General features: G+C 58.4%; 112 protein-coding genes and 5 tRNA genes (1 of these 117 running past the window's edge). 31 read left to right on the top strand and 86 right to left on the bottom strand.

Annotated elements, in window-relative coordinates; genetic code table 11:
* Window positions 1-566: 566 nt before the first annotated feature.
* Both rplL and rplJ read right to left on the bottom strand, forming a co-directional pair.
* On the bottom strand, window positions 567-950 hold the full coding sequence (rplL, locus tag IEW73_RS16035; RefSeq protein WP_188677654.1) for a 50S ribosomal protein L7/L12: 384 nt from the start codon (window positions 948-950) through the stop codon (window positions 567-569).
* Window positions 951-1,052: 102 nt separating this feature from the next.
* The gene (gene rplJ, locus IEW73_RS16030) at window positions 1,053-1,589 is read right to left on the bottom strand and encodes a 50S ribosomal protein L10 (RefSeq protein WP_188677652.1); all 537 of its coding nucleotides are present in this window, start codon (window positions 1,587-1,589) and stop codon (window positions 1,053-1,055) included.
* 407 nt (window positions 1,590-1,996) lie between these two features.
* Between rplJ and IEW73_RS16025 the strand changes: the two genes are divergently transcribed.
* Window positions 1,997-2,914 (top strand): alpha/beta fold hydrolase, encoded by a 918-nt coding sequence (locus IEW73_RS16025; protein ID WP_279345114.1) that lies wholly within the window; start codon window positions 1,997-1,999, stop codon window positions 2,912-2,914.
* A 59-nt stretch (window positions 2,915-2,973) separates the two neighbouring features.
* Here IEW73_RS16025 and rplA read toward each other — a convergent pair whose 3' ends face one another.
* The 10 genes from rplA to IEW73_RS15975 all read right to left on the bottom strand — a co-directional run bounded on the left by rplA (window position 2,974) and on the right by IEW73_RS15975 (window position 7,444).
* Complete coding sequence (gene rplA / locus IEW73_RS16020; protein ID WP_188677647.1) at window positions 2,974-3,687, bottom strand: 50S ribosomal protein L1; 714 nt, start codon at window positions 3,685-3,687, stop codon at window positions 2,974-2,976.
* Window positions 3,688-3,810: 123 nt separating this feature from the next.
* On the bottom strand, window positions 3,811-4,245 hold the full coding sequence (gene rplK / locus IEW73_RS16015; RefSeq protein ID WP_188677645.1) for a 50S ribosomal protein L11: 435 nt from the start codon (window positions 4,243-4,245) through the stop codon (window positions 3,811-3,813).
* A 95-nt stretch (window positions 4,246-4,340) separates the two neighbouring features.
* Window positions 4,341-5,078 (bottom strand): transcription termination/antitermination protein NusG, encoded by a 738-nt coding sequence (gene nusG, locus IEW73_RS16010; protein WP_188677643.1) that lies wholly within the window; start codon window positions 5,076-5,078, stop codon window positions 4,341-4,343.
* 138 nt (window positions 5,079-5,216) lie between these two features.
* Window positions 5,217-5,576: a preprotein translocase subunit SecE gene (gene secE / locus IEW73_RS16005; protein ID WP_188677641.1), complete on the bottom strand. Its 360-nt coding sequence runs from the start codon at window positions 5,574-5,576 to the stop codon at window positions 5,217-5,219.
* A 31-nt stretch (window positions 5,577-5,607) separates the two neighbouring features.
* Window positions 5,608-5,680, bottom strand: a tRNA-Trp gene (locus IEW73_RS16000).
* A 141-nt stretch (window positions 5,681-5,821) separates the two neighbouring features.
* Complete coding sequence (locus IEW73_RS15995) at window positions 5,822-6,247, bottom strand: MaoC/PaaZ C-terminal domain-containing protein (RefSeq protein ID WP_188677639.1); 426 nt, start codon at window positions 6,245-6,247, stop codon at window positions 5,822-5,824.
* Window positions 6,247-6,699 carry a (3R)-hydroxyacyl-ACP dehydratase subunit HadA gene (gene hadA / locus IEW73_RS15990; protein WP_373286502.1) on the bottom strand — a complete coding sequence of 151 codons (453 nt, stop codon included), beginning with the start codon at window positions 6,697-6,699 and terminating at the stop codon, window positions 6,247-6,249. The genes IEW73_RS15995 and hadA overlap by 1 nt, the downstream gene beginning before the upstream one ends.
* A 264-nt stretch (window positions 6,700-6,963) precedes the next feature.
* A tRNA-Met gene (locus tag IEW73_RS15985) sits at window positions 6,964-7,036 on the bottom strand.
* A 46-nt stretch (window positions 7,037-7,082) separates the two neighbouring features.
* Window positions 7,083-7,155 (bottom strand) — tRNA-Thr (locus IEW73_RS15980).
* 207 nt (window positions 7,156-7,362) lie between these two features.
* A tRNA-Tyr gene (locus IEW73_RS15975) sits at window positions 7,363-7,444 on the bottom strand.
* A 236-nt stretch (window positions 7,445-7,680) separates the two neighbouring features.
* Between IEW73_RS15975 and IEW73_RS15970 the strand changes: the two genes are divergently transcribed.
* Window positions 7,681-8,172 carry a YajQ family cyclic di-GMP-binding protein gene (locus IEW73_RS15970; protein WP_188677634.1) on the top strand — a complete coding sequence of 164 codons (492 nt, stop codon included), beginning with the start codon at window positions 7,681-7,683 and terminating at the stop codon, window positions 8,170-8,172.
* Between the two features lie 46 nt (window positions 8,173-8,218).
* Here IEW73_RS15970 and IEW73_RS15965 read toward each other — a convergent pair whose 3' ends face one another.
* A complete protein-coding gene (locus IEW73_RS15965) occupies window positions 8,219-9,265 on the bottom strand; it encodes a polyprenyl synthetase family protein (protein ID WP_188677737.1) in 1,047 nt (348 codons plus the stop codon).
* A gap of 150 nt (window positions 9,266-9,415) precedes the next feature.
* Here IEW73_RS15965 and IEW73_RS15960 point away from each other — a divergent pair, with 150 nt between their 5' ends.
* A complete protein-coding gene (locus IEW73_RS15960) occupies window positions 9,416-10,201 on the top strand; it encodes a TetR/AcrR family transcriptional regulator (protein ID WP_229676069.1) in 786 nt (261 codons plus the stop codon).
* On the opposite strand, the gene IEW73_RS15955 is transcribed toward IEW73_RS15960, so the two are convergent.
* From IEW73_RS15955 to menD, 7 genes are all read right to left on the bottom strand, one after another.
* Entirely contained in the window at window positions 10,187-11,278 is a 1,092-nt protein-coding gene (locus IEW73_RS15955; protein WP_188677632.1) for a CaiB/BaiF CoA transferase family protein, read from the bottom strand. The genes IEW73_RS15960 and IEW73_RS15955 overlap by 15 nt on opposite strands.
* A gap of 93 nt (window positions 11,279-11,371) precedes the next feature.
* A complete protein-coding gene (locus IEW73_RS15950) occupies window positions 11,372-12,067 on the bottom strand; it encodes a demethylmenaquinone methyltransferase (RefSeq protein WP_188677631.1) in 696 nt (231 codons plus the stop codon).
* 134 nt (window positions 12,068-12,201) lie between these two features.
* A complete protein-coding gene (locus tag IEW73_RS15945; RefSeq protein ID WP_188677630.1) occupies window positions 12,202-12,729 on the bottom strand; it encodes a dihydrofolate reductase family protein in 528 nt (175 codons plus the stop codon).
* A gap of 8 nt (window positions 12,730-12,737) precedes the next feature.
* On the bottom strand, window positions 12,738-13,634 hold the full coding sequence (locus tag IEW73_RS15940) for a helix-turn-helix domain-containing protein (RefSeq protein ID WP_188677629.1): 897 nt from the start codon (window positions 13,632-13,634) through the stop codon (window positions 12,738-12,740).
* A 312-nt stretch (window positions 13,635-13,946) separates the two neighbouring features.
* A complete protein-coding gene (locus IEW73_RS15935; protein ID WP_188677628.1) occupies window positions 13,947-15,086 on the bottom strand; it encodes a glycosyltransferase family 4 protein in 1,140 nt (379 codons plus the stop codon).
* 99 nt (window positions 15,087-15,185) lie between these two features.
* A complete protein-coding gene (locus tag IEW73_RS15930) occupies window positions 15,186-15,599 on the bottom strand; it encodes a DUF3592 domain-containing protein (RefSeq protein WP_241012180.1) in 414 nt (137 codons plus the stop codon).
* Between the two features lie 14 nt (window positions 15,600-15,613).
* A complete protein-coding gene (gene menD, locus IEW73_RS15925; RefSeq protein WP_188677626.1) occupies window positions 15,614-17,260 on the bottom strand; it encodes a 2-succinyl-5-enolpyruvyl-6-hydroxy-3-cyclohexene-1-carboxylic-acid synthase in 1,647 nt (548 codons plus the stop codon).
* A gap of 124 nt (window positions 17,261-17,384) precedes the next feature.
* On the opposite strand from menD, the gene IEW73_RS15920 reads away from it, so the two are divergent.
* A complete protein-coding gene (locus tag IEW73_RS15920; protein WP_372433540.1) occupies window positions 17,385-17,987 on the top strand; it encodes a flavin reductase family protein in 603 nt (200 codons plus the stop codon).
* On the opposite strand, the gene IEW73_RS15915 is transcribed toward IEW73_RS15920, so the two are convergent.
* Together IEW73_RS15915 and IEW73_RS15910 are read right to left on the bottom strand one after the other, a co-directional pair.
* Window positions 17,984-18,979 (bottom strand): o-succinylbenzoate synthase, encoded by a 996-nt coding sequence (locus IEW73_RS15915; RefSeq protein WP_188677622.1) that lies wholly within the window; start codon window positions 18,977-18,979, stop codon window positions 17,984-17,986. The two genes, IEW73_RS15920 and IEW73_RS15915, sit on opposite strands and share 4 nt — an antisense overlap.
* A 27-nt stretch (window positions 18,980-19,006) precedes the next feature.
* Window positions 19,007-20,677: an FAD-dependent oxidoreductase gene (locus IEW73_RS15910; protein WP_188677728.1), complete on the bottom strand. Its 1,671-nt coding sequence runs from the start codon at window positions 20,675-20,677 to the stop codon at window positions 19,007-19,009.
* Window positions 20,678-20,763: 86 nt separating this feature from the next.
* Here IEW73_RS15910 and IEW73_RS15905 point away from each other — a divergent pair, with 86 nt between their 5' ends.
* The 4 genes from IEW73_RS15905 (at window position 20,764) to IEW73_RS15890 (ending at window position 23,508) form a co-directional block, all read left to right on the top strand.
* The gene (locus tag IEW73_RS15905; RefSeq protein WP_188677619.1) at window positions 20,764-21,681 is read left to right on the top strand and encodes a 1,4-dihydroxy-2-naphthoyl-CoA synthase; all 918 of its coding nucleotides are present in this window, start codon (window positions 20,764-20,766) and stop codon (window positions 21,679-21,681) included.
* Window positions 21,682-21,743: 62 nt separating this feature from the next.
* The gene (locus IEW73_RS15900; protein WP_188677616.1) at window positions 21,744-22,142 is read left to right on the top strand and encodes a VOC family protein; all 399 of its coding nucleotides are present in this window, start codon (window positions 21,744-21,746) and stop codon (window positions 22,140-22,142) included.
* A 40-nt stretch (window positions 22,143-22,182) separates the two neighbouring features.
* On the top strand, window positions 22,183-22,989 hold the full coding sequence (locus tag IEW73_RS15895; RefSeq protein WP_188677614.1) for an LmeA family phospholipid-binding protein: 807 nt from the start codon (window positions 22,183-22,185) through the stop codon (window positions 22,987-22,989).
* A 24-nt stretch (window positions 22,990-23,013) separates the two neighbouring features.
* Window positions 23,014-23,508, top strand: a complete 495-nt coding sequence (locus tag IEW73_RS15890; RefSeq protein ID WP_188677611.1) for a PH domain-containing protein — start codon at window positions 23,014-23,016, stop codon at window positions 23,506-23,508.
* Window positions 23,509-23,953: 445 nt separating this feature from the next.
* On the opposite strand, the gene IEW73_RS15885 is transcribed toward IEW73_RS15890, so the two are convergent.
* The gene (locus IEW73_RS15885; protein WP_229676068.1) at window positions 23,954-25,060 is read right to left on the bottom strand and encodes an acyltransferase family protein; all 1,107 of its coding nucleotides are present in this window, start codon (window positions 25,058-25,060) and stop codon (window positions 23,954-23,956) included.
* Window positions 25,061-25,239: 179 nt separating this feature from the next.
* Window positions 25,240-26,484 carry a hypothetical protein gene (locus IEW73_RS15880; RefSeq protein ID WP_188677608.1) on the bottom strand — a complete coding sequence of 415 codons (1,245 nt, stop codon included), beginning with the start codon at window positions 26,482-26,484 and terminating at the stop codon, window positions 25,240-25,242.
* A gap of 48 nt (window positions 26,485-26,532) precedes the next feature.
* Here IEW73_RS15880 and menE point away from each other — a divergent pair, with 48 nt between their 5' ends.
* On the top strand, window positions 26,533-27,669 hold the full coding sequence (menE, locus tag IEW73_RS15875) for an o-succinylbenzoate--CoA ligase (RefSeq protein ID WP_188677605.1): 1,137 nt from the start codon (window positions 26,533-26,535) through the stop codon (window positions 27,667-27,669).
* A 138-nt stretch (window positions 27,670-27,807) separates the two neighbouring features.
* Here menE and IEW73_RS15870 read toward each other — a convergent pair whose 3' ends face one another.
* Complete coding sequence (locus IEW73_RS15870; RefSeq protein ID WP_188677604.1) at window positions 27,808-28,299, bottom strand: hypothetical protein; 492 nt, start codon at window positions 28,297-28,299, stop codon at window positions 27,808-27,810.
* Window positions 28,300-28,474: 175 nt separating this feature from the next.
* On the opposite strand from IEW73_RS15870, the gene IEW73_RS15865 reads away from it, so the two are divergent.
* A complete protein-coding gene (locus tag IEW73_RS15865) occupies window positions 28,475-29,347 on the top strand; it encodes a 1,4-dihydroxy-2-naphthoate polyprenyltransferase (protein ID WP_188677600.1) in 873 nt (290 codons plus the stop codon).
* 43 nt (window positions 29,348-29,390) lie between these two features.
* A complete protein-coding gene (locus IEW73_RS15860; RefSeq protein WP_188677596.1) occupies window positions 29,391-29,783 on the top strand; it encodes a YrdB family protein in 393 nt (130 codons plus the stop codon).
* On the opposite strand, the gene IEW73_RS15855 is transcribed toward IEW73_RS15860, so the two are convergent.
* From IEW73_RS15855 to IEW73_RS15835, 5 genes are read right to left on the bottom strand one after another with little or no spacing between them, the layout of a single operon-like run.
* A complete protein-coding gene (locus tag IEW73_RS15855; protein WP_188677592.1) occupies window positions 29,780-30,163 on the bottom strand; it encodes a phage holin family protein in 384 nt (127 codons plus the stop codon). The two genes, IEW73_RS15860 and IEW73_RS15855, sit on opposite strands and share 4 nt — an antisense overlap.
* Before the next feature lie 37 nt (window positions 30,164-30,200).
* Complete coding sequence (locus tag IEW73_RS15850) at window positions 30,201-32,711, bottom strand: FtsX-like permease family protein (RefSeq protein WP_188677589.1); 2,511 nt, start codon at window positions 32,709-32,711, stop codon at window positions 30,201-30,203.
* Window positions 32,712-32,717: 6 nt separating this feature from the next.
* Window positions 32,718-33,410 (bottom strand): ABC transporter ATP-binding protein, encoded by a 693-nt coding sequence (locus tag IEW73_RS15845; RefSeq protein ID WP_229676067.1) that lies wholly within the window; start codon window positions 33,408-33,410, stop codon window positions 32,718-32,720.
* A complete protein-coding gene (gene cds1, locus IEW73_RS15840; RefSeq protein ID WP_188677583.1) occupies window positions 33,407-34,519 on the bottom strand; it encodes an L-cysteine desulfhydrase Cds1 in 1,113 nt (370 codons plus the stop codon). Before cds1 ends, IEW73_RS15845 begins: the two co-directional genes overlap by 4 nt.
* Window positions 34,500-34,856, bottom strand: a complete 357-nt coding sequence (locus tag IEW73_RS15835) for a DUF4229 domain-containing protein (RefSeq protein ID WP_229676066.1) — start codon at window positions 34,854-34,856, stop codon at window positions 34,500-34,502. The genes cds1 and IEW73_RS15835 overlap by 20 nt, the downstream gene beginning before the upstream one ends.
* 165 nt (window positions 34,857-35,021) lie before the next feature.
* On the opposite strand from IEW73_RS15835, the gene IEW73_RS15830 reads away from it, so the two are divergent.
* Both IEW73_RS15830 and IEW73_RS15825 read left to right on the top strand, forming a co-directional pair.
* Complete coding sequence (locus IEW73_RS15830) at window positions 35,022-35,228, top strand: BldC family transcriptional regulator (RefSeq protein ID WP_188677581.1); 207 nt, start codon at window positions 35,022-35,024, stop codon at window positions 35,226-35,228.
* 119 nt (window positions 35,229-35,347) lie between these two features.
* Window positions 35,348-35,548, top strand: coding sequence for a hypothetical protein (locus IEW73_RS15825; protein WP_188677578.1), 201 nt, complete (start codon window positions 35,348-35,350; stop codon window positions 35,546-35,548).
* A gap of 131 nt (window positions 35,549-35,679) precedes the next feature.
* On the opposite strand, the gene IEW73_RS15820 is transcribed toward IEW73_RS15825, so the two are convergent.
* From IEW73_RS15820 to IEW73_RS15785, 8 genes are all read right to left on the bottom strand, one after another.
* On the bottom strand, window positions 35,680-36,849 hold the full coding sequence (locus IEW73_RS15820) for a MinD/ParA family ATP-binding protein (RefSeq protein ID WP_229676065.1): 1,170 nt from the start codon (window positions 36,847-36,849) through the stop codon (window positions 35,680-35,682).
* Between the two features lie 161 nt (window positions 36,850-37,010).
* The gene (gene ccsB, locus IEW73_RS15815) at window positions 37,011-37,979 is read right to left on the bottom strand and encodes a c-type cytochrome biogenesis protein CcsB (protein WP_188677574.1); all 969 of its coding nucleotides are present in this window, start codon (window positions 37,977-37,979) and stop codon (window positions 37,011-37,013) included.
* Between the two features lie 38 nt (window positions 37,980-38,017).
* On the bottom strand, window positions 38,018-39,580 hold the full coding sequence (resB, locus tag IEW73_RS15810; protein ID WP_188677719.1) for a cytochrome c biogenesis protein ResB: 1,563 nt from the start codon (window positions 39,578-39,580) through the stop codon (window positions 38,018-38,020).
* An 82-nt stretch (window positions 39,581-39,662) separates the two neighbouring features.
* Entirely contained in the window at window positions 39,663-40,496 is an 834-nt protein-coding gene (locus IEW73_RS15805; protein WP_188677570.1) for a cytochrome c biogenesis CcdA family protein, read from the bottom strand.
* A complete protein-coding gene (locus IEW73_RS15800) occupies window positions 40,493-41,092 on the bottom strand; it encodes a TlpA disulfide reductase family protein (RefSeq protein ID WP_188677567.1) in 600 nt (199 codons plus the stop codon). The genes IEW73_RS15805 and IEW73_RS15800 overlap by 4 nt, the downstream gene beginning before the upstream one ends.
* Window positions 41,089-41,754 (bottom strand): histidine phosphatase family protein, encoded by a 666-nt coding sequence (locus IEW73_RS15795; protein WP_188677564.1) that lies wholly within the window; start codon window positions 41,752-41,754, stop codon window positions 41,089-41,091. Before IEW73_RS15795 ends, IEW73_RS15800 begins: the two co-directional genes overlap by 4 nt.
* 31 nt (window positions 41,755-41,785) lie before the next feature.
* The gene (gene hemL / locus IEW73_RS15790) at window positions 41,786-43,120 is read right to left on the bottom strand and encodes a glutamate-1-semialdehyde 2,1-aminomutase (protein WP_188677559.1); all 1,335 of its coding nucleotides are present in this window, start codon (window positions 43,118-43,120) and stop codon (window positions 41,786-41,788) included.
* Window positions 43,121-43,181: 61 nt separating this feature from the next.
* Window positions 43,182-43,415 carry an SHOCT domain-containing protein gene (locus IEW73_RS15785; RefSeq protein ID WP_188677556.1) on the bottom strand — a complete coding sequence of 78 codons (234 nt, stop codon included), beginning with the start codon at window positions 43,413-43,415 and terminating at the stop codon, window positions 43,182-43,184.
* Window positions 43,416-43,498: 83 nt separating this feature from the next.
* Between IEW73_RS15785 and IEW73_RS15780 the strand changes: the two genes are divergently transcribed.
* Entirely contained in the window at window positions 43,499-45,421 is a 1,923-nt protein-coding gene (locus IEW73_RS15780; protein WP_188677554.1) for an acyl-CoA dehydrogenase family protein, read from the top strand.
* An 8-nt stretch (window positions 45,422-45,429) separates the two neighbouring features.
* Here the strand turns inward: IEW73_RS15780 and rlmB are convergent, their stop codons facing one another.
* From rlmB to IEW73_RS15755, 5 genes are read right to left on the bottom strand one after another with little or no spacing between them, the layout of a single operon-like run.
* Window positions 45,430-46,398 carry a 23S rRNA (guanosine(2251)-2'-O)-methyltransferase RlmB gene (gene rlmB, locus IEW73_RS15775; RefSeq protein ID WP_188677551.1) on the bottom strand — a complete coding sequence of 323 codons (969 nt, stop codon included), beginning with the start codon at window positions 46,396-46,398 and terminating at the stop codon, window positions 45,430-45,432.
* A gap of 46 nt (window positions 46,399-46,444) precedes the next feature.
* Complete coding sequence (gene cysS, locus IEW73_RS15770) at window positions 46,445-47,845, bottom strand: cysteine--tRNA ligase (RefSeq protein ID WP_188677548.1); 1,401 nt, start codon at window positions 47,843-47,845, stop codon at window positions 46,445-46,447.
* A 47-nt stretch (window positions 47,846-47,892) separates the two neighbouring features.
* Entirely contained in the window at window positions 47,893-48,360 is a 468-nt protein-coding gene (gene ispF, locus IEW73_RS15765) for a 2-C-methyl-D-erythritol 2,4-cyclodiphosphate synthase (protein WP_188677716.1), read from the bottom strand.
* Between the two features lie 19 nt (window positions 48,361-48,379).
* Entirely contained in the window at window positions 48,380-49,081 is a 702-nt protein-coding gene (gene ispD, locus IEW73_RS15760; RefSeq protein ID WP_188677544.1) for a 2-C-methyl-D-erythritol 4-phosphate cytidylyltransferase, read from the bottom strand.
* A 22-nt stretch (window positions 49,082-49,103) separates the two neighbouring features.
* Window positions 49,104-49,589, bottom strand: a complete 486-nt coding sequence (locus IEW73_RS15755; RefSeq protein ID WP_188677541.1) for a CarD family transcriptional regulator — start codon at window positions 49,587-49,589, stop codon at window positions 49,104-49,106.
* A gap of 540 nt (window positions 49,590-50,129) precedes the next feature.
* Between IEW73_RS15755 and IEW73_RS15750 the strand changes: the two genes are divergently transcribed.
* The 3 genes from IEW73_RS15750 to disA all read left to right on the top strand — a co-directional run bounded on the left by IEW73_RS15750 (window position 50,130) and on the right by disA (window position 53,381).
* Complete coding sequence (locus IEW73_RS15750; RefSeq protein ID WP_188677539.1) at window positions 50,130-50,741, top strand: copper chaperone PCu(A)C domain-containing protein; 612 nt, start codon at window positions 50,130-50,132, stop codon at window positions 50,739-50,741.
* A 104-nt stretch (window positions 50,742-50,845) separates the two neighbouring features.
* Entirely contained in the window at window positions 50,846-52,255 is a 1,410-nt protein-coding gene (radA, locus tag IEW73_RS15745) for a DNA repair protein RadA (RefSeq protein ID WP_188677536.1), read from the top strand.
* A 46-nt stretch (window positions 52,256-52,301) separates the two neighbouring features.
* A complete protein-coding gene (disA, locus tag IEW73_RS15740; protein WP_229676064.1) occupies window positions 52,302-53,381 on the top strand; it encodes a DNA integrity scanning diadenylate cyclase DisA in 1,080 nt (359 codons plus the stop codon).
* A gap of 1 nt (window position 53,382) precedes the next feature.
* Here the strand turns inward: disA and IEW73_RS15735 are convergent, their stop codons facing one another.
* On the bottom strand, window positions 53,383-54,156 hold the full coding sequence (locus IEW73_RS15735) for a DUF4232 domain-containing protein (RefSeq protein ID WP_188677530.1): 774 nt from the start codon (window positions 54,154-54,156) through the stop codon (window positions 53,383-53,385).
* Between the two features lie 81 nt (window positions 54,157-54,237).
* On the bottom strand, window positions 54,238-54,891 hold the full coding sequence (locus IEW73_RS15730) for a carbonic anhydrase (RefSeq protein ID WP_188677528.1): 654 nt from the start codon (window positions 54,889-54,891) through the stop codon (window positions 54,238-54,240).
* Window positions 54,892-55,016: 125 nt separating this feature from the next.
* Here IEW73_RS15730 and IEW73_RS15725 point away from each other — a divergent pair, with 125 nt between their 5' ends.
* Window positions 55,017-55,913, top strand: a complete 897-nt coding sequence (locus IEW73_RS15725) for an iron-sulfur binding domain-containing protein (protein WP_229676063.1) — start codon at window positions 55,017-55,019, stop codon at window positions 55,911-55,913.
* On the opposite strand, the gene IEW73_RS15720 is transcribed toward IEW73_RS15725, so the two are convergent.
* The gene (locus IEW73_RS15720; RefSeq protein WP_268236329.1) at window positions 55,910-56,719 is read right to left on the bottom strand and encodes an alpha/beta fold hydrolase; all 810 of its coding nucleotides are present in this window, start codon (window positions 56,717-56,719) and stop codon (window positions 55,910-55,912) included. The genes IEW73_RS15725 and IEW73_RS15720 overlap by 4 nt on opposite strands.
* 32 nt (window positions 56,720-56,751) lie before the next feature.
* On the opposite strand from IEW73_RS15720, the gene mhuD reads away from it, so the two are divergent.
* Complete coding sequence (gene mhuD / locus IEW73_RS15715; protein WP_188677526.1) at window positions 56,752-57,069, top strand: mycobilin-forming heme oxygenase MhuD; 318 nt, start codon at window positions 56,752-56,754, stop codon at window positions 57,067-57,069.
* A 203-nt stretch (window positions 57,070-57,272) separates the two neighbouring features.
* Window positions 57,273-58,523, top strand: a complete 1,251-nt coding sequence (locus IEW73_RS15710; protein WP_188677525.1) for a Cpe/LpqF family protein — start codon at window positions 57,273-57,275, stop codon at window positions 58,521-58,523.
* Here IEW73_RS15710 and IEW73_RS15705 read toward each other — a convergent pair.
* Window positions 58,498-58,935, bottom strand: a complete 438-nt coding sequence (locus IEW73_RS15705) for an OsmC family peroxiredoxin (protein ID WP_188677524.1) — start codon at window positions 58,933-58,935, stop codon at window positions 58,498-58,500. The genes IEW73_RS15710 and IEW73_RS15705 overlap by 26 nt on opposite strands.
* 160 nt (window positions 58,936-59,095) lie before the next feature.
* Between IEW73_RS15705 and IEW73_RS15700 the strand changes: the two genes are divergently transcribed.
* Window positions 59,096-59,998, top strand: coding sequence for a DUF5995 family protein (locus IEW73_RS15700; RefSeq protein WP_229676062.1), 903 nt, complete (start codon window positions 59,096-59,098; stop codon window positions 59,996-59,998).
* Window positions 59,999-60,086: 88 nt separating this feature from the next.
* Here the strand turns inward: IEW73_RS15700 and IEW73_RS15695 are convergent, their stop codons facing one another.
* The 19 genes from IEW73_RS15695 to dacB all read right to left on the bottom strand — a co-directional run bounded on the left by IEW73_RS15695 (window position 60,087) and on the right by dacB (window position 79,931).
* Window positions 60,087-62,645 (bottom strand): ATP-dependent Clp protease ATP-binding subunit, encoded by a 2,559-nt coding sequence (locus IEW73_RS15695; protein ID WP_188677523.1) that lies wholly within the window; start codon window positions 62,643-62,645, stop codon window positions 60,087-60,089.
* Window positions 62,646-63,201: 556 nt separating this feature from the next.
* Window positions 63,202-63,546 (bottom strand): histone-like nucleoid-structuring protein Lsr2, encoded by a 345-nt coding sequence (locus IEW73_RS15690; RefSeq protein WP_188677521.1) that lies wholly within the window; start codon window positions 63,544-63,546, stop codon window positions 63,202-63,204.
* Window positions 63,547-63,666: 120 nt separating this feature from the next.
* Window positions 63,667-65,184, bottom strand: coding sequence for a lysine--tRNA ligase (gene lysS, locus IEW73_RS15685; protein WP_188677703.1), 1,518 nt, complete (start codon window positions 65,182-65,184; stop codon window positions 63,667-63,669).
* A 150-nt stretch (window positions 65,185-65,334) separates the two neighbouring features.
* The gene (locus IEW73_RS15680) at window positions 65,335-66,189 is read right to left on the bottom strand and encodes a rhodanese-like domain-containing protein (RefSeq protein ID WP_188677519.1); all 855 of its coding nucleotides are present in this window, start codon (window positions 66,187-66,189) and stop codon (window positions 65,335-65,337) included.
* 188 nt (window positions 66,190-66,377) lie between these two features.
* Window positions 66,378-67,229 (bottom strand): type III pantothenate kinase, encoded by an 852-nt coding sequence (locus IEW73_RS15675; protein ID WP_188677517.1) that lies wholly within the window; start codon window positions 67,227-67,229, stop codon window positions 66,378-66,380.
* A 2-nt stretch (window positions 67,230-67,231) separates the two neighbouring features.
* The gene (gene panD, locus IEW73_RS15670) at window positions 67,232-67,669 is read right to left on the bottom strand and encodes an aspartate 1-decarboxylase (protein ID WP_188677515.1); all 438 of its coding nucleotides are present in this window, start codon (window positions 67,667-67,669) and stop codon (window positions 67,232-67,234) included.
* 12 nt (window positions 67,670-67,681) lie between these two features.
* Window positions 67,682-68,608 (bottom strand): pantoate--beta-alanine ligase, encoded by a 927-nt coding sequence (gene panC / locus IEW73_RS15665; protein ID WP_188677514.1) that lies wholly within the window; start codon window positions 68,606-68,608, stop codon window positions 67,682-67,684.
* Window positions 68,605-69,537, bottom strand: coding sequence for a Rossmann-like and DUF2520 domain-containing protein (locus tag IEW73_RS15660; RefSeq protein WP_188677513.1), 933 nt, complete (start codon window positions 69,535-69,537; stop codon window positions 68,605-68,607). Before IEW73_RS15660 ends, panC begins: the two co-directional genes overlap by 4 nt.
* A gap of 107 nt (window positions 69,538-69,644) precedes the next feature.
* Window positions 69,645-70,253, bottom strand: a complete 609-nt coding sequence (locus tag IEW73_RS15655; protein ID WP_188677512.1) for a DUF6779 domain-containing protein — start codon at window positions 70,251-70,253, stop codon at window positions 69,645-69,647.
* Window positions 70,254-70,309: 56 nt separating this feature from the next.
* Window positions 70,310-70,783, bottom strand: coding sequence for a DUF3180 domain-containing protein (locus IEW73_RS15650; protein ID WP_307815987.1), 474 nt, complete (start codon window positions 70,781-70,783; stop codon window positions 70,310-70,312).
* An 8-nt stretch (window positions 70,784-70,791) separates the two neighbouring features.
* Entirely contained in the window at window positions 70,792-71,289 is a 498-nt protein-coding gene (gene folK, locus IEW73_RS15645; protein ID WP_188677507.1) for a 2-amino-4-hydroxy-6-hydroxymethyldihydropteridine diphosphokinase, read from the bottom strand.
* The gene (folB, locus tag IEW73_RS15640; protein WP_229676061.1) at window positions 71,286-71,669 is read right to left on the bottom strand and encodes a dihydroneopterin aldolase; all 384 of its coding nucleotides are present in this window, start codon (window positions 71,667-71,669) and stop codon (window positions 71,286-71,288) included. The genes folK and folB overlap by 4 nt, the downstream gene beginning before the upstream one ends.
* Complete coding sequence (gene folP / locus IEW73_RS15635) at window positions 71,666-72,499, bottom strand: dihydropteroate synthase (protein ID WP_188677701.1); 834 nt, start codon at window positions 72,497-72,499, stop codon at window positions 71,666-71,668. Before folP ends, folB begins: the two co-directional genes overlap by 4 nt.
* 70 nt (window positions 72,500-72,569) lie before the next feature.
* Window positions 72,570-73,169, bottom strand: a complete 600-nt coding sequence (folE, locus tag IEW73_RS15630) for a GTP cyclohydrolase I FolE (RefSeq protein ID WP_188677740.1) — start codon at window positions 73,167-73,169, stop codon at window positions 72,570-72,572.
* The gene (gene ftsH / locus IEW73_RS15625) at window positions 73,162-75,486 is read right to left on the bottom strand and encodes an ATP-dependent zinc metalloprotease FtsH (RefSeq protein WP_188677502.1); all 2,325 of its coding nucleotides are present in this window, start codon (window positions 75,484-75,486) and stop codon (window positions 73,162-73,164) included. The genes folE and ftsH overlap by 8 nt, the downstream gene beginning before the upstream one ends.
* Before the next feature lie 227 nt (window positions 75,487-75,713).
* Window positions 75,714-76,274 carry a hypoxanthine phosphoribosyltransferase gene (gene hpt, locus IEW73_RS15620; protein WP_188677500.1) on the bottom strand — a complete coding sequence of 187 codons (561 nt, stop codon included), beginning with the start codon at window positions 76,272-76,274 and terminating at the stop codon, window positions 75,714-75,716.
* A gap of 3 nt (window positions 76,275-76,277) precedes the next feature.
* Window positions 76,278-77,306 carry a tRNA lysidine(34) synthetase TilS gene (gene tilS, locus IEW73_RS15615; protein WP_188677498.1) on the bottom strand — a complete coding sequence of 343 codons (1,029 nt, stop codon included), beginning with the start codon at window positions 77,304-77,306 and terminating at the stop codon, window positions 76,278-76,280.
* Window positions 77,307-77,315: 9 nt separating this feature from the next.
* Window positions 77,316-78,404 (bottom strand): Rv3626c family coenzyme F420 biosynthesis-associated protein, encoded by a 1,089-nt coding sequence (locus IEW73_RS15610; RefSeq protein WP_229676060.1) that lies wholly within the window; start codon window positions 78,402-78,404, stop codon window positions 77,316-77,318.
* Complete coding sequence (dacB, locus tag IEW73_RS15605) at window positions 78,405-79,931, bottom strand: D-alanyl-D-alanine carboxypeptidase/D-alanyl-D-alanine endopeptidase (RefSeq protein ID WP_188677484.1); 1,527 nt, start codon at window positions 79,929-79,931, stop codon at window positions 78,405-78,407.
* A 136-nt stretch (window positions 79,932-80,067) separates the two neighbouring features.
* Here dacB and IEW73_RS15600 point away from each other — a divergent pair, with 136 nt between their 5' ends.
* Entirely contained in the window at window positions 80,068-80,553 is a 486-nt protein-coding gene (locus IEW73_RS15600; protein WP_188677481.1) for an inorganic diphosphatase, read from the top strand.
* A 61-nt stretch (window positions 80,554-80,614) separates the two neighbouring features.
* Here the strand turns inward: IEW73_RS15600 and IEW73_RS15595 are convergent, their stop codons facing one another.
* Window positions 80,615-81,592 carry a transporter substrate-binding domain-containing protein gene (locus IEW73_RS15595; RefSeq protein WP_188677478.1) on the bottom strand — a complete coding sequence of 326 codons (978 nt, stop codon included), beginning with the start codon at window positions 81,590-81,592 and terminating at the stop codon, window positions 80,615-80,617.
* A gap of 265 nt (window positions 81,593-81,857) precedes the next feature.
* Here IEW73_RS15595 and IEW73_RS15590 point away from each other — a divergent pair, with 265 nt between their 5' ends.
* From IEW73_RS15590 to IEW73_RS15580, 3 genes are all read left to right on the top strand, one after another.
* Window positions 81,858-82,325 carry a MarR family winged helix-turn-helix transcriptional regulator gene (locus IEW73_RS15590; protein ID WP_188677476.1) on the top strand — a complete coding sequence of 156 codons (468 nt, stop codon included), beginning with the start codon at window positions 81,858-81,860 and terminating at the stop codon, window positions 82,323-82,325.
* Window positions 82,322-86,236: a Pls/PosA family non-ribosomal peptide synthetase gene (locus IEW73_RS15585; RefSeq protein ID WP_188677472.1), complete on the top strand. Its 3,915-nt coding sequence runs from the start codon at window positions 82,322-82,324 to the stop codon at window positions 86,234-86,236. Before IEW73_RS15590 ends, IEW73_RS15585 begins: the two co-directional genes overlap by 4 nt.
* A 114-nt stretch (window positions 86,237-86,350) precedes the next feature.
* Window positions 86,351-87,655 (top strand): M1 family metallopeptidase, encoded by a 1,305-nt coding sequence (locus IEW73_RS15580; protein WP_229676076.1) that lies wholly within the window; start codon window positions 86,351-86,353, stop codon window positions 87,653-87,655.
* Here the strand turns inward: IEW73_RS15580 and IEW73_RS15575 are convergent.
* Complete coding sequence (locus IEW73_RS15575; RefSeq protein ID WP_188677466.1) at window positions 87,624-88,868, bottom strand: MFS transporter; 1,245 nt, start codon at window positions 88,866-88,868, stop codon at window positions 87,624-87,626. The genes IEW73_RS15580 and IEW73_RS15575 overlap by 32 nt on opposite strands.
* Window positions 88,868-89,530, bottom strand: coding sequence for a GntR family transcriptional regulator (locus IEW73_RS15570; protein ID WP_188677464.1), 663 nt, complete (start codon window positions 89,528-89,530; stop codon window positions 88,868-88,870). Before IEW73_RS15570 ends, IEW73_RS15575 begins: the two co-directional genes overlap by 1 nt.
* A gap of 114 nt (window positions 89,531-89,644) precedes the next feature.
* Between IEW73_RS15570 and IEW73_RS15565 the strand changes: the two genes are divergently transcribed.
* A complete protein-coding gene (locus tag IEW73_RS15565; RefSeq protein WP_188677462.1) occupies window positions 89,645-89,902 on the top strand; it encodes a GlsB/YeaQ/YmgE family stress response membrane protein in 258 nt (85 codons plus the stop codon).
* 134 nt (window positions 89,903-90,036) lie between these two features.
* Here the strand turns inward: IEW73_RS15565 and IEW73_RS15560 are convergent, their stop codons facing one another.
* Window positions 90,037-90,267: a hypothetical protein gene (locus tag IEW73_RS15560; protein ID WP_188677460.1), complete on the bottom strand. Its 231-nt coding sequence runs from the start codon at window positions 90,265-90,267 to the stop codon at window positions 90,037-90,039.
* Between the two features lie 198 nt (window positions 90,268-90,465).
* On the opposite strand from IEW73_RS15560, the gene IEW73_RS15555 reads away from it, so the two are divergent.
* Entirely contained in the window at window positions 90,466-90,852 is a 387-nt protein-coding gene (locus tag IEW73_RS15555) for a hypothetical protein (RefSeq protein ID WP_188677457.1), read from the top strand.
* Here IEW73_RS15555 and IEW73_RS15550 read toward each other — a convergent pair.
* The 4 genes from IEW73_RS15550 to IEW73_RS15535 all read right to left on the bottom strand — a co-directional run bounded on the left by IEW73_RS15550 (window position 90,849) and on the right by IEW73_RS15535 (window position 93,474).
* Window positions 90,849-91,406, bottom strand: a complete 558-nt coding sequence (locus IEW73_RS15550; protein WP_188677453.1) for an RES domain-containing protein — start codon at window positions 91,404-91,406, stop codon at window positions 90,849-90,851. The genes IEW73_RS15555 and IEW73_RS15550 overlap by 4 nt on opposite strands.
* Window positions 91,407-91,838 carry an antitoxin Xre/MbcA/ParS toxin-binding domain-containing protein gene (locus tag IEW73_RS15545; RefSeq protein ID WP_188677451.1) on the bottom strand — a complete coding sequence of 144 codons (432 nt, stop codon included), beginning with the start codon at window positions 91,836-91,838 and terminating at the stop codon, window positions 91,407-91,409.
* A gap of 248 nt (window positions 91,839-92,086) precedes the next feature.
* Window positions 92,087-92,159, bottom strand: a tRNA-Thr gene (locus tag IEW73_RS15540).
* A 103-nt stretch (window positions 92,160-92,262) separates the two neighbouring features.
* Window positions 92,263-93,474, bottom strand: coding sequence for a DNA polymerase III subunit delta' (locus IEW73_RS15535; RefSeq protein ID WP_188677449.1), 1,212 nt, complete (start codon window positions 93,472-93,474; stop codon window positions 92,263-92,265).
* 71 nt (window positions 93,475-93,545) lie between these two features.
* Here IEW73_RS15535 and IEW73_RS15530 point away from each other — a divergent pair, with 71 nt between their 5' ends.
* Complete coding sequence (locus IEW73_RS15530) at window positions 93,546-95,135, top strand: adenylate/guanylate cyclase domain-containing protein (RefSeq protein ID WP_188677447.1); 1,590 nt, start codon at window positions 93,546-93,548, stop codon at window positions 95,133-95,135.
* Between the two features lie 43 nt (window positions 95,136-95,178).
* Here IEW73_RS15530 and topA read toward each other — a convergent pair whose 3' ends face one another.
* The 3 genes from topA to IEW73_RS15515 form a co-directional block, all read right to left on the bottom strand.
* Window positions 95,179-98,070, bottom strand: coding sequence for a type I DNA topoisomerase (gene topA / locus IEW73_RS15525; RefSeq protein ID WP_188677445.1), 2,892 nt, complete (start codon window positions 98,068-98,070; stop codon window positions 95,179-95,181).
* Between the two features lie 207 nt (window positions 98,071-98,277).
* The gene (locus IEW73_RS15520) at window positions 98,278-98,943 is read right to left on the bottom strand and encodes a hypothetical protein (RefSeq protein WP_188677443.1); all 666 of its coding nucleotides are present in this window, start codon (window positions 98,941-98,943) and stop codon (window positions 98,278-98,280) included.
* Between the two features lie 140 nt (window positions 98,944-99,083).
* Entirely contained in the window at window positions 99,084-100,013 is a 930-nt protein-coding gene (locus IEW73_RS15515; protein ID WP_188677441.1) for an SGNH/GDSL hydrolase family protein, read from the bottom strand.
* Between the two features lie 114 nt (window positions 100,014-100,127).
* Here IEW73_RS15515 and sftH point away from each other — a divergent pair, with 114 nt between their 5' ends.
* Window positions 100,128-102,449 (top strand): DEAD/DEAH box helicase, encoded by a 2,322-nt coding sequence (sftH, locus tag IEW73_RS15510; protein ID WP_229676059.1) that lies wholly within the window; start codon window positions 100,128-100,130, stop codon window positions 102,447-102,449.
* 3 nt (window positions 102,450-102,452) lie between these two features.
* Here sftH and IEW73_RS15505 read toward each other — a convergent pair whose 3' ends face one another.
* The 8 genes from IEW73_RS15505 to ssd form a co-directional block, all read right to left on the bottom strand.
* Window positions 102,453-103,478 carry an iron-siderophore ABC transporter substrate-binding protein gene (locus tag IEW73_RS15505; protein ID WP_229676058.1) on the bottom strand — a complete coding sequence of 342 codons (1,026 nt, stop codon included), beginning with the start codon at window positions 103,476-103,478 and terminating at the stop codon, window positions 102,453-102,455.
* A 124-nt stretch (window positions 103,479-103,602) separates the two neighbouring features.
* Entirely contained in the window at window positions 103,603-103,995 is a 393-nt protein-coding gene (locus tag IEW73_RS15500) for an Rv3654c family TadE-like protein (protein WP_188677435.1), read from the bottom strand.
* A complete protein-coding gene (locus IEW73_RS15495; RefSeq protein ID WP_188677432.1) occupies window positions 103,992-104,354 on the bottom strand; it encodes a TadE family type IV pilus minor pilin in 363 nt (120 codons plus the stop codon). The genes IEW73_RS15500 and IEW73_RS15495 overlap by 4 nt, the downstream gene beginning before the upstream one ends.
* On the bottom strand, window positions 104,351-104,530 hold the full coding sequence (locus IEW73_RS15490; RefSeq protein WP_188677430.1) for a DUF4244 domain-containing protein: 180 nt from the start codon (window positions 104,528-104,530) through the stop codon (window positions 104,351-104,353). The genes IEW73_RS15495 and IEW73_RS15490 overlap by 4 nt, the downstream gene beginning before the upstream one ends.
* Before the next feature lie 26 nt (window positions 104,531-104,556).
* Window positions 104,557-105,099, bottom strand: coding sequence for a type II secretion system F family protein (locus IEW73_RS15485; protein WP_188677426.1), 543 nt, complete (start codon window positions 105,097-105,099; stop codon window positions 104,557-104,559).
* A gap of 11 nt (window positions 105,100-105,110) precedes the next feature.
* Window positions 105,111-105,956, bottom strand: a complete 846-nt coding sequence (locus IEW73_RS15480) for a type II secretion system F family protein (protein WP_188677420.1) — start codon at window positions 105,954-105,956, stop codon at window positions 105,111-105,113.
* Window positions 105,920-107,083, bottom strand: coding sequence for a TadA family conjugal transfer-associated ATPase (locus IEW73_RS15475; RefSeq protein WP_188677415.1), 1,164 nt, complete (start codon window positions 107,081-107,083; stop codon window positions 105,920-105,922). The genes IEW73_RS15480 and IEW73_RS15475 overlap by 37 nt, the downstream gene beginning before the upstream one ends.
* On the bottom strand, window positions 107,080-108,240 hold the full coding sequence (ssd, locus tag IEW73_RS15470; protein ID WP_188677412.1) for a septum site-determining protein Ssd: 1,161 nt from the start codon (window positions 108,238-108,240) through the stop codon (window positions 107,080-107,082). The genes IEW73_RS15475 and ssd overlap by 4 nt, the downstream gene beginning before the upstream one ends.
* Window positions 108,241-108,699: 459 nt before the next feature.
* Here ssd and IEW73_RS15465 point away from each other — a divergent pair, with 459 nt between their 5' ends.
* On the top strand, window positions 108,700-109,521 hold the full coding sequence (locus IEW73_RS15465) for an HAD family hydrolase (protein WP_188677409.1): 822 nt from the start codon (window positions 108,700-108,702) through the stop codon (window positions 109,519-109,521).
* Between the two features lie 474 nt (window positions 109,522-109,995).
* Here the strand turns inward: IEW73_RS15465 and IEW73_RS15460 are convergent, their stop codons facing one another.
* A complete protein-coding gene (locus IEW73_RS15460; RefSeq protein WP_188677695.1) occupies window positions 109,996-110,724 on the bottom strand; it encodes a Fic family protein in 729 nt (242 codons plus the stop codon).
* A gap of 345 nt (window positions 110,725-111,069) precedes the next feature.
* Between IEW73_RS15460 and acs the strand changes: the two genes are divergently transcribed.
* Window positions 111,070-112,808: the 5' portion of an acetate--CoA ligase gene (gene acs, locus IEW73_RS15455; protein WP_188677406.1), read on the top strand. The gene runs 211 nt beyond the window's last position; the window shows 1,739 of its 1,950 coding nt (coding positions 1-1,739); the start codon lies at window positions 111,070-111,072; its stop codon lies off the right edge, out of view.

The following is a 112,808-nucleotide window of genomic DNA, read 5'->3' as shown; positions in this document are numbered from 1 at the left end:
GGATAGTGAACGACACATCCGACCAGATGTTCGTCGACCCGAATGACTTCGTCAGCCCCTCGACCGCGACCTCAACTCCCACGAAACCTCCCAGCTAGGCCACAACACAATTCCGTGTGGGTGGCGTCACTTTAACGCTTCCGTATGGCGAGCGCCTCCAGAACAATAAACTGCCGCAATTCAGACGGCCCGGGCGACCCCCCTTTAGGGGGCGTACGCGGCTACCAAGCAGGTTCTCCTCCAAGGAGGCCAGCGTCGCAAAGCCCACGAAATCCTGTGCAGAGCAGTACTTTTGAAGCATCAACTACTAGCAGCAGAGAAGTAGTGCGCGAAGCGCGGTTTGAACAATACATGGTTCAAAATGTTTCCGGACCATTCCGGTAGTGCTTACTATCAAACCCACTATTTAGTACACCCGAAGAGTTTGTACGCACGGGGACGCCACTCAGACCACAACCGAGCAGCCCGACGACTGTAAAGATCCGGATATACAAAAGTAGGGCCATTCGAATGAATGGCCCTACTTAGTAGTGAGCGGCTTAAATCAAGCCCTCAGCTAGCAAACATCACTTAAGGGAAACCTTCGCGCCTGCGGCTTCGAGCTTCTCCTTGGCTGCGTCAGCCTGGTCCTTGGCAACTGCCTCAAGGATCGCCTTTGGAGCGGCCTCAACGAGTTCCTTGGCTTCTTTCAGGCCGAGGCTCGGGATGATTTCACGGACGACCTTGATGACGCCGATCTTCTTGTCGCCAGCGGCCTCAAGAACGACGTCGAATTCGTCCTTCTCTTCTGCAGCTTCAGCAGCTGGTGCAGCACCGGCAGCGGCAACAGCAACAGGAGCGGCTGCGGTGACCTCGAAGGTGTCTTCAAAGACCTTCACGAACTCTGAAAGCTCGAGGAGAGTCATTTCCTTGAAAGCTTCGATCAGTTCGTCGGTGGTGAGCTTCGCCATGATGGGCGTTCCTTCCTAATTAGTGCGCCCTAAGATGAACAGCGTTCAGCTTTGCTTCATCTCTCAAACGGGGCAGGGGTTGGTAACCAAACGCGGTGTGGCTCACGCCTCCGCAGGTGCGCCTTCGGCGCCTTTCTTTTCCTGAAGCGCAGCAACCAAACGCGCAACCTGCGAGGCAGGTGCGTTGAATAGGCCCGCAGCCTTCGCCGTGTTGCCCTTCATCGCTCCGGCAAGCTTCGCCAACAAGACTTCGCGAGACTCAAGGTCCGCAATCTTGTCGACTTCCTCGACGGAAAGTGAGCGGCCATCCATGTAGCCGCCCTTGATGACGAGGGACTTGTTGTCCTTCGCGAACTGCTTCAACGCCTTTGCAGCATCAACGGGCTCGCCCGAGATGAATGCAACCGCTGTAGGTCCCGCGAAAAGATCATCAAGCCCCTCAACGCCAGCATCGCGTGCAGCGATCTTGACGAGGGTGTTCTTGGCGACGGAGTACGAGGTACCCGCGCCGAGCGACCGGCGCAGTGCGGTCAGGTTGGCAACTGTGAGGCCACGGTATTCGGTAACCACTGCTGCAGTAGAGTTCCTGAACTGCTCCGCAATTTCCGACACTGCGGTAACTTTCTCTGCCTTTGCCATGCTTCGCCTCCTCTCTCCTCACTCGCCCGAAAACCACTGGACGGTTGGTACAAGAGAAGCTCGAAGTCTGACTGGTCCGACGCATTCAGCAGAGCCTGAGAAAGAGCACGAAATCGAAGCGCATAAAGCGCACGACTACACCACTCCCCTAGCCTCGTCCTCCTGCGTGGGCCGCCGGAACTAATCCGAACCTTCAACTAACCTTCTCGCAGGCACATGACGTACCGTCAAGAAAGGAAGTGACCAACGGTCTTCGGTGAACTTAAATGGGGTTGGATCAAGCACCAATAGGGCGCCCAATCAGACATAAGTCCGACGAGAACTGTACCCCGCGTACCGATGCGAAACCAAATCACTACGCCAACTACACCAGTGAATACCTTACAAACGACGAGGAGCACGGCCCCGTGATCTCATCCGACATTCCCACTCGTACAGGGATCGCACCGACATCTCCCGTTCGGCTGGCATACGAAGAATTCGGCCCGGAAGACGGACCTGCAATTCTCCTCGTCATGGGATTCGGCGCGCAAATGATCATGTGGCCAACCGAGTTGTGCCTCACACTGGCACGCGAAGGTTTCCGAGTAATCCGGTTCGACAACCGCGATATTGGGTTATCCACCAAGTTTGAAGGAATCCGGGTAGAAGGCTCCCTTGTTGCGCGCTTGGCGAGAAGCCAACTTGGTCTCCCCAGCAGCGTGCCCTACACGTTAGTTGATATGGCGGCCGACTCTCGCAAACTACTTGACTATCTCGGAATCGCGAAGGCGCACATCGTAGGGGCCTCGATGGGCGGGATGATCACCCAAATCTTCGCCGCCGAAAACCCTCAGCGCGCGCTATCAGCTTCCATCATCTTTTCGAGCACCAACGAAAAATTCCTGCCACCGCCAACCCCGCCAGCGTTGCTGGCTCTAGTAGGTCCAGCCCCAAGAAACGCATCGTTAGACGAACTCGTGAACCATGCTGCAAAAAATTTCAAAGTTCTTGGCGGGCCAGCGCACCCACGATCCGATGACGAACTTCGTGACCTAGCTCGATCATTGCTTACTCGCAGCTACTACCCCGCGGGGATGGTTCGACAGTTCGCGGCAGTCATAGGAACTGGATCGCTAAAACGGTTCGCGCAGCGCATCACGGCACCAACCGCTGTGATTCATGGAACTGCAGACCCTTTACTACGCCCGGCCTGCGGAAAAGCTGTCGCCCGTGCTGTTCCTGGTGCACGCCTTTTCTTGATAGACGGAATGGGGCACGACCTCCCGGAATCTGTGCTGCCGCACATTTCCTCCGTCGTTCTTGACAATATTGCGCGGTCGTAATACGAGTGTGGCCCCCGGGGAACTTCCACCCGGGGGCCACACTGTAACGACAGTCGAAACTAGTCTTCGTCGCCTAGAACAACACGCACTTTGCTCGAATCCACCGGGATGCCCGGTCCGGTGGTGGTCGAAAGCGTGATCTTCTTTAGGTAGCGACCTTTAGCTGCCGACGGCTTAGCGCGAAGCACCTCGTCGAGTGCTGCATTGTAGTTTTCGACGAGCTTCTTCTCGTCAAACGACGCCTTGCCCACGATGAGGTGAAGGTTCGCTTGCTTGTCGACACGGAAGTTGATCTTTCCGCCCTTGATGTCCGTGATTGCCTTAGCTACGTCCATCGTGACTGTGCCAGTCTTGGGGTTCGGCATCAAACCACGAGGTCCAAGGACACGTGCGATTCGGCCGACCTTCGCCATCTGGTCGGGGGTCGCGATTGCCGCATCAAAGTCGAGCCATCCACCCTGAATGCGTTCGATGAGCTCTTCTGCTCCCACTGCGTCGGCGCCAGCAGCTTCCGCTTCTGTTGCCTTCTCGCCTGCGGCGAAAACGATGACGCGGACGGTTTTACCCGTGCCGTGAGGGAGGCTCACGGTGCCACGTACCATCTGGTCAGCTTTGCGAGGATCTACTCCAAGTCGAAGTGCAACCTCGACTGTGGCGTCAAAGTTCTTCGAAGCTGTTTCGCGTGCGAGACGGATTGCCTCGACTGGCGAATAAACCGAGTTTTTGTCGATCTTCTCGCTTGCTGCGCGATATGCCTTGCTGCGCTTGGCCATGTCTGTCCAATCTTGCCGCTGTGCGGCGCGGTCAGTTGTGGTGCGGACCAGCGCCCGGTCCTACCACGTATTCATTTTCTGGTCTTCGTGTTGACCTTCGTCAACAGTGCCGCTGAAGCGGTCTTATTCGACGGTGATGCCCATCGAACGTGCCGTTCCGGCGATGATCTTTGCGGCCTGGTCGATATCGTTGGCGTTGAGATCTTCTTGCTTGGTCTTCGCGATTTCGCGGACCTGATCCCAAGTAACCTTGGCGACCTTATCCTTGTGCGGCGTCGGCGAACCCTTTTGAACACCTGCGGCCTTAAGCAGAAGCTTGGCTGCTGGTGGAGTCTTCAACTTGAAGTCGAAGGATCGATCTTCGTATACGAAGATCTCCACAGGGATTACGTTTCCGCGCTGTGCTTCAGTTGCGGCGTTGTAAGCCTTGCAGAACTCCATGATGTTGACGCCGTGCTGACCAAGCGCGGGACCAATTGGTGGAGCTGGGTTAGCTTGACCGGCCTGAATCTGGAGTTTGATTACTCCGGTGAGCTTTTTCTTCTTCTTGGGGGGCATCTCAACTTCCCTGAACTGTTCGACTGTTTCTGTATTTCACACCGCTACGGCGCAGTCGCGATCTTGCTACTGCGCCGGTCATCGCGATTGTGAAGCTATATTTTGGAGACTTGGTTGAAGTTGAGTTCAACCGGTGTCTCACGCCCGAAGATGGAGACGAGCACCTTGAGTTTCTGCTGCTCGCCATTGACTTCGGAAATACTGGCGGGAAGGGTTGCGAATGGGCCGTCCATCACAGTGACGGACTCTCCCACCTCGAAATCCACCTCGATGGTTGGCTTCGGAGCAAATCCGCCGTCCGCACCTGCGGACGTGCCTCCAGCAGAAGTGGTCTTCTTCCGACTCTGTGGCGGCAGAAGGAACTTCACAACCTCATCAATGGAGATCGCTGATGGACGCGAGGGTGTTGCACCTACGAACCCAGTGACACCGGGCGTATTACGCACAACGCCCCATGACTCATCATTGAGAATCATACGGACGAGGATGTAACCAGGCAAAACCTTTCGGTTTACCTGCTTCTTCTGACCGTTCTTGATTTCAGTGACTTCCTCGGTCGGAACTTCAATCTGGAAGATGAAGTCTCCGGCATCAAGGTTGAGGACACGGGTTTCGAGGTTGGTTTTAACCTTGTTCTCGTATCCCGCGTAGGAGTGCACGACGTACCAATCGCCCTCAGCGCGGCGAAGCTTCGCTTTTAGTTCCGCTACCGGGTCAAGTTCTTCGTCTACAGAACTGTCCGCAGGTGTACCGCCGTCGACAAGTGTCGCGCCCTCGTTGTCCTTCGCGTCCTCTTCCGGGGCGTTCGCAAAATCGTTCTCCGGGGCGCTCACTGGGCTACTCGCTTCCTCTCATTATCACGCTATTTTCTCAATCTTCGGCTTGGCCGATTGGGGCCAGTCGCAGTGCGTGTAGCGCTCAACTCAACTTACGAGCCCCACACAACGTCAGTTTCACCGCATATAAGCAGGCTACCCGTACAACCAAAGGACGCCGCGGGAAAAGATCTGGTCTAGGCCAAAGATCAGCGAAACCATGACAAAGAGGAAGATGAAAACCACAATCGTGTACGTGATCATCTGCTTCTTACCAGGCCAGATGACCTTCCGAAGCTCCGAAATAACTTCTCCGATAAATCGGAAAATTACCGCGAAGATGTTTTCACGCTTCGCGACCTTCACGCCACTGCCCTGCTCTAGTTGAGCCGAACCGTCTGCCCCGCGAGATCCACGCTTGCCACTAGGGCGCGGAGATGCGCCTGCTGCGGACGAGTCAGCAAAGAGTGGGTCATCCCCACTTTCGCCGTCACGCCGACCTGGCTGCTCAATCACCCGTGGATCCTTCCGTTGCCGAACTTCGCAGCAGGGGCGACAGGACTTGAACCTGCAACCTGCGGTTTTGGAGACCGCTGCTCTGCCAGTTGAGCTACGCCCCTTCGGTAGTGAAGATCTGGCGATCACTACCCAGTGTGACCATAAATCACGCGCCACCAATTGGCGGCGCGCCGACTCATCTTGCCACAGAGTCTTGAGTGTACTTCACAATCCTCGCTGCGTCACAATTGGCGCCGAGGACCTCACGAAAGCTGAACGACAGCGGTTGCGCGACCAAAAATCCGCTTGCCATCAGAATGCGCAACCAACGCAATCGTCGCAGTCTTAGCTTCCTGGTCGACTGACTTTATTTTGCCGCTGAACTCGATAGCTCCGCCGTCTGATTCTGAGACGTAGACCGGACTGGTGAATCGGACACTGTATTCGAGAACTCCAGTTGGGTCCCCCAACCACTCGGTGACGTAGGACCCGCCCAGGCCCATCGACAGCATCCCGTGCGCAACGACGTCAGTCAGCCCAACCGACTTTGCTACGGATTCACTCCAGTGAATCGGGTTCGTATCGCCCGATACACCCGCGTAGCGGACCAAATCTTCGCGCGTGACTCGAAACGCAACCGGCTCGAGCATCATTCCTTCATGAACACTGTCAAAGCTGCGCGCCGTCATCACACGTCCCCTTCGACCGGAACAGAATCTCGCCGAATGAGAGTGGTGTAGTTCGTTTGAACCATCTCGTCACGATCATTAAAGATCTGGTTTTTCATCACCATTACGTGATTACCCGCCATCAATCGCACCGACTCAACGTATGCCTCACCGATAAGGCGGTCACCCGCAAGAATTGGCTGGTGGAACCGAAACTGCTGATCTGCCTGCAAAATGTTGCGCAAGTCGGACGCCCACCCGTTTTCCTCGAATAGCTGACGCGTTGCCATGATGCCAATGATCGACGCGAATGTTGCAGGGGCGATCAGCGCAGGGTAGCCAAAACGCTCAGCGGCCTCTTCGGAAAAGTGCGCGGGGTGGTCATCATGAACAGCTCTGGCGAACTCACGAATCTTTTCGCGGCCAACCTCATAATAATCAGACATTCGGAAGCGTATCCCTACGCTGTCCACCGTAAAGCCCACTGTCACTCACCACCTCGTCACCAGCGCGAAAAGGCACCGTTGCCCCTACGCATGGGCACTCAAACAATTACGTCGAGTACCTCGTGATCTAGAACCTTAGTCAGGATGACTCGCAAATGCGGCTATTGGGGTGGAGTTTCGTTCCACATATACGAATTTTCAATGAAACTCGGAACACAAAGGGCGAAGACACACAAACATTTGTGGGGTCGAACAAAAGTGTTCGACCCCACAAATGCCATGACCTGCAAGTAGCGGTGGCCGGACTTGAACCGGCGACACAGCGATTATGAGCCGCTTGCTCTACCGACTGAGCTACACCGCCTTGCCTGGCAGTCTGACGACTTACCAGCAAACCCACTTTATGAGTGAGCCCCCTAACGGAATCGAACCGTTGACCTTTTCCTTACCATGGAAACGCTCTGCCGACTGAGCTAAGGGGGCGCAGCCTATGCCACATTAGCAGCCCTCAAAGAACTGTTGCTTGCTGCCATGCGTAGAAGCCTTCAAGAGGTTACACAGGAACCGGCGCAACTTACAAATGCCCTGATAGAACAATCACAATCACCAGCACTGCGCGGTCATCTGACGCGCATTAGGCCCAAAAACCAAAAGCCTGGTTCGTGAAATGTCACGAACCAGGCTTGAAGGTGGCAGGTGAAGGATTCGAACCTTCGTAGGCGATGCCGACGGATTTACAGTCCGCTCCCTTTGGCCGCTCGGGCAACCTGCCGTACACACCACGTAAAATCGCCGTGACACACCTTGCGGCGGGCCAAGCAATTCACTTTGCGTGTGAAAGGCACAATACATCGAACAGGTATGCCAATGGCAAATCGGGCCTGTTTTGTTGCGGCCGTCCACGGTGTTTGCATCCATCAGCAGTCCCCCTGCCTTATGGTTGTGGCGCACTCGTGGACATCGTGCATCTGCAAATGATGCGCACATCAGTGAGGGAAAGAGGCAACTGTGGCAGATTCATCGTTCGACATCGTGAGCAAGGTCGACCGCCAAGAAGTCGACAACGCGCTGAACATAGCCGCGAAGGAAATCGCCAACCGATACGACTTCCGCGGCACAGGCGCGAAGATCGAGTGGTCTGGGACCGAGGACATAGTCCTGTCCGCCGACACTGAAGATCGTGTGAAAGCGATACTCGAAGTCTTCCGCGAGAAGCTGGTTCGCCGCGACATCTCAATGAAGGCGTTCAAGCCTGGCGACCCAACACCGGCGGGCAAGGGCTACAAACTAACCGGATCATTGGTGCAGGGAATCTCCCAAGAAGACGCCAAGAAAATCTCCAAGAAGATTCGCGACGAGGGCCCTAAGGGCGTCAAGGCGCAAATCCAAGGCGACGAGCTGCGGGTATCAAGCAAGAAGCGCGACGATCTGCAGGCCGTCATTTCACTCCTTAAGGGAGCCGATTTCGAGGTAGCGCTGCAGTTCATCAACTACCGGTAGCGACTGGTGGACCATGAGCCGTGCGCCCCCACAGGCGCACGGCGCGCTAACCCACGCGTTTTACTGTGTAATCAATCACTGCCCCAAGAGCGGCCTTGGCCGAGCTGTCACTGAATCCCGCAAGCTCTGAACGCGCGCTATCGGCGTAGCTCGTGAGAGTGTCTCGCGCTCGCGCCATCCCACGCGATCCACGCAATAGGGTCAAGGCTTCTTCGACGAGCGCATCATCAGTGATGGGTCCCTTGAGAAGTTCTCGCAGGCGATCGCTACCAGGCCCGTCGTCGTCCAAAGCAAACAACATGGGCAGCGTCAAAACCCCTTCTCTGAGGTCAGTTCCAGGGGTTTTACCTGACGTCTCAGTCATGGATGTGATGTCGATGATGTCATCACAAATCTGGAAAGCCATCCCGACCGCGTCGCCTAGTCGCTCTAGCTGCAAAATCTGGTCGCTGGTGGCTCCGGAAAAGGTCCCCCCAAATTTTCCAGACGCGGCAAGCAACGATGCCGTCTTTTCTCGGATAACCTTCAGGTAGTGCGCCACTTTGTCCTCAGCGGGAGGTGCGCCAATCGTTTCGCGCATCTGCCCGGTGACCAACTCGGCAAAAGTCTCGGCGATCACACGCACAGCGTTGGGACCCAACGTCGACAACAGTCGTGACGCGTGCGCGAACAAGTAGTCACCAGCAAGAATCGCAATGCTGTTGCTCCACCGAGCGTTCGCGCTCACGGCCCCACGCCGCATATCGGCTTCATCCATCACATCGTCGTGGTACAAGGTCGCAAGGTGAACCATCTCCACGACTGTCGCAGCCGTCACGATGCTGTCAAAGTCTGGGCTTGGGCCCAGATTTCCGCAAAGGATCGTGAAAAGTGGGCGGAATCGCTTCCCACCAGCTTTGGCCAAATAAAGGGCCGTGTCGGTGAGAAAATCCTCGCCGTCCGACAGCTCGTCAATAAGAAGCTTCTCGACCGCTTCAAGGCGCTCCTGCACCAACAGAGCCAGATGAGGATCTCCCAGGTCGATTCCGGCGACGACTGTGTTTTTGAAAGAACCAGCTTCGCCTGTGTCTTGCACTGAGTCGTCACCATTCACGATGTGCGTACCCGTCCTGTCGCAGTGGCTACCGTGGATATCCTCCACTATGGAATACCGTAGCTAAACTACGGCCCTCGCACGTCATTGAATCGTCAGTTTGAGACAAGTCCGCCCGAACTAGTCGTCTGCGGAAAGTAAGCTAAGCGCGTGTCGTCACTCAATAAGCCACCAGTTCCACGGCAAACCGCTTCAGGTTCTCCAGCAGATTCCGCCACCGATGCGCGCCCAAACGAGTCCGAAGAGGGTGTCATTGACGGTCGCAGTGTCCGCTGGGAGGACCACAAAGCAGCGCGACGCAAATTAGTACTCGATGCTGCCTTGCGCGCGATTGACAGTGAGGGCGCCGACGTTGGAGTGCAGCAGATAGCGCAATATGCAGAGCTACCACGCTCGGTGGTGTATCGCCTCTTTCGTGAACGCGGCGACCTTGACCAGCAAGTTCGGGCGCACATCGTGTCCTCGTTGACGGAAACGCTCGCCCCAGCGCTCGTCCCCGAAGGAACCGTCGAGTTCGCAGTGAATCGGGCGATCAGCACCTACGTGCACTGGATCGCTGAGCACCCAAATCTGCACCAGTTCTTGTCCGGTGGCCCAAAACGCCCCGCGAGCGCACCAGATTCGCTCGACGGAATCAGAACTGCCTTTGGTCGCTACGTAACTGACGTGGTCTCGGCAGGCATGACGATTTTGCGGATACCAACAGATAGGGCACCGACCATATCTTTCGGCCTTGTCGGTTTCGTGGACGGCGCTGTCAACCAATGGCTGAGTTCTGAATCACCCCTGCTGACGAGTGATGAACTCGCCGAGGTGCTGTCGAACTCCGCTTTGGCCGTGATTGAGAGCGCCATCCACGATCTTGGTTCAAAAATTGACAGGACCGCACCCCTCGCCGATATCACCGGCGATATTAGGCCTCTACTCCTCGGTTAAGCCCCACGATTGAAGGTATTCAGCGGGAGGCTGTTTACCTGGCTCATGCGGCGTGGACAGCGCTGTTCGGCTAAACCTGGGCGCGGGGGCTGGTTGTTGCACTCCCCCGATGCTGACGAATGTCTCGCGTGCCTTGTTGTGCGGATGCTCATGCGCATCCCAGGCCGAAAGAACGGGCGAAACGCAGGCGTCGGAGCCTTCAAAGATCTCCGCCCATTCAGCTTGTGTGCGTCGCACAAATGCGTTGGTCAATGTTTCTCGCCACTGTGGCCAACCCGTGGGATCAAGATGAAATGGGAGCTCGTCGGCATCAAGTTCGAGTTTCTCAATGAGTGCCGCGTGGAATTGTGGCTCCAGCGCCCCTACCGCCATGTATTTTCCGTCAGCTGTCTCGTAGGTGTCATAACACGCAGCACCCGTGTCAAGAAGATTGGTGCCTCGTGCGCCATTCCACAGACCAGCGTCATGCATCCCGTGGAGGAAGGTCGTCATTAACGCCGCACCGTCCACCATCGCCGCATCAATAACTTGGCCCTTGTTCGACGAGTTGCGTTCATGCAAAGCCGCTAGCACTCCTAGCGCGAGTAGCATCCCGCCGCCCGCGAAATCCGCGAGGAGGTTCACTGGTGGGGTTGGTTTCTCGCCCTCGCGACCGAGGAGGTCAAGCGCACCGGAGATCGCCGCGTAGTTGATGTCGTGTCCGGCCCGCGGCGCGAGTGGCCCGTCCTGACCCCAGCCGGTAATGCGTCCGTAGATGAGCCTCGGGTTGCGGGCGTGCAAATCTTCTGGCCCGATACCGATCCGTTCAGCCACACCGGGGCGAAAGCCTTCAACGAAAACGTCCGCGTTGTCGCACAACGCGAGAAGCTTTTCCAGGTCGGCGGGGTTTTTTACGTCCAAGCTGAGAGAGTATTTTCCACGATCGAGAGGGCCTTCTGGTGGCACCAGTCCGCCGCCACCCGCTCGTTCGATTCGGAGGACATCAGCGCCTAGATCTGCAAGCATCATGCATCCGAAGGGCCCCGGTGCGAGGCCCGCCATTTCGATTACGCGGATACCCGCGAGTGGTCCCGGCATTGTGATCCCCTTTTCTGTCTCAGGAAAACATCTTCCCGAGACAGAATGTCACAGTTACTGGAGTGCGGGTAGCGTCACCCCACCGTGTCGCAATCAGCAAGTAGCGCGATGAAGCGCCACGATTCCACCCGTCAAATTTCGCCACTGCACCCCAGACCAACCAGCATTGGCGATCTTCACAGCCAATTCACCCTGATCAGGCCACGCCCGAATCGACTCCGCCAAGTACACATACGCATCGGGGTTTGAACTCACCGACCGCGCAACTGCCGGCAAAGCTTTCATCAAATACTCCATGTAGCCCGTACGCAGAACCGGCACGACGGGTGCAGAAAACTCACACACCACCAGTCGACCGCCAGGCTTGGTCACACGACGCAATTCCGCCAAAGCCGCGTCAATGTCTGCAACATTCCGCAAGCCAAACGAGATCGTCACTGCGTCGAACACAGAATCGGCAAACGGCAAATGCAACGCATCGCCCGCAACCATAGGAACCTTGCGCCACCGCCCCGCCTGCAACATGCCCTGCGAGAAATCAGCCGCGACCACCGTCGCACCAGACTTCGCAAGCTCGACCGTCGATACCCCCGTGCCCGCAGCGAGATCTAGAACAACCTCACCAGGCTGCAGCCGCAAAGCACGCCTCGTCGCTTTGCGCCAAGCCCTGTCCTGACCAAATGACAACACAGTATTTGTGATGTCATACCGTCGAGCGACACCGTCGAACATCGAAGCCACTTCGCGTGGATCCTTCTCCAAAGTGGCACGTACCGTCTGCGCGTTCATCACATCTTGAACCTACCCGGTCTCGCGCGGCGCTGCGCCATGCTTGCCGAGCTCCGCTCCCACTTGTGTGCAGTTTCTCGCACAAAAAGTGCTCAGATTTGGCGAGAATGTGCACACAAGCGGTACCGCCGCTGTTAACGCACCACGCTGTAACGCGCACACAAAAACTCACCGTTCTGACCACATTCCTCAAGCCGCAACTCCACATGCCGCGGCAACAAAGGCTTCCCAGACCCCAACGTCACCGGAGCGAACGACACAATCAGTTCATCGAGCACACCCGCATCGGCGAACTGCCCGGCAACATCACCACCACCGACCACCCAAATGTTCCGGCCCTGAGCGGCATCAACCATGTCCGCATGCACCTGCCTGATACCGGCATTGCTGAACGTCACATTCGCATCGCCCGCAGGTAGCGGCAACGATTCCCGACTTGTCAGCACCCAGCACGGCATCGTGTAATCCCACGGTTCGCCCGAGTTCAACACCCACTCATACGTGGTCGACCCCATAACAATCGCCCCGACATCAGCAATGAAGTCCCGGTAGTTCAGCACCCCGTCCGGAAAATGCTCACGGGTAATCAACCAATCTAAAGAATCCTCATCGGTGGCAATAAAGCCATCCAGACTCGATGCCGTGAAAAACTGTGTTTTCATACGCATAGCTACTCAACCCCTTCGCGTAACCACATAATCGGATCCCCGTCATTCACTTCGACACCCACCCGCCTGAGCAACTGCCGCACCAACTGACGTCGATACGCAGCAAACGTCACGACATGCGCAATCACGCTGCCCAGCGAGAAACTCTCCGGCGGATCACAAATCGCATCGATCAACGTGTCACTGGGATTGACCGACTCCGCCATCTGAACCCACCGCGGAGCCACCACCCCATGCCGCGCCACAAGAGACGAATGATCCAGCCCGAGCCTCGGCGGCATGTTCTCCCCATCAATGGACGCCAACCACACTTCCTTCGTCCACAACATGTGATCCAAAATCTGCGCGATCGATTCCTCAGGGCCATCCCACTTCAACACCACATGCCCTGGCATCAGAGTTCGATGAAAGTCGTCCTCGCCCAGTTCCGCCGCCACACGCAGGAGATACCCCGTGTCGTCAACGTCATGACGCACCATCACCGCAGTTACATCGGCCACCGGCGCCCGCTCCGCTTCAGTAACCCACAACGCATTCGGAGGGTGAAAATGAATCCCGTTCGGCGCACTCAACCAGTGAGATTTCGCATTGCCAGCATCCCGAGGGGGAAACCCAAAAGCCCTGCTGAATGCCCGCGAAAACCCCTCCACCGACTCATAACCCTCAGAAAACGCGACATCTGTGACAGTTTCGCCGGACCTCAACCGCCACGCCGCCCGCTCAAGGATCACCCGACGTTTCAACGCCACCGGCGACTCCTCCGTCGAGGATCGCACCAACCGACTGAAGTGATGCTGCGACGTGAAGGCAGCATTCGCCATATCCTCACGCGACGTCGACCCAGTGTTTAAGACTGCATCAAGCAACTCACGGAGACGGTCACGTGCAAGCGGGGGCATGCTTTTTAGTATCGGCCCTCAGGATGCCTATGCGCTTGACAGTTTGTGCTCATTGGCGGGCCAATTGTGGGTTCGTGGCTGGCGGGCTTCCGGTTCGGCGCTGTGCGCGTGCCAAAGTTTCACATGTGCTGAATTTTGCATGCCAAAACGGCTTCGGAGGGCTGCAAAATTCTGCACATGCGGTCGGACGGGACGGGCACGACCGACGGACGGGAAGGGCACGACCGACGGGCGGAACGGGCACGACCGACGGGCGGGACGGGCACGACCGACGGGAGCCAGACCACCCCAGAGCCCCAGCCACATCAAGCCTTACGCTGTCGCGGAAAGTTCACCCACGCCATACCCGGCGACTTCGGCGTAATGCCCAAGTAGTTCGTCGCAGATTGCTGGCCAGGTGCGCTTGAGTACTGATCGTCGCGCCGCGCGGCCGAACTGGGAACGCACAACCGGGTCGAGGAATGTGTCGATCGCGCCGGAGAGGACGCCTTCAAAGCCTGGCACTGGGAGTAGGAACCCTGTGCGCGCGTGGGCGATGAGGTCTTTGGGTCCGCCAGCATCGGGGCCGATGACGGGGATACCGCTTGCGAGGCCTTCTTGGATCGCTTGGCAGAATGTTTCGTGGTCTCCGGTGTGGACGAACACGTCGAAGCTTGCGTAGGCCTGGGCTAGTTCGAGGCCGCCGAGTTGGCCGGTGAAGATCGCGGTGGGCATCAGTCGCTGCAACTTCGGCAATGCTGGACCATCGCCCACGATGACCAGTTGAACGTCGTCACGGTGGTGCAGCACGGCCAGTCGTTCGACGTGCTTTTCCGGTGCTAGTCGGCCTACGAAGCCGACGATGAGTTTGCCTTCTGGTGTCCAGCTTTCGCGAAGTTCACCGCTTCGGCGTACTGGGTTGAAGCGATCGACGTCGACTCCCCTGCCCCACCGGTGTACGCGTGGGATGCCATGCTGCTCCAGGTCATTCACCGACACTGTCGAGGGTGCCAGAGTTCGGGAGGCGCCTCGGTGAATCTTCCGTGTCCACCGCCACGCGGCTCGAGAGGTCAACCCCAGTCCGTAGCTGTCTGCGAAACCAGCGACGTCGGTTTGGAAGATGGCAACTGTGGGGATGTTGAGGCGATGAGCAGCCCCAAGTCCGCCTGCGCCGAGGAGGAAGGGCGATGCTAGGTGCACAACGTCTGGGTCGAATTCGCGAAGTGCGTTGGTAATCCATGGTTGTGGTAGGCCGACGGGTAGTGATGTCACCATCGGCACCATCACCGCAGGCACGCGGAGAATGGGGAAGCCCTCATATTCGGTGACTGCTTCCTCGTCCCCAATGGCGTCTGGCGCAATGACGATAGCCTCGTGGCCGTTTCGCTTGAGGTGCTCAAGCACGCGGAGGACCGAGTTCGTCACGCCGTTAACATTCGGCAGGAAGGATTCGGAGACGATGGCTATACGCATACTTGAAGAGTGATTGACTCGCACGTCGAGCAGGCAAGCATCATGTGTCTTCTGCGCGAACCTATGCCAAAACTCTGGTTTAGATATCTGCTTGTTGTGTCAGTGTTGTTCAGCTTGATTTAACTCGCGCCGAATGAGCAGCAGAAATGGCGTGGCCACCAGCCAGGCGACGAGTGCGACGGAGGCTGCAGGGACGATTGCTACGCGCGCGTCGCGGCCTGCGACGCGAACAAGGTCGGGGTCGGTGCGGGCATATTCCACTTCGATTCGCTGCCCGACGGTGAGGTCTGTTGGGTACAGGACCCCGAGGCGTGGGTTGTGCAGGACCCCGTCTGGGGTGCTGAAAATAATTGCGGACCTGCGCATACCTGCAGAAAGCACCTCGGCTGTTGCCACGCCCATGTCGGATTCGATGATCATGTCGTTGCGCCAAGCCCCAATGACCAAGATCGCGGCAAGCAGCGTGATGCCACCGGCAAGTAGGTACACCGCTCGTCGCGCGCGGCGCAGCATCCGGAACTTCACGGTTAGAGAGTATCCGGGTTGGCCGCGATGGTTGCACGGATCGCCCCGTGCAGATCCCGCAAACCGGACCGGTCGGTGCGCACTTCGACGATGCGCACCCCGCCAACTTCGACAGAACCTTCGCTGAGAACTCGACCCAAATCGTCGAGTTCAGGCTGGAGGTAGGGGATGTTGTAGGCCTCGCACAGCGCCGACACATTCACTCCGTGGGGCGTTCCAAAGATGCGCTCGAATGCACCGGCGTAGATCGGGTCCCCTTGTTCGAGTAGTTCGAAGATACCGCCGCCGTCATCGTTGGCCACGACGATCGTTAGGTCTTGTGGTCGAGGCTCATGTGGCCCCAAGAGTAGGCCGGAACTGTCGTGTAGGAAGGTGAGGTCGCCGAGGAGGGCGATGGCTCGGCCGTTGTGTGCTAACGCCCCGCCGATGGCTGTCGAGACTGTTCCGTCGATCCCGGCGACGCCCCTGTTGGATACGACTGTGACGTGATCTGGCACTGGTGAGGCCAGGGCAATGTCACGCACGGGGTTGGAGGCGCCGAGGATGAGCAGGTCACCTGGTTTGCTTGCTTCCAGGATCGCAGCGGCTACATGCAACCCGGTGGTTTTGGGGTGTCGTTCGAGTTCGCGACGGAGCGTGTGGCGCGCCAGTGTCGACACGTCGCGGCAGTCGGTCAGCCATCCTGGTCGAGGCGTTCCAGAGAGCACCGCTCGGGTCCCTGCTGCGGTGAGGTTTCCCGATACGTCCGGCCACCGCGGACCGGTGGTGAGGGCGTAGACCGCGAGGCGCGGGTCTGCAAGAACCCTCGCTACTGATCGGTGCAACGTAGGTCGGCCCGTGATGATGGCTTGTTTGGGGCGCAGTTCACCGAGCGCGTATGGGTGTACGTCGATGGTTGAACCGGCGGTGTGCGCGGCGGTGGGTTCCGCGACTGTAGGCAGACCATCGAGTTCTGGGTGCAAACCTGATCCGTGGCCTGCGATGACAACGGTGTCGACGGAGACGTCGATCGGCAGGGGCACATCGAGGTGCGCACGCGGCGTTGCGGTCCAGGGCTCCCCGTTCGGTCGACCTTCTGGCGCTGTTCCACCACCGATCTCAGGTACGAGAGGTTCGCGAAGTGGAAGGTCAAACTGCACTGGCCCTGCGTTGCCTGTTCGGTCTCCCCGGGCTGCGGCGAGGACACGGCAGACGGCGGAGCGCCATTGACTATTTTGATCAACATTTTCCTCGGCGATGCCCAAGCTGATGCATGCCCGCACCTGCTCATTGAACATTCCGAGTTGCTCAACAGTTTGGTTGGCACCTGTGCCGAGCATTTCGTACGGACGATTGGCGCTGAGAACGATGAGGGGTACTCGCGCATAGTTCGCTTCGAAGACGGCGGGTGTGAGATTTGCCACTGCCGTGCCTGAGGTCATGACCACGGGAACTGGACACCGGGAACCCAACGCCAGACCAATCGCAAGAAACCCAGCCGTGCGCTCGTCTATACGAACATGCAGGCGGATACGGTCATCAACTTCTGCTGCGTGCAGCGCGAAAGCTAAGGGGGCATTTCGGGACCCAGGACACAGCACCACATCGCGAACTCCGCCGCGAATAAGTTCATCAACAACGGCGCTTGCCTGTGCAGTGGACGGATTCACTATTCCAGAGTGTCAGATTCGGGCGTAGTTTGTTACTGATGTCGGCAGTTGCGGGCTTCGCCGACACGTCGGCTGTGACTCGGCTGCGATGACAAAGCCGGCATGGGGTGTCACGATTACGGACGTGCGCACTCATTTCGATACCACTGTCATGGACGCTGACCGCGTGTACCAGTTGCTGACGTCAGCGGTGGTTCCACGCCCCATCGCCTGGGTGTCAACGCGGTCCGCCGACGGTGTCGACAATCTGGCCCCCTACAGTTTCTTCACGATTGCCAGTACGAATCCGCCGATCGTTCAGTTCACGTCAGTCGGGCGCAAAGATAGTGTGCGCAATGTTCGGGAAACCGGAGAGTTTGTCGTCAATTTCGCTTCCCAGCCGCTGATCGACCAGGTGAACAACAGTTCCGCTGCGTTTGACTCTGCTGTCAGTGAGTTCACTGAGCTCGACATTCGTGTGGCACCGAGTGTCAAAGTCGCTCCATTGCGGGTCAAAGAGGCTCCCATAAGTCTCGAATGCGTCCTTGAACAGATCGTTGAGATCGGGGACTCGGTGATTGTGTTTGGTCGTGTTGTTTTCGCGACCGCAAACAGCAGCGTGCTCGACGACGATGGTCTGCCTGATAGCCGTGCGATTGCACCATTGAGCAGGTTTGGTCGCACTGAGTGGGGCCTTGGCGCCGAGATTCGTGACGTTGCTCGACCGTCACCGCCGCCGACACGCTAAGTCGCTGCTAGCACCGCATGACAGCGCACGAGCCTGTCGCGCCACCATGTTTGGCGACTGTGGTTCGCGCGGAGTCTCCGGAGCGCACTGGGATCGGGCTGCGGCGTGGTGACAACAAGTCGGCCGTTGTCCCAGTTCGGCGGCTCTGCTACGTCGTCGGCGAAAAGGCGCGATGTGGCGAGTCCACACGCAAATTTCAACTGGGGCAATGCAGCTGCGGTGGCGACGCCGTAGGCGATGCCGATCGCCGAGTCCAATGCGCTCGAAACCACCACGGGAATGTTGTGCTGGCTGAGGATATCCGCGATCGCTAAGACTTGATTCGCGCCGCCGAGGGGAGCAACTTTCACGACGGCAATATCTGCCGCACCGGCCTCGATGATGCGAAGCGGATCATCAGATCGACGAATGCTCTCGTCCGCGGCAATCTTCACAGTGGGCACTTGTCGCCGCAGTTCGGCTAATTCGTCGACGGTGCGGCACGGTTGTTCCGCATATTCAAGGGGCCCGAGTTCTGAGAACGCCGCGATTGCTTCGTGAACTGTCCACCCCCCGTTGGCATCGACCCTGACTGACGGCACTAACTGCCGCACGGCGTCTACCCGGGCGACATCGTCGGCCAACGTCTGGCCTTTTTCCGCAACTTTAACCTTGGCGGTTGTTGCTCCGGGAAATCTCGCCAACACCTCTGCGACCTGCTCAGGTTGAACCGCTGGCACTGTTGCGTTGACTTCCACGGCTGCTCGAACAGCTAGAGGGCGCGGCGACCACGCGGCCGCGATAGCTGACTGCAACCAGGTGGCGGCTTCGTCGTCGCCGTACTCGGGAAACGGAGCGAATTCTCCCCACCCGAACGGGCCTTCGATGAGCATCACTTCTCTGTGCGTGACGCCTCGGAACCGAACGCGCATGGGAAGTGTGACGACGTGGCAGTTATCCATGAGCGCGGCGAGCGGAGGAAGCGCCGCAGCGGAGCGAAAGTGTGTATTCATGTGAACTTCAGTATGCCTAAACGGGCGCTACTCATGGTCGGCAGCGTCGCGCACTGCGGCAAGAAGCTCGGCGCGCGTAGCGAACTTTCGGCGCGGACGCCCACTCTCGCGTCCACGCGCTGTCTCAGCTGCGTCGATGATGCGCCATCCCGCATAGTCCAACGCTTCTGGCTGCCGTGATAGCACCAGTTTTCGTAGCTCCGCGCGAGGAAGCACCGCGCGGTTGCACCGCCCGGCGTTGACGTCTTCAATGAGCGCCGCGACAGTTTCGGCTGCGTCTCCCCTATTGGTTCCCAAGGAACCGCGTGGTCCACGTTTAATCCAGCCGACGGTGTATACGCCTTCGCAATCATCGACGCGTCCGACCGTGTTGGGGATTACGTTTTTCGATGCGTCAAACGGCACCTCAGGGATCTCGGCGCCGCGGTACCCGACCGCCCGCAGCACCAAGGTGGTGTCCAGAGTCTCGGTCACATCTGTGATCTCAGCCGCAGCTCCTGCCCCAACGAGCCGGGTGCGGGCAACACGAAGCCCTGAAACGTGATCATCGCCCACTATTTCCACTGGTGCGGTGAGGTATCGCAGGTGGATGCGTCGCCGTGAATCGTTGGGAACATTGGTGCTGTATTTACGCGCAATCTCGACCTTCTGCCGAACCCAAGGTTCCGCTTCGCCCCTCAGATATTCGAGGGTAGTTTCGTCGAGTTGGAGGTCCGCTGGGTCAATTGTCACGTCCACACCGGGGGTGTCGCCGAGGCCTAGGAACTCCGGGAGGGTGTACGCAGCTTGCGCCGGTCCCCGCCTTCCCAGAATGATCACTTCGCGAATCTTGCTGGCTCGTAGGGCGTCGAGGGCGTGGTCAGCGATGTCAGTGCTAGCTAGTTCGTCTGGTGGTGTTGTGAGAATCCTCGCCACGTCTAGAGCCACATTGCCGTTTCCGACGATGACGGCCCGCTCCCCTGACAGGTCGTACGTGTTGGCACTGAAGTCGGGATGCCCGTTGTACCAGGCGACAAATTCAGTGGCCGACACGCAGCCTGGCAGCTCCTCACCCGGAATCCCAAGTTTCCGGTCCGCGGACGCCCCCACCGCATAGATCACAGCGTGGTGGTGCGCACGCAAGTCAGAGTGGGTGAGGTGGTTGCCGATTTCGACGTTGAGGTGCAGACCCAATGTGGGCTTGTTGAACATGGGGCCAAACGCGTCAGAAAACTTCTTTGTCTCCAGGTGGTCAGGGGCTACACCTGCCCTGATCAGTCCGAATGGCGTCGGGAGGCGATCAAACATGTCTACTTCGACACCGGAGTAGCTGAGCAATTCCTGCGCGGTATACATTGCCGCCGGACCCGTTCCCACGATGGCTACGCGCAACCTGCCAAATTCTTCGCTGTCGAACTGCAGTCGCGGCGGGTGGGCAAAGCGCATCACAGTTGGGTCCAGCGGATGCTTCTCAAAGTAGGCAGCGTTGATTTCGACGTACCGATCAAATTCCACTGGCAGAGCGTCGTCCGGAAAGATGGCCTCAACAGGGCACTCGTCTACACAGGCACCGCAGTCGATACACACATCGGGCTCGATATGAAGCATTTCGGCCGTCGCGAACAGCGGATCTGTGGGTCTCGGATGGATGCAATTGACAGGGCACACCGCGACGCACGAAGCATCGTTGCAACACGCTTGAGTGATGATGTAGGCCATCGAATCGTCCTCACCGTCGGCGTCACTGTGTCCCTCCAGTGTGCTCCTCGCTGACCGTGTCGTCTGGAAAATCATCGGGTACCACTATGCTCGTGGGCGTGACGTTCAACGATGCGCTTTGGCAGACCGTGCCCGGTTTCGACGACCTCACCGACATCACCTATCACCGCCATGTGCGGGACGGGGAGAAAAAAGGTGTCGTGCGAGTGGCGTTCGATCGCCCGGAAGTTCGCAACGCATTCCGACCTCATACGGTGGATGAGCTGTACAAGGTTCTCAACCATGCGCGTATGTCCTCAGACGTTGGGGTCGTGCTGTTGACGGGCAACGGGCCAAGCGAAAAAGACGGCGGTTGGGCATTCTGCTCTGGCGGTGACCAGCGCATTCGTGGGCGAAGCGGCTATCAGTACGCGGCAGGCGAGACAGCGGACACGGTAGACCCCGCACGCGCTGGACGACTCCATATTCTTGAAGTTCAACGACTCATCCGTTTCATGCCAAAAGTTGTGATGTGCCTGGTGAACGGGTGGGCTGCCGGCGGCGGACACAGCTTGCATGTTGTGTGCGACCTCACCCTCGCGAGCCGGGAACACGGCAAGTTCAAACAAACCGACGCCGATGTCGGCAGTTTTGACGCGGGCTACGGCTCGGCCTATTTGGCCCGCCAGGTCGGTCAAAAGTTTGCCCGCGAGATTTTCTTCCTCGGCCGCACGTACTCGGCAGAAGAGATGCACAAAATGGGTGCTGTGAATGCGGTATACGACCACGATCAACTCGAAGATGCCGCACTCGAATGGGCAGACGACATCATGGGTAAATCTCCGCAAGCTATCCGGATGCTCAAATACGCTTTCAACGCGATCGATGACGGACTGGTGGGACAGCAACTGTTCGCCGGCGAATCGACGCGTATGGGTTACATGACCGACGAAGCCGTGGAGGGTCGGGACTCGTTCTTGGAGAAGCGGGCCCCAGATTGGTCACCGTTCCCCTGGTATTACTAAAACAAGTACTACTGGAGACACGAACTAGACAGGAACCATAGACGCGACCTTAGCGAGGCCCAGTGCAGATTCTCAGCAGCCGATTGATCATTCGTCCGCGCGACTACGAAGAATCCTTGCGCTTCTACCGCGATCACCTCGGCCTCGCGATATACCGCGAATATCCAGGCGGGACTGTGTTTTTTGCTGGTCAGGGCCTGCTTGAGGTCGCAGCTCACGGCGGGTCAGGGGAAGCCGCACCCTTTACTGGTGCACTGTGGTTGCAGGTGCGATCTGTCAGTGAGGCAACCGTCGAGTTGGGTGATTGCGGAGTCCCCATTGATCGTGAGGCGCGCCAAGAGCCGTGGGGGCTCATCGAAATGTGGATCCATGATCCCGATGGAAACCCGATAGTCCTCGTCGAAATTCCAGCAGATCACCCACTGCGATGCGATCAGCGCCCAACACCGCCGCAGGCTTAAGTTCTACCGATCGGTGGGGTTCACCCGCCATACTGAACCTATGAGCACCTCCCGACCATTCGGTGAGTGGTTGCCGTGGCGGGAAGTGGACCGATTGCTTGCGCTCGGCAAGTCACTCAAAGCACCGATTCCATCGTTTGTCCCCTCAGTTCCCACCACCCCGGCTCAACTGCTGCAACTCATCGTTCGGATCGCTTCGGACCGGTTGCTTGGTCGGCGCCTCACCGTCCGCGCTGGCGGGACCGACGTTTCGTTTACACCAGTCGAAATCGATAGCGACTTCCGCACTCTCGGCCTGGCGACGGGACAAATATCTACGCTCCGCATCGTCGCGAATCATGTGCGCTGGGAACGCACCACACTTCACCAAGTCGAGATCACGTGCAGTAACGTCCGCTTGAGGTCCCTTCCTGCCCCCTACCTCGTCGCAGGTCTGGTGACACTTCGAGTGACGGTGACGAGCACGGAAGTGCACCACTGGGTCAAACAAGTCGCTCCTGACATCGACGTCGAGATAACCAGTGACTCGAAGATTCGGGCGCGCTGGGCCCGCATGCCGATGCTCGGCCACATCGAACTCAAAGCAACCGCGGGCGAAGCTGTGATCTATCTTGACCCCGTCGGTGTCCATTTATGGCAGCGCAGCTTACCCGTCGCCCACCGCATCAAGCCGTTCGCGATATCTGTCCCCGACCTCCCGCACGGCTTCCAACTCACCGGAATTGAAACCGGGCCTGAGGAACTGATTCTGCACGGGGTTACCGACCGTGCCCGCGAACGGCTATCGATGGTCCCTCTTACCGATATCTTGTCGATGATCGTCAAACTCGTCGATCAGTTCACATAACCACCATCTGTCAGGATTGACTCTATGGCTAATCCGCAACGCTATCTCGCTGACGACGAAACTTTGCTCTACAGCACTCGCCAACACTGGACAGAGCTGATCACCGAGTTTGTTGTCCTCGTGCTCACATGGGTGGTCGCGGGAACTGCGATGTGGTTCCTGCCAGCCGATGAAGATTGGGGCCAGATCGCGATTTATGTCGTTATCGGACTCGCTGTCCTCGCCTCCGTGCGCTGGTGGCTCATTCCGCTCCTGAACTGGCGTTCCACCTTGTACATTCTCACCACTAAGCGGGTTTACAAGCGAAGCGGGTTCATCACCAAGAAGGGGCGCAGCATCCCACTTTCCCGGTTAAATGACATCTCGTTTCGGGCAAACCTGTGGGAGCGGATCATGCGCTACGGGACCTTGCGTATTCAGTCCGCGTCCGAGCAAGGTGCGATGACACTCGCCCACGTTCCTGACCCTGAAGGTTTCAAAGCCAAGATCTACCGGGCGGCGGACGAAATCCGCAACTAACTTTGCACGTGCACCAATTACCATCGTCCAATCGCAAGCGGAGATGACGCAATGCCGCAATTCCTAGCACTACTATTTGCTCTCGGTTTCGTAGCTGCTTGCTACGGTGCCTACGTCGGTTTCAGCGGCCGTGCGCTGCACTCCGACTACTACGGCAAGGACGTTCCAGATCACGTTAAGCTGGATCCCAAACGACGCACGGAGGCGAACAGGTCCCTAGCACTGTGGTGCACGGTCGGGGCTCTGCTTTGCCTCCCGCCCATCGCCCTCATCGTCACGAGGCTGATGAATGAATTGGACCCAGCACTCACGACCGGCCAGTTAGTTTTCCTTGCCTTCTATGGATGCGTCGTGGCCACGGTGGGAAGCTACCCTCTGGAGAAAATCAGGCGTTTAAAGTCCTGATTTCCATTCGGTACCGAAGCCCACGCAACTGACGCGGCAATCATGCCTTCTTGGCGGTCCCGCGAATTGCTGGGTGAAGTTCGAAGAGGAAGTTCATTCCGAATCGCACGAGGACGGTGTGCAAAGCCAGTGCGCCGGACACAACCAGTGCGGTGACGATCAGCGGAGCAACTACGGTGACTGCAGGCAGTGACGTCACGACTGAGGCTTTGATGAAGGCAAATACGACCAGCGCAATGAGGATGTCCATCATTACGTAGACAGGCAGGGTGCGCTTGCCGATCTTTTGGAAGATGTTTCCGGCCCGGGTGCCTACTAGTGCGGACGCTACAAGCACACCGAGCAGGAGTCCAACGGTGGTGACTACTAGGCGAAGTTCGGGAAGCGGCACAATGTTGAGGACCATAATCGGGACGTACACGGCTGCGTAGGCACCGAGTGCCAAAAGTAGGCGTGGTCCGTTGGCGAGGTGGCTGAACTTCACGATGATCGGCTTTGCATGAACTGCAAGCAGGAAGTACACGAAGTACGACCCGAGGTTGCGCCATCCGAAGCCCAGGTCAGCAAAGATGAAGTGCGATCCGTAAGCCGAAATGGACAGTGCGATCGCGAACCCGAACTGGACCGCTAGTGGGAACCGCGAGATAGCTTTCGCGACGATCGCGAAGACGGCGAGGCCGTAAATGAACCACAGGGCGCTGCTTGGGGCTACTAGTCCGCTGATGACGGTGGAGAACTTCGCGTACCCACCGTGTGCGACGGGATCAGGCAAGAGGTTGTGCGCGACGAAGAACACCAGGAGCCACACGGTGTAGAGGTAGAAGAGGTGTGCGACGCGGCTGCGAAGCATGGTTGCCCACGTCATGCGGAGCATGCCTTGTGCGAACAGTCCTGATGCGACAAAGAACAGCGGCATGCGGATCGGCTGAACGAAGCCGTTGATTCCGTTCCAGAATTCCGGGGCTAGGTCGAAGCGGGTGAGCATGCCGACGGCGTGGAGAAGCACGACAAGCGTGATGGTGAGGCCCTTGGCGAGATCGACCCATTCGACGCGTTGCTTGGCTGGGGTTGGCGTTATTTGTGCTGACGGTGCGGCGCTCTGCGCGGTTCCTGGTAGCGAGCCTTGTGTTGGCGCGGTCGTCAGCACTGCCGTCTCCTCTGGTTCGGAACCGTACGTTGTGCGTCGTCCGCGACATGTTGTGTGGCTTTGCGACGCCTTTACCTTGTTTAATAACGGTAAAGTAACGGCTTGGCGACGGATAGCCTTCTGCAATCCAGGTCACATGAGGTGTCAGTCACTAAAGGCCAGCTCATGGCCCTCGCGGATCACATGGCTCGCGGATAATTCGAATGCAGCAAGCGCGCTCGTATTACCCCATGAGCAAACATCACCGCGATGCTGTTTCCATAAGGAATGTCTTCACTGTCATCTGTGAGCACGCCGAGTACTTGCAACTCGTGAATCGCGCGATTAACTATTTTCCGAACGTCGCGCACACCAATCGGCTCGCCGCCGACCCGCCACCCTTCTTCGTTGAGCAACGCAGTCGCAAGCACAGCGGGATCGATTCGATCAGCCCTATATGCGCTGAAGCTGGTATCGCCGGTGCGCGCGACAGCCACCAGGAGGGCCTCGATGACGACCGCTTCTGGGGTGTACTCCACACCAATCCAGTCCCGCAGTAAAACGCTCACCACGTCAGCGATCGACATTCCGCGTGCGTGCGGGCGAAGCACTGTTCGGCCTCGTTCCCTCCGCACAAGGCCCATCCGCTGAAGAATGAGCCGCAACTGCCGGTCGTCCGCCGATTCACTCGGCGATTCCGCTGCGTCATGGCTGGCGCGAAGCTCAGAAAGGTACCGGTGGGCCTTCTGCGCAACCACAAGGGGTACAACCTGTGCCGCGTGCAGCACTTCTACAAGGCCATCATAGACCGCTGCTCTCGTCGGCGACAGCGTCGACCACAGTTCAATGCGACAGTCGAGCACATCTTCGAGGAGATTCTGATCACCCCGCTCTGTGGCGAGCACAGAATGCATAATTTCTTCTCGCCGCGCTGCGGAACCATTTCGGTGTGCTCCGACTGGAATATCGCCGGTGATCACAGCAACCTCTAGTGTCGACGCAATCGTGTCCACGATGTCGAGCTCCCGCACGGTACAAACATCTGGCCAGGACAACAAAGTTGTGTTTGGCGGCGCTACACCTGATTCAGCCATATGCGCACGAAACCGCTGAACCCAGGATTCTTGTGACTGCGGACTGAGCATCGCTCGTGTTGTGTCACTGCGCGCGATGTGCGCATAGCGCGACAACCCAATACGGTCGAGGAGGTCGGCTAGAGCGCAGCTACGTGCCCACGCCCTTTCGGTTCCGAGATCGAGACGCCGTAAAGTTCCCCAACAATACTGCTGCACGCTGGCCTGGATGGGACCTGAGGCGGGTGAGATCGCAACAAGTTCATGCCACGCGCATTCAGCGTCCGCGGCAACAGCTGGATCATCCGCGTCGAGAGCACTTATCGCCGCGGCGACGGTGTCGTCCACATACCCAATGTAACCGCGTCTCACCGTTCTGTCCTGAGCACGTGTGTCCGAATATCGTGGCAGCATCGTGGGGTGACTACTCTTGAGCCGCTCGCGGTACCGGCTGGCCCCGCGGTCCTCGACATTCTTCCCCAGTTAGAGTCCGCGCTGGCTGGCAAGAAGTGTTGGCTACCCCACGCGGAAGGCTCGCTGAGCCCAGCAGCGCGGGAGATTTCAGCACTAGTTCCGTTACCCGAAACCGCCCTGGTCGTGTCGACATCGGGCACCACGGGCACCCCCAAAGCGGCCATGCTCTCAGCGTCGGCGTTGACGGCAAGTGCTCACGCCACCCACGAGAGACTTGGCGGTCCGGGCAGGTGGGTTCTTGCCCTGCCTGCCCATCACATCGCGGGAATCCAAGTGCTCATCCGGAGCATCCTCAGCGAAACAACACCCTCCGTGGTTGACCTGGCCCAGGGATTTTCGCCGACACATTTTGCCGAAATCGTGTCACCTCTGCTCGGCCGCGATGAGCGACTATATACCTCGCTCGTGCCCGGCCAACTCCACAAAATTTTTGACGACGTTCATGCCACAGAAGTTTTGCGACATTTCGATGCGGTTCTGATTGGTGGAGCCGCGATGCCTGCAAGCCTTCATAGCCGCGCCGCCTCAGAGGGCATTCGAGTCGTACGCACATACGGGATGAGCGAGACCTGCGGCGGGTGTGTGTACGACGGGGTGCCGCTGAGCGGAGTGCGTGTTCGCGTGGAGGACGGTCGTATCGTCATCGGTGGGGACACTGTGGCCTCTGGTTACATCAACTTTCCCGACCACCCCAACTTTGCCGAGCCTGGTTGGTTCCGCACCGACGACGCCGGAACTTTCACGGATGGGGTGCTGACGGTTCATGGCAGGCTCGACGAAGCGATCTCCACCGGTGGGCTGACTGTTTTCCCCCACATCGTTGAGCACGCTCTCCTCGACCACCCAGCTGTGCGCGACTGCGCCATCGTTGGGGTGCCCGACGAACGCCTCGGGTACCGGATAGCCGCCGTGGTTGTCACCCAGGACGGCGATCCCATCACTCTCGCCGAAGTGCGCGGGTTCATCACTGAGCGACTGGACCGCTACGCCGCACCACGAGAACTGCACATCGTGACCGAACTACCCGTTCGCGGGCCCGGAAAAGTTGACCGCCGCGCCCTTGTACGCATGATCAGCACCTAGCTGCGACAGCGCCCAGTGGGTCTGAAGCGGTTGCGGCATGTTGCAGATCACCGGCCGAAAAACCATTCTCAGTGAGTCGATCCCGCTGCGCTCAGCACAGCAATTGGCCGCCCATCAGGAACCCGTTCACCTCGTGTTTCAGCGACCTGACCTGTTCTGATAGCTGACACGAGGTGAGGCACAAGTGACGGGCCATAACTGGATGAGGTAGTCCTCGAGCGGAACATCAGTGCAATGGTCGTAGTCGATGTTGCGGCCCCGGGCGCTGACCCGGACGCGGTAGCGATGCTCACCATCGGGCGTGAACGTCGTCTCGGGCTCAGCGGGAAGCAAGCTCAGACCCACCTCGTCCTGGAGGATAAGCCCCGATCCGGAGTAGGCGATGTCGCCTTCATCGATGTCCTCCCACGCGTCCGGTTCGAGCGGGGGAGCTTGAGCCAGGACCTCCACGGAGGCGTTGACAGGCCCAAACCTGGTGCCCACTTCGATCCGGATTCGCCCGGTGTAGAGGCTGAGAAAATTGAGATAAGGATAATCAGGATCAGGCTCTGGCACTTCATCGAGTTGTCCGATGAACAGCAAATGACCGAAGGTGTCTACGATTCCTGAATGCCGCTGGATGCTCTCCATATTCTTCCTTGAGGTTCGGTGACTCGGCTGCTCACTACTGCGCTGGGGTGGGAGTTACGCCTTCGTAGGATCGCACGATATAGGCGTCATGGGTGGGCGTGTGCCGCCGGTGATGACGACAGCGCCCAGTGCGTCAGTTCAGCAGAACTGTGAACTTTCCTGAGAAGATCAACGCATGGCGACCGTAACTGATTGGATCCAAGGGGCCCGGCCCCGCACACTACCTACTGCACTGTCACCCGTCATCGCTGGAACAGGTGTGGCAATAGCAGCAGGTTCGGCTGTGTGGTGGAAGGCGTTACTTGCCCTCGTTGTGGCTTTGGCGCTGGTCATTGGCGTGAATTACGCCAACGACTACTCGGACGGCGTGCGCGGAACTGACGACAACCGCGTAGGACCGATGCGGTTAGTTGGTTCCGGGGCTGCGGCAGCTCATCTTGTTAAACGCGCAGCCTTTATTTCCTTCGGAGTGGCGGCGATTGCGGGTCTAGCGCTTGCTGTCACGACGGCCTGGTGGATCGTGCTTGTCGGATTGTTGTGCATCGCTGGGGCGTGGTTTTACACAGGCGGCAAGAAGCCGTACGGATATCTCGGGTTCGGTGAGATCGCTGTCTTTGTATTTTTCGGACTCGTTGCTGTTCTGGGAACCGAGTTTGTGCAAACCGAGTCGGTGTCGTGGCTTGGGCTGCTCGCCGCTGTGAGTATCGGCTGCTTCGCGAGCGCGGTGCTTGTGGCCAACAATCTTCGCGATATTCCCACAGATTCAGTGGCCGGGAAGGTCACCCTCGCGGTGCGTCTCGGCGATGCCCCTACCCGGAAACTTCACCTCACCCTCCTTGTGATTCCGTTTGTCGTCTCCGTTGCGATAGCGGCACTCGGTGAGCCGTTAGTGCTGATCACCTTCGCCGCGATCCCGATGGCGTTGCGCGCCTACATTCCGGTGCGCCAGGGAGCGACTGGCATGGCCCTCATCGACACCTTGCGTGACACTGGACTCGCCATGCTGGGCTGGGCAATTCTGCTTGCGGTGGGTTTGACCGCGATGTAGCTGTTAGGTTGTGTGCAAATCTGGTCAAAAGGGGGCTAATTCGATGATATTGACCGCTGCAGTTGGTGTGGTTTTGGTACTGCTTTTGCTCACCGAGGTGGCCGCAATTACGGTGCTGGGCATCTACGCCTGGTCAATCGCTGATAGCACTGGAATGAGCGCGTTGCTCGCTATTGGCGTTGTCGGCGCGACCGCTCTGCTGTGGTGGTTGTTTGCCGCTGATCGTGCGTACTACGACCTGCCTCCGGCGCGGATTGCCGTGAAAGGGCTGGTGTTGGTCGCCGCGACGTACGCAATCTGGTCACTGTGGTCGCCGATCTGGGCCATCAGCTTTGCCGCCGTGTGGGTAATTGTGCATGTGCTGGCAGAAATGCGAATTCTGCCAGCCGAAGCACCAGTAACCGAAGCGACAGTTGCTGAATCGCGGCGCGCTTAGCGGGATTTTGTCGGGATGATCATTCCGAGGATCAAGTTGACCAAGGCAATGATGATGGCGCCGAAGAACGCGGCCCAGAATCCGGACACAACAAGACCGAAGTCTAGGTAGCTTGTTGCCCAACTCGTCAGCATCAGCATCAATGCGTTGATGACGAGGAGGAATAGGCCCAGAGTCAGGATGATAAGCGGCAACGTCAACAGTTTCACAACGGGCTTGACCAGCATGTTGATGAGGGTGAAAACGAGCCCGATAGCAATGACGAAGAGTGCGTTTGCAGCAGTAGATTCGCCTGGCAGGCGCAAACCTATTCCAGCGACTACCTCGGCTGCAAGCCAGATGGCGAACGAGTTAACAACCAAACCTGCGAGAAACAACATGCCCATATCGTCGCACGAACCGCCGGGTTCGGGTGATTTACTCCACCGTCACCGCACGAATAATGTCCATCTTGCCGGCCCTCCATGCAGGCACCACAGCTCCGAGTAATGCAAGCGTGAGCGCAGCGACAGCGTAGACACCCGCGATCGGGACAAGGGCAAAACTGATGTGCACGGCCGTTGTTCCAGATAACGCAACTGTGGCGAGATAATGCAGCGCAGAACCGAAGAGTAAACCTAACGCACCGCCTACGACGCCCACCGATAGCGCCTCAACGAGCACAGTTTTTGAGACAAACTTCCTGCTTGCTCCCATGGCCCGCAAAACGCCGAGCTCCCTGCGCCGGTCGAGCACTGCGAGCATGAGTGTGTTCAGGAGCGCGACTGCTGCCACGAACGCGACGATCCACTGCACCCCCACCGCGAGCGCGCCCGCTTGCTCTGTGGCACCCTGCGCTGCGCCATACGCTTGCTCGCCGGTTTCGATGAAAACCCCGTCTGGGATTTGTGGCTGAATCGTCATGATGACGTCAGCAACAGAAGTTCCGTCGTCAACGAGAATCTCCAGGAAAGTCGCCCCGTCTCGCTGGTACCAGTCCTGCATCGTCGGTAGCGGCATCGCGAGCATCCCAGCCCCCACGGACAGGTAATCGATCACCCCAACCACGGTCGGCTGTTGTAAACCCGATGGGGTTGCCAGATCAATTGTGTCGCCCTGCTCGACACCGAGTTGTCTGGCGAGCTGCCGAGACAAAACGATGCCGTCACCGCGATACATGGTGCGCCGCATCTCGTCCGTCATCGCTCGCACCGCAGGTGCTGTGGTCCCCTCTTGAGCGCCGAGCACCATGATCTTTAGCGGTGCGGCACTGGGAACACTGATGTTGGCGTAGGCCCATTGGCCTTCGGTGACTTGTTCGACGCCGGGGGTTGTTCGGACCACGTCCACGACGCCCGCGGGCACGGCCGGGCCGGATGGAACGAGGTCAACCGGTGTGGTTGAGACGTAAAAGTCAGCGTCCGCAAGTGACTCCACCAGGCTTCCGGCCGAGTCGACGAGGTTGCGCATCGATCCTGTTGTGGACACTGCGACGGCCACGGCAATCATCACTGTCACAGCAGTCGCCCAGACACGACGCGGTGCCCGAGCAGCAGACTCTGCGGCGAGCCTGCCCGGTGCCCCACCCAGCGATGCAACATGAGCGGTGGCGGCACCAATCGGTCGGATGAGTCCGTAGCTCACCGCTAATCCACCAGCTGCGAATAGAGCACCGGCAAGGAGTGCACGCCGGTCATCGAACGTGAATGCCATCACTACAGCAATACCCATGACAGCAATGCCACCAACCAGTGCCGCTCGCGTCCACGGCTGGTGGTTACCTTCGGCTACGACCACGTCGGCTGGTTGGAGTGCCTCAATCGGTGATACCGCGAATACTTGACGCGCCGCCACTGCGGACGCTGCCACGCTTGCTAGAACACACAACACCACCGCGATGATGGGCGCGTACCACTGAACTACGAATGCAATTTCGGCACTGAAAGATTGGATGAGCACCGGCGGTATTCGTCCCACCGCGAGGCTACCCATCACCGCCCCGAGCGGAATCCCGATGAGCCCCCCGACGAATCCGATTAGCGCCGATTCCCCGATGAGGCCTCGTACGATCGTCCCCCGCCGTGAACCGAGCGCACGAAGCGTCGCGATTGCGGGTCGGCGCTGAGCCACCGTCATATTCATGGAGTTGAACACGAGAAAACCAGCAACGACGAGCCCAATCATGGCAACGATCAGGGTGGAATCGCGGGTGAGTGCGATCGATGTTCCAGCCTGGGCGGCTCGGAATTCTGGGGCCGCTACGAGCGCTCGACCGTCCACCGCTGTTGCGATGTTTGTTTGCAATTTTGCGGCATCAGTTCCCTCGTCGGCGATGACAAACACTGCGTCGAGAGTGTTCGCGCGACCACTGAGAGATTGTGCGACCGGCAGCGCGGTGAATAAGAAGTTCCCGTTGTTGACGGCACGCGCCTCGCGGCTATCAACAACCTCAACCACTGTCGCTTCGCCGCCCGGTAGGTCGAGTGTGTCCCCTACCGACACCGACAAACCTGGCCCAGCAACTACTCCCCCGGCGAGCAACTCCTGCGCCAAGCCGCTACGTTGACTTTGTGTCACGGCCGCAAGCTCACTGTTCAGCGCGGTCGCACTAGCGTCACTGCCAAAAAGAAGAGTGTTCTCGCCGCGAATCGTCAATGGCACCCACAGCATTGGAACAGCTGCTGATACTCCATCGACCCGCCGCACTAAGTTCAAAACAACATTGTCAAAGCCGGTGTCTGTAATGGCGGTAACTTCGAGGTCGGCGTCGCCAGCGATCGTTTCAGAGAGTTTGTCGACAGAGCCCGTGAGTGACCCATAAGTGGAAAGCACCGCCACAATGAGGGCGGACGAAACGGCAATGACCCCAATGGAGATGGCTGCTCGCACCGGGCGGACCCACAGCTCACGCAGGTGTAGCAGCCACCACCGGTCTACTGCAGCACGCATCGTCTGCTACGTTTCCGCATTGTCGTCGAGCCGACCATCACGCATGGTCAAGACGTGATCGGTGACGTCGGCGGCGTTGCTGTCGTGGGTGACCATGACGACAAGCCGATCTGAATCACTGTGCGCGATATCAGCCAAGAGTTTCAGAACCCCACGTCCCGTTTTTGAGTCGAGGTTTCCCGTGGGCTCATCGGCAAGGATTACGGGCGGGTCGTTTATCAGCGCACGCGCAATTGCCACCCGTTGCATTTGTCCACCCGACAACTCGGCCGGCCGGTGGTTTATGCGGTCCCCGAGCCCGACACGGCGCAACAACTCCGTGGCATCGCCCTGGGCGGACGACAAGGTTCGGCCATCGAGTAGCCGCGGGACGGCTACGTTCTCCCATGCCGTCAATGTTGGGAGCAGATTGAAGAACTGGAAGATGAAGCCGATGTGGTGCCGCCGAAACTCAGCGAGACGTTCATCGGTTAATGTTCCGATGTCACGCCCACCGACCTCAACCGACCCGGACGTTGGTTGATCGAGTCCACCCATGAGGTGCAGCAGCGTGCTCTTACCAGCACCTGACGGTCCGATCACCGAAACGAACTGCCCACCGGTGAGAGCGAGGTTCACCCCGTCGAGGGCGTGCACCACTTCCTCACCAAGACGGTACTCCCGGATCACATTGGTGAATCGCACGGCTGGAGTTGTCACATGGTCCACTTTCCAGTGCGGAAAAATTCGTCGAGAAGTGCCGAGTGCGGAGCCACGTCGAGTCCCTCCTGCGACAACCATTGGTCATCAAAGTAGGTGTCGGTGTAGCGTTCGCCGCCGTCGCACAGCAGCGTGACAATGCTTCCGCTCCGGTTGTCGGCGATCATTTGTGCGATCAGTTCAAACGCGCCCCACAGGTTGGTGCCGGTCGATCCGCCGACTAGTTTGCCCAACTGTGCCGACGCGTATCTCGCCGCGGCGATGGATGCCGCGTCTGGGACGGCGATCATGTGATCAACCACGTCTCGGATGAACGAGGGCTCCACCCGCGGTCTACCAATTCCTTCGATGCGTGAACTCTTCGCGCCAGTCACGTCGCTGCGCTTGTGCGACCACGCTTCGAAAAAGACCGAGTTCTCCGGATCGACTACGCAAAGTTGGGTGTGGTGGCGTCGATAGCGTATGTACCTGCCGATGGTTGCGCTGGTGCCGCCAGTTCCTGCACCCACAACGATCCAGTCGGGTACGGGGTGTTCTTCCGACGCCAGCTGGCTGAATATCGACTCAGCAATATTGTTGTTTCCCCGCCAGTCCGTTGCCCGCTCAGCGTTGGTGAACTGGTCAAGATAGTGCCCACCGGTCACAGTTGCGAGGCGTTGCGCCTCGGCGTAAATCTCACCGGAATCAGTGACGAAGTGGCACCGCCCACCCTGCGCTTCAATGAGCCCAACTTTTGAGGGACTAGTGCTCGCTGGCATCACGGCCACGAACGGCAGCCCCAATAGCCTCGCGAAATAGGCCTCTGACACGGCCGTAGATCCCGACGACGCCTCAATGACTGTGGTGTCACGGTCAATCCACCCATTGCACAACCCATACAGGAACAATGATCGAGCCAGCCGGTGTTTCAGGCTGCCCGTGATGTGAGTGGACTCGTCTTTTAGGTACAACTGAATTCGCGACGACGACCCGGGCCACACTTCCGGCAGCGGGTAGCGAAGCAGGTGAGTGTCAGCACTGCGTTGCGCGTCAGCTTCGATCAGTCGAACGGCGTTGTCGGCCCATTTTCGTCGCGATGGACAAGTGGGCTCAGCGTGACTGGGTGCCACCTGCTGGCCCTGACCTCAACTTTGCCTCAAGCTCAGCTCGCTGTTGACGGCGTTGCTCATCCACAGCGGCGATAGCCTCGTTGATTCGTGACCGCAGTGGGCGAAACAGCACAAACGACAAAGGCATCGCTATCAGCACAGCAAACAGCAGAGCGACAAGCGGGTAGATCTGCACGCCGAAGAGCGCTGCGACACCGATGATGGCAGCAGCTAAGGCGAGCGCAAGAAGTAAGCGTGCAACTGTAAAGAGTGCAATATCGCGCATCAGCGAACCGCGTGTATGAGTCCGCGACGACGAAATGGCACCGTGTTCATTTTCCTGAGGGGTTTCACTCACATGTACAGGGTACCTACTGCTGCAAAATTCCGACTTTACGCTTGGGTGAATTGCCCGCTTGGTCCCTTACCTCCACTTTACTAAATACGTACCGTTCGAGTACCTGGCAGTTGAGGTGCCACTATTACGATTGTTCACACGGTCACAAACCGAAGGAGCACGGACATGACTGCCATTGCATTTGAAAGCACAGAGCGCCTACTCACCCCGGGACAGGTCGCATCACTCTTCAGCGTCGACCCCAAGACTGTTTCTCGGTGGGCCCTCGCTGGTCGCCTCGGTTCGCTTCGCACGCCAGGTGGACATCGCCGTTTCCGCGAGTCTGAGGTTCGCGAACTTCATGCACGCCTAACCTCCGAGGCACATCACTAGGCACCAACGACGCCACCTCCTGCTACTGAAGCAACGGAACAACGCGCCCTTTCGCCGCAAATGGCGTTCTGGCGTTGTTGCGTCCGAAGCGTCTACTCTCGTAGTTAAGGAGGTGCGTGGTGATTTGGTTTTTGGCAATAGTCGGGCTGATAGTTCTCGCAGTGCTGATGTGGCGGGCATTTGGCCCAACGCTTTTGGGACGTGTAGACAACACGCCCCGCGTCGTGGGTCCGGATGACGATCCAGACTTTCTGTGGCGACTCAAGCGTGACGCGCAACGGGAAAACCGCGACCCGCACAGCGATGACACACCCCAGTAAAATCGCGAATCAGCAAGATCTGGAGCCGGTGCAAACAAGTCCCGGTGATAGTGCGCCCGTAACCTTCGGGTGCTGAAAACGGTGGTGGGGTCCGTCGAAAGACGGACCCCACCACCGTTTTAGCTTGAATATCAAGGCTTTCCGGTAAACCCTCCAGCAAGTGTCGCCGCAAGTTCCATCAAGGCGAGTTTGGTTGCAGGCCGCAACCTATCCATATCAATCTCTGCGCCCTCTTCAAGATGAGGGTCGAACGGAAGTAGACGGACCGCGCGGCTACGTTGTTGGAAGTGCTCGACAACACGATCGAGATTCACCTTGCCTGATTTAGGGCGTGCGGCGTTGATGACTGTGACGGATTTGTCGACAAGCGCTGAATGGCCGTGCGCCTCCAGCCAATCCATGGTGGCGGATGCACTACGCGCACCGTCCACAGAGCCTGAACTAACGATGATGAGCGCATCAGCACTGTCGAGAACACCACTCATCGCCGAATGCATCAGGCCGGTTCCACAGTCGGTCAGGACAAGGTTGTAGAACCGCTCAAGAACATCGAGTACGTCGCCATAGTCCTGCGCGCTGAACGCCTCAGACACGGCGGGATCTGTATCTGATGCCAACACTTCGAGGCGACTCTGCGCCTGCGAGGTAAAGGCTCGAACATCGCTGTAGCGCTGAATATCGGCGCCACGCTGTAGCAGGTCACGAACAGTGGCATCAGTGTCTACCTGCAGTTTGTTGCTCAACGTGCCACGGTCGGGGTTGGCGTCAACCGCAATGACGCGGTCCCCGCGCAATGACGCGAATGTTGATCCGACCGCAGCGGTAACGGTGGTCTTGCCTACCCCGCCTTTGAGGCTGAGAACTGCGATCTTGTGACAGCCGTACAGGGGCGCCTTGATCGTTGCCGACAATTCTGCGAGATGCGCTTCTTTCCTGCTGTCACCGAGGTTTACTGACCCGCCAGTGCAGGAGTAAACGGCTTTGCGCCATCCGCTGCGCGGCGCCGCTTTGACAGGCTTTAGCAGTACTTCGCTTGATAGGTCCCACGACGTTGGCGTGGCGCGGTGCCCCTGTGTTTTAGCCTGCACCGACCGAGTCTCCACCGTCGCCGCGACCTTGGTCTCGGCTGGTTTCGCGGTCTCAGCGCCTGTCCGAGCAGGAACCTTGGCCGAGACGGCCGGTTCGTTGAACGCCGAACTATTGGCATTCACCGTAGGTTGAGCCCATAGCGGCTCCCCGTTGGTCTCGCTGGAATGCTGTGACTCCGAAAAAAATGCATGGCTAGCGACCGATTTGGTCATCGCCACCTCCCCCTGAAGCGCGGAACCAAAGAAACTGGTTGCGGAAATCCCCCGATTTACCGCCGAAAATAGTAAGCCTGAAGTTCAAAGTGAACGCAAATTGAACGGCCCTTTACTCCCGAATTATGGGATCTTGGGCATTTGTCAGACTGCGGATTTGTCTAGTTTAGGCCCGCATACGAGTGCAAACCTGACACCACCATGTTGATGAAGAACAGGTTGAACACGATGGCGAGGAAGCCCACAACATTGATCCACGCCGCCTTGACGTCACGCCACCCAGCAGTTGCTCGAGCATGCAAGTACGCCGCGTATACAACCCAGGTCACAAACGACATTGTTTCTTTCGGGTCCCAGCCCCAGAAACGTCCCCAGGCAGCTTCAGCCCATACCGCACCCAGAATTACACCGAGCCCGAATACCGGAAATGCAATGATCGTCGACCGGTAAGCAATGCGGTCCAAAGTTTGCGCTGATGGCAACCGGTCAGCCACCCCACCGAGAAAACCGGAGCCTTCCTCGCCTTCTGGGCGACGAACACGGAAGAGGAACATCACACTGGCAACACCGGCAACGAGAAACAGTCCACTACCGAGAACGGCAAGTGTGACGTGAATGGGAAGCCAGAATGAACGCAATGCCGGGACAACTGGTGCCGCATCTGCATACAGCACCGTTCCCGCAAGGAAGACGAGCAGCACAACGGGAACAAGAATGAAGATCCACAGCGGCCTGTGTTCACGTTTGCGAACAATAATGAGCCCAGACACTACTGCGGTCAACACCATCGCTGACACGAACTCGTACATATTGCCAAGCGGGAAGCGATCTGTTGATAGTCCACGCAGCACAATTGACGCTAGGTGGAATCCTGCGCCGATCACAACAAGCGCATAGCCCATCCCGCCGAACTTCTCGAACCACGACCGTTTTGCCTGCTGAGGCGACAGCTTAATGCCCGGCTTGCCCTCCCCGGCAACGGGTGCGCCAATGAGCTCTCGCTGTTGAGACTTCTTCACTTGCGACGATGCGTACTGGCCCGCGAACATCAGCATGGCGAGCACATAAATAGCAAAGGTCGTTTGAAAGCTCAAATCGCTCAAACGGGCAAGTTCTGGATCAATATCCATGCGGCTCTCCGATTAACTCAGTGTCGGGTTTGTTCACGTCATGCACCATCGCGATGCGTGGCTTCACGCACTCCGAGACGGTCGCACAACTTGTCGAACTCCGGCCCCCAACCGGCCTGGTCTGTGCGCGCCAGGCCACCAATGTCTACTACGGTACGTCGTGAATCACTGTGAGTGTCACCACCCTCGGGTGAAATTCGCAACCATACGCGTCGGCGGGTAATGAGGAGTGATCCCACAAGGCCAAGTGTCATTGCGATCGCCGATACCAAAACTAGCCCTTGCATGGGGTCGTGTGACACCTGCAACGACACCCACTCATCCGCGCCGTCAAAGCGGACTTCTGTCCCATCGTCGAGTACCTCAACCTCGCCTGGGTACAAGTTCACTCGCGCTTGCCGGACCAGCCGTTCCTGCTCGATCAAAGACTGATCGAGGGTGAAGATATTCTGCGCGCGCCCTGTGTCCAAACCAATGTCGCCTCGGTAGATATCGATAGCCACTGCCGGATCGGTCATTGCAGGGAAAACCGACGTCAGTAGGTTCTCTTCGTGGAAAAAGGCGGTAGGGGCGAACAATCCTTCGATAGCGATCTGGTTTTGTCGCCGCTCGTCACTGGTGCCGTACAAGCCGCCGGGCGGGTCAAAGCGCATCGCGCCCGAGCTCAAGAACGAGGTGGCATCTTCGGGCGCGAATTGCAGAGTTTCCGTGCGGGACTCCCCGTTGGGGAACGTCACCGTGAATGTAGGAGCGTAGCCGTGGCCGATGAGGTAGAGGCGATCGCCTTCCACTCTCAGTGGTTCGTTCACGCGCAGCCGGTAAGGGCGCCAAGTATTGGTAGCTAGATCGTCGCCTGCTTGGTATTCGATGTTCGATGTGAACATCTCAGCCTGCCCGGTTGGAAGGTAGTCGGCAGTAAAGTCGTTGACCCGGACACAAAATGGGGTCAGTTCGGTTCCGTCAACACCCTGACCAGCCCGAAATGAGTCGTAGACAGCCGGGCTGCCTGTGCAGATCCCGGGACCGCCGTTGGCGACCACAATGACTGAACCTTCGTAGCCAAGCACCCTTCCTATCGCAACAGCGGCGAGGACGAATACCAGCGCAACGTGAAAGACCAGGTTTCCGAGTTCGCGTGAGTGTCCTCGCTCAGCCGAAATCTCAACGTCGGATCCGTTCTTTCGGACGCTGACCCTCCACCTGCGCAACATCTGCTGAGCGGTAGCCGCGACATCATCAGGAGTGCCCTCGAGTGTGCCAACCCGGTGTTTTGGAAGCCTCGCTAGGTTTCGCGGCACACGAACAACGGGAGCTCGCAGGGCGTGCCAATGATCGACCGCCCGAGGCACGATGCAACCGATGAGGGAGATGAACAGCAGCGCATAGATTGCGGTGAACCAAAAGCTACTGAAGACATCGAAGAATCCGAATCGATCCAAAATCGGGCCGATTGTGGGCTGCTCCGCAATATATTCGTTGACCCGTTGCGTATTGAGGCTGCGCTGCGGAAGCAATGCACCAGGGATCGCTGCTACTGCTAGCAGAAACAGCAACACCAACGCTGTACCCATGCTCGTCAGGTTGCGCCAAACCATCCGCATAGGTTTTGTGACACGCCTGATGAGAACCGTCTCCTTCTGCTTGGTTGCCGCCAGCACATCTGTCCCCGTGTTCACTCGACGATCAGATCGGCAAAGTTGTATCGGTGATGAACGCGTCACGCACCCAACTGACAAATACTTCCCACGCGCCAGTAACTAGCGCGATCCCCACAGCAATCAACATGAGGCCACCGAAAATCTGTACCGCGCGAGCATTTCGACGAAGCCACCCCACTCCACGCAGGGCCGACGCTGAACCAAACGCCAACACGATGAAGGGTAAGCCGAGCCCAAGGCAGTACGCCACGATGAGCATGACGCCCCGCGCAGCGGTAGCACCTTCTGTGCCAGCCGCGAGGGAAATAACCCCGGCCAATGTGGGACCCAAACATGGTGTCCACCCAAGTCCAAACACGCCACCGAGGACGGGTGCGCCGGCAAGTGAGGTGAACTTTTTGGGGGCGAAACGGGCTTCACGCTGGAGTGCAGGGATCAGCCCGATGAAGACCAATCCCATAATGATGGTGACTACACCACCGACCCGCTGCAAAAGTTCGCGGTTGAGGCTGAGCACACTGATCATGCCGAATACGGATGCGGTTGCAAGGACGAACACCACGGTAAAACCGGCAACGAAGAGGCCAGCTGCACCCGCGATTCGCCATCGCGTACGGTCGCGCACCTTCGTCAATGTCGCAGTTCGCTGGGCTTCGGCAACCGTAGCTGGCGGCGGATCCGCACCGACAAGCCCTGCCAAATATGATAAATAGCCTGGCACTAGTGGGATCACGCAGGGCGAGGCGAACGAAACTAGCCCGGCGAGGGCAGCGACGACCAATGCGAGAAAAAGTGGTCCGTCTACCGCGGTTGACCTAAAGGTTTCGCCAAGAGACGACGCGAGGAGCATGGTGTTCATTCAGCTGCCAACCGTTCCACGACCGGCTGCACATCCTCTGTGAGCAAGTCGCGTAAGAACACAGCCGCGACCCGATGCTCGCGGTCAAGCACAAATGTCATCGGAACAACGCTGGTCGGGATCCCCCGCATCGACAGCAATGTTCGCATCGGCGGATCGTAAATCGACGGGAATGTTAGACCGTAGTCTGTGACGAAATCCTGCGGTTTCGAAATAGCGTTGTCACGCACGTTAATGCCAACGAGTTGAACCCCAAGCTCTTTGGTGTTGTCGTACATCCGCTGCAACTCGGGCATCTCTGTACGGCACGGGGCGCACCACTGCCCCCATACGTTAATGACAACAACTTGCCCCTCAAAGTCCTCAAGCGACAAGGTCTCGTCAGGGTTCATTAACGACGGACCCGACAGGGCTCCGAGAGAACCCCGCTCCTCAGGTGGATCGTAGAAAATCTCAGTCTGCCCACCTGGGGACACGAAGTTGAATGTTCCCCCGTAAGCCACGGCGTCATCGCCTGTGGCACATGCTGTGGACGCAACGCCCACTACTGCAGCGCATGCTGCCGCAATTGCTAGTCTCAGTCGTCTACTTCTCATGCACCCGTCACCGTTGGGTCCGACTTCCCAGCCGGTTCGGAGTACACGATGTCAATCAGTTCGTCGCCTTCGTACACAAGCGAGGTCAACGAGGCCAACGAGCACTGCCGTGTACGGGGGTCATGCCACAGGCGCTGTCCCTGCAGGAACCGGCGCAGTGACCACACTGGAAGCTGGTGACTGACGCAAACTGCCTCGTGGCCCGCTGCTGCGGCGCGTGCGGTATTGACGGCGGCGAGCATCCGGTGCGCAATCTGCAGGTATGGCTCACCCCATGACGGAGTGAATGGGTCGCGCAGCTTCCACCAGTGGCGGGGGCGACCTAGCGCTCCATCACCTACTGATACGCGCAGACCCTCGAACTCATTCTCTGCTTCCAAGAGGTCTTCATCGGTAGCGACGGCAAGCCCGTGTGGGCCCGCAATAGGCGCAGCGGTCTGTTGAGCGCGCAGCAGAGGCGAAGCAACCACATGAGTGATGTCGTGGCCTTCTAAAGCCTTCGCTACTGCTCGGGCCTGCTCCTGGCCATTCTCCGATAGCTTGAAGCCCGGCAACCGGCCGTAAAGGATTCCGTTTGGGTTGTGTACTTCGCCATGGCGCACGAGGTGCACAATTGTCCGAGCATTGGCAGCGTTAGATCGGTCAGTGCTGAGGTCAGTCACGTCTCACCTTCCTAGAGCGGATGTCGTCAGGTCAGGCTTTCAGAGTTTCCGGTGGTGACGACGCCGCCGCAGCCTCCGCCGCAGCGGGAATCGCATTCGCGATCACGTCGAATGCTTCATCATCCAATGCGGCTGAGACAAACCAGGCCTCAAACGCACTCGGCGGCGCATACACTCCCCTATCTAGCAGGGCGTGGAAGAACGCCGGGTATCGCCACGTTTCGCTCGCTTTCACCTGTGCATAGTCTTGCACGGAATGCTCCGTGAAGAACACGCTCACCATAGATGCGGCTGATTGAACTCTGTGCGGAATTCCGACGGTGTCGAATGCGTCCGCTAGGAGTTCCCGCAGTGCGGCGTGGTTGCGACGCAGAGCTTGGTAGACCTCGTCGGTGGCGTTACGCAACGTCGCGAGCCCTGCTGCTACTGCCACAGGGTTCCCGGAGAGGGTTCCTGCCTGGTAGACGGCGCCGAGTGGGGCGAGGTGACTCATGACGTCACGGCGTCCACCGAATGCCGCTGCGGGAAGTCCACCGCTCATGACCTTCCCGAAGGTATATAGATCGCCCGCGACCTGATCGATCCCGTACCAGCCTGCGTTGCTTACGCGGAATCCTGTCATTACTTCGTCCATGATGAGCAGCGCACCATTGTCGTGGCACAGCTGCTTCAGGCCGGCGTTGAAGCCTGGCAGTGGAGGTACTGCGCCCATGTTTCCGGCCGCAGCTTCAGTGATGATTCCCGCGATCTCCCCTGGGTGCTGTGCGAAAGCTTCCCGAACGGCGTTGAGATCGTTGTAAGGCAGGACGATAGTGTCGCTTGCCTGTGCGCCCGTCACTCCCGGAGAAGTGGGAAGTGCGAACGTAGCAACACCTGAGCCCGCGTCCGCGAGCAGTGAATCGACATGGCCGTGATAGCAACCAGCGAACTTGATGATCTTGTTTCGGTTGGTGAACCCACGAACCAATCGCACCGCGCTCATAGTCGCTTCTGTGCCCGAATTCACAAGCCGAACCTGCTCCACAGGTGCCACGCGACGAACAATCTCCTCCGCAAGCAGCACCTCCCCCTCAGTGGGAGCGCCAAACGACAGGCCGTGAACCGCAGTCTCTCGAACTGCCTCCACCACAGCGGGGTGGGCGTGCCCCAAGATCATCGGGCCCCAGGAACAAATTAGGTCAACGTACCGATTCCCGTCGACGTCGACTAGCCAGCAGCCGCGAGCTTCACGAATAAACCGTGGAACCCCTCCTACCGCGCCGAAGGCACGAACGGGAGAATTCACTCCACCTGGGGTGACTAGGGAAGCACGGTCAAAAAGTTGTGCGGAAAGTGGGACACCTGACGACCCGAGTGGAGAGTTCACCCCTCCTAGTGTTCCAGTTGAATGCAAATCGGTCCACTACGGGTCGTAGTACGTTCGGTTATCACTCGGGGTTCTCGTCGTCCATCCGAAGAATCGCTTGCTTCTCAATGAACTCAATCTCGTTTATCTCGCCCGCTGCGAACCTGCGCCGCAACTCCTCCTCTGCCGCGCTCCGTTGACGAGGAGAAGGCGGCAACTCAGGGTTTTGTGGCGGCGCCTCAAGCATGCGCGCCACCACAAGAAGCAGCAGGACCAGCACCGCTACTGCCATGAGCCCAAGAAGCAGCATCAACATACTTCCATCATGGCACCAGTCAAGCCTTAATCGCTCCTGAGAACGTCGTGCCAACATCAACATCGACGGTTATCGTCAGATGTATGACCACCACAGGGGAATTCCTACGCGACGCACTCGACGGACCGTGGAAAGAAGTTCGCGATCAGTGCCGCGAATACTTGGCATCGGACATCTTCGCTACCGAACCCGGACTCGACACGCAAACGGCCCGAGCGCGCACGCTCAAGCAAATGCAAGCCCTCGTGGACACCGGCTACCCACAACACGGTTTTCGTCGTGAAAACGGCGGCACAGGCGACGCCGGAGCTGCTGTCGCCGGGTTCGAGATGCTCGCTTATGCAGACCTCTCCCTAACCGTTAAGGCTGGGGTGCAGTGGGGCCTCTTCGGTGGGGCTGTTGAAAACTTGGGAACCAAAACCCACCACGACAAGTACATTCGGCCACTCATTAATCTTGATTTGCTCGGTTGCTTCGCCATGACTGAATCTGGTCACGGCAGCGATGTACAGCAACTCGAAACCACCGCAACATATGACCCCGCGACGCAAGAGTTTGTCATCAATTCGCCAACGCCATCGTCGCGCAAGGATTACATCGGCGGCGCTGCTGAGCACGCCTCCGTTGCCGCAGTGTTTGCGCAACTCATCACCGATGGCGAGGGCCACGGTGTGCATTGCTTCGTAGTGCCGCTACGTGACGAAAACGGCAACGACCTACCCGGCGTAACCACATCTGATTGCGGGCATAAAGGCGGCCTACTCGGTGTCGATAACGGGCGCATCATGTTCGACAACGTCCGTATCCCCCGGGAAAACCTGCTTAATCGGTACGCCGATGTTGCGGAAGATGGAACCTACAGCTCAGAGATCGAGAACGACAGCCGCCGTTTCTTCACAACTCTCGGAACGCTCGTCCGTGGTCGAGTTAGTGTCGGTGGAGGGGCAGCCGCAGGGGCTCGCGTGGCGCTCAGCATCGCCGCACGCTACGCACTCAAGCGACGCCAGTTCCGGCCCGCAAAGGACGAACCTGAGAATGTGCTGTTCGACTACTTGGTGCACCAGCGTCGGCTACTGCCGTTGATCGCAAAGTCCTACGCACTAGCTTTTGCCCAGAATGAACTCGTTCGCAAGATGCATCTCATCCAAACCGGGCAAAATGTGGACCCCGAAGGTCAACGAGCACTCGAAAAGCAGGCCGCTGGCTTAAAAGCTGCACAGACGTGGCACGCAACACGGGCAATCCAAGAGGCACGCGAAGCTTGCGGCGGCGCCGGCTACTTATCCGAAAACCGGATCGTCACCTTGAAAGCCGACACCGATGTGTTCACCACATTCGAAGGTGACAATCACGTTCTCACCCAGTTGGTCGCCAAGGAACTCCTCACCGCGTACGCCGATGAGGTGCGCGACTACGCAGCAAGCGACTGGATTCGTTTCGCCGCCACCATGGCTCGCGATGTGGTTCGTGAACGGTCAGGCGTGCGTCAAATGATCCAGACGTTGAAAGACCGCAGCGACGAAACCGTCGAGGAAGGCGACCTATCGAAGCGAGCTGTGCAGCTCCAACTCTTCGCAGACCGCGAAGATTACCTCGTTCGCACAGCAGCACAGCGGCTCCGCAATGGTGCAAAAGAGGGCGACCCATTCACGGCGTTCAACAACGCCCAGGACCACATCATCAAAGCCGGTTCCGCACACATCGATCGACTCATCTTGGAATCGTTCATCGATGGCCTCGACCTCATTCAAGACGATGAGGCGAGGGAGATCGCCGAAACTCTCTGCGACCTCTACGTCTACTCCGAGGTGGAAGCGGATCGCGACTGGTTCATCATGCACCGGTTCATGTCGGTCGAACGAGCGAAGGCTGTTCGTCGCGGCGTCAATGAACTCTGCGAAAAGCTCCGCCCCCATGCCCTCACGCTAGTCGAAGGCATGGGGGTGCCCGAGAGCATGTTGCGTGCCTCCATGCTCAACGACGCCAACGTATACGAACGCGAATAGCGGTTTAACTAGCGCTGTCGCCGCTGGCGAGCAATCTCCGCAAGGACAACACCAGCGGCGACAGACGCGTTCAGAGACTCAACGGTCTTCGCCATTGGCACACTGACGATGACGTCGCATGTTTCGCGAACGAGCCTGGACAGTCCCTTGCCCTCTGACCCTACGACGATCAGCAGCGGCACATCCGTTGACGTGAATTCGTCGAGCGATACCGCTCCTTCAGTGTCCAACCCGGCAACAAAGTACCCGTTTTCCTGAAAATGCTTCAGCGTGCGAGTGAGGTTTGTCGCCCGCGCGACTGGAAGCCGAGCCGCCGCGCCTGCACTGGTACGCCAAGCGACTGCGGTGACGCTGGCCGACCGACGTTCCGGGATCACGACCCCATTGCCGCCGAACGCAGCGGCGGACCGGACAACAGCGCCGAGGTTGCGGGGATCCGTGATGTTGTCGAGAGCCACAACCAGACCCGGGGCCTTGCTTTCGCGGCCCAATCGGATGAGATCGTCGGGGTGCGCGTATTTATACGGGGGCACCTGCAGTGCGACACCCTGATGCATCCCGTTCGTCGTCATCTTGTCGAGGTCAGTGCGTGGGACCTCAAGAATCGAGATCCCTTCATTACCTGCATAGTGAACCGCTTCAGAAAGCCTTTCGTCTGCCTCGGTTCCTACTGCGATGAAAAGTGCCGTCGCGGGAACGCCAGCGCGTAAGCATTCGACGACCGCATTGCGTCCCAGCACGAGTTCGGGGCCCTCAGCGGAACGCTTGCGCGAAGCTTCGAGAGCCGCGCGAGCCTGCTTCTCCTTCGCCTTCGCCGCAGCCCTCTTCGACGCCGCATGCCCGTAGCGCATCTCGGCGGGCGGAGTGGATCCCCGTGGCTCTAGGCCGCGGCGCCTCTGTCCCCCTGAACCAACAACGGGGCCTTTCTTGGTACCGGGTTTACGCACGGCACCCCGACGACTGGAGTTACCTGCCATTATGTCCTCATTTTCATTGTGGTGGTCGCGCGGAATTATGTACCGCTCACTGATTCCGTAGTGACCATTCTGGGCCATCAGCGGTGTCCGTGAGGTCAATCCCAAGCGCAGCCAATTTGTCACGTATCGCGTCAGCTTTCGCCCAATCGCGATCCTGACGGGCTTGCTGTCGCAGTTGCATTTCAGAGCGAACGAGACCTTCAAGAGCCGCGATCGCTGGTTCCGATGCCGACGAATCTGCGCCAACTTCGTGCCAATGCTCGTCGAGTGGGTCAACACCGAGAATGGCGAGCATACCCCGCACCTGGGCAGCTAGGCTACGCGCACGTTCACCGTCACCACGCTCAAGCGCAGTATTGGCCTCCGTAATTGTGTGGTGCACTTCTGCTAACGCCGCAGGCACTCCAACGTCGTCGTTGAGCGCGGCAGCAAAAGCGTCTGTCCAGTTGCCACGCGGAATCGCTCCGACCCGTCGCTCAACGCGGGCGATGAACGCTTCGATACGCCTGTATGTTGCTGCGGCTTCTTGCAGTGCATGCTCGGAGTACTCCAGCATGGATCGATAGTGGGCGCTGCCAAGGTAATAGCGAAGTTCTTGTGGTCGCACTCGCTCAAGCACCGCGGGAATCGACAAAATGTTGCCCAACGATTTTGACATCTTTTCGCCGCCGAGCGTCACCCACCCGTTGTGCAACCAATAGTGTGCAAAACCGCATCCGGCCGCGCGGCTTTGCGCAATCTCGTTTTCGTGGTGCGGGAAAACCAGATCCATACCGCCGCAGTGAATATCAAAATCAGAACCAAGGTAAGTTGCGGCCATCGCTGAGCACTCTAGGTGCCAACCGGGGCGGCCGTCCCCCCACGGGGTTGGCCACGATGGCTCCCCTGGTTTAGCTGCTTTCCACAGGGTGAAGTCGCTTTGGTCGCGCTTAAAATGTCCCGCGCCTTCACCTTGGTGCACATCATCAATTTTGTGACCCGACAGCGCACCGTAGTTTGGGAAACTGCGTACATCGAAGTACACGTCTCCCCCAGCAGCGTAGGCGTGACCCCTCTCAATGAGAGTCTCGATGAGTTCGACCATCTGAGTTATGTGGCCCGTGGCGCGGGGTGACACTGATGGCGGAAGCACACCTAGTTTGTCGTAAGCACGATCAAAGGCGCGCTCAAAGCGGGCGGCCCACTCCCACCAGGGACGCCCAGCCTCGGCAGCTTTGGTGAGGATCTTGTCGTCAATATCGGTGACGTTGCGCACAAACAGCACGTCAAAGCCCTGTGCGGCGAGCCAACGACGCAGAACATCAAACGCGACGCCGCTTCGGACATGGCCGATGTGCGGTTCGCTTTGAACAGTGGCGCCACAGAGGTAAATAGACACCTGTCCGTCCACGAGGGAAACGAAGTCACGGAGGGTACGCGTCTCGGTGTCATATAGGCGCAGGGTCACAACGCCTCATCCTACTTGGTAGGAGGTCTAGTGATCGAATTACTTTGCTAGGCGTTGGTGGAGATCAGTGCCGTTGCTACTGCTGCAATTCCCTCGCCACGACCAGTCAAGCCGAGGCCGTCAGTCGTTGTTGCCGACACAGATACTGGTCCGCCAACGATTTCTGAGAGCACCGTTTCGGCTTCAACACGTCGCGGGCCCATTTTGGGTCGGTTGCCGATCACTTGCACTGCGGCATTGGAGATCGTCATTCCAGCTTCAGTCAGCAGTCTGCGCACCTCTGTGAGCAGTGCGGCGCCACTCACGCCGTCGAACTCTGGTCGCCCGGTTCCGAAAACTGCACCTAGATCACCCATACCTGCAGCTGACAGCAACGCGTCGCACAAAGCGTGCGCAGCAACATCTCCATCTGAGTGGCCCGTGCAGCCGGATTCTCCATCAAACAACAGGCCAGCTATCCAGCATGGTCGTCCCGCTTCGATTGGGTGAACGTCTGTGCCAATCCCTACGCGCATCACAGGGCGACTCTATCCGCTATTGAGCCAAAAGTGTGGGCTGGGAGGCAACGAGCGCCTCTGCAAGGGTGAGATCAAGCGGCGTAGTCACCTTGAAGGCGTGCGAATGGCCGTCAACGGTTCGAACAGTCGCGCCGACCTTTTCCACGAGCATGGCGTCGTCTGTAACATCTGCGCCCGATTGTATTGCCGCATCGTGTGCAGCACGCAGCAGTTCTGCTCGGAATCCCTGAGGGGTTTGGACGGCCCGCAGCGTTGCTCGTACCGGAGTTCCAGTGACGCAACCGTCCGAATCGACAGTTTTGATTGTGTCGACGACAGGGAGCACTGGTATGACCGCATCGGCGCCGGAAAAGAGCGCGTCGGCGATTCGCCGAATCATCGACGGAGGGGTTAGTGCACGAGCAGCGTCGTGAACTAGTACGTAGTCGACGTCACCAACCGCATCAAGTCCTGCTTTAACGGAATCTGAGCGCTCGACCCCGCCAGCAAGAACCAGTACATCGCTGCCCACGATTTCTCGTGCCTGCTGAAGGCGGTCCGGTGCGCCAAGGACAATGATGCTGTCCACAACTCCTGAATTCCGGAGGCCCTCTACAGCCCACGACAGCAAAGGGCGCCCACCGAGGCTGACATAAGCCTTCGGGAGCGCTCCTCCGAGTCTTGTACCCATTCCCGCAGCAGGAACGATCGCCGCTATGCGGCGGTGCTGCCTGCTCATCCGAGAAACGACGGGTGCGACATTATGATGCGACGAGAACCTCGTCCAAGATGGAAGTGGCCTTCACATCGTCTGTGCCTTCAGCGAGAGCAAGCTCTCCGACAAGAATCTGTCGCGCCTTAGCTAGCATGCGCTTTTCACCTGCAGACAAACCGCGATCTTGATCGCGTCGCCACAGGTCACGAACAACTTCTGCGACTTTGTTCACGTCACCAGAGGCGAGCTTTTCAAGGTTTGCTTTGTACCGGCGTGACCAGTTGGTAGGTTCCTCGGTGTGCGCGGCGCGCAAAACCTGGAAAACCTTGTCCAAACCCTCTTCGCCAACCACGTCACGAACACCAACATATTCAGCGTTTGCGGCGGGAACACGCACCGTGAGATCACCCTGCGCGACCTTTAGTACGAGATACTCTTTTTGCTCACCCCGAATGGTTCGGGTTTCAATCGCCTCGATCGTGGCTGCACCGTGATGGGGATAAACAACGGTGTCTCCGACCCTAAAATTCATATGTCCCGTACCCCTTTCGATGTGTCTATGCTAACACGAGCCTGCCCTAAATGGCTGCCGTCCTCGCAGGTCAGGGCGATTGACCCAACCCAATAGCCCCCCACCTGCGCTTCTGCAGGGCGAGTAGTTCCAATCACCGACGGCAAAATGTTCCATATCGATAGCCAAAAAAATCCCGAGACTACGGCACAATTCCCGGCCAAACAAACAGCGCCAGGCCCGAATTCAAAGATGACGGGCTCGCTGGAGGCCGGGAATCCCCCACACCCACCGGAATGACAGCTCACACTCGACGAGGCGACCGATCACCCCAATCGCGAGCGTCGAGCGCATCTCGATAGGTGGAACGCTAAAACTCACCAAAGACGAGCGCGAGCACACCCACAAAGTGGACGTGGCAGGACGAAAAAACTCCAAAAGCAGACCCACCGTGCACGACGCTCGAGCACAACTACTACGCTACCTAGTGAGGCAACGTCACTGCTGGCGACCGCCGACTTGACCTGCTTCACGATGACCAAGAGCCCGGGAGGACCGACCGTGACTTCGTCAACTGCGCAGCACAGTTCCAATGCTGGTGCGTTAACTCCGCGTTCACGCACGCGGGTAGGCCGAATTGCCGCCGCAACGATCGCGCTCGGCGCGGGCGCAGCACTTGCACTTACCGGGTGCGGCGCTGGCCAGGTGACACAAACTGGCTCCAAAGAGGCAGCCGTCACCGGGTCATTCGTCGATGTTGGCGACATTGCGATCCGGAATGCCCATATTGCGTTCGAGGACGCCGAGGCATACCCGCTTGAGACTTCTGCCACCGCCACGTTGGTTTTCACCGTGGTAAACAACAACGCCGTGACACCAGACGTGCTCACCAGCATTGAGTCGTTCGACGCTCAAGTCAGCTTCCCCGATGATGAGTTGACAGTTCCTGCCGGTGGCGTATTGCGCGTTGGAACAGCAGTGCTTGAACTCGAACCAGACGAAGATCGTCCCACGGTTGAACTCAGTAACTTGAGCTCCAATGTGCGCCCAGGCCTCACAGTGCCGATCACTTTCACCTTTGAGGAAACCGGGGAAATTGTTCTCAACGTCCCCGTTGAGCCCGGCGCTGCATCCACACGTACTTACGTGCCAAGGCCATACGGCAGCCACTAGCACGTCGGTAGGCTCGCAGCGCTTTGAGTTGCTGTTTGGATACTTAACCGCAGCGCTCGTTGCAGGAACGGGAATTGTCACCCCTCTGCGATAGCCTCCTACCTGTGGTGCGAACAAAGACGACTTTCCGGTGCACGGCCTGCCAATATGTGACTTTCAAATGGGCGGGCCGATGCCCTGAGTGCGGCGCGTGGGGTTCGGTTGAAGAAGCGCCAGCCCTATCGCCTTTGCAGACTTCAGCACTCCAACGATCCGCCCTGCCTGAATCGCGTATCGCAAGCACCACCGGCGGATTGCTGCCGTCGAGTCCTGCTCGCTCAATCAACGAAGTCGAAGGCAGCCACGCCGCAGTTCGTTCCACCGGAATTGCTGAACTCGACCGCGTGCTCGGCGGCGGCGTTGTCCCAGGCGCGATGATCCTGTTGGCGGGCGAACCCGGAGTGGGCAAATCGACTCTGCTCCTCGAAGTCGTACGCCGCTGGGCCGAGCACGACACAGCTTTGTACATCACGGGTGAAGAATCAGCCGGTCAGGTTCGCCTCCGTGCGGACCGGACGAATGCCCTACACGAGCGCGTCATGATCGCCGCAGAATCTGAACTCGCCACCATTCTCGGGCACGTCGAACAAGTTCGACCAAGCCTGCTTATCGTCGACTCGGTTCAAACGATGCGCGCCGCCGACGTTGAGGGCACCACAGGCGGTGTCACCCAGGTGCGGGCCGTCACCAATGCGTTGACAAATTTGGCGAAAACTTCCGGACTTGCGGTACTTCTCGTTGGCCACGTCACCAAAGACGGTTCAGTCGCCGGACCACGCTCGCTGGAGCACATCGTCGATGTAGTGCTGCACTTTGAAGGCGACAAGAACTCGACGCTCCGAATGGTTCGCGGAATCAAAAACAGGTTCGGGCCAACGGATGAAGTCGGGTGTTTTGAACTCTGCGAAAGCGGCATCAAAGAGATCACCGACCCATCTGGGTTATTCCTCCATCATCATTCGCACACAGTTTCCGGTACAGCGATCACCGTCGCGATGGACGGCAAACGCCCGATGCTGGGGGAAGTGCAAGCACTCGTGGCGGGCAACGGTATTCCGTCGCCTCGAAGGGCAGTAAGTGGACTCGACAGTTCACGGGTCGCCATGATTTTGGCGGTTCTTGAACGTCGCTGTGGGCTCAGCCTGACTGGTTCTGAGGTGTATGTCGCCACTGTTGGTGGTATGCGGGTGACGGAGCCTTCGGCTGACCTCGCTATCGCGGTGGCTGTCGCATCGGGTGCGCGCGATCTTGTACTGCCGGAACGAACGATCGTAATCGGCGAAGTGGGTCTAGCTGGCGAAGTCCGCCGAGTACCGGGTGCCGGGCGCCGAGTACAGGAAGCTGCACGCCTCGGCTTCACCCGCGCCATCGTTCCGGCAGACTCCGATGCAATGCCCCACAACGTCGCAGTAACGCATGTACGCAACGTCGGTGAAGCACTGTCCGCCTTGGCTCCTGAGGCGAAACAGAAGTGAAGTAGGCTTCATAGATATTCCACGTTGGCGAAGTAGAAGGTGCGATGTGTCGCAGAAGAACCCATCCGAACTGCTTTCCACGATTGCAAGACTCGCTCCCGGAACTGGGCTTCGGGATGCGCTCGAACGAATTGTTCGCGGTCGCACCGGCGCACTAATTGTTCTCGGCTACGACGACACCGTTGAACGGCTATGCGACGGCGGCTTCGTTCTTGATGTCGAATTTGCTCCCACAAGGCTTCGCGAGCTCGCAAAAATGGATGGCGCAGTCGTTCTTTCGTCAGACGGCCGCAGGATTGTTCGAGCGAATGTCCAACTGGTTCCCGATCCTTCTCTCCCCACCGAAGAATCCGGCACCCGGCACCGCACAGCGGAACGTACAGCCCTCCAAACTGGCTACCCCGTCATCTCGGTAAGCCAGTCGATGAGCATCGCCAGCGTCTACGCTAGCGGCACCAGACATGTCCTCGACGACTCCGCCACCATCCTCTCGCGCGCCAACCAGGCAATCGCCACCCTCCAGCGGTATAAGCACCGGCTAGACGAGGTCACCCGGGCGCTCGCAGTAGAGGAAATCGACGACTTCGTCAGCCTCCGCGACGCACTACTGGTTATCCAGCGACTCGAAATGGTGCGCCGCATCTCGGTAGAAATCGACCGCGATGTCATCGAACTTGGGGTTGACGGTCGCCAGATCGCCCTACAACTAGAGGAATACCTTGGCGGCAACGAACTGCAACGGCGCATGGTGCTTCGCGACTACCTAAGCGCTCCAGAACATCCAGACGAGCCGACCGTCGATAAGGCGCTAGCGGCTCTCGAAGGCATTTCTGATGGCGCACTGCTCGATCTCCCCGAGTTGGCTCACCTACTCGGCTACAGCAGATCTGTGGAAACCCTCGACACTTCTGTAACACCGCGCGGATATCGTTTCCTTACGCAACTCCCCAAGGTTCCATTCACTCAAGTTGAGCAGCTCGTGCGCACATTCGGGAACCTTCAAGCCCTGCTTGCCGCTAGCCCAGAAAAATTCCGCTCCGTAGAAGGAATTAGCTCTTTCCGTGCCCGAATGCTTGCTGAAGGCCTAACCCGGTTGGCGGGTTCAACTCTCGAAGAACGGTTCTAGTTCATTCGCCTGGCGGCGACGGTTCAATTTCAGGTTCAGGTTCAGGTGCGTTCGGATCAAAAACCGAGAACGTCACTGGTTCCGCCGATACCTCACCCACCTGGGTAAACAACCGGTATTCGCCGGGCTCAACGGTTTGCCGAGCGCCCGAACAACCTGGGGAAGAATTGGTACCCGACCATGTGATTGCGAACGCCGCCTGGTCCCCCGGAGCCAAAGTCCACACATCACGACCCGTCGCGGGAGAACAGTCAGTATTGACCCAAATTCGGCGGTCACCTTCAACGCTGCGCACCGACACCTGTTTCACTGCCGGTCCGAGGTCGCGGGCACAAGTCGTATCGCCAATGTTGGTGATCACCATCCCGAATCGGGGCTGGTCACCTACCGGGTACTCAGTTCGGTCCACCGTGGCACGCACCGCCATCGCAGAATCAAGGCACGGCCCCTCCGCGATCTTAGGTTCGTCGTCAAAGTCATCGTCTTCTTCGAGGACTTCATCAAACTCGTCGTCGGCGTCAAGACTTTCGTCATCGCCGCTTTCGTCATCGTCTTCGTCCGGTTCATCAGTTGCTTCGACCAACGCCTGTGGATCGGAGTTGTCGCCTGATCCGGCGCCTAGTACCAGCCGCACGGCAAAGAACAGGCCCACAGCAAGAACGATGACGAGGAAGAGAACAATCACTGCGGCGGCAATTCTGCGTCGCCGATACACCTCGGGCGGGTGAGGAAGACGCCGAGGCGGCCGAGGTGAGCGGTAACCAGGATCGGACACGTGACCTACCGTATGCCCGAACGTGATCCACCGGGTTGACCGCGCTAGGTGTGTCGCCCTGTGAGTTACATCAACATTGTTTTATTCCGACGAAACAGGTGCTCCGTCATCGATGTCAGTATCACCGACATCGCCAACGACGCTACGCAGTTTCACTTGGCCTTCGGCGAGTTTGTACGTCACACCAACAATGGCGCAGCGGCCATCCGCCACTCGGTCAGCGACCACCCGCGACCGCGCAAGCAGTAGCTCCGACGTTTCGCGAACGTGCTGTGCTTCAAAATCGTCAATATGACTAAAGCCTCGCTGCCGAGCCCGCAGCAACGACGGCGTTACTCGCTCCACCACGTCACGCACAAAACCTGGGGGTACGTCTCCACCTTCGAGCGCCTGCAGTGCTGCAGCAACCGCCCCGCACCGATCGTGCCCAAGCACGACAATCAATGGCACATCGAGAACGCCGACCCCGTATTCAACCGACCCTAAGACTGCGGAGTCGACGACGTGTCCGGCGGTCCGGATCACAAACATCTGGCCCAGACCTTGATCGAAGATGATCTCAGCGGCCACTCGCGAATCGGAACAACCAAACAGCACCGCTGTGGGGTGCTGGGCTTCTACGAGTTTCGCGCGATCATCTATACCCTGGCTAGGGTGCATAGGTGATCCACTGACAAAACGAAGGTTTCCCTCCTTGAGGGACTTCCATGCAGATACCGGGTTCGACGAGGGCATGTGACCATTGTGCACTGCGCATTCGTGCAATTCGCACACGTTCTCGACGAAAACCGCGGTGCACAAAAAATTTATCCCTGCTGATCAGGTAAAACAACTGCCCCAGGACAAGGTGTGAAAAGTTCGTGAAATCGGAACCACCAACCCCAAGGTTTGCCGCTGAGGTGCTCGTAACGTGGTTTCGCAAAGAAGGCCGTGAACTCCCGTGGCGCGAGCCTGATGTGAGCCCGTGGCACATACTGGTGAGCGAGATTATGTTGCAGCAAACCCCCGTGTCGCGAGTTGCTCCAGTGTGGCAACAGTGGGTGACGCGGTGGCCTTTGCCGTCGACGATGGCCGCTGAATCTCCCGCAACTGTGGTGCGTGCCTGGGGAAAGCTGGGGTACCCCCGTCGCGCGTTGCGCTTGCACGATTGTGCGCGCACTTTGGCCGAAGAATTTGATGACCAAGTTCCGAGCGATATCGACGTACTTCTCACGCTTCCTGGGGTGGGTGCCTACACCGCTAGGGCCGTGGCGTGCTTCGCCTACGGACAGTCCGTACCTGTTGTGGACACCAACGTCCGCCGGGTGATTGCCCGCGCAGTGCACGGCCAGGCGGAGCCCGGTAACCCATCAACCAATCGAGATTTGCGAGATGCAGCTGCCCTCATCCCAGAGATTGACGGGGATATATTTTCGGCCGCATTGATGGAACTCGGCGCTGTTACGTGCACGGCCAGGAACCCGGACTGTGCTCGCTGCCCTTTACCGCATTGCGCCTGGGTCGCTGCTGGTCGCCCACCATATGAGGGCCCGCCACGAAAGACACAAGGATTCGCAGGGACAGACCGTCAAGTCCGGGGTCGGATTATGGACGTTCTCCGAACTGCCTCAGGCCCCGTTGATCGTTCACGGATCGACGCGGCGTGGTTGACGGATACAACTCAGCGAGACCGGGCGCTTCTGTCCCTTCTCACTGACGGGCTCGTCGAGCAAACAATGGATGGGCAATTCGCCCTCGTTGGTGAAGGCGAAAGCTAGAGCCGCCGGGTGGCATCGTCTAGATCGTCGCTGCCCAGATCGTCGCTGCTGAGGCCGTCAAGAAAAGCTTCGACAGCACCGCGGAACTGGGCGGGGGCTTCGTCGTGAATCAGATGCGCAGCGCCCTGAACCTTGTGATAGTAGGTGGGCGCACCGCGTTCGATTGATGCCATCTGCTTCATCTGGCCTGGGATGGTGAGTGTGTGCTCACCTTCCAGCAGCAACGCTGGTGCACTGGTGGAGCTCCACTGTTTCCAGTAGTCGCGAGTACCCCAATGTTGCGCGATGTTTCGCCACGTGTTGATGTGCCCGTGAAGCCGCCAACCGTGTTCTGTTTTGTCGAAAGAGTGAAGAAAATACTCCCCCGCAACGGGTCCGAACAGGTCGTACACTTCCCCAGCGTCGCTGAACTCCGTGGGCCACGAGTTGAACCACGCGTCCCACGGCTGGGTTGTACGCCCTCGGTAATCGGGGCACATGTCTTCGACCACAACTGCCTTGACACTGTTGGGATGGCAGGCAGCCACGCACCACGCATGGAGCCCGCCCATCGAGTGGCCGATCAGAACGGCCGGTTCGCCCATGGTCGCGAGTTGTTGTGCAATGTCGTCGACAAAGTATTCGGTTGCAACAGCGGCGTCCGTTTCGCTGCCTGTATCCGCACCACGGTGAAATGGTGCGTCGTATGTGTAGACGTGGCCGTATGAGCGCAACCACGGAACGCACGCATCCCAGGTTCTTCCTCGCCCCATGAGTCCATGCAATAGCAGGATTGGGGTTCCGTGTCCGCCATGGTCGTAGAGCACAGTTTCGTACCTTACGCGAGTAGTATCGCGCCATGGCTGTCGTGAAGATCAATGCAATTGAAGTTCCCGAAGGTGCTGGCGCAGAGCTGGAGAAGCGTTTTGCCGCACGCGCTGGAGCAGTGGAAAATTCACCGGGTTTTCTGGGATTTCAACTCCTTCGCCCCGTCAAGGGTGAAACGCGATACTTCGTTGTCACCCAGTGGGAATCCGAGGAGGCATTCAAGGAGTGGTCCGAAGGGCCAGCTCGGGCCGCCCATGCGGGGAAACCTGGCGAGCAACGCCGCCCCGTCGCCACTGGCGCCTCGTTGCTTGAGTTTGAGGTAGTTCTCGACGTTGCGCCGCCGAGTTAATTCTTAGCCACAAAAACTGAAAGTGAACATCGCGGTGCAGTGGCGCTCGTCTGAATAACGAATTAAGCAGAAAGTTCGCACCACGCGGAAACAAAAGCACGCCTTTTCTCGCTAGCAACATACCCTCAAGGTGAAGTAGAGACTGTGCGGGCACGATTTCCGTTCACAAACGGCAGCGCCCTGCACTCCAGGAGGGCGCCGAAGTGAGCAAGCATCCAGGTTCTCGCCGCGCTGCCGCCGCCCTGTGCGGTGCAACCATCGCCTGCGCTCTCGGAATTACGCAATCAACAGCTATTGCCGAGCCCCTACCTGACGATCATGTAGCGCACATGGCAGCGCAATTCCCGGAAGTTCCCGCCGATGTCGCTGTCGATGACGTTTCACGGAGCATCCTGCACCTTATCCACGCCGATGAGCCCGTCACTGTAGAAATTGTCGCCGCCGAGCTGTCCCCCGCCGATCCGAGCATCTCCGAGATTCTCGCCAATACACTAGAGCGCCTCCGGACCACTGGACCTTATGAAGTGCTGGGCTACTCAAGCACCGAGACTCGAGGTACAGCGCAAGTCATCAGTCCGCTTGGTGTGCGGTTTGATCTTCGCATCGAATCCACAGGTGACGGCGAATTCAAAAGCATGCTCATTCGCCCACACACCCCTCGCATTGTTGAGCTCGACGAGTTGGCGTCCACGCTTGACATGTTCGGGACCGATTACTCAGTTCTCGCTGCCCGCATCGATGAAACAAGCTGCGAAAAAACCTACGGCATTCATACAGACACCGTTCTTCCTTCAGCTACATTGCCTGCGCTACAAACACTCAGCGCGCTCAGCGAAAGCATCGCTGCAAATGATGTGCACTGGGATGACACTCTGGACTTTCCTTCATTGATGCAGCCAGACGTGACACCTGACGAAGACAACGGCGATGCGGAAACGGTAAAAGCAACCATTCGGGAGGCCGCGACTCGCACTGTCACGGCAAACGACGCTGTGGCACACGAAGCGCTGTGTGAAAGGATCGGAGTTACCGCTGGTGAAGCGGATAATGCCACCGCACCCGCATCGCAAGTGGACCTGTGCAACGCGTATGCGCGACTCCTCAGTGGTGACGAAGCAATGGCGGCGATCCTCACCCACGCACCCGGCACCGATACACCAAGCACCGATACAACCAGCTCCGATGTGGCGAGCCCCCATTGGCGCACCATGCACAATGCAACCCACGAGGCTGTGGGCACCTACACCGAGACCTGGGTCCTCACAGACACCGACGGCGACATGTGGTACTTCGGCCTACATCAGTCAACTGAACACGAAATCGGACTTGTCGAACAATTGTTCAGCAGCAAAGTCGCCAGCGACATTTTGGGTGTTGAGCCGAGGACACAAGTTCACATCGGCTCACACCCACCTACCGAGCCAATGACTAGTGAAGCTTCGCCTCAAGGCTGATTTCGACGCCAGCCAACGCCTTGCTCACTGGGCACCCGGCCTTCGCTGCGGCTGCGGCTTCTTCAAATGCTGCGGCGCTAAGCCCGTCAACTTCACCGCGGACGGTGATCTTGCTTGTTGTAATCCGAAATCCACCGCTGGGGTCAGGACCCAAACTCACGTCTGCACGAACTTCAAGATTCTGCGGGGTTCCGCCTGCCTCTGCGATCTGCGCCGACAGAGCCATCGCGAAGCATGATGAATGCGCAGCGGCGATCAACTCTTCAGGACTAGTGGTGCCGTCAGCTTCATCAGCCGCCCTTTTCGGGAACGACACATCAAAACGGCCCACACCGGAACTGGTGAGCTCAACGGTTCCGCCGCCTTCTTGCAGAGTGCCATTCCATGCGGTCCTAGCGGAACGAGTAGGCATGTGTTTCCTTTCCTAGATTTTCGGGCCACGACTTCTGGGCCACGATTTCTGGGCCACCAAACGCGGCCACATACACCAGTGTCGCGCAATCCCTCGGGAGCGCAAGGGAGTTCCAGGTTTTCAGTATGTTTGCGCTTTGCGGAACGCTTAGACTTTCGGAGTGCTTTTACCGAGATTGCGTGATCGTGTAGCCCTGCTTGTTGTGATAACCGCGACGACGGCGCTTGTCAGTGGCGGTACGACGGCGGCGACCACAACCGCACCCCTCCCCTCTACGAACCCGTGCATCACCGCTGATCTGAACCCTCGCATTGCCACGCTCGCGGACCCAGATGGCATTACGGGATCGACGACACTTGAGCGGCTTGAAAGCGCAGTAGAGCGCCACACCGCCGTCACTGAGCTTCTTGTTGATCACGTGGACCGCCGTGGACTTTTTTCAGTCGGTCTAGATGCTGTTGAGCACGCTGCCGTGATGCCTATGCAAAGAAACGAACATGAGTTCGTTGACCAAGAATGGGCAGCGCGCTTAAGCCTCGACCTTCTCACCAGGTATCTGGCCAATCTGCATGCGGAAATGACTGGTGCGCCGGTGGAACCGCAGTGGCAGCGATTCTTCGAGCTCGCATCGGACTGCTCACAGTCCCCCGAACATGCGGCGATGGCCGGCTACAACGCGCACATCACAGTTGATCTTGCGTATTCGGTCAGTGTGGCCGGAACTCGGGATCACCACGCATTCGACTTCTTTCGCATCGTTGACCAGATAGCGCTGCACGGAAACTCAATCATCGACAGCACTCGTTCCGCGTATGGGGCGGATCTCGGTCCGTTGTGGAGTGGTTTCTTTATTGGCGACGCGGTTGACTCTGTAGTCGGCGAGGGCGTGGGTACTACAGCAATGCTTCGCATCGCCGATGTCGGTTATAACAGCTTGACGTTGGCACATGGGTTTGCGTTACAACACCAGCCAACAGAGGTGGAGGCGCGTCATCGGATTCATGGTTTATGGGGAACCATCGATCAGGTTCTTGGCGGCCTAAATTATGTGGGCAGTTTATGACGCTTGACCGCTTCTAGCGGCTGCGCGAAACACGAAAGGGGCTGGACACAATTTCTGTGTCCAGCCCCTCATTGTGTTGTCGCCGAACCTACTCGGTGGAGTCGTCAGCTGCGGTTGCGCTGTCAACGCCTGCCGTGGCGACTGCCGGTTCTGGTGTGTCGACTACAGGCACGGGGCGCTTCTTCGCCGTGAAGGTGAAGCGAGCATTTTCTCCGAGGCCCTTGCCGTCCCAGCCTTCAACATCGACGAGGATGACCTGTCCAGCTTCGATCTCGCCGAACAGAATCTTCTCCGACAGTTGATCTTCGATCTCACGCTGGATGGTTCGACGCAGCGGTCGTGCACCAAGCACTGGGTCGAAGCCACGTTTCGCGAGCAGCGACTTAGCCTGGTCCGTGACTTCGAGAGTCATGTCCTTTTGCTTAAGCTGCGTTTCCACGCGGTTCGTCATGAGGTCGACCATTTGGATGATCTGATCTTGAGTCAACTGGTGGAAGACAATCACATCGTCGATACGGTTGAGGAACTCTGGCCGGAAGTGCTTCTTGAGCTCGTCGTTGACCTTGAGTTTCATCCGCTCGTAGTTGGATTCTTCACCCGTACCTGATGTGAAGCCCAGCCCGACGGCCTTCGAAATGTCGGACGTACCGAGGTTGGAGGTGAAGATGAGAACAGTGTTCTTGAAGTCCACTGTTCGTCCCTGACCATCGGTGAGGCGTCCGTCTTCGAGCACCTGCAGGAGCGTGTTGTAGATCTCCTGGTGTGCCTTTTCGATTTCGTCGAAGAGCACAACCGAGAACGGCTTGCGGCGTACCTTCTCCGTGAGTTGGCCGCCTTCTTCGTAGCCGACGTAGCCGGGAGGCGCACCGAACAGTCGCGAAGCGGTGAACCGGTCGTGGAACTCACCCATGTCGATCTGGATGAGTGCATCGTCATCGCCGAACAGGAAGTTCGCGAGCGCCTTGGACAATTCGGTTTTACCCACACCGGATGGCCCAGCGAAGATAAATGAACCGGATGGGCGTCGTGGATCTTTCAGCCCGGCCCGAGTACGACGGATAGCCTTGGATACGGCCTTCACGGCATCTTCTTGCCCAATGATGCGCTTGTGAAGTTCGTCTTCCATGCGCAGCAAACGTGAGGTTTCTTCCTCCGTCAGCTTGAACACCGGGATGCCTGTCCAGTTGGATAGCACCTCAGCGATCTGTTCGTCGTCGACGCTAGCAACGACATCTAGATCACCTGAACGCCACTGCTTTTCACGCTCGGCACGCTGCGCGACAAGTTGCTTCTCCTTGTCGCGAAGGTTTGCGGCCTTCTCGAAATCTTGCGCATCGATCGCCGACTCTTTTTCACGGCGAGCATCCGCGATGCGCTCATCGAATTCGCGAAGGTCTGGTGGAGCAGTCATTCGGCGGATACGCATCCGCGCACCGGCCTCATCGATCAAGTCGATTGCCTTGTCGGGCAAGAACCTGTCGTTGATGTAACGATCGGCCAGGGTTGCTGCGGCAACGAGTGCCCCATCCGAGATTGAAACCCGGTGGTGGGCTTCGTAGCGATCCCGTAGGCCCTTCAGGATTTCGATGGTGTGTTCCACCGAAGGCTCGCCAACCTGGACCGGCTGGAATCGACGCTCGAGTGCGGCGTCCTTTTCGATGTATTTACGGTACTCGTCAAGTGTGGTGGCACCAATGGTCTGAAGCTCACCTCGAGCGAGTTTCGGCTTCAAGATCGATGCGGCATCAATTGCGCCCTCCGCAGCACCGGCACCCACGAGTGTGTGAAGTTCGTCGATGAAGAGAATGATGTCGCCGCGGGTGTTGATTTCCTTGAGCACCTTTTTCAGGCGTTCTTCGAAGTCACCACGGTAACGACTGCCCGCCACGAGAGACCCGAGGTCGAGGGTGTAAAGCTGCTTGTCCTTCAGCGTCTCAGGAACCTCACCATTAACGATGGACTGAGCTAGGCCTTCAACAACAGCCGTTTTACCCACACCGGGCTCACCGATGAGGACGGGGTTGTTCTTGGTGCGCCGTGAGAGCACCTGCATGACGCGCTCGATCTCTTTTTGACGGCCGATGACCGGATCGAGCTTCCCTTCCATCGCCGCCTGCGTCAGGTTGCGACCAAACTGGTCAAGGACCAGTGAGGTTGACGGCGTACCGGCCTCACCTCGGCCAACCCCAGCTTCCGCGGGTTCTTTCCCTTGGTAGCCCGACAGCAATTGAATGACTTGCTGGCGCACCCTGTTGAGGTCAGCGCCAAGCTTGACGAGCACTTGCGCCGCTACGCCTTCACCCTCGCGGATAAGACCCAGCAAGATGTGCTCAGTGCCAATGTAGTTATGCCCCAGTTGCAGCGCCTCGCGAAGGCTCAGTTCCAGAACCTTTTTGGCGCGCGGGGTGAATGGAATATGACCAGAGGGGGCCTGTTGCCCTTGGCCAATGATTTCTTCAACTTGGTTGCGAACGGCCTCGAGTGAAATCCCGAGAGACTCCAGAGACTTGGCAGCAACGCCTTCACCCTCATGGATGAGGCCAAGCAGGATGTGCTCAGTGCCAATGTAATTGTGGTTGAGCATCCTGGCTTCTTCTTGAGCCAGGACGACAACGCGCCGTGCGCGATCGGTAAACCTCTCGAACATCGCTCTCCCTCACACTCCTCGTTAGGCCCGGACGCTAGCCGCGATGACTGTCGCCTTCGCATGCCGTCGCTGAATCCGGCACTCCGGTCCTTGCCGCGCATCCCCACTCTAGTAGCTGATAGCGAACCGCGACGTCGCACTACGTTGATCGGCACCGACTCATATCCATCGAACGCTACGGTTTGAGCGCCCTACAACTGACGGAACTACAACCGCACACCATCTCAACCTTGTGTTTTACCCTTACTAACTGCAATAACGCAGTGGTCTCCTAGTTCGTTCCAGGTGCCGCTACGCCTACAGAGAACACGTTGCGTCCACTTGAACACAAGGCCGCAACTGAGCAACCGACTCTCAGGGAAAATTTATTCCAGCGGCCCCGATTACAAGCTCGAAAGTTGCCACCACCTTGCAATCCAGTAAATGACGGTTTTAATAATAAAGATGATTTACGTCAGCTTTAGCTGACAATACGTACAAATAGCACACGGGCCGATGCTTAACAGCATCGGCCCGTGTGCTACCGAGTACGCAGAATTAAATCTGCCGTAGATCATCAGTTAGCGTTGTTATAAGCCTCAGTCACTTCAGCGGAGATGCGCCCGCGGGCTGAAACTTTGTACCCGTTCTTGCGAGCCCATTCACGGATAGCTGCACTTTGTTCACGATCGAGATTAGCGCGAGCTTTGGGCGAAGAGCCCACCGCGCGACGAGTTTTACGTCCAGCGAGGCGTCGTGCATGCGAAACCCAAACTTCCATCTGTTCACGCAGTTTTGCCGCATTGTCAGAGGAAAGGTCGATCTCATACGTCACACCATCAAGCCCAAATTCGACAGTCTCATCCGCTGGTGCGTCCTGATCGAGGTCGTCTATCAGGGTTACTGTCACCTTTTGCGCCATAAGTAATTACCTCTCTCATCGTCTGTCGCACGCAACGCTGCCGCGCGTGCTACGCACCGTTAAATCTGTTTTGATTCGCGAACAAAAAAGATTTGGCGTCAAATCCGATCATAGAGTGAATTAGCCTTTTTTACCAAGCGGACGCACAATCGGGAACAGGATTGTTTCTCGGATTCCAAGTCCAGTCAACGCCATTAGTAGTCGGTCGATTCCCATGCCTGTACCAGTGGTGGGCGGCATGCCGTGTTCCATTGCGGCCAAGAAATCTTCATCGAGAACCATCGCTTCATCATCACCAGCGGCCGCTAGGCGAGCTTGATCAACAAAACGCTCACGCTGAATTACTGGATCAACTAACTCGGAATACCCCGTGGCCAACTCGAATCCACGCACGTAGAGGTCCCATTTTTCGGTCACTCCGGCCTGGGTCCTATGCTGCCTTGTCAACGGCGACGTCTCGACCGGAAAATTCCGAACAAATGTGGGGGCGTGCAAGTGGTCACCAATCAGGTGCTCCCATATTTCCTCGACCAACTTGCCGTGGCCATACCCTTTACCTTCTGGGATTTCGAACCCAACACGAGCCGCGATTGCTCGCAACTGTTCGACAGAAGTAACCGGCGTCACCTCTTCACCCAATTTTTCGGATAATGAGGGGTACATTTCCATCGTTTGCCACTCACCATCAATATCGTAAGTGGAGCCATCAGCCAGAATAATCTGACGCGTACCGAAAGCGGCGTCGGCTACTTCTTGAACAACTTCCCGGATCATACGGGCAGAATCGTCATACGTTCCAAATGCCTCATATGTCTCCAACATTGCAAACTCCGGCGAATGGGAAGAATCTGATCCCTCATTACGGAAGTTCCTGTTGATCTCAAACACCCGATCAATACCACCAACAACACAACGCTTCAGGAAAAGTTCCGGCGCGATGCGGAGGTAGAGGTCCATGTCCAGCGAGTTCGAATGCGTTACGAATGGGCGAGCTGCTGCGCCACCGTGCAATGTTTGCAGCATAGGTGTCTCAACCTCAAGGAAATTGCGACGCTCAAGCGCGTTTCGCAACTCACGAACCACCGCCACACGTTTGCGAGCCATGTCACGAGCTTCTGGTCGCACAATCAAGTCCACGTACCGCTGACGGATGCGCGATTCTTCATTTAGTTCTTTAAAAGTCACTGGAAGGGGTCGTAGCGCTTTAGACGCCATCTCCCAGCGATCAGCCATCACACTCAACTCGCCTCGGCGTGAACTAATGATCTCTCCGCGTAGCGACACGATGTCACCAAGGTCGACATCAGATTTCCAAGATGCGAGCGCCTCGTCACCGACTACAGCAAGGCTTAGCATTGCCTGCAACTGTGTTCCGTCGCCCTCTTGCAGAACGGCAAAACACAGCTTGCCCGTATTACGGATGAACATGACACGTCCGACAATGGCAGCCACCTCACCTGTGGACGCCCCTGCTTCAAGGGATGCGTACTTTTCCCTGATTTCACTCAGCGTATGAGTGCGCTCCACAGATACTGGGTATGCCTCTCGACCTGAGCCAAGGAGACGGTCACGCTTCTCTCTCCGGATCCGCAGCTGCTCAAATTCATCAGCAGCAGCAGGAGTTTTCACGTCGGACACAGGTCCAGCGGAAGTGGGAGTAGTAGATTCGGTCGCGTTTTGCGCCGACGACAGGTTCTCGGATTCTCGGGCAGCACTCACGAGAGTTCAGGATAGTGGCTAAGGCGCGAACATTCCGCATCGAGCGCTAAAGGCACAATGCGAACTCACTTAATGAGCGGCCATTACTGCTGCATCACGATGATTGTGGATGCCGCCGATAATGACGTCGAACACTAAATTTTCAGCCAACGCCGCGAACCCGCCTGCCATTGAGCGGGAATACACCAGCCCTCGCTGCCGCAATTCGCGAACGATTTCAGCAGCCACAGCACCATCTGAACTCACAATGATCCATTCAACGTCGGTGCTCGCTACGCTCCTGAGCCTCAGCGCACTTGCCGGATCCAAGCGGTGAATGGCGAGGTCCGCATCTATAGCGATGGCTCCGAGCAGCGGTCCTTGAGATGTTCGCTCTTCTTGCGACCGTACATCCACCACACGGGCTCCCCGGCGCACGGCCTGCGGAACATCAACCGGGTGGATTACGTCAGCGTGTGCGTCCTGTGCGGGTGCCCCGCCAACGGCGACGCTGTGCACCGCAAAGGTCGACTCCGAACTCTCGCCAGCCTTAAATGCCCGCATGCTTCCTGCTGCAAACGAAACCTGAGCACCGGGGGAAAGCTCACGCTGCAATTGACCGCCACGGTTCCAGCGTTCAAAGCTCAGAGCGCCAGACAATAATGTGATTGCCTCCGCAGGCAAGGCGGCCTGCCTGTAGGTCGGGGCCGCATTGTGCCATTGCACCAACCACACTTCGGCTTCGTCGTCTGCATGGAGCAACCAGCGGCGATGGTGCGCGTTTAGTTCTTCCCGAAAGTAGCGTGCATCGCCGTCGAGGACAGCGTCGGCGTACTCATCGGCGAGGGCTAGGAGTTTCGTCAGCTTTGTTATGGACAGATCGTGCGAGAAGGAATCCACACGTGACGACGCATTGGTGGCCTGAACAGCCAAAGGGGTAGACATTTTTTCTCCGGTTAGGTCAACAAAAGTGGGCGCGTGGAAAGTTAGCGCTGACAACACTTCTGAAGACAACACGCTGCACGCCGTGAAGCGGGTGCGAGTGCGTGTACGAAGAACATGCCATTAGTGTGCCACACCAGTCCGAGAAGCGGAATCATTTGTGTCGGCGGCCATAAATTTCAGTTACGGCACTAACTGATACTGCGAGCGCCACCGATAGGGACGCGCGAGGGATAACTCCCGCGTTGTGTGCGGCGCGATGACGCCTGGTTACGTTCGAATACCATCCGCAAGCCACTTATGGTCAGGTGGGGATGGTGGGTCATCACGGTGTCGCATTCGTCGATCACCAGTGTCGCGAGCCCACCAGTGGCAATGACAAAACTGTTTGCGTCCGTGAAATTAAGTTCTTTACGAATGCGGCGAATAATTCCGTCTACTTGCCCAGCGAATCCGTAGACGAATCCGGACTGAAGGCACTCGACGGTGTTCTTTCCGACGACGGATCGGGGCCGCACCATCTCTACCTTGCGTAGAGCTGCAGCACTCCCAGCTAGTGCGTCGACTGAAATCTCAATGCCTGGCGCTATGGCGCCGCCGAGGAACTCACCGCGTTCCGAGATTGCGTCAACGCTGGTCGAGGTACCGAAATCAACGACGAGCCCCGCAGTTCCGTAAAGCCGGTGCGCCGCAAGTGCGTTAACTACGCGGTCTGTGCCCACTTCTTTCGGGTTGTCGACATGAAGCGGAACTCCCGTTTTCACACCGGGTTCAACCAAAATGTGCGGAATTTCTGGCCAATACCTTTCGACCATAATGCGCAATTGCCTCAGCACCGATGGCACGGTCGATAGCCCTGAAATGCCGGTTATCCGCCCTGCAAGCGGCCCGAGAAGCCCACGTACCGTCAGCGCAAGTTCATCAGCTGTGGATTGCGGATCTGTCCGCACGCGCCAGTCAGCGACGATTTGTGCGTTGTCACCAGTTCCGTCGAATAGACCGAGAACTATGTTTGAGTTTCCGACATCGATGGCGAGAAGCACGATCAGGCCACGTTCGGAACAGCTGGATCAGCTGGTTTGCGCGGTGACTTCAACCCAGAACCTGCAGGCGCGTGAGCAGGGTCGTCGCCGATTTCGATTTGTGAGTTCGAGTCGTCGACAAACACCACGCGTGGCTGGTACTCGCGAGCTTCAGCATCGGTCATGACACCGTACGCAATGAGAATCACCAGGTCGCCGGGGTGGACGAGGTGCGCCGCAGCGCCATTAATGCCGATGACACCAGTGCCACGCTCACCAGCGATGACATAAGTTTCAAGCCGCGCACCGTTATTGATATCGACGATCGTGACTTTTTCGCCCTCCAGGAGATCAGCGGCGTCGAGTAGGTCCGAGTCAACGGTTACTGAGCCAACGTAGTGCAGGTCGGCTTGGGTGACGGTTGCGCGGTGGATTTTCGATTTAAGCATCGTGCGGTACATATTTTTCTCCGTTCAGCTGTGGACTGGTGCCGATGTCGTGGATGAATGAGCGAAAGTCGGTGACACGACGAGCCCTACATTGTCGATGAGTCGAGTTGTTCCCAGCTTCGCTGCAATAAGCAACCGGGCCGGTCCCCCATCGGGTGGTAGTTGCGTTAAGTCAGAGCTTCGGAGTTCGAGATAGTCGACCTCCACCATGGGGGTAGCAGCGAGCACTTTCTGTGCGGCCGAAAGAACCGCTTCCGCTCCGCTGTGCCCCGCATGCGCCCCAGCCACAAGTGCGGCAGAGAGGACAGTCGCACACTGTCGTTCTTCGTCACTCAGAAACGTGTTGCGTGAACTCAGGGCAAGACCATCGGGCTCACGCACTGTGGGTACACCCACAATCCGGACTTCCATGTTGAGGTCTCGCACCATTTCGCGAATCAGCGTTAATTGCTGGTAGTCCTTCTCGCCGAAGAACGCCACGCTGGGTTTGCAGATAAGCAGCAGCTTTGCGACGACGGTGAGCATGCCTGCAAAGTGTCCTGGACGGCTTTGCCCTTCAAGTACGTCGCCGAGGGGCCCGGGGTGGACTGTGGTCCGACGCTGCTCTGGGTACATATCGGTGACGGTTGGCGCGAAAACAAGTTCGACGCCTTCGTCTCTTAGCATCTCCACGTCTGCGTCCAAGGTACGTGGGTACTTGTCTAGGTCCTCATTTGCGCCGAACTGCAATGGGTTCACAAAGATGGACACGATGACCACGGAGTTTGGTGTCCGCTTGGCGTGGCGAACAAGTTCAATATGGCCCGCGTGCAGGGCGCCCATGGTTGGAACGAGCACGACCTGGCGGCCTGTGTGGCGTAGGGCCTTGGAAATACGGGCAATCGTTTCTGGACTGTGGTGAATCCGTAGTTCGCCCCGGCAGTACATCGCCGATGGTGCTGTCGCGGTCATTCGGGCAACCTTTCATTGAGGATTTCGAACATGCGAGCACCAGAACCCGAGCTCTGTGCAGTTCTCAGCGCCATCGCGCGATATCCGTCGGCAATCTCTGGGCTGGTGGTTGAAAGGGCATCTAGATGACGGGCAACTGTCTCGGCATCGTCCCTAGCGACCGGTCCTGTGAGCGCCGCGCGTCCGCGCCGGAGGACATTGTCGAGCGCCGCGGACAATAAGGGGGCGATGACTCGCTCGGCAACGTCTCGTGGAAGTTCGCTTACCGGATCTTGGCCCTCAAGTTCGGTGCCCTTGAGCGACTCACGGAGCGCCTCCACCGCGTCTGCTACCAAGGTCACGAGGTGGTTTGCGCCGTGTGCGAGCGCTGCGTGGTAGAGGGCGCGGTGAGCCTCTGTGATGCACACCGGCTCTGCGCCAAGCTCAAGCACTAGACCCTGGGCGATCGCGTATCCGATTTCGTCTGCTGCAGTGATACCGAAGCAAGCGCTCGACAGTCGGGGGGTGTCTTCCGAGGTTCCCATGAAGGTCATTGCTGGGTGCATCGCCAAGGGAAGTGCACCGCAGTCGGTCAAAGGCTGCAGCACGCTGATGCCGTGCGCGCCGGAAGTATGGGCGACGATCGTGCCTGGGCGCACCGCTTCACAGGCAGCCAGACCGGATACGAGCCCGGGAAGTTCAGTATCGGGAACAGCAAGAATGAGAAGTTCAGACATCGCCGCGATGTCGGGCGGCGGCATGATCTTTGCGTCGACAAGTCGGGTTTCTGCTCGGGCGATCGAGTCTTTCGACACGGCCGAACATGCAACGACGCAGTGTCCGACGGCGGCTAACGCCTCACCGAGTGCGGTGCCGACACGACCTGCTGATACAACTCCGACCGCTAGCCGCGCAGGCATAGGGTCGCGAGTGAGCTCTTTCGAGGTCACCTTTGTCCTCTCGTTCGTTCCAGTCCTGCCCTGCAGGTACCAGACGTGCCCACCTAGGATAGGCCGAGATGCGCCTCTTTCAGAAGAGTCCAGCTAGGTGAAGTTTGTCACCTCGTCTTCGCGTGTGCGGACGGCTGGTATTCCGTCTCGAACTCGGCGTCCACAACGTCTTGGTCATGTTGCTGCTCAGTACGACCAGGATCGGCGTCAGTAACGGCATTATCAGATACGACAAGCTCTCGGACGTCACCGTGTGGCTTTGCTGTCAGTTCACGGCGTGGGTCCGCTGTGTTGGAGATTGCGTACTCGATGTGCCCGCGCATGGATGCGAGTTCGTGCCGAAGAGCCGCGACTTGTTCCGCTGTGTCCGCTTGGCTTTCCGACTCAAGTTCGCGGCGGATCCTGGATTCCACAGTCATTTCGTGGCGGCGCCGCGCCGCGATTTCTCGCGATAGTTGAAGTTCATACACCACGCGCATGTCCCGAATTCGAGTCCGCTCCGCTTCGGCTTCCTTGCGGTATTTCGCTACGGCGAGAGCACCAAGAATTGCTGCCCACAGTGCTACGACAATTCCCATCCGCAGACCTTCGACGCTGTTGCTCGCTACGAGAAAACCACTCGCGACCAGTGTCAGCAGAAACAGCACACCAAGAATTACACTGTTCGGGCTTTTTCGTCTTCTGCGCCGAACTTTTGGTTGTCCCTCAACTGGCATAGCCCGAAAATACCGGCGCCCGCCGACCTGAGCTGTGAAGCATCCCGGCGCGTCTACTAACTGTTATCCGCTTGCGTTCGGTCTTCCTCATCATCGGTCGGTGTGCGGCACGCACGTTCGAGCAACAGCGCAGCTACGACGAGAACCGCAGCACCAATAGCGCCAATAATCGCACCCGGCAGGTCTTCGGTGGCCGCGCGTGTGACATTGAAGTCGGGGACGATAACGACCAGCACACCGACCCACAAGCCAGCTAGGGCAGCGCCGAGAAGCGCCGAGGCCTTCGCGAGCGCTACCGCTTGCGCCACCGCGAGAGGATGCAACAAAGTCGGGCCAATACCGATTCGTCGGCTTCGAACACGGTTCCTAATGAGTACAGCGCCCGCTAACTCTGCTGCTGCGACAAAGTACAGCGAGGCGCCGACGTACCAGCGCAAGGGCGGCAGACTCGTGTAGAACGACCGGGTCATCAACCAGCCGGCTATCGCGGCCGAAATCCCAAGAACGACGAGGTCACGAAATCTGGTCACGTGCACTGTCATCGCCCCAAATCGCGATTAAAACGCCGGACGTCGTTGCGATCTTCGAGGTCGGCGAGCACGTCACTAATCGTGCGGCCGTGAAGTTCAGCGGTCGGTTGCACCTCTGCCCACGGCACAAGAACGAAAGCCCTCAGGTGAGCGCGCGGGTGAGGCAGCACTAAATCTGGATGCGCACTCACCACGCCCTGTCCATTTGCTGTGCAGGCAATGACATCAACGTCCAGAGTCCGTGGACCCCAGCGAACCTCTCGTACGCGGTCTGCCCGTCGCTCACATTCTTGACCGAACCGAAGCCAGTCCCACGGTCCCCACGCTGGGTCACTAGCGATGATGATCGCGTTGAGAAAATCAGGTTGTTCCACCCCGCCCCATGGTGGGGTTACGTAGACGGACGACACAGAAACACATCGCTCGCCCAAACTTTCTACAACACTGGACAGGTGCCCCAGACGATCACCTTGGTTGGACCCAATCGACAGAACCGCTTCAGTCACGTTGTGCCCACCTCGCGGCGGGTGCGAGAAATAGCGACAGCAACATCGCGAAAGTCCAGAGGAATCGGAGCTGACGGCTTGTGGACGACGACGTCGACTCGGTTGACCCTCGCGTCTTCAAGCACAGCTTCAGCAATCACTGCGGCCAGCTTCTCGATGAGATTAAAGGGCGGACCTGCGACGATCTCGGCAACGGTATGCGCGATAGCACCATAATCCAACGTGTCATCTAGCGCATCTGTACGACCTGGAGCACTGAGGTCAGCGTAAACCGCAAGGTCTATGACGAAGTCTTGGCCGTCCTTGCGTTCGTGGTCGAACACGCCGTGAAAGCCCCGAACAGTGAGGCCCTTGAGTTCAATGCGGTCACTGCTTGTCACGGTTGCGCTCCTTGTTGCCATGCTTGTGCGACTGTGACGGCGTCAAGAGTCGATTGCGCGTCGTGCACACGCACTCCCCACGCTCCGTGTGCGGCAGCCAATGCTGACAACGCTGCTGTGGCGACGTCACGTTCGCTCACTTCCCGCGGGGTGCCGTCTGCCGCTGCGAGCAGCGAACCTAGAAAGCGTTTACGAGATGCCCCAACGAGGACGGGGAAACCGAGCCCAGCAAGGTGGGGCAATGCCCTGAGAAGAGCCCAGTTTTCGTCTGCTGTTTTGGCGAATCCGATGCCGGGGTCAAGGATCAGCGCAGTGGGGTCTACTCCCGCATGAACCGCGTAGTCCACCTGTGAAAGAAGCTCTGCGCTCACTTCGCTCACGATGTCGCGGTAGCCGTCGCGCCGTGTGCCCGAATCGTTCCCTCCGCTTGCGCGATGGACGAACTCGCCATTCGATCGCCAATGCATCAATATCCATGGCACCCCAGCATCAGCGACAACATGGGCCATGCGTGGATCTGCCTGGCCACCCGAGACATCGTTGACGATGCTCGCACCAGCGTTGATTGCAGCTTCCGCAACCTCGGCGCGCATGGTGTCAACGCTGACCACTACACCTTCGCTGGCAAGATCGCGGATGACTGGTACTACCCGTTCGGCCTCAAGACCGGGATCTACGCGAGTGGCACCCGGTCTTGTTGACTCTCCCCCGATGTCGATGATGTCAACGCCGAGGTTGCGCAGTTCGAGTCCCCGTTTCACTGCGCGTTCGCGATGGAGATACTCGCCGCCGTCAGAGAATGAGTCTGCGGTGACGTTTACGATGCCCATCACAATGCATCTGCCCACGTCTGGAATGCGGGGATGCTTCGGCGATTCTGTGCGATTCAGACTTCGTCCCTCACTTCCGCAGAATCAGATCGAGGGCCTCCGCGCGTGACACAGCACTGGTCTTGAGGATGCCTCGCACCGCTGAGGTTGTGGTGGTTGCACCGGGTTTACGAATCCCCCGCATTGCCATGCACAAGTGTTCGGCTTCGATAACAACAATGGCGCCGCGCGGCTCTAATTTTCGCATCATTGCGTCAGCGACCTGGCTGGTGAGCCGTTCCTGCACCTGTGGTCGTTTGGCATATAGGTCGACTACGCGGGCAAGTTTTGACAGTCCGGTGACGCGTCCTGTGGCACCCGGGATGTAACCCACGTGTGCAACACCGTGGAAGGGAACGAGGTGGTGTTCGCAGGTGGAGTACATCGGGATGTCTTTGACGAGTACTAACTCGTCGTGGCCCTCGTCGAACGTGGTGTCGAGCACGGCGTCAGGGTCGGTGTGCAGTCCGGCAAAAAGCTCGGCGTATGCGCGCGCGACCCTTGCCGGTGTGTCGGCTAGACCTGGGCGGGTGGGATCCTCCCCTACGGCGAGGAGTAATTCCCGCACTGCCGCCTCTGCGCGAACTTGGTCGAAACTACCCGTAGCAGGAACGATCTCACGTTCAGTCACGCTGATTCCCGTCGGCTTGATGCTGCCCAATGTCGTTTTCTGGAGCACTATTGTTTTGCTCGCTGTCCCGTTTCTGGCGAGGTGGCCAGCCGGGGGCCGACCATCCTTCAGGCTCGCCATAATGTGGCCGACTCGGGGTACCACGGTTTGCGGGACCCCACTTAGTCGCACCGGGTGCGGGACGCGGATCACCGTGCACGTAGCTAGGCGGCGTGCCATTCGGGTTGTGAGCACCGACATTGGCGAGGGAAGCATTGCCGTTGTCGCTGTGTTCGCTCGCGTCGCTTCCGTTGCGGGAGTCAACCGTTTCGGGGTCGACATCCTCAGCTTCGGTCACTTTGGGTGCGGTCACTCTGGGTTCGGTCACTTCGGGTTCGGGTGGCCAAGGCTCACCGCGTTCTTTCGCGAGCTCACCTGGAGTCTTGATCGGGGGCCGTGCTGACGGCTTCCGATTACCGAAGTCATTGAACTCTGTGATGCGGGGGCGTTTTTCGACACCACCGAGGATGCGCTCAAGGTCTTTACGATTGAGCGTTTCTTTTTCCAGCAACTCCTTGGCCAGGTGGTCAAGTTCGTCCCGGTAGTCATCAAGAATTTGCCACGCCTCCGTGTGCGCAGCTTCGATAAGTCGTCGCACTTCTTCGTCGATATCGCGGGCAATTTCGTGGCTGTAGTCCGGCGCCATTCCCATGGTGCGCCCCATGAATGGGTCGCCGTGTTCCTGGCCGTATCGCACTGCCCCGAGTCGAGGACTCATGCCGTATTCGGTAACCATCGCCCGGGCGATCTTGGTTGCTTGATCAATATCTGAAGATGCGCCTGTGGTGGGTTCTTGGAAAACCAGTTCCTCGGCAGCACGCCCACCCATTGCGAATACAAGGCGAGCGATCATTTCTGACCGAGTCATCATGGACTTGTCGTCTTCGGGAACTGCGAGCGCGTGCCCGCCTGTCCGGCCTCGAGCAAGGATGGTGACCTTGTACACGGGAGTGAGGTCGGGCATCGCCCAACCAGCCAGGGTGTGACCACCTTCGTGATAAGCGGTGATCTTCTTCTCAAGTTCGCTGATGATGCGGCTCTTGCGCCGTGGGCCACCGATGACTCGGTCCACTGCCTCTTCAAGGGCTTCGTTCGTGATTTCGGTCGCCGCCTCACGAGCAGTGAGCAGCGCCGCCTCGTTCACCACGTTCGCCAAGTCTGCACCGGACATCCCGACTGTCCGTTTGGCCAGTGAGTCCAGGTCGATTCCGGGCGCCAGCGGCTTGCCCTGGGAGTGCACCTTCAGAATCGATCGTCTACCCGCAAGGTCAGGATTTCCTACCGGAACCTGGCGATCGAACCTTCCGGGGCGCAACAAGGCCGGGTCGAGAATATCGGGGCGGTTGGTCGCGGCGATCATAATGATGCCTTGGCGTGCACCAAACCCGTCCATTTCCACCAGCAGTTGGTTGAGCGTCTGTTCACGCTCATCGTGGCCACCGCCGACACCAGCTCCACGCTGACGTCCGACGGCATCAATTTCGTCCACGAAGATGATGCAGGGGGCGTTTTGTTTTGCCTGTTCGAATAGGTCACGCACACGCGATGCGCCTACACCGACGAACATTTCTACGAAGTCTGAACCTGAAATCGTGAAGAAGGGCACTCCGGCTTCACCGGCAACAGCGCGGGCGAGCAAAGTCTTACCTGTACCGGGTGGGCCAAATAGCAAGACGCCCTTGGGGATTTTCGCGCCGACCGCTTGGTAGCGAGCAGGGTTCTGCAGGAAATCTTTGAGCTCGTGGAGTTCTTCGACGGCCTCGTCAGCGCCGGCTACATCCGCGAACGTGGTTTTTGGCATGTCTTTGGTGAGTTGCTTGGCCTTTGACTTGCCGAAGCCCATCATGCCGCCGCGCCCACCACCTTGCATGCGGATCATGATGAAAAGGAACAAGCCTAGTAGCAGCAGCATCGGGACCATGAACAGCAGCAATGAGGACAACCAGCTGTCTTGCGTCACCCTGGTGTCGAATCTGTCGACGTCTGCGGCCCGCACTTGGTCATATATTTGCTCAGAAGCACGCATGGGGTACTTCGCGATGATGAGCGTGTTGCCGTCGGATTCTTCGATCGCGTCACGCAATTCCAGCCGGATTTGCTGTTCGCGGTCGTCTATCTGTGCTTCAACCACATTGCGTTCTTCAAGTTGCGTGACTGCAACTGACGTGTCGACTGTGTGGTAGTCGCGTGAGTCGCCGCCAAAGTACGTGAACGCGTAGATGACGAGCAGTAGCGCCGCGATAATGGCGAGGTTTCTGAAGACTGTCTTGCGGTTCATACAGATTTAGCCGGGGGGCTTATCCTTCCAGGGCACGGACCGACAATCGCCTAGCGGTCGAGAAACTTGGCGGTGAGATTCCAGGCTACCGCTCGTTGCCCACCTGCGGTAACGAGAAGAGGCGTGTGACACACGTTTATCAAGGCTTTTCAATGCAAGGTGACTGCTTATACGTACGCCGAGGTGACGAAACGCCCACTTCCAGCGCGTAGTACGCCCGGAGCGAACTATCCATATACCTTCGGGTCCAACAATCCGATATACGGCAGATCGCGGTACCGTTCGTCGTAATCAAGGCCATAACCGACCACAAAATCGTTTGGGATATCGAATCCCACGTGGCCCACTTTCACATCTACTGAGACCGCGTCAGGTTTCCGCAACAATGTGCACACCTCAAGCGAACGTGGGTTGCGGGATGTGAGGTTGCGCATCAACCACGACAGCGTCAGTCCTGAATCGATGACGTCTTCAACGATCAAGACGTCGCGCCCGGCGATATCGCGGTCCAAGTCCTTCAAAATCCGCACGACCCCCGACGACGAAGTCGACGATCCGTACGAACTGACCGCCATGAACTCCATTTGGGTAGGAATGGGCAGTGCGCGAGCAAGATCAGTCATAAACATCATGGCGCCTTTGAGGACACCGACGAGGAGAAGGTCTTCTTCCGGGTCCACGCCAGGTGCAGACTGGTAGCGCTCTGCCAGTTCGCTGGCAAGCTCAAGAGTCCGCGCACGGATCTGCTCTTCCGAAATAACCACTGACGCAATATCGCCGTCGTACACGACTTAGGTTCCCCTCTCGTCGCATTCAGAATGTTGTGCACCCGAATGCTGCTGAACTCCCAGTGTCAGAGTGCCATGCCTTCGCTGCACAACCAACCGCGCCCCCTGGAGTTGGGAGGGATCAGCCGATGGCACCGCTACAGGACCTTGGCCCTTCCACCGAGAAACCAATGCGTCAATCATGCCAAGATGAATACTCGTTACTGCGCCAGTGCCACGAAGAAGCAACCAAGCGCGGAGGACGCGACGGCGTATAGAGGGCGCGAGCTGAATTAAGGGTTCCACTGACAAATCGTTGCCAATTAATGCACCGGCAAGGACATCTGAGGCCAAGCTGTCGAGTACATCTCCGTCATCTTGTAATTGGGTAGCCGTACGTCCCAGGGCTTCGACGACACCACCGCCCAGAATCGACTCAAGAAGCGGCAATGCTTCGTTGCGCACGCGGACACGAGTAAATCGCGGGTCACTGTTGTGTGGGTCATCGAAAGGTGTGATTCCCAGTTCCGCACAAGCCGTGCCGGTTGTCGCTCGTCGAACCGTCAACAGCGGGCGCCCCCACGGCGGGCTGAAAGCCCTCATACCGGACAACGACCTGGTACCAGATCCCCGCGCTAGCCCCAACAACACAGTTTCGGCCTGATCGTCGAGAGTGTGCCCCAGTAGGACCGGATTACCACGGCGTGCGGTCCCCAACGCCTCGTACCGCGCTGTGCGGGCTGCGGCTTCCATGCCTCCGCGGTTTGATACCTGGACAGGCAAGATCGTCGCAGTCGAACAACCCAGTGCGCGAGCGGACTCGGCCGCGGCACGCGCAACTATGTCTGATCCCCGCTGCAACCTGTGATCCACCGTGATTGCATGCACAGGAACCGGCGATTCAGCGACTGTCGCTGCACACAAGGCCATAGAATCCGCGCCACCCGAAATTGCCACACAAATTGCTTCAATTGGACGATGCTCAGCGAACCATGCACGCACCGCGCCGCGAACCTGAATGAACGCAGGTTGGTGTTGGATTCGGCGAGTCATTGACGCAATCTACCCATGTACCCGTGCAACCCACGCCATGGGTTCGCGAATTTCTGCAGGCGTCGGAAGAGTTTCCGGGCTGGTCCAAATAGCATTGAATTTGTCCATGCCTACGGCGGACACCACTGCGTCGACGAACTTTTTCCCCTGCACATACTGCGCCATCTTGGCGTCGATACCAAGCAGCGTTCGCACTATCCACTGCAGTGGGCTCTGTTGACGCTGACGGCGTTGGTCGAACACGCGCCTGATGTGGTCCACGGTCGGCACAACGGTTGGCCCCGCAGCGTCCATGACGTGTTCGGCGTGCCCTTCGAGCACAGTGCCGAGGATGATCAGTTTCATCATCGCGTCCCGCTGCTCGGGTGGCTGGGCTGCGAGAGCAAGCGCAATAATCCCTCGGTCAAACAAGTCGTCATTTTCTTGTTCGTTCCGGCGATTCTTCTGGACGGCCGCGGCGAGTCGGGGCGCGACCTTGGTCCATTGCTGCTTCGTCTCGGTGCCCATGACGTCGACGAGTTCACGCATGTAGTCAGCCATCCACGGAGTAGCTGAGAATTGCACTCTGTGTGTTACTTCGTGCAAGCACACCCAGGTTCGAAAATCTCGCGGAGAGACCTTCATAGCGCGTTCTGTGGCGACGATATTGGGGGCGACGAGAAGTAACGATCCCCCGCCCTCGGCGAACGGGTCATATTGCCCGAGGATCGCGTTCGACAAAAACCCCAGGACTGCCCCTGCTTGGGCACCTGACACTCGACCGGCTATCAGGCCTTTAGGCCGCTTGTGGAACGAACCACCCGTGAGATCCGCGAGCGATTCTGCAGCCGCTGCGGCCCATCCTGCGCGGTCAAGAATCGACGCCTGCGGAACCGGTAGCCCATCGGCGAGCCCAGTTACTTCCCGCACAGGGCCTTCCGCAAACGCCGACAATTCAACGAGTTCGCGCCGAACTTGGTCGCGCGTGTACGACGACATCAGAGGTTCAGGCCGAATCAACTTGTGCGATGTGCGGACCGCCATGTGCCAGTCCACGGTCGCAGTTGGCGCGCGGCGGTTCGATTCGACCTCGTCGTGTGCAGAAATTTTTGCAGCCACCTAATTCTCTCCGTCGGTATCACCATCGAGAGTACGCAGTTGTGCCGCGAGGGCGTCGAGTGCAGGGCGAGAAGCAAAGGCGTTGCTGTCGCTCGAAATAAAGGCGAATGTGAGGATTCGTTCGGACCGTGTCACTGTGTAGCCTGCCAAGGCGCTGACGCCGTCCAACGTGCCCGTTTTTGCCCGGACCCACCCGACACCCGGTGTGGAGGCGTCGGAATCGAATCGAGTTTCCAGCGTCCCCGACCCTGCGGCGACGGGAAATGTGTCGAGCAGAGGCCGCAACTTCACCACCACCGCGGCATTGGCTGGGGCAACGGTGGCTCGTCCTTGCTCGTCTGAACGCACCGTTCCGACGGACGTCGAAATAACAGAATCAATCACCGCTACCGATATCTGGTTACGCCGCGACAAACCGCTCGCATCTTCTAATGTCACTCCGTCTGTGAGGAGCCCATTCGTGGCCAATGTTGACCGTATGGCCCGCGACGTTCCGCGGAAAGACGGGGTTTCACCCGCAGCAATAGCTATTTCGCGACCGACGGCTTCTGCGAGCACGTTGTCGGACTCGACCATGAACTGCCTAATTCTGGTCAACAGTGGCGCTGATGCAACCTCCGCTAGGACCTCGGCGTCCGGTGCTGCTGTTTGTTCAGCCACGGCTTCGATTGCAGCTGCGTCGAGTCCGAGCCGCGATGCCAGAGTCTGAGCCGCGGCTCGAGCGGGTTCGGTCGACCGGGGGGACTCCGGTTCTGTTGCGATGAGTCGTCCGCCGTCGAGCATCACGGGTTCGATGGGTGCAATAAAGCCGTCGTCGATGCTTTGAGTAAGCCATTCGCGCGCCATTTTTGGTCCGTCATAGGCTGACGAATCCACCTGCACCGCTGTTACTTCGGTACCGGCAGTTTCAAGCTGATTGACCAGGTCGTCGAGGCGCGGAGCATCCCAGTAGTAGGTCGATTCGCCGAGGGGTTGCGCACTCAGTGTGACGTCACCGCCACCGACAAGTATCACTTCACCTGGCGCTTCGCCGCGAACCACCTTTGTGGTTACTCGTGTGTTGTGCGGTAAAGCTAGCAACGCCGCGGCTGCGGTCAAGATTTTTGTCGACGACGCTGGGACTCTCGCGGTGGTGGGGTCTTGTGTCCACAGGACGGTTCCCGTGATCGCATCTGTGATGTGCCCTGCAAGGGATCCGAGGTCAGGATCGCTGAGGTACGGAGCGAGCGCTGCCGCTACGGCTTCTTTCGTTGGCTCGGGCGCGTCAAACGGGTTCGCCACTATCGCTGGTGTCGGCACGGTAAGCCCTGGCGCTGGGTCAACGGTGAACCCGCGGCTTTCATGAATGCTGCGCACGTATTGCCCAGTTACGAGCAGAGCGGTGACCACGAGGACGGCGACCGTTACGAGAATGCTCGCCGTGACCGCCCATTGCCTTTGAGGTGGCTGCCTTTGAGGTGGCTCGCTGTGCGGTGGTGCCGGGTTCTCTGGTGGGGTCGCAGTTGTCGTGGCTTCGTCGTCAGCCATCACTGCACCCCATGATTCTCGCTAGCTTTGTGTGTCGTTCTACGCACCCCAGACTATCCTTGAGCCGCTGCCTGTATTAACTCACAGACTGCGACCAGCAATAATTATTTGGACTCAACAACCGAAGCGAGGACGCGTGGAATTCGACGTCACTATCGAGATCCCGAGGGGTCAACGCAACAAGTACGAGGTAGACCACAAAACCGGGCGTATTCGCCTGGACCGGTACCTCTTTACTTCAATGCAGTACCCCGCTGATTACGGCTACATCGAGGACACTTTGGGCGGCGACGGCGATCCGCTTGACGCGCTGGTTCTTCTGCCAGAACCTGTGTACCCGGGCGTAATTGTGGAAGCTCGCCCAGTAGCCATGTTCCGGATGCGCGATGAAGCTGGGGATGACGAAAAGGTGCTTTGCGTCCCTACTGACCCGCGTTTTGATCACATTCAAGATATCGCTGACGTTCCTGAGTTTCAGCTAGCTGAGATCAAGCACTTCTTCGAGCGTTACAAGGATCTTGAGCCTGGAAAAGAAGTTCACGGCGCGGATTGGGTAGGCAAAGCGGAGGCCGAGGCCGAAATCAACCGTTCGATCGAGCGTTTCCGCGAGCACGGTCACTGAAACACAAGCATTAAACCTTGAGGGGGACCGTTGTAACGGTCCCCCTTCAGTCTCTGCGGAGCTAATCGCCTAGCGCGGGATTGAGTCTCGCACGCGTCAAGGTGGCGTGTTCGAGTGCCCAGCGTTCGAATACTGCTTGGTACTTACCGGTCATGATCACTGTATTGATTGCGTCGAATACCAGCCTGGACACGTCGGAGCCCTTACTCGTTATTGCGGAGACTAGAGCAGGTCGATCTCCATCACCTGGTACCTGCCCCGCAACTTTTGTGAGGCCTTTGGTGACAGACTCAAAGTTCAGTATCGACATAGGCCCGAATGAAGCGTCGATTTCGCCTCGTTCCATTGCGGAGTAGTACTCCCAGCCGTCAACGAAGTTCAACAGCTCTGCAGTAACGAGTCCTTCTTTCTCAAGTTCGCTGTTCCACGTTTGAAGGATCTCTTCGCTTCGAGTGCCCGCACCGACACCGATCTTGAGGCCCGAGATGTCGCGCGGCCTCGTAATGGAATTGATGGATGAGTTCGCGAGCACAGCGAAGGCTTGGTTCTCTTCCTGGTAGGTGACCATGTCGAAGCGCTGCATTCGGTTTGCAGTGGCGACGATGTTGCCGAAACCAACATCAAATCGACCTTCTTCTACCCCTTCAAACAGGTCGTGCCATCCAGTGGTGACGAGTTCGAGATTCAAGTCGAGGACGTCAGCTATGAGTTGGGCGAGATCTGGTTCTACACCGATCATCGTCATCGCATCATCAGCCCGAAATGATAGCGGGGGCACGTTGCCAGTGGTGGCGACTGTGAGGGTTCCTGCTTTTCGCATGTCATCTGGCACGCGGTCTGCTATCGCACGGACCACTTCTGCTCTGATTCTTTGCTGTTCGGGGCTGGTATTGACGACGAACAACTCAGTGGGCGTCGCAGTCCCTGGGGTGTTTCGGCTTTGGCTGCAACTTGTAGCGAATGCTGCCACCCCTACAACCAGGACTAAACACGCAATAAGGGTTGCTCGCACCCAGTTAGTGCTGTGTCGAACACTCATGCTTCCCTTCCCCCGTTCATTTCACGTTGCGCTGCTCTAGCGCATGCGTGCGCCGGGTTTGTGTAGATGAAGAATACCTGCTGAGTGATGCTTAGTATCTTTCCCCACCGCGACCAGGGGTTATACCTCTCGTGAGCTTGTTCACGTTTCGACCCGTCCGTAGTCGTTGACACATAGAGGGACACTTCACGGAAAAGTGTCGGATTTTTCCAACCATTGGCGCGCCCAACTATCTACAAAACCCACAATCATGTACGGTTGCTCAGTGCCCAACCAAGCAACTTCCACTGCCCCTGCCCTCGGTAGCGCCGATTTTCTCATCGCACGGCTGCACCGAACCGTTCGCGATCACGTGGAAGGCCCACTCGCTGAAGCAGGGTTCAGCCTCAAAGCACACTGGGTTCTCACCTGCCTCCTCGGCGAAGAACCGCAATCGCAGCAGCAAGTGTGCAATGCGCTCGCCATCGACCGCAGCGACATGGTGCGACTAGTAGACGAGCTTGAAGAGCGAGGACTGCTTACCCGCACACGCGACAAGAAAGACCGCCGCAAGCACACCCTCGCCCTAACAAAGGCCGGGCGCGCGGCACAGAAACTATGCGACGCAGCAGTCAACAATGCGCTCGACAGCGCGCTGCAGCCACTATCGCGCGATGAGCGCACAACATTCCACCACCTCGCTGGCAAGGCGCTGGGACTCGGAGAACGAACTCCGCGGAAAGGGAAGAAATGACCACCGGACTGACAACTGGGACGTCACCAGCGCAGCCATACGGTGAGCGCGCTACACAGGTGGCGACAGACGCGTCCGACGCACTACTAGCCTCTCACCGGGCGCCGAGGGCGCGAACCCTCATCGATATATTGCAGGCAACGACCGCAGCGCACCCCAACGCCGCTGCCCTCGATACCGGCGACACCATATATACCTACGCACAACTTCTCACCGAAGTGCACAAGCAAGCCGACGCGCTCAACCAGCACGGAATCGGCGCCGGGTCCCGGGTGGGAATCCGCATCTCGTCCGGCACCGCCGAGCTGTACATCGGCATCCTCGCAGTCCTCGCCGCAGGAGCCGCCTACGTACCTGTCGACGCTGACGACCCAGAAGATCGCGCGACTCTTGTCTTCAGTGAAGCTGACGTCGCGGCGATCGTCACTGATGAAGGATTCACCAAGCGGCGAACTCACCGCCCGATGCACTCCACTCCCGCTCGACCACCGTTGACGCACGACGACGCATGGATCATCTTTACCTCCGGCTCTACAGGCGTACCCAAAGGTGTCGCCGTCACACATAGCAACGCAGCCGCGTTTGTTGACGCCGAGGCGCGACTCTTCCTCCAACACCGCCCTCTCGGCCCAGGAGACCGTGTTCTTGCGGGCCTCTCGGTCGCGTTCGATGCTTCCTGTGAAGAAATGTGGCTCGCATGGCGCACCGGCGCCTGCCTTGTCCCGGCACCGCGCTCAATAGTTCGCAGCGGAGCAGACCTCGGTCCCTGGTTAGTTAGCCACGACATCACTGCCATCTCCACCGTGCCGACACTCGCCGCACTGTGGCCCAGTGAATACCTCGAATCGATTCGCCTCCTCATATTCGGCGGCGAAGCATGCCCGCCTGAGCTTGTAAGCCGCCTCGCAGCACCCCAACGTGAAGTGTGGAATACATACGGCCCGACTGAGGCCACTGTTGTCGCGTGCGCGGCACCGCTCATCCCGGGTGAGCCCGTCCGTATCGGTCTTCCGTTAGACGGCTGGGACCTCGCCATTATCGACACAGACGGAAATCCAGTAGCCCCCGGGCAGTCTGGTGAACTTGTCATCGGCGGCGCCGGAATTGCCCGCTACCTCGACCCGGAAAAGGATCGTCACAAGTACGCACCACTGCCGTCGCTGGGCTGGCAGCGCGCCTACCGCAGCGGGGACCTGGTCTCCTTCGACGGCGACGGACTCATATTCCTCGGACGCGCTGACGACCAGGTCAAGATTGGTGGCCGTCGCGTCGAACTAGGAGAGATAGACACACTTCTCCACAACCTGCCCGGCGTCACGGCAGCCGCAACCGCCGTGCAAACCACGCAGGCTGGTACACCCGTGCTCGTCGGATACCTCACAACAAGTGGCGAGACTTTCGATGTCGCGGCTGCCCGCACCACGCTCAGCGCGTACCTTCCCGCATCGTTGATCCCGCGGCTCGCCGTATTGCCGGACCTCCCGACGCGAACATCAGGCAAAGTAGACCGCGCGGCCCTACCATGGCCGCTAGCCACAGAGGTGGATGACTCACGACCGCCCCTAGTGGGCATGGAAGCCTGGGTCGCATCCGTTTGGTCCGACGTTCTTGGTACCGAGGTTTACGCCGACGCAGACTTCTTCGAGCTCGGCGGAAGTTCACTCACCGCCGCACAACTCGTGTCCCAACTGCGCACCAAGTTCCCTGTACTCACCGTCGCCGACTTATATGCCCACCACAAGCTTTCTGATCTAGCTACCTATCTCGAAGCTCTCGCACCCACGTTGAGCACAGCAACCCGCCATGTCACTCCTCAGTCACGGCGCAGCCAAGCACTGCAAATCGCACTCCTTGCGATCCCGTTTGGCATCACCGGCGCGATGTGGACCACGTGGGCAGCTATTGCCAGCACCCTTCTTGCGTCGTTCACTGGAGCACCGTGGCTTCCATCAGTGCCGTGGCCCATTCTCGCGTTCCTTGCCCTAACCCTCCTCACGCCTCCTGGCCGCATCGCCATCACAACAGTGAGCGCACGGTTACTGTTGCGCGGCGTCACCCCGGGCCAGTACAGCCGCGGAGGATCAACACACCTCAAGCTATGGCTTGCCGAGCGTATTGCCGAAGCCACCAACGTCACAGCAGTCGCAAGTGCACCGTGGATGAGCCTGTACGCCCGCGCTCTCGGTGCGAATGTTGGGAAAGATGTCAGCTTCCACACCATCCCGCCCATTACTGGACTACTGACCGTCGGTGACGGCGCCGCGATCGAACCCGAAACCGACCTCACGGGACACTGGCTCGACGGCGACACACTGCATATCGGACGCACTGTCATTGGAGCGAAAGCCAGCATCGGTGCACGATCGACACTGCTTCCAGGAACCAAGGTAGGCAAGGGTGCGCACATTGACGCAGGATCTGCTGTCACGATGCGTGTGCCCGCAGGACAGCGTTGGGCGGGATCTCCCGCAGCCGCCACGGGCCGTGATACGCACGAATGGCCAACAACCCCACCACCCCGCGGCAGCCGATGGGGAATGATCTTTGGGATCACCGCCATCGGACTGGCACTCCTTCCAGGCGTAGCACTCATCCCGGCCATGGTGATTCTCGTCGGCATCATTTCTGGCACGGAGTCCGCCACTGAAATCCTGCTACCGCTAGCCGCTTGGATACCCGCTGCTGCGCTTCTGTGGATGGCAACATTCGCACTGTTGACCGTTATCGCAGTGCGACTGTTCGCCATCGGACTCCGACCAGGAACCTACCCAGTTCGTAGCCGCATTGGTTGGCAAGCGTGGGCAACAGAGCGGCTTACCGACTCGGCCCGAACATTCCTGTTCCCCCTTTACGCCAGCATCATCACACCAGTGTGGCTAAGGCTCCTCGGCGCCAAAGTAGGCAAGAACGTCGAAGCGTCAACCGTTCTGCTGATCCCTAAGTTCACAACAATCGCTGACGGCGCATTCCTCGCAGACGACACCCTCGTCGCCGCCTACGAACTTGGGCACGGTTGGATTCGAATTGGGCCAACAAAAATTGGAAAACGGGCGTTTCTCGGCAACTCCGGAATGGCTAGCCCTGGACGAAAAGTTCCCAAGAATGGTCTTGTTGCTGTCCTTTCGGCAGTCCCCGCGAAGGCTAAACGTGGTTCGTCGTGGCTTGGCAGCCCGCCGGTGAAGTTGCGCCGACAAGCGCATAAAGGGTCGGCTAGCAAGCGCACATTCTCTCCGACCGCGCAGCTGCGAGTCTTACGGGGCATCGTCGAATTGGGGCGTCTAGTACCGGTGATGCTGTCATTCGCGATTGCGGTGGCAATCCTCGGTTCGCTTGCCGCACTGCTGGCCGCGGCCGGGCTGTGGGCAACGCTTGCCTTGAGTGGCGCAGTGCTTGCACTCGGCGCGTGTGTCGCCGCCATCAGCACAATCTGCGCGAAGAAGGTCCTGGTCGGAAGTGTCATCGAACATGACACACCATTGTGGAGTAGCTTCGTCTGGCGAAACGAACTCGCCGACACATTCACAGAAGTCGTCGCCGCACCATGGTGCTCGCGCCTCTGCATTGGCACAATCGTAGGTAACGTGTGGCTACGTGGAATGGGGGCCCATATCGGACGTGGCGTGTGGTGTGAGACGTACTGGCTACCCGAGGCCGACCTTGTGCACCTCGGTGACGGTTCCACAGTGAACCGCGGCAGCGTCGTGCAAACTCACCTCTTCCACGACAGAGTGATGAGCGTGGGTCCAGTCATGGTAGGCAAGGGCGCCACCCTGGGTCCACACAGCGTTGTTCTGCCAGCCGCAGAACTCGGTGACGGCTCAACTGTTGGCCCCGCATCGCTCGTAATGCGCGGTGACGTTGTGCCAGCCTCGAGCCGATGGCAAGGAAATCCAATTGCCCCGTGGCACTGAAAAGCCATGGCACTGAAAAGCCGTGGTATTAGTAGCCGCACTGCCCGCAACCTCAGGAAGGACGCCTCGGTGGAACTCAACTCTCACCATGAAACCGCGACACCGAGCAAACCTATGACCCCCAACGCAATTGATCCTTACATTCCGGGAAGCGGCAACACTGGATACAGTGTCACCCACTACGACCTCGACATCACCTACAGAGTGGCCACGAACCGCCTTGAAGGCCAGGCGATTATCAACGCAGTTTGCGATGAACCACTCAACCGAATTGCCCTCGACCTCTCTACAGCGCTCAAGGTAGGCAAGGTCAAGGTCAACGGCGCTGGGGTGGCAAAGTTCAGCCACAAAGAGAACAAACTGCGCCTCAAGCTGCAGGGCTCAATTGGCGAAGGCGAACGCATCCGTATAGAGGTGAAGTATGCGGGCCGACCACAACCAGTCAACAATCTCTTTGGCTCAATCGGCTGGGAGGAACTCACGGAAGGTGCCCTCACCGCTAACCAACCCAACGGCGCTTCAACATGGTTCCCGTGCAACGACCACCCCAGCGCCAAGGCTAGCTACCGAATCGCCGTGACAACGGAATCTGTCTACCGTGCTCTCGCCAACGGAACCTTGCAGAGCACCAAGTCAGGCCCGGGCACCACCACACGGGTATACGACCAGCCAGAGCCCATGTCGCCCTACCTTGCGACCATTCAAATCGGCCACTATGCCACGCACACCGTGGCCACGACGCCGGTTCCCATCACAGCCGCACTCCCACCACGGTTGCGCACCAACTTTGACCACGATTTCGCCCGCCAAAACAGGATGATGAAGCTCTTCTCGCAACTGTTTGGCCCCTACCCTTTCCCGAGCTACACGGTAGTTGTCACCGACGACGCGCTAGAGATACCGCTCGAAGCGCAATGCATGTCCGTGTTCGGAGCCAACCACTGCGACGGCACGCGACACTCTGAGCGACTCATCGCCCACGAACTCGCCCACCAATGGTTCGGCAATAGCGTCACCGCGGCTCAGTACCGCGACATCTGGCTGCACGAAGGGTTTGCCTGCTACGCGGAATGGTTGTGGTCAGAAAACAGCGATGGGCCAGCGGCTAAAGAATGGGCCGAACACTATTGGTTGAAGCTCAACCGCAGCAGCAAGGACCTCATTCTGACTGATCCGGGGCCAAGAAACCTGTTCGACGACCGCGTCTACAAGCGAGGCGCACTCACCTTGCATTCGCTCCGCACACGCATTGGCGACGACCCATTCTTTTCGCTGCTCCAAGACTGGACAAACCGGTACAGGTACTCCACTGTTACCACCGCCGATTTCACAGAACTAGCGACGCACTACACCGCCCAGCCACTTGATGATTTGTGGAGCGATTGGCTCAGGAAGAAGCCACTGCCTGATTTGCCTTGACTGCGCGCGGACTAGTGCCCCGTGCTCCCACAACAACGAGCAGAAGGCAGAACAACGCAGCGAGTGTTCCCGCTAGGAACATCACAGGGTAGCTAACCCAGGTGACGCCGACCGCCATCATCATGGGGACCGCAAAGCCCATGTAGCTGAGCGAGTAGAACACGGCATTCAACCCTGCGAGATCGTCAGGTGTTGCGATTCGCTGCACCTCAAGTAAACCGCCGACGAGCGCCATGCCGTACGCCATTCCGAGGAATGCCGCCGCAATCACAACTATCGGAAACGACAGCGTGCATGCAGCGAGTGCGGCCAGAGGCAACGCGACGATGAGCAGCCCAAACGCGGTCACGATCGCCCGTGCGCTGCCTGGCTTGTCTATCCGCCGACCGAAGGCTTGGATACCAAACCCGAATCCCAATGCCACCAGACACAGGAACGCTGAAAACGCGATGGGGGCGGACGCCGCACGTTCTGTCATCAGGCTCGGCAGGATCGCGTAGGCGGAGGCAGCTGCGCCAAACACCCAAGGGGCAACGGGAACGATGAGGAACCAGAATCGTTTCTTGCCAGCCGACGGGATCTTAAGATCGTCAACCAGCCTGGTCGTGCGTGCCTTCGCCGAGATGTTCACTCGAGTTTCCGGAACGCGCAGGAGAAGAACGAAAGCGACCAGCGTGAGTGCGCTGTGGACTACGTAGGGAAAAACGCTAGGCCACGGCCCCCACTCAGCGAGGATCCCTGCTACCCCGGCACCGACCCCGAAGCCCGCGGTGAGTGCCATCGCTACACGCCGCGGACCAGCCCCGGTCGACGCACGGGTATCCCACGGAGCTGTGGAAAGTTCCGTCAACCAGCTTCCGCCGACAGCCATTGCGAGACCAAGCGACACCCCAGACAGAAGCCGACCGCCGATAAGCAACGCCGCATGATCTGCGCCCACAGCAAGTATCACCGAACCGGCGATCGCGATCACGGGAGCGGGAACCATCAGCGCACGGCGGCCGAATCGATCCGACAGCGGACCGCCTAATAGCAACGCCGGGATGATGCCCAGCACGTAGGCGAACAGCATCGCGTCGACGACAACGTCCGAAAACCCGTAGTCGAGCCTGTACATCGTCAGAAGCGGAGTGAATTCGTTGCCACCCCAGGCGACGGTAAACATCGCCAGGGCAACAACCAGCCAGTGGCGACGTTGTGTCGGATTGGTCATCACGTCCTCACACGATCTGGCTGTGGCAGCGGTGGTAGTCCGTGAACGGAACGCATGTGCAGCCAAATCGCCTCGGCGAAGCCCTCCACGTCTTTGCGTCGCACCGCGTCAACCAGCTCCTCATGATCGTTGAGAATGTCAGCTCCCACGGCGCGGGGATTGCGGGCAAGCGACAGCGCTGACATCCGACGTTGCTTATCGCGGAGGGTGCTATAGAAGTCAGCAAGAATTGGGTTGGTGCCTGCTTGAACGATGATTCCGTGAAATGCGGCGTCTTCGGCCGCGAAGTCAGCGGTGTCGTTGCTGTGGCGCAATGCCTGCAATCGAGCGACCGAATCAAGCAGTTCAGACACAACCCGTTCCGTCGCACTGTCACTTTGTACGATGCGTCGCACGGCATGAGTCTCGACGAGATAGCGGGCCTCCACGACTGCTTCCGCTTCGCCGTCAGCGATGGGCAAGATCAGAGCACCCTTCTTGGGGTACAACCGCATCCAACCGGCAGCCTCCAGACGCAAGAATCCTTCCCGCACAGGTGTGCGTGACACCTCGAGCCGCTTCGCGATGTCGCCCTCGCTGATGAGTTCCCCGCCCTGCAGCTCGCCGGTGAGAATGCATTCTTTCACCGTGTCGAACACAAGATCGGCCGCTGAATACAACATAGACACAAGAAGTATTTATAACAGGTTGCCGTGAAAGGCGCACGTTTTCGATCTTGACGTTACGCTCCCATCAGAGCTATAAAACCCCTGCTCACAAACGTAAAGGAGACGTAAATGCTTGGTCTAGGAATCATTGGGTGGATCATCATCGGCGGCCTCGCTGGCTGGATCGCCAGCAAATTCATGGGCACCGACGACAAGCAAGGCATACCCCTAAACATCCTCGTCGGTGTCGTCGGCGGCCTCCTCGGCGGATTCATCCTCACCCTCGTTGGCGTAGAAGTAGGCTCCGGCGGCTGGTTCTTCAGCTTCCTCACCTGCCTCTTCGGCGCCGTCATCCTCCTCTTCATCGTCGGTAAAATCCGCAAGTAACCAAACGAGGAAACCCCAGGTCAAAATGCACTTGACCTGGGGTTTTCACGTGCACTGACCAAGGAACTAGGAATCAAACTCTGCGTCGTCACAACACTCGCCAAACAAAGCGTTGACCACGGAATCTTTCGTGACTAGTTCCAAGAACGCTTTCGGGTCGCGACTACGAGCCACTCAGACAACGTCGTCCAGGAACTTTGGCGGAAACGGCTCAGGCGCAGGAACCTCCCCTCAGTCTGGCCTCCGGAGATGATGTAGCCAATTCCGAAGGCCAGGGCTACAGCGATGCTGCCACTGATGCAGAAGCCGACGATGCCGGGTTTGCTTTCGCCACGTGAACGACGCGTACGAGTTCGGGTTGGCATAACACCAAGCAAGGACCGCCCCGTAAGTAGTGCGGCTGATTAAGGTCCGGGGGTTCCATTACGAGCCGCCACCGCACCCACTGGCAAAGGAATGTTTGCGGAGAGGAGCACCACGCAGATCGCCGTTGCAGCCTGCAAACCCCACGGTGTCCACTGGTCCGCTCAGGTCGGTGACGTGAATGCGAGATAATGCTCCGTATGGCCGAAATGTCACCTGCGATACATGACTTTGAGTATTTAGCTGGACCGTTCTTTGATAGTGACGGTGTGGCCCAGTGGCTCAGCATCGGGGTTGACGACGTGGAGGCGCTGGCAGTATCTGGTGACCTCATCGGTTGTCAGCTTGAGAATGCGCAGTGGGTTTTCCCTGAGTGGCAGTTCACCGACCATGGTGCTGTTCATCCCGCGCTGTTGACCGTGTGGGGTGTTTTGCGGGGTGCGGCGGATCCATGGACATGTGCGGCGTGGATGTGCACCGAGACGTATCTTTTCGAAGGCTTGAGCGCTGTCCAGGCTGTGGCAGCAGGTGACATTGAGCGGGTGCTCGCGTGTGCGCGCGACGATGCAGCAGGATGGGCAGGCTAGATTCGCCGGTATAGCGCCCGGGCGGCGTCGAGAACGGCGGCGTGGTCAAGCGTGAGCGGTTGAACGTCTGCCAGCTCGGGTTGCACCCAGCTCGCCAGTACGGTCCACAGCGGCCGGTGGAAGGACCACCACTGCACCGCCTCCCAGCGTTTCTCACCTGGCTGTGAGAGGTGAGTTTCTGACCAGATTCGATGACCCCAATTGGATGTGACAGCGAGGTTGCGGGTGATGACCTGCGTTGGACGCAACCCGAGGCGGGACAGTTGGTCGGGGTCGTCGAGATCGCAAATCCTGAGACTGTCAGGGACTGTGAACGTGCCGAGAGCGCGGCGAGCCCCAGCGAGTGCAGGAAACTCGAACATCGAATCATCCCAATACGGCAGGTTTCCAAACGACTCTCCGCAGGCACCCTCAGCATGGCGAGATAAGTACCACACGTAGTAGTCGGGATGGTCGATACGACCACCGATTTGTGGGGTGTGCCGGTAAAGCGGATGGCCGGGTTCGCCGGGTGCAGCTTTCGGCAAGTAGGGAAATACTCGGTACACCAGCATTTACGCCGCGCCACCCCACATTTCGGCGTCCAGCGCGGTGAGTACTTTCCCTACCCCGTCGGTGCGCACCACTTCGAGGGGACGAGCGCCGTTCAGGTATGAGTTGGAGCCTTCCATCCAGGCAACAGCTGCGGACCCTCCCCAGATGAGGCGCGCTTTCGCTAACACATGCTCCAGATCAATCAACAGTGACAGCGACTGGGGCCCGGGAACTTCCTCGCCACGGACCCACCGGGATGGCTGCGATGCGGACACGCCGATAACTGCAGCTAGCCCGCGTGTGCCGAACACATCGACGAGATACTGTGCGCGATCTGCGGCGAACACATCATGCGTCCGAGGGTGAGGCCGACCTGCGAGGTGAGGTCGCCCCGTGCGAGCGGTGCGGACGGTGGTCCGCTGCTTCCGTGCTGGGGTCGCTTTGCCGGTCATACCCCCACCATACACACACCCAACGAAACTGTTGGGCAATAATTCGGGCGGGGTAAGCACACTCCACGGAATCCCCACGAGTCCGCCGAGTATCCTTCCCACACCACCTCACGGCGACGCAGTTGCCTTCGACTAGGAGTTAAACCACCTTCACCTCCAGAGGCATTTCACCTCCAAACGAATGCCTATACTGGGCGTGCACAACAAAAACCCCAGGTCAAAAACTACTTGACCTGGGGTTTCACTTGAGCCGCCTAGGGGAATCGAACCCCTGACCTTTTCATTACGAGTGAAGCGCTCTACCGACTGAGCTAAGGCGGCGTCGCCGAGCAATACCTAACTACTCAGCGTTCAGCAGTCTAGCGGGTGGGGTCCAGGATTGAAAAACGACACGTCATGCTCGGCGCTCCATCGCCCCTCGAAATCATGCTCGGAGGTGCTCGCTCACACTCGCACACATCGCCGTCACCGCAAGCTCAGGTTTGATGTTGAACTCAATAGCCGCTCGGCATTCGAGAATGCTGTCGATGCTGCGAAGGAGCGCTTCCGGGGTAGTAGTGCGCGCCACGGTTGTTGCATGTTCGATCTTGTCCGGATGTATCGGAGGCAAGTCAGCCCCAAGGCTGACGAGAAGCGCGTCACGGTAAAAGCCCAGCAAATCAATGAGGGCCCTGTCCAGCGCATCTCGGACAGTCCTTGTCGCACGTGACTTCTGCTTACGTTCAAGTTCTTTTAACGCTCCTGCGGAACCACGCATCGCCCCCATCGCGCCTTTGCCCGTTCCACCAGCGCCCAGGGCAGTCTTGAGCTCGTCGGTTTCTTTCTCATCCAATTCAGCGCCGAGGGTCTTGGCGTCGTCAAAGGCTGTTTTCACAAGGGTGTCAGCGGCCTGAATGGCTGCGGCTGGCCTTGCGATAGTGCTGGGGATGGAAAGAACCGCCTCACGCCGCTGACGCGCCTCAGAGTCATGAGACAGTCGACGCGCCCGGCCCATGTGCCCAGCGGAAATCGCCGCTGCCCAGCGTGCGGTGTCGACGTCGAGCCCATCCTGTTGGTGGAGGACGTCAGCTATCGCCTGCGCACTGGGCGTGGCGAGAACAATATGACGGCACCGCGACCGCAACGTGACTGCAATATCGTGCGGGTCCGGGGACGGCGCGCACAGCATGAACACTGTATGCGCTGGCGGTTCTTCAACGACTTTGAGCAGCGCGTTGGCAGCGCCCTCCGTCAGGCGGTCGGCGTCTTCAATGATGACAACGTGCCACGCGCCGACACTGGGGCGTCGTGACGCGGTCTGGACGATTGCGCGCATTTCTGCGACTGCGATGCTGATCCCTGTTGGAATGATCCGTCGTACGTCAGGGTGGTTTCCGTCCATCACGGCTGTACAGCCAGCGCAGTGCCCACAACCAGGCCTGTCTGGGTTTGTGCATTGCAGTGCGGCGGCGAGACTGAGCGCAGCCACTGAACGCCCCGACCCTGGTGGTCCTGTGAATAGCCAGGCATGCGTCATTGCGGAACTATCGGAAACGGTGTGGGTCCCCGCATTGATGTGGCGAGCGGCAACGGCTGCGTTCGACAAAGCTCGCACTGCCTTGTCCTGCCCGATCAGACGCTCAAACACTGGTGCCACAATCGACAAGCGTAACGGTGTCTGCCCCGAGTTAACACCGTTGCGCCGCCATATAGGCGAAGATCATAGGTATGAGAGGTCGCGCGGGCAGCACAGAATCGTTCGGTTCAGTGAAACCGCTACTGCGTGGGTCCTTCACCCGCCCGTGGCCGCTGTACGTATTCGGTATGCAAGTCGCGAATGTTGCTGGTGCGGTGTTTGTTTTCGGCTTCTTGCAGTTCCTCCTCCCCGGTGAAGATGCCCTACGAATCAACGAGTTGTTGACATCGAACAGGATCGAACCTTTTCTCGCGTACCTTGTGCTCACCGCGGTTGTGAGTAGCGCGGTGGCGTGGTGGTTGGCGCGCCCAGTGATTGTGTGGCAACAGGATTGGCAGAAGGAGCCTCATGGGTTGTTGGCCCGCGACCGCGCTCTGAAGATCCCCCAAATGCTGGCGTGGGTTTATGCCGCGGTGTGGGTAGTCGGCGGTGTCATCTTCGTAGCGTTAACAGCGCAGACAGTCGAGTTGGCAGTGATTACAGCGGTAACTGTTGCCATCGGCGGGGCAACCGCATGCGCCGTGGGATACCTGTTTTCAGAGCGTGTGCTGCGACCAGTGCATGCGTCAGCGATGGCTGTGGGGGATGCTAGCCTGCGCCATCCCCCAAGCGTCTCGAGCCGCTTACAGGTCGGTTGGGTCGTGAGTGTCCTCGTCCCTGTCGCGGGGATTCTCGTGGTCACCAACGCTGCATTAACCGGGAGCCTCACCGCCGATTCGAATGCCGTACTGACGTCCATTCTCGCGCTGTGTGCGGCACTGGTACTCGGTAGTTTTGTGGTGACGAGACTGACGGCGTCAGCGATTGCTGACCCCATAGCGCAGTTGCGTTCAGCCCTACGCCGAGTTCAGTCAGGCGACTTCGATACTCCTGTGCGCATTTATGACGCCACCGAGTTGGGCCAATTGCAGGCCGGGTTTAACGAGATGGTGCAGGCGCTAGCAGAGCGTGAGCAGATCAGGGATGTCTTCGGACGATATGTGGGCCCGGATGTTGCCCGGCGAGCGCTCAATGACGGCGTGCAACTAGGCGGAGAAGATCGCTTTGTCTCAGTGCTGTTTGTTGACCTGGTCGGGTCCACCAATTTAGCGACGAAACAGCCACCAGCTGAAATTGTGGCACTGTTGAACGAGTTTTTCCGCGTGGTAGTCGATGTTGTTGACCGCCATGATGGTTTGCTCAACAAGTTCTTAGGCGACGCCGCATTGGCGGTGTTTGGTGCCCCTCTAGAACACCAGGATGCTTCCGGCGCGGCATTGGCGGCAGCGAGGGAACTCGCTCAACGACTCCCCTACGTGCTGCACGCGGGCAGCGACACCGAGCCAGTTGGGTTTGGTATCGGTGTGGCGGCCGGTCCCGTGGTGGCGGGCAATATCGGCGCTGCACATCGCTTGGAGTACACGGTGATCGGCGATCCTGTAAACGAAGCCGCGCGCATTACGGAGTTGGCCAAAGATGAACCTGGTGGTGCGCTTGCATCGTCGTTCGCTGTGTCTCGCGCTCACCACGATGAGGCAGCGAAATGGACCATCGTACGGTCGGTTGAATTGCGGGGCCGGGGCGTGCCAAGTGAGCTAGCCGCACCCACGCAACCTCACCACAAAAACTCAGGTGCACTGTAAGAAATCAGCGGTCAAGCCACCCCGCGAGATGGCTTGACCTACATCATTCAGACTCAGTCGACGTTGTTTTTGCCGCAGCGGTTTTCTTGACGGTCTTTTTCGCTGCTGTCTTCTTAGCGGCTGTCTTCTTCGCTGCCGTTGTCTTGGTGGCCGTCTTTTTCGCTGCAGCTTTCTTTGCTGGCGCCTTCTTGGCTGGCGCTTTCTTCGCTGCGGCTTTCTTGGTAGTCCGCTTTACCGGACCCCGAGCACGACGATCAGCGAGAAGTTCAGCAGCGCGCTCGACTGTGAGTGCCTCAACTTCGTCGCCTTTTCGGAGGCTAGCGTTCGTTTCACCATCCGTGACGTACGGCCCGAACCGGCCGTCCTTGATCACCATCGGTTTGCCGGTGGCGGGGTCATCCCCGACCTCACGAAGTGGTGCAGTCGCTGCTGCTTGTCGGCCCCGACGCTTTGGTTCCGCGTAAATCTTTAGCGCCTCATCCAGGGTGATCGTGAAGATCTGATCTTCCGTGGTGAGGGACCGCGAGTCGCTGCCCTTCTTCAAATAAGGCCCATAGCGACCGTTTTGCGCTGTGATCTCATCGCCGCTCTCTGGGTCTTTACCAACGATCCGCGGAAGCGAAAGCAGAGGCAGTGCCTCCTCCAGGGTGATCGTGGCGACGTCCATTCCCTTGAATAGGGACCCAGTTCGCGGTTTAGGCTTTTTCGCCGCCGCGTCGTCTGAGTCAGGAAGGACCTCAGTGACGTACGGTCCGAAACGGCCCTCCTTGGCCACAATTTCGTGCCCAGTTTCTGGGTCGGTTCCAAGGGTTCGCCCCTCCTGAGGGGTCGCAAAAAGCTTCTCTGCGATCTCAAGGGTGAGTTCGTCAGGGGGAAGATCGTCGGGCAAGTTCGCTCGCTGCGATTGTGGTTCCTCAGATTCGCCCTGAACATGACGTTCGAGATATGGACCGAAGCGGCCAACTCGCACGCACACCGGACGCTTTTCGGCGTCATCAAACAGTGGGATCGAGTTGATTTCCCTGGCGTCAATACCTTCAAGGTTGATGCCGACGAGTTTCTTCAACCCACCTAGCCGGGCAAGGGTGCCTTCTGAGCTGTTGTCATCGCCGAAGTAGAACGCGGACAACCAGTTGGATCGCCCCTGCCGTCCCTCGGCAATTGCGTCGAGGTCGTCTTCCATTGATGCGGTGAAGTCGTAGTCGACGAGTCGGCCGAAGTGTCGTTCGAGCAAGCCAATGACAGCGAATGCGACCCACGACGGAACAAGAGCGTTGCCCTTTTTGTAGACGTATCCGCGGTCCTGAATGGTCTTAATAATCGACGCATACGTCGATGGGCGCCCAATACCTTCGTCCTCAAGCCTCTTCACCAAGGATGCTTCAGTAAAGCGTGCTGGCGGAGTAGTGCTGTGGCCGTCTGGGTGCAGTTTCTCCGCGTGGACAGTGTGCCCCTCGGCCAGCCTGGGAAGACGCCGTTCCTCGTCGTCTGCTTGGCCACCAGATTCGTCGTCCACGGTCTCGACGTAGGCACTAAGGAATCCAGGGAATGTGATGGTGCGACCCGACGATGAGAATGTACATACTTCGCCAGTACCGGCCGTGCCGCTGATGCGAAGGCTCAGTGTCGTGCCCTTGGCGTCAGCCATCTGCGACGCAACTGTGCGCTGCCAGATGAGCTCGTAGAGCCGAAACTCGTCTTGCTCAAGTGACCTACTCAGCTGGCCTGGGGTCTTGAAAGTCTCTCCAGCGGGGCGGATCGCCTCGTGCGCTTCTTGCGCATTCTTCACTTTGCGGGTGTATTGACGCGGCGACGGCGACACAAACTCAGGACCATACAATTCTCGGGCTTGATTGCGTGCCGCCGTGATTGCTGACTCAGACAATGTCGTCGAGTCGGTACGCATGTAAGTGATGTAACCGTTTTCGTACAGTCGTTGCGCGGTTCGCATCGTCCTATCAGCCGAGAACCGCAACTTTCGGCCAGCTTCTTGCTGCAACGTCGACGTCATGAACGGTGCGTAAGGCTTGCGTGTATACGGCTTTTCCTCAGCCGATGTGACAGCAAGTACTACGCCACGGAGCGCGTCAGCAAGGCTCGTTGCGCGGGCTTCGTCGAGGAGTGCGACGTCGCTGGCGTTTTTCAGTTTGCCGTCTGATCCGAAGTCGCGACCCGATGCGACCCGACGGCCATCAACGGAAGAAAGCTTCGCACCAAACGTACGCGGTGTCGCGTCCGCGCCCGCATCCAACGTGGCGGCAATATCCCAGTATTCGGCGGTCGTGAAAGCCATGCGTTCGCGTTCGCGCTGCACAGTGATTCGTGTAGCGACCGACTGGACGCGGCCTGCCGACAACTTCGGCATCACCTTTTTCCACAACACCGGGCTAACTTCATACCCATACAAGCGGTCGACGATGCGTCGAGTTTCTTGCGCGTCAACCAGGTCAGAATCGAGGTCGCGTGGATTCTCGGCTGCCGCCTTGATCGCTGGCTCAGTAATTTCGTGAAAAACCATGCGTCGCACAGGAATTTTTGGCTTGAGCGTCTCGAGCAGGTGCCACGCGATAGCTTCACCTTCGCGGTCACCGTCTGTGGCTAGATACAATTCGTCCACGTCTTTAAGCAGGCTTTTCAGCTCTGAAACCGTGGATTTCTTGTCCGCGCTCACTACATACAGCGGCTCAAAATCCTCATCAACATTGACACCAAGGCGCGCCCACGACTCGCCCTTGTACTTCAAAGGAACGTCCGCGGCGCCTTTAGGCAGGTCGCGGATATGCCCGCGAGAAGACTCAACAACATAGTTCGCGCCGAGATACGAAGCTATCTTCTTAGCCTTAGTTGGTGACTCGACTATGACGAGACGCCGTGTTGCCGTCGACTTTCCGGAGCGCGCCGAACTACTCGCCGTACCACTTCCGCGTGCTGCCACCTGACGCTCGCACCTTTCTGACGCTTACTCTGAAGTCCCTCAAGACTGACACACGGTGTGCCGTAAACCTTGCAACATGTCTACCACTGCCACGCCGTACGGTCTTGCCATCCGCTTCGGGTCAGTATGTACGACGCGACCGACATGTGTGCAAACCGGTGGGCAACACACAGCGCTCAGGCGACAACTTCATGCAACGATGATGCCCTACTCGCCCTCGTCGTCTTCCCTCTCAGACTCCGCATCTGGGGCCTCGTCTGGTTCTGGTTCTGGTTCTTGGACCAGCACAGAGCACTCCGGTACCCCACCAATCGCTCCATCAAGTTCCGCAGACTCAAACTCTGCTAGGTCCTCGAACGCGACGGCAATTGGATTTGGTGTTTCCTCAACCCTGTCGTTGAACTCAGCAACCGCCACGGGGTCGTCAGGTTCCATTTCCTCGAGGTCGATCCGCATTTCGTCAACCCCTTCGGCCGCTCGCCGAGTGGCGTCACCTAGGTGTTCGCTGAGGCCTGGCCTGATGTCTGTCACCGGCGGGTCGCCGAGTTCCACAAAACTATGCGACGAATCAATAAGAACTGTGTGCATATGCGAGTACAGGTCCAGATAGACCTGCCTCGCCTCCTCTGCATCAGGGGGAGGGTCCGCCACTACGACGTCGTAGTACTGAAACGCATCTGTCAACGCAATGAATGGCGCACAGTATCGCGCGAGCCATTCCTCGACGCTGATCGGTTCAGGTTCAGGCGTTCCGTCGACATCTAGTTGCGGCGTGTCGTCCGTTGAACACGCCAACATCAGCGGTGCGGTCGTTGCGAGACATGCCGCTACGACGGCGGCCTTCACCGCAGTTTTTCGTTGAGTTGATCGCATCGTCACCCTCGCTAACCCCGCACTGCCCCGGCGCCGCTGCTCGTCACACGGTGCCGGGCTTTAAGAAAATCACGTTAGCGCCACAACGCACACCGTGCGGGTAACTTTCCCGTCTTCGACTAAAACTGCGTGAACTTCACTTATCGGGTTCGGTAAGCAGTAAGGGCGTTTGCTTGAGCTCCATACCCAGTTCGAGTGGGGTGGAACGGCAACAATTCCTCGTGGAAATCACCGATGCGGGTGATCCACCGCTGCCCCAATGGCTGGCAAGCATCGTGCCCAGCAGTTGCTTGCCTGAGCGACCAAAACTCGACCCCCAAAGCGGCAGCCGCCTGGCGTTGCGCAACTTCAATCCTGTCCAAAACCGTTCGCGCATATGCGGCTCGTGGCTGGAAGTCAGGAACCTCCAGTCCATTGATCGGCAAGCACACCGAGGTATCACTCGGAAGCACTGTTGGGTATCCGACTATCGCGATCCGCGCATTCGGAGCTTCCTGGCGAATCCGGCCAATAATGTTTCCACTATCACCAGCAGTCAGGCGTCGCTGCAGTTCAGCACTCGTAATTGCGTCCGGCCGAACCGAGGTGGGATCTGCGGCGTTGTCGCAACCATTGACGAAGTCCAACACACATAACCCCACCGACCACGCTGCGCTGCGCCCCGAGCCTCCATACGATTCATTGCCAGCGAACTGAATTGTGACAAGTTCAGTTCGAGACCCCATGGACCGCGAAGCCGCATCGATTTGCTGCCCGAACGTATTCGTTCCGCGCCCATCAACAACCGCGCCTGAGCAGGAAGCATCGAACCAGTCGTTTCCTAGCCCCCACTGTGCAGCAAACTGCTTGGGCCACGCGTACGGCAACTGCGGGCATCCCCCGAAAGGATCGTAGTTAGGACCGGATGTGAAACTGTCCCCCAACGACACGTAGCGATTTCCGTCTGGCTGCGCTGCGGCAGTGCCGCCACCGACAACAACAACACTGGTCGCCATGATCGACGCCGCTGCCACGGCGAAAGAACGGCGGGATAGACGTCGCCGAGCGGCACTAATCCAAGAGTTTTTCACCCTCACACCGTGCCACACAGCTGCACACATCGCCGACCAATATCACCATTTTGATATACGCCGTACACTCACGCTCAGGCGCTGACCAACCGCGCACATTCATACGGAGAAGTGGTGACTGACGGACAACCGTTCGGGCAAGAGTTGCTCAATACCTTGCTCACACAGCGACGGCATGGACTCACTGGCAGCGCCACACACGTAACCGTGATCTCCGGCACCCCCGCTGAGCACGCACCGTGGCCAGAGTGGGTCCATCAACCTTTGCTCGAAGCGTACCGAGGACGCGGGATCACCGAACCGTACAAACACCAGGTTGACGCCGCCGATCACGCATTCCACGGGAACAATGTCGTACTTGCAACCGGAACCGCGTCCGGTAAATCACTCGCCTACAGTCTGCCGGTACTGACAGCGCTCGCCGAGCGCCCCCGCGCCACAGCCCTCTACCTCTCCCCCACCAAAGCGTTAGGTGCCGACCAGCTCGGCCACGCCCGCACCATCACTCGGCTCGTTCCCACGCTCCACACCGCCGAACCGCACCTCTACGACGGCGACACTCCTACCGATATTCGGCCATGGATCCGCAATAACAGCCGATGGGTCTTCACCAATCCCGACATGCTCCACGTAGGGATGATGCCAAACCACAGTCAGTGGTCTCGTTTCTTCCGCGGACTCGAGTTCGTCATCATCGACGAATGCCACCACTACCGGGGAGTTTTTGGGTCCAATGTCGCCTGGGTGCTACGCCGTCTCCGCCGCATCGCGGCCCGCTACGGCAGTTCACCGACATTTATCCTCGCTAGTGCAACCACAGCGAACCCTGCCGCCGCAGCGCAACGCTTAATTGGCGCACCGTGCCATCCCATTACCGTCGATTCCGCGCCGCACGGGTCACGAACCATCGCTCTGTGGGAACCAGGACCTAAATCCACCGGCGGCACCTCGGCCGATGTGGAGAACCGACGGTCTGCCCCAGCTGAAGCCGCCTCCCTCACCGCGGCACTTGTCGAAGAAGGCGCACGCACGCTCATGTTCGTTCGGTCCCGCGCAGGCGCCGAATACGCGACCGTCGCGGTAAAAAACCATCTCAGCGGCACCGAGTTGGCAAGCACCGTTGCTGCATACCGCGCCGGGTACCTCGCCGATGATCGGCGACGAATCGAAAAAGCCCTCTCTGACGGAACCCTCCGTGCTGTAAGCAGCACCAACGCACTGGAACTTGGTGTAGATATCGCAGGCCTCGACGCGGTAGTTCTGACGGGTTTCCCCGGCACCATCGCATCTTTTTGGCAACAGGCCGGGCGAGCGGGTCGGCGTGGACAAGGCGCGTTGATCGCGTTTGTCGCACGAGACGACCCGCTCGACACCTACCTCATCCACAACCCCGACGCCCTTCTCGGGCAACCGGTCGAATCAACGATCACCAACCCACACAATCCGCACATCGAAGCACCTCACGTGGTGTGCGCAGCCACCGAGATTCCACTCACCGACGCAGAAATTAAGCAGCTCGGCATCGAAAACTCTGTGCGAGAACTGTCAGAACAAGACATTCTGCGTCACCGCCCACTCGGCTGGTTCCCCACGCCAGGAGTGAGCCCACATCAACACGTCACTCTTCGCGGCAGTGGTGCGGGGCAGGTTGTGATCGTTGAGGCCGATTCAGGCAGATTGCTGGGGACCGTCGATTCTGCACGCGCTCCCGCTACTGTCCACCCCGGTGCTGTCCACCTTCATCAGGGTGAGGTGTTCGTCGTGATGGATCTCGACCTAGACGATGGTATTGCACTTGTCGTCGCTGGCGACCCCGGCTACACAACTACCGCACGCAGCCAAAGCGATATTCACCTCACACACGTTCACCGCCATGTTCAATACGGCGCCACGGGGATTGGATTCGTGGACGTGGAAGTCACGCAGCACGTGGTGAGCTACCTACGGCGGGCATCATCCGGCGAGGTCATCGACACAATCGAACTGACCATGCCGACAAGCACTCTCCGCACGAAAGCCGTGATGTGGACCATGACCGCGGACAGGCTTATCCAAGGTGGCGTCCCTGAAGCGAACTTCCCTGGAGCTTTACACGCCGCAGAGCATGCGGCCATTGGGATGCTGCCGCTGTTCGCGAGTTGCGACCGCAACGACATTGGCGGAGTTTCCACTGCGCTGCACCCCGACACAGCCTTGCCGACCGTGTTCATTTACGACGGGCATCCCGGCGGCGCTGGGATCGCGGAGCACGGGCACGATCACCTGACCCGCTGGTTGAGCGCCACACGCGAAGCCATCAACTCGTGTAGTTGCACGACGGGGTGCCCATCGTGCGTCCACTCCCCTAAATGCGGCAACGGGAATAGTCCGCTGCACAAGTACGGCGCCGTGCGTGTGCTTGACGCCGTACTGCAAGATGTCGCGAAAGGTCAGTAACTGCTACCCATCAACCTTCTCCGCAGCATCGGACAACAGAGCGACATAGTCGTCTAGACCCCAGGTCAAGGACAGTGCCGTGGGTGGTGAGACCGCGGCGATGAACTCTGTTCCAATCACTTCTGCAACGGTTCCTCGCCGGACTTGGTCCATCAATTGTGCAGCGGGCGATTCCAGAAACTCTGTTGACTGCTGTTCTGAGTCGGCGTACGTAACAAGAATGTCGCTCGTCAGTTCGCCGAGGTTTTCGCGACTGAGCGTGAAGTAGAAGGTGGAGTCACCGTTGGAGAGTTCGTCAACGCTGTCGGGGTTGACGAGGCCGAGGTCAAGGGTGAACGCCACGCGAGAATCAGCAGGTTTGTAAACGTACAAAGCGTCAGCGGTGTCCCACACAAGCGCGACTGATTTTCCTGCAAGCTCTGGGTGCGCTTCCGCCTTTTCTGCAACTTCGGCGTCGATGTCCGCAAGCAGTTGAGTCGCTTCTGGCACGCGCCCAAGCGCGTCACCGACGATCCGAATGGTGTCACGCCACGGAGTTGACCACGGTGCATCTGGGTACGCAATGGTGGGGGCAATCTCTGATAGCAACTCGTACTCTGACTCCGTAATTCCCGAATAGACAGCCAAAATCAAGTCGGGCTCGGCCGCCGCGATCGCTTCGAACGGCACATCAGTGCCAGCAGGAAGAATTGCTGGCGTGGCTTCGCCAGAGTCCGCAAGCGCCTCACGAACCCACGGCAGCACACCCTCGTCATCGCCGCCGTAACTCTGGTGCGCCATCGCCACCGGAGTTACACCGAGCGCGATCGCGGCATCAGCACTGCCCCAACCCCACGCGACCACCCGAGTGGGGTCTGTGGGTATGACGGTTTCACCAAACGCGTGTTCAATCGTGCGTGGGAAATCACCGCTGGCACTGGCGGCTTGCTCGTCACCAGTACCACCGTTGGTACCGCATGCCGTAGACAGCATCAGCGTGCCGAGTAGGACGCTGATGAAGGCCATAGCCGCTTTCCGGCGACCGTTCATGGAATACTCCTGGAATTTCGGACAGGCATCACCATGCGCCTGCATCAACCCCAGACCATAGGGCAGCCTAACCAAAATTGGTGGAATACGCCTGCTAGCTGCAGAAATACCTGAGCCTTACGCCTCAGCGTCGAACTTCAGTAGGACCCGCGCGAGCAGAAGCGCCTGCCAACTTTGGCGCAAAGTTTCCCTCGCGCAGCAATGGAACTGCGGCTCGGATAACCACATCTCCCCCGTCCACAGTGCAGCTCACCATCCGCGCTCCATTGACCGCAACAATTTTGCCGCCCACAGAGCATGGGGCCGAATCGCCCACCGCCAGGGCATACGCAGTTGCCAGTGCCGCAAGATCTGCTGCGCCCTGAGCCTTGTGCCGCGCCGACACTGCGGCGACGAAATGCACCATCACCGCAAAGATAGCCACGATGGCAACAATCGTGATTGCTGTTGCCACCGTTGCAACCCCATCGTCCGACTCGACAAACCGGCGCAGGCCCACGCGATATTTGAAGATCATCCCGACCACTCCGGTTCTTGCATTGCAACAGACCGGGCAGATAGGACGAATTGAGGCAGGAGGTCGAAAGCAAGATGAACCTCCGCGACAACTAATCCGTTCTCATGTCGCACATTTAACTCCGCTCCCCCTGGAGCAATCCTCGACGCCACGGCCATCGCTTGTGCCTCATCGCCACGCGCCGCATTGAGAGCGGCCTCGCGAGCAGCATCAACGCAACGCACATACGCAATGCTTGCGACAAGCGCGCCACAGCAGGTCATTACAGTGGTAATCAGTGCAACCAACGCAAATGCCGACTCCACGGTCACTGCGCCGCTATCTTCGTGAAATAGCTCTTTGATCGTTTTAGGTGTCATAACTGCGTTGTGAGGGCTTGTTCAATCAAGTTCGTTAGTGCACCGACAATCGAATTACCCGTCACTACCGTGTAGAGCACTGCCGCGAACGCGGCTGCGGCGATTGTCCCAATGGCATATTCGACCGTGGACATTCCATCGTCATCACGAGCGAGTTCATAGAGTTTGTCTTTCATTTTTATACCTTTCGTTGAATAAATCGTCAGGTGAGATTTCCGGCAACAAGATTGAACGTCAGTCCATATACGACGGGCGCAATTCCCAAGCAGACAAAAGCCGGAAGAAAGCACAACCCCAATGGCGCTGCGATAAATACCCCAGCGCGTTGTGCTCGCTGCAATGCCAGGTGATGGTGTTCCGCACGTTGAGTTTTGGCCACTTCGCGTACCGATTCCGCAAGTGCGTGGCCGGTTTGGCTCGATCGCTTCGTTGCTCGCGCGAATGCTTTTTCTGCTGGTGTGCCACTCGCCGCAGTCCACGCGTCGTCCGGGCTTAGCCCAAGCGCGAGTAAGCCAGCAGCTCGGGCGAAAAAGGCAGAGTTGGTGGTGGCACCAACGGTGCGGGCAGTAACGCTTGGGGCCAACCCCGCTTCGATGCACGCTGCGAACAATTCGAAAGTGTCGGGGCTTGAGGGCTGTGTCGCTGACTGTTTCCCGATTGCGTGCGGCGCACTCGCCGTGAGTCGTGCTGCCCTGTAGTGCGACAGACCGCGCGGCCACAGGAGAAACGCCATTGCGATAGTCATGGTTGCGAGGATCACGGTCGAACCGCCGGTACTGTTCTGGCGTAGTCCATGATCCGGTCAGACCACAACAGTCCGACGCACCCCAGAACGCTGCCAAGGACCAAGAGGCCTGCACCGATGCTGGTGGTGAACAGCGTGCGGAGCGGCGCTGCACCCATCAGTTCGCCGAGGACCACTCCGACTAGCGGCAATGCTGCAAGCAGTAGTGCGGTCGCTCGCGCCCCGGCCATAGCGGTGTCAACGTCGTTTTTGCGCTGTTGTTCAGCCACGATGTTGTCTCGCACTGTATGGAGCAGGCCCGCCAACGCAGCACCGTGCATGTGGGCTATATGCCATGCGGACGAGAGTTGCCTCATGGCATCGTCGTCTTGGTCTCCCGTGAATATGTCGGTGGTGTAGGTTCCAACTGCCGTACGTGCGGCGGCTCGTTCGAATATCCCGACGGTGTCCCCGGGCGATTGCGCGGCGGTGACCTTGAGCGCGGTTGTTGTGTGGGCGCCTGTGCGCAGTTCTGCGATGAGGGTGTCGAGACTCGTGCACAAGTCTTGAGCAGCTCGTTGTTTATGTCGCCACGTAGCTTGCCGCCGCACGCGCTCGCGAATGGTCGCTGTGACCACGGTTGCGGCGACAAGTGCCGCGGCACCACCTACCTGGTAGGCCGCGAATGCTGCAAGGGATGCGGCAACAACGCACAATACCCGGACCGATTTGGGATTGAACTTTGGTTTCTGGTCAGTTCGATAAAGCGCTTTTAGTCGTCTCCTTGAACCCGTGCGCGGGTACAAGATCAAGGCTGCGATAAGGAACAGTGATGTCGGCATCATGAGCGCCCAATCTGGGACAAGAGGGTTTCCCACGCTGGCCCCTGTCCAGTCTTGTGTGACCATGCCGGGCTGACAGTGATGTGACCGGATGCGTTGAAATCCACGATGCCGATGTCCGCCAGCAATCTCCTTGTGCCAGTCTTTCGTACGTGCAAGACCACCTGAACTGCTGCTTTAAGTTGGCTATGGAGGGCATCTCGTCCCATTGCGCCTAGCGCGGCAAGCGCCTCCATTCGTGCTGGAACTTCCGCCGGAGAGTTTGCATGCAATGTTCCCGCGCCGCCTTCGTGGCCTGTGTTCAGCGCGGCGAGCAGGTCTATAACTTCGGCGCCACGCACCTCACCCACGATGAGTCGATCGGGTTTCATCCGGAGTGCGTGCCGCACGAGGGCGCGCAGGTTTATTTCGCCGACGCCCTCGATGTTTGCTGCCCTCGTAGACATCCGCACGACGTGGGGGTGTCGAGGCGAGAGCTCGTTGACATCTTCAACGCAGACGATCCGTTCCGTGTGGGGAACTCGCCCCAGCAAAGCGGAGAGAAGCGTGGTCTTGCCTGTTCCGGTCCCGCCGGTAATGAGGTACGACAGTCGTGATTGCACGATTCCGTCGAGGACACCCATCAGCTCCGGCGGAAACATACCTGCTGTGAGCAGGTCTTCGAGTGTGTGGGACGCAGGCCTAAGCACTCGGAGTGAGATGCACGTTCCGTCGGCGGCCAAAGGCGATAGGAGTGCGTGCAGGCGCACTCCTATGTGCGGACTTCCAATGTGCGGTAGCCAGCCGTCGATCCACGGTTGGGCTTCGTCGAGTCGACGCCCCGCCGCTGACGCTAGGCGTTGGGCGAGTCGTCGAACCGCTGCTTCGTCGGCGAAGCGAATGTTGGTCTTTTCGTTGCCGCGCCCACGGTCTATCCATACGTCGTTCGGGCTGTTGACAAACACGTCGGTGACTAAGCGGTCAGCGAGAAGATCGTCGAGTGGGCCCGCCCCGTTCAGTTCGGTATGCAGTGTCCGAAGTGCGTTGAGGATGTCATAGTCACCGAGCACTCCGCCGGACTCGCTACGAACAAGATCGACGATGACTTCGGGTGTGTGCGGTGTGGGTGTATCCGCGAGGCGTATCCGGACCCGATTGAGTAGCTCGTCAGAGATGGGGTTCATATGATTCTCGGTGCGGAGCAGGCGGTGAGGATTTTGGTGGCTGCGTCGCGGAGCGGGGATCGTCGCTGTAGCCGAAACGGAGCATGGTCGATTCGCGAATCAAGTATTCGTTCTGACCTCATCGTCGCGATTGTCGGCACGTCGCCACAGGCACGACTGATGTCCATTGCGGTAATCCCACTCGGCGACGGGCCCCGTATGACGAGCCCTACTTGTTGCGATCGCGGGGCCAGCCAGGCGAGTGTTCGTTGGGCCGCCACACAAGCCCGTAGGTGGGTGGGGATTACGAGAACTGTCAGGTCAGCTGCCTCAAATACGGCGGCATTTGTGTCATCAAAAGTTCGTGGTACGTCGCAGATGACGTGGTGGCCAGCTGTACGTGTGGCGTCGAGAAGTGCCCGAAGGTTGTCAACGCCTGGGTGACGGCGAGGTGAAGTGCCCGCTCGGTGCTCATGAGCCAGTAGCGATACTGTGCCGACTGTGGGCAGTGCCGCCCATAGCGCCTCGGTCGCGACGCCGCTGGTGAGGTTTCCAATTTCCGGCCATCGCAGACCGCTAATGTTTTCGGCGCCGAGTACGACGTCTGCTCCGCCACCGTATTGATCGAGGTCCACGAGAAGAGTGCGATCGGGCACAGCGAGGGCGAGCGCACACGACAGGATCGTTGCGCCAGCTCCGCCGCACGCACTCGTCACCGCGATGACCGCGCCGTGGCGTCGCGCTGATTGCATGTTGGTTTGTGCGAGCGCCACCATGAGTTCGCGTTCGTCTTCGGGAAGGTTAAAGGTCCCTTTGATGCCGAGTTCCACAAATCCTCGCCATTGGCCTACATCGGCTGTAGACCGGCCAGCATTTTCACGCGCGCTAGAAAAAACGACGATGACATTGTCACGTCGTGGCATGGCGAGTTTGTGACAATCGGCAGCCGTGAACTTGTCGAGAACGACGGTGTGAGCTCGGCGCCACAGTTCCTGGATTGACGCCGAATGATGCGAGGTTGTCATGCCTAGTTCGCTGTCGTTTCGCGCGTCAGTGTGAGTTTCTTCGCAATGTTCAGTGATCCGCGTTCGCGATGCAGCGGCAATTCGCCGCAATTGCGTGAGCAATGCGGCGTCGCGAATCCACACAAGTACCTGCGACTCGGTCTGGTTAACCATGCGAACAATGTGCATGCCACGCCGGGGCTTGTGCGACACACCGACAGCGTCTCTGTGGATAACACCGCGCTGTGGATAACGCACATGCTCGATGGTCTCGAGGCAACATTGTTTGCTACAAAGTTTAAGTCGCATTAATGGCCGTAACGCAATACGCCCACTAATCGATAAACGTCTTGATCTATCCGAATCAAAGCCCAGATGGAAGCCGTACGGAGAAGTATAAAAAGGACGACCCCCGCCAGGGGGGGAGGGGGCGGGGGTCGTCGGAGTTCAGCCCCGGGGGGTCGGGCTGAACTCACCCGGATCATATCCGAGTGCCTTCATAGTACACGGGATTGCAGCGTTGTTTCCGCAATCAACCTTTATTTTTCCTGGCTTTTAGTCTACAAGTGGGCATGATCGAGTTCAACCAGCGCATGCATTACAAACCCTTGCAATGACCACTATCCTGGAACCGTGAACCACGCTCTGGACGACGCAACCGATACGGAACGTCCCGCCGCATTCTTTGACCTCGACAAGGCAATAATTGCGCGAACATCAACGCTTGCATTCAGCAAACCCTTCTCTGAGGCGGGCCTGATCAATCGCAGGGCAGTTCTCAAGAGCACCTACGCCCAGTTTCTCGCGCTCATGCCTGGGGCTGACCATGAACAAACTGAGAGGCTCAGGACACATATCGCCTCAATGTGCCAGGGCTGGGACACTGAACATGTCGCCAACATCGTGGGCGAGACACTGCACGATATTGTCACACCCTTTGTTTTTGCTGAAGCCGCCGCACTAATGGAGGATCATCGGTCACGTGGGCACGATGTCGTTGTTGTCTCCGCTTCAGGTGTCGAAGTAGTTTCTCCTATTGCAGAAGCTTTGGGCGCGGATGCGACCATCGCAAGCACAATGGGGACAATTGATGGAAAATACAGCGGCGAGTTCCAATTCTATTGCCACGGGCGGGATAAAGCCGAGGCAATTCGCGATCTTGCGAACGAAAAGAAATATGATCTTGCTCGAAGTTTTGCATATTCAGATTCCGCGTCTGACCTCCCAATGCTTGCACTGGTAGGCCACCCAACTGCCGTCAATCCAGACCGGGACTTACGGCGCGAAGCTGCCGCAAAAGGCTGGCCAATACTGACGTTCTCCGATGCGATCTCGCTCCGCGAGCATCTCCCCGCACCGTCGACTCGCACGCTAGCGGCCACTGCCGCACTGGGAATAAGCGCTGCTGTTGCAGCCGGCGCCGTTGCGTTTAGTTTCCTTCGCCATCGCCGGTAGGTCGAAGTTTCCTTAATTGGATTGCATCCAATCTTCCGAAAGGGCTTGCAGCGTACGCAGGTCAGGAGTACAAATTAGGTAAGGGAGCACGACAGGCCAAGGTCGAATCGGAAGAGAAGATCTCGATCCCCCGGTTGCGACTCCCGAGCACGAACGCCAGGCACCCACGCGGAGCACGCCGCGTAAGGGCAGAAGCGCTGTGGGCCTGCGAAGCGTCGCCGATACCGAACTTTATTCCTCTTGTGGGTAGAGGAATCCGGACCGTGGTGGCGCAGTCGCCGAGGCCTTCCCACACAGCCCACATAAGCACGCATGGTAACCGTGGAGTCCGTGCTACGCGGGCGGTGAGTCGAAATGGCTCACCGCCCGCTTTTTATTACACAAGTTTGCTTTGTTGCAAATTGTGTGTCGAACTACTTTATTCCCGGCGAAGAATTTTCGTTAACGCCATTTCCTCACCGTCGAAGATCTCAATTATTTTTTCGCGGCCGCCGCAGCGTCGGCAATGTTTATCGCTTCCCTACCGCCCGCTTCAAGGGCCCCGCAACATAGGATCACCCAGTTTCCGACCCCTTGCTCGGTGCCCGTGGCAAATCCTTTTGCGGCGCTGCGATAAGCCGATGCACGCTGAAGCCAAGAGGACTCAGGGACACCGAGGTTGTGCGGATCAAGTCCAGATGCCACAGCTACCAGCCTCGATGCTGCACGCGCGACGACACCGTCCGCCGTTCCAAACGGTCGCAATGCAAGCAGTTCACCGTGCACGACAGCGGCGATTACTGGCGCCGGGGCCTTAGTCCCACCGGTCACGATGTGAGCGAGAAGTTCAAGCCGCTCCCCCACATCAGGCGTTTGGCGTGGCCTACCCAACGCATCGGTGTTCTCAACCAGGTCGGCAGCTGCGAGCATGTGCAGTTTCGCCAGCACCTGAAGGGGCGCGCGTTTCCACACCTTCACCATGTTTTCGAGACTTTCCCCGTCGAGCGCTTGCGATACACGCAAACTTCCCGCGAGGGTTGGGTCTTGAACGTCGCCAGTTCCGTCGAGCTCCGTTTTGCCGCCGTCGAGGGCAGACGAAGCGCGAGCTGCACGCACTGAAGCTTCCGTGGCCGATTTAGCCCATTCACGCCGATTTGCGTTGTGGCGGTGCGCTTCACCGAGCACAGATCTCGCCCGTTCGGCAGCGTCGCGAATTCCCGACATTTCAGCAATGGGACTTAGAGGATCTCGCGTTTCAGTCACAAACCATGACGGTACCGGTAGGACCGCATCGATCCGAAAAAATGCAGGTCACTTCGATACACCAGCAAAGGCTGCCGCATCGGCCAGCCAGGAATTCCATCACCGCTAGTCGCACGCGATCACAACCGTTTGTCGACAAGAATCGACCACTTGCCGAGGATGTGACCCCACACACATGTCAGGATCCTGCGCACTAGTCGATTTTGTGACTACCCTCACAGTCATTGGGTTGGTGCAAACACGGACGAAGCGTCTCACACAATCCAACTCAGACGATGTGTCGACAATGCAAGGGAGTCACGCGAGATGTCCACCGATCTCACGCAGCGAGTGCAAGCTACATACGCGCCAAGCGACGAGTTCGCCGCGCAAGCAAACGGCAAGCCCGAACTCTACGACCAGGCCGACGCCGATCGGGAAGCCTTCTGGGCCGAACAGGCGCAGCGACTTCACTGGCATGAACCATTCACTCAGGTTTTAGATTGGTCTGACGCGCCTGTCGCGCAGTGGTTTGTCGGCGGCAAACTTAATGTTGCGTACAACTGTGTGGATCGACATGTGGAAGCGGGCCATGGTGATCAAGTTGCGATCCATTGGGAGGGCGAACCCGGGGACAGCCGCGCGCTGACGTATAACGATCTGCTCGCTGACGTTTCTCGCGCATCGAATTACCTCACTGAGTTGGGGATGCAGGCCGGTGACAGGGTCGCGATCTACATGCCGATGATCCCTGAGGCGATCGTCGCAATGTTGGCTTGCGCACGTCTGGGATTGACTCATTCCGTGGTCTTCGCTGGTTTTTCGTCGAGTGCGTTGCGTTCACGTATTGATGACGCTTCCGCGAAACTTGTCATCACCACGGACGGGCAGTTCCGCCGCGGCAAGCCTGCAGCCTTGAAGTCTGCGGTCGACGAAGCTATTGGTGGCGACACTCCAGCACCGTCAGTTGAACATGTGTTGGTTGTGCGACGCACTGGTCAGGACACCCCGTGGGTAGAAGGCCGCGATGTGTGGTGGCACGACACTGTAGAAAAGGCGTCGGATAAGCACCAACCAGAGGCGTTTGACTCCGAGCATCCATTGTTCTTGCTGTACACCTCCGGCACGACAGGAAAGCCCAAGGGCATCGTGCATACGTCTGGCGGTTACCTGACGCAAGCGTCGTATACGCATCACAATGTTTTCGACCACAAGCCTGGCAAAGATGTCTACTGGTGCACGGCAGATATCGGCTGGGTGACTGGGCACAGCTACATCGTGTACGGGCCTTTGTCGAACCGTGTAACTCAGGTTGTGTACGAGGGCACTCCGAACTCGCCTACCGAGCACCGCCACTTTGAGGTCATTGAGAAGTACGGTGTGACCATCTATTACACCGCCCCAACTTTGATCCGCACGTTCATGAAGTGGGGCCGCGAGATCCCCGATTCGCATGATCTGTCCACTTTGCGACTGCTTGGTACTGTCGGTGAGCCGATCAACCCAGAGGCCTGGCGTTGGTACTACGAGGTCTTCGGCGCTGGCCGCTGCCCGATCGTCGATACGTGGTGGCAGACCGAAACGGGAGCGATCATGATTTCGCCACTCCCCGGCGTCACCGCATGCAAACCAGGTTCGGCGATGGCGGCGTTGCCAGGAATTTCCATGCAGGTTGTTGATGATGAGGCGAGGCCGGTCGAGTTGGGTTCCACCGAAGCCAACGGATATCTCGTGATCGACAAGCCGTGGCCGGCGATGCTGCGCGGAATTTGGGGCGATATGCAGCGCTTCCGCGACACATACTGGTCTCGTTTTGCGGAGCAAGGATTCTACTTTGCGGGTGATGGCGCAAAGCTGGACGAGGATGGCGCGGTGTGGGTGCTTGGCCGCGTGGATGACGTCATGAACATCTCCGGTCACCGCATCTCTACGGCTGAGGTGGAGTCCGCGTTGGTGGGCCATTCCGCTGTGGCAGAGGCTGCGGTAATCGGGGCGTCCGACGAGACGACCGGACAGGCAATCGTTGCATTTGTGATCTTGCGGCAGGGCGTCGAAAACACTGGCGA

Source organism: Hoyosella rhizosphaerae (assembly GCF_014643175.1).
In the GTDB taxonomy this organism is placed as follows: Bacteria; Actinomycetota; Actinomycetes; order Mycobacteriales; family Mycobacteriaceae; genus Lolliginicoccus; species Lolliginicoccus rhizosphaerae.
This window is presented reverse-complemented; position numbering and strand designations above follow the sequence as displayed.

Excerpts from the sequence above, each read along its gene's own strand:
- rplL (WP_188677654.1), bottom strand. The coding sequence starts at position 950 with ATGGCGAAGCTCACCACCGACGAACTGATCGAAGCTTTCAAGGAAATG.
- rplJ (WP_188677652.1), bottom strand. The coding sequence starts at position 1,589 with ATGGCAAAGGCAGAGAAAGTTACCGCAGTGTCGGAAATTGCGGAGCAG.
- rplA (WP_188677647.1), bottom strand. The coding sequence starts at position 3,687 with ATGGCCAAGCGCAGCAAGGCATATCGCGCAGCAAGCGAGAAGATCGAC.
- rplK (WP_188677645.1), bottom strand. The coding sequence starts at position 4,245 with ATGCCCCCCAAGAAGAAGAAAAAGCTCACCGGAGTAATCAAACTCCAG.
- IEW73_RS15995 (WP_188677639.1), bottom strand. The coding sequence starts at position 6,247 with ATGACGGCGCGCAGCTTTGACAGTGTTCATGAAGGAATGATGCTCGAG.
- IEW73_RS15955 (WP_188677632.1), bottom strand. The coding sequence starts at position 11,278 with ATGCCGGGACCACTCGCGGGTATCCGCGTAATCGAAATGGCGGGCCTC.
- IEW73_RS15950 (WP_188677631.1), bottom strand. The coding sequence starts at position 12,067 with ATGAACGCGCAGACGGTACGTGCCACTTTGGAGAAGGATCCACGCGAA.
- IEW73_RS15945 (WP_188677630.1), bottom strand. The coding sequence starts at position 12,729 with ATGAAAACACAGTTTTTCACGGCATCGAGTCTGGATGGCTTTATTGCC.
- IEW73_RS15940 (WP_188677629.1), bottom strand. The coding sequence starts at position 13,634 with ATGCCCCCGCTTGCACGTGACCGTCTCCGTGAGTTGCTTGATGCAGTC.
- IEW73_RS15935 (WP_188677628.1), bottom strand. The coding sequence starts at position 15,086 with ATGCGTATAGCCATCGTCTCCGAATCCTTCCTGCCGAATGTTAACGGC.
- IEW73_RS15930 (WP_241012180.1), bottom strand. The coding sequence starts at position 15,599 with ATGCTGCGCCGCGCGCGACGAGCGGTGTACCTACTTGCCGGTGGCATC.
- IEW73_RS15915 (WP_188677622.1), bottom strand. The coding sequence starts at position 18,979 with ATGAATACACACTTTCGCTCCGCTGCGGCGCTTCCTCCGCTCGCCGCG.
- IEW73_RS15910 (WP_188677728.1), bottom strand. The coding sequence starts at position 20,677 with ATGGCCTACATCATCACTCAAGCGTGTTGCAACGATGCTTCGTGCGTC.
- IEW73_RS15905 (WP_188677619.1), top strand. The coding sequence starts at position 20,764 with ATGCTCGTGGGCGTGACGTTCAACGATGCGCTTTGGCAGACCGTGCCC.
- IEW73_RS15895 (WP_188677614.1), top strand. The coding sequence starts at position 22,183 with ATGAGCACCTCCCGACCATTCGGTGAGTGGTTGCCGTGGCGGGAAGTG.
- IEW73_RS15890 (WP_188677611.1), top strand. The coding sequence starts at position 23,014 with ATGGCTAATCCGCAACGCTATCTCGCTGACGACGAAACTTTGCTCTAC.
- IEW73_RS15870 (WP_188677604.1), bottom strand. The coding sequence starts at position 28,299 with ATGGAGAGCATCCAGCGGCATTCAGGAATCGTAGACACCTTCGGTCAT.
- IEW73_RS15865 (WP_188677600.1), top strand. The coding sequence starts at position 28,475 with ATGGCGACCGTAACTGATTGGATCCAAGGGGCCCGGCCCCGCACACTA.
- IEW73_RS15860 (WP_188677596.1), top strand. The coding sequence starts at position 29,391 with ATGATATTGACCGCTGCAGTTGGTGTGGTTTTGGTACTGCTTTTGCTC.
- IEW73_RS15855 (WP_188677592.1), bottom strand. The coding sequence starts at position 30,163 with ATGTTGTTTCTCGCAGGTTTGGTTGTTAACTCGTTCGCCATCTGGCTT.
- IEW73_RS15850 (WP_188677589.1), bottom strand. The coding sequence starts at position 32,711 with ATGCGTGCTGCAGTAGACCGGTGGTGGCTGCTACACCTGCGTGAGCTG.
- IEW73_RS15830 (WP_188677581.1), top strand. The coding sequence starts at position 35,022 with ATGACTGCCATTGCATTTGAAAGCACAGAGCGCCTACTCACCCCGGGA.
- IEW73_RS15820 (WP_229676065.1), bottom strand. The coding sequence starts at position 36,849 with ATGACCAAATCGGTCGCTAGCCATGCATTTTTTTCGGAGTCACAGCAT.
- ccsB (WP_188677574.1), bottom strand. The coding sequence starts at position 37,979 with ATGGATATTGATCCAGAACTTGCCCGTTTGAGCGATTTGAGCTTTCAA.
- resB (WP_188677719.1), bottom strand. The coding sequence starts at position 39,580 with ATGCGGATGGTTTGGCGCAACCTGACGAGCATGGGTACAGCGTTGGTG.
- IEW73_RS15805 (WP_188677570.1), bottom strand. The coding sequence starts at position 40,496 with ATGAACACCATGCTCCTCGCGTCGTCTCTTGGCGAAACCTTTAGGTCA.
- IEW73_RS15800 (WP_188677567.1), bottom strand. The coding sequence starts at position 41,092 with ATGAGAAGTAGACGACTGAGACTAGCAATTGCGGCAGCATGCGCTGCA.
- IEW73_RS15785 (WP_188677556.1), bottom strand. The coding sequence starts at position 43,415 with ATGTTGATGCTGCTTCTTGGGCTCATGGCAGTAGCGGTGCTGGTCCTG.
- IEW73_RS15780 (WP_188677554.1), top strand. The coding sequence starts at position 43,499 with ATGACCACCACAGGGGAATTCCTACGCGACGCACTCGACGGACCGTGG.
- rlmB (WP_188677551.1), bottom strand. The coding sequence starts at position 46,398 with ATGGCAGGTAACTCCAGTCGTCGGGGTGCCGTGCGTAAACCCGGTACC.
- ispF (WP_188677716.1), bottom strand. The coding sequence starts at position 48,360 with ATGCGCGTAGGGATTGGCACAGACGTTCACCCAATCGAAGCGGGACGA.
- ispD (WP_188677544.1), bottom strand. The coding sequence starts at position 49,081 with ATGAGCAGGCAGCACCGCCGCATAGCGGCGATCGTTCCTGCTGCGGGA.
- IEW73_RS15755 (WP_188677541.1), bottom strand. The coding sequence starts at position 49,589 with ATGAATTTTAGGGTCGGAGACACCGTTGTTTATCCCCATCACGGTGCA.
- IEW73_RS15730 (WP_188677528.1), bottom strand. The coding sequence starts at position 54,891 with ATGCCCTCGTCGAACCCGGTATCTGCATGGAAGTCCCTCAAGGAGGGA.
- mhuD (WP_188677526.1), top strand. The coding sequence starts at position 56,752 with ATGGCTGTCGTGAAGATCAATGCAATTGAAGTTCCCGAAGGTGCTGGC.
- IEW73_RS15705 (WP_188677524.1), bottom strand. The coding sequence starts at position 58,935 with ATGCCTACTCGTTCCGCTAGGACCGCATGGAATGGCACTCTGCAAGAA.
- IEW73_RS15695 (WP_188677523.1), bottom strand. The coding sequence starts at position 62,645 with ATGTTCGAGAGGTTTACCGATCGCGCACGGCGCGTTGTCGTCCTGGCT.
- IEW73_RS15690 (WP_188677521.1), bottom strand. The coding sequence starts at position 63,546 with ATGGCGCAAAAGGTGACAGTAACCCTGATAGACGACCTCGATCAGGAC.
- IEW73_RS15680 (WP_188677519.1), bottom strand. The coding sequence starts at position 66,189 with ATGTCTACCCCTTTGGCTGTTCAGGCCACCAATGCGTCGTCACGTGTG.
- panD (WP_188677515.1), bottom strand. The coding sequence starts at position 67,669 with ATGTACCGCACGATGCTTAAATCGAAAATCCACCGCGCAACCGTCACC.
- panC (WP_188677514.1), bottom strand. The coding sequence starts at position 68,608 with ATGACCGCGACAGCACCATCGGCGATGTACTGCCGGGGCGAACTACGG.
- IEW73_RS15655 (WP_188677512.1), bottom strand. The coding sequence starts at position 70,253 with ATGCCAGTTGAGGGACAACCAAAAGTTCGGCGCAGAAGACGAAAAAGC.
- folP (WP_188677701.1), bottom strand. The coding sequence starts at position 72,499 with ATGGGCATCGTAAACGTCACCGCAGACTCATTCTCTGACGGCGGCGAG.
- ftsH (WP_188677502.1), bottom strand. The coding sequence starts at position 75,486 with ATGAACCGCAAGACAGTCTTCAGAAACCTCGCCATTATCGCGGCGCTA.
- tilS (WP_188677498.1), bottom strand. The coding sequence starts at position 77,306 with ATGACTCGCCGAATCCAACACCAACCTGCGTTCATTCAGGTTCGCGGC.
- dacB (WP_188677484.1), bottom strand. The coding sequence starts at position 79,931 with ATGGCTGACGACGAAGCCACGACAACTGCGACCCCACCAGAGAACCCG.
- IEW73_RS15595 (WP_188677478.1), bottom strand. The coding sequence starts at position 81,592 with ATGAGTGTTCGACACAGCACTAACTGGGTGCGAGCAACCCTTATTGCG.
- IEW73_RS15585 (WP_188677472.1), top strand. The coding sequence starts at position 82,322 with ATGACCACCGGACTGACAACTGGGACGTCACCAGCGCAGCCATACGGT.
- IEW73_RS15580 (WP_229676076.1), top strand. The coding sequence starts at position 86,351 with ATGACCCCCAACGCAATTGATCCTTACATTCCGGGAAGCGGCAACACT.
- IEW73_RS15575 (WP_188677466.1), bottom strand. The coding sequence starts at position 88,868 with ATGACCAATCCGACACAACGTCGCCACTGGCTGGTTGTTGCCCTGGCG.
- IEW73_RS15570 (WP_188677464.1), bottom strand. The coding sequence starts at position 89,530 with ATGTTGTATTCAGCGGCCGATCTTGTGTTCGACACGGTGAAAGAATGC.
- IEW73_RS15565 (WP_188677462.1), top strand. The coding sequence starts at position 89,645 with ATGCTTGGTCTAGGAATCATTGGGTGGATCATCATCGGCGGCCTCGCT.
- IEW73_RS15560 (WP_188677460.1), bottom strand. The coding sequence starts at position 90,267 with ATGCCAACCCGAACTCGTACGCGTCGTTCACGTGGCGAAAGCAAACCC.
- IEW73_RS15555 (WP_188677457.1), top strand. The coding sequence starts at position 90,466 with ATGGCCGAAATGTCACCTGCGATACATGACTTTGAGTATTTAGCTGGA.
- IEW73_RS15550 (WP_188677453.1), bottom strand. The coding sequence starts at position 91,406 with ATGCTGGTGTACCGAGTATTTCCCTACTTGCCGAAAGCTGCACCCGGC.
- IEW73_RS15545 (WP_188677451.1), bottom strand. The coding sequence starts at position 91,838 with ATGACCGGCAAAGCGACCCCAGCACGGAAGCAGCGGACCACCGTCCGC.
- IEW73_RS15530 (WP_188677447.1), top strand. The coding sequence starts at position 93,546 with ATGAGAGGTCGCGCGGGCAGCACAGAATCGTTCGGTTCAGTGAAACCG.
- IEW73_RS15520 (WP_188677443.1), bottom strand. The coding sequence starts at position 98,943 with ATGCGATCAACTCAACGAAAAACTGCGGTGAAGGCCGCCGTCGTAGCG.
- IEW73_RS15505 (WP_229676058.1), bottom strand. The coding sequence starts at position 103,478 with ATGAACGGTCGCCGGAAAGCGGCTATGGCCTTCATCAGCGTCCTACTC.
- IEW73_RS15500 (WP_188677435.1), bottom strand. The coding sequence starts at position 103,995 with ATGATCTTCAAATATCGCGTGGGCCTGCGCCGGTTTGTCGAGTCGGAC.
- IEW73_RS15495 (WP_188677432.1), bottom strand. The coding sequence starts at position 104,354 with ATGACACCTAAAACGATCAAAGAGCTATTTCACGAAGATAGCGGCGCA.
- IEW73_RS15490 (WP_188677430.1), bottom strand. The coding sequence starts at position 104,530 with ATGAAAGACAAACTCTATGAACTCGCTCGTGATGACGATGGAATGTCC.
- IEW73_RS15485 (WP_188677426.1), bottom strand. The coding sequence starts at position 105,099 with ATGACTATCGCAATGGCGTTTCTCCTGTGGCCGCGCGGTCTGTCGCAC.
- IEW73_RS15475 (WP_188677415.1), bottom strand. The coding sequence starts at position 107,083 with ATGAACCCCATCTCTGACGAGCTACTCAATCGGGTCCGGATACGCCTC.
- ssd (WP_188677412.1), bottom strand. The coding sequence starts at position 108,240 with ATGGTTAACCAGACCGAGTCGCAGGTACTTGTGTGGATTCGCGACGCC.
- IEW73_RS15460 (WP_188677695.1), bottom strand. The coding sequence starts at position 110,724 with ATGTCGGGAATTCGCGACGCTGCCGAACGGGCGAGATCTGTGCTCGGT.